Annotated in this window: 97 protein-coding genes, 2 tRNA genes, 2 rRNA genes and 1 pseudogene (1 of these 102 running past the window's edge); 30 read left to right on the forward strand and 72 right to left on the reverse strand. The window is 49.4% G+C overall.

Annotated elements, in window-relative coordinates:
* From pgpA to nrdR, 6 genes are all read right to left on the reverse strand, one after another.
* On the reverse strand, positions 1 to 425 hold the 5' portion of the coding sequence (pgpA, locus tag LVQ77_RS08360) for a phosphatidylglycerophosphatase A (protein WP_151995538.1). Its footprint begins 91 nt before the window's first position; only the first 425 of its 516 coding nucleotides appear in the window; it begins with the start codon at positions 423 to 425; its stop codon lies beyond the left edge, outside the window.
* Positions 403 to 1,380, reverse strand: coding sequence for a thiamine-phosphate kinase (thiL, locus tag LVQ77_RS08365; RefSeq protein WP_232904176.1), 978 nt, complete (start codon positions 1,378 to 1,380; stop codon positions 403 to 405). Before thiL ends, pgpA begins: the two co-directional genes overlap by 23 nt.
* A gap of 169 nt (positions 1,381 to 1,549) precedes the next feature.
* Complete coding sequence (gene nusB, locus LVQ77_RS08370) at positions 1,550 to 1,969, reverse strand: transcription antitermination factor NusB (protein WP_120066690.1); 420 nt, start codon at positions 1,967 to 1,969, stop codon at positions 1,550 to 1,552.
* Between the two features lie 20 nt (positions 1,970 to 1,989).
* Positions 1,990 to 2,460, reverse strand: coding sequence for a 6,7-dimethyl-8-ribityllumazine synthase (gene ribH / locus LVQ77_RS08375; RefSeq protein WP_034457942.1), 471 nt, complete (start codon positions 2,458 to 2,460; stop codon positions 1,990 to 1,992).
* A 79-nt stretch (positions 2,461 to 2,539) separates the two neighbouring features.
* Positions 2,540 to 3,655, reverse strand: a complete 1,116-nt coding sequence (gene ribD / locus LVQ77_RS08380) for a bifunctional diaminohydroxyphosphoribosylaminopyrimidine deaminase/5-amino-6-(5-phosphoribosylamino)uracil reductase RibD (protein WP_232864095.1) — start codon at positions 3,653 to 3,655, stop codon at positions 2,540 to 2,542.
* Between the two features lie 5 nt (positions 3,656 to 3,660).
* Positions 3,661 to 4,110 (reverse strand): transcriptional regulator NrdR, encoded by a 450-nt coding sequence (nrdR, locus tag LVQ77_RS08385; RefSeq protein WP_064516598.1) that lies wholly within the window; start codon positions 4,108 to 4,110, stop codon positions 3,661 to 3,663.
* Between the two features lie 151 nt (positions 4,111 to 4,261).
* Between nrdR and LVQ77_RS08390 the strand changes: the two genes are divergently transcribed.
* Together LVQ77_RS08390 and LVQ77_RS08395 are read left to right on the forward strand one after the other, a co-directional pair.
* On the forward strand, positions 4,262 to 4,822 hold the full coding sequence (locus LVQ77_RS08390) for a SadB/YajI family lipoprotein (RefSeq protein ID WP_232904177.1): 561 nt from the start codon (positions 4,262 to 4,264) through the stop codon (positions 4,820 to 4,822).
* Between the two features lie 380 nt (positions 4,823 to 5,202).
* Entirely contained in the window at positions 5,203 to 6,081 is an 879-nt protein-coding gene (locus LVQ77_RS08395) for a nucleoside-specific channel-forming protein Tsx (RefSeq protein ID WP_151995542.1), read from the forward strand.
* Positions 6,082 to 6,366: 285 nt separating this feature from the next.
* Here LVQ77_RS08395 and secF read toward each other — a convergent pair whose 3' ends face one another.
* The 5 genes from secF to queA form a co-directional block, all read right to left on the reverse strand.
* On the reverse strand, positions 6,367 to 7,338 hold the full coding sequence (gene secF / locus LVQ77_RS08400; protein WP_120066277.1) for a protein translocase subunit SecF: 972 nt from the start codon (positions 7,336 to 7,338) through the stop codon (positions 6,367 to 6,369).
* A 10-nt stretch (positions 7,339 to 7,348) separates the two neighbouring features.
* On the reverse strand, positions 7,349 to 9,196 hold the full coding sequence (gene secD / locus LVQ77_RS08405; protein WP_232904178.1) for a protein translocase subunit SecD: 1,848 nt from the start codon (positions 9,194 to 9,196) through the stop codon (positions 7,349 to 7,351).
* A gap of 27 nt (positions 9,197 to 9,223) precedes the next feature.
* Positions 9,224 to 9,556 carry a preprotein translocase subunit YajC gene (gene yajC / locus LVQ77_RS08410; protein ID WP_034457929.1) on the reverse strand — a complete coding sequence of 111 codons (333 nt, stop codon included), beginning with the start codon at positions 9,554 to 9,556 and terminating at the stop codon, positions 9,224 to 9,226.
* 21 nt (positions 9,557 to 9,577) lie between these two features.
* On the reverse strand, positions 9,578 to 10,705 hold the full coding sequence (tgt, locus tag LVQ77_RS08415; RefSeq protein WP_232864091.1) for a tRNA guanosine(34) transglycosylase Tgt: 1,128 nt from the start codon (positions 10,703 to 10,705) through the stop codon (positions 9,578 to 9,580).
* Between the two features lie 80 nt (positions 10,706 to 10,785).
* Positions 10,786 to 11,856 (reverse strand): tRNA preQ1(34) S-adenosylmethionine ribosyltransferase-isomerase QueA, encoded by a 1,071-nt coding sequence (gene queA / locus LVQ77_RS08420; RefSeq protein WP_232904179.1) that lies wholly within the window; start codon positions 11,854 to 11,856, stop codon positions 10,786 to 10,788.
* Positions 11,857 to 11,959: 103 nt separating this feature from the next.
* Between queA and acpH the strand changes: the two genes are divergently transcribed.
* Both acpH and LVQ77_RS08430 read left to right on the forward strand, forming a co-directional pair.
* On the forward strand, positions 11,960 to 12,541 hold the full coding sequence (gene acpH, locus LVQ77_RS08425) for an ACP phosphodiesterase (protein ID WP_232904180.1): 582 nt from the start codon (positions 11,960 to 11,962) through the stop codon (positions 12,539 to 12,541).
* A gap of 201 nt (positions 12,542 to 12,742) precedes the next feature.
* Complete coding sequence (locus LVQ77_RS08430; RefSeq protein ID WP_034457921.1) at positions 12,743 to 13,345, forward strand: peroxiredoxin C; 603 nt, start codon at positions 12,743 to 12,745, stop codon at positions 13,343 to 13,345.
* A 61-nt stretch (positions 13,346 to 13,406) separates the two neighbouring features.
* Here LVQ77_RS08430 and LVQ77_RS08435 read toward each other — a convergent pair whose 3' ends face one another.
* From LVQ77_RS08435 to malZ, 6 genes are all read right to left on the reverse strand, one after another.
* Entirely contained in the window at positions 13,407 to 14,804 is a 1,398-nt protein-coding gene (locus LVQ77_RS08435) for a DUF3999 domain-containing protein (RefSeq protein WP_232904181.1), read from the reverse strand.
* On the reverse strand, positions 14,801 to 17,491 hold the full coding sequence (locus LVQ77_RS08440) for a DUF2339 domain-containing protein (RefSeq protein ID WP_232904182.1): 2,691 nt from the start codon (positions 17,489 to 17,491) through the stop codon (positions 14,801 to 14,803). Before LVQ77_RS08440 ends, LVQ77_RS08435 begins: the two co-directional genes overlap by 4 nt.
* A gap of 140 nt (positions 17,492 to 17,631) precedes the next feature.
* Positions 17,632 to 19,500 (reverse strand): amidohydrolase, encoded by a 1,869-nt coding sequence (locus LVQ77_RS08445; protein WP_232904183.1) that lies wholly within the window; start codon positions 19,498 to 19,500, stop codon positions 17,632 to 17,634.
* 23 nt (positions 19,501 to 19,523) lie between these two features.
* A complete protein-coding gene (locus LVQ77_RS08450) occupies positions 19,524 to 20,066 on the reverse strand; it encodes an antibiotic biosynthesis monooxygenase (protein ID WP_232864086.1) in 543 nt (180 codons plus the stop codon).
* Between the two features lie 3 nt (positions 20,067 to 20,069).
* Complete coding sequence (locus LVQ77_RS08455; protein ID WP_232864085.1) at positions 20,070 to 20,711, reverse strand: hydrolase; 642 nt, start codon at positions 20,709 to 20,711, stop codon at positions 20,070 to 20,072.
* 177 nt (positions 20,712 to 20,888) lie between these two features.
* Positions 20,889 to 22,703: a maltodextrin glucosidase gene (gene malZ / locus LVQ77_RS08460; protein WP_232904184.1), complete on the reverse strand. Its 1,815-nt coding sequence runs from the start codon at positions 22,701 to 22,703 to the stop codon at positions 20,889 to 20,891.
* 171 nt (positions 22,704 to 22,874) lie between these two features.
* Here malZ and LVQ77_RS08465 point away from each other — a divergent pair, with 171 nt between their 5' ends.
* Complete coding sequence (locus LVQ77_RS08465; RefSeq protein WP_064556978.1) at positions 22,875 to 23,168, forward strand: YicS family protein; 294 nt, start codon at positions 22,875 to 22,877, stop codon at positions 23,166 to 23,168.
* Positions 23,169 to 23,214: 46 nt separating this feature from the next.
* Here the strand turns inward: LVQ77_RS08465 and proY are convergent, their stop codons facing one another.
* The 4 genes from proY to phoB all read right to left on the reverse strand — a co-directional run bounded on the left by proY (position 23,215) and on the right by phoB (position 28,420).
* Entirely contained in the window at positions 23,215 to 24,597 is a 1,383-nt protein-coding gene (gene proY, locus LVQ77_RS08470; RefSeq protein WP_232864083.1) for a proline-specific permease ProY, read from the reverse strand.
* 71 nt (positions 24,598 to 24,668) lie between these two features.
* Positions 24,669 to 25,991, reverse strand: a complete 1,323-nt coding sequence (gene brnQ / locus LVQ77_RS08475; RefSeq protein WP_232864082.1) for a branched-chain amino acid transporter carrier protein BrnQ — start codon at positions 25,989 to 25,991, stop codon at positions 24,669 to 24,671.
* 409 nt (positions 25,992 to 26,400) lie between these two features.
* Positions 26,401 to 27,708 carry a phosphate regulon sensor histidine kinase PhoR gene (gene phoR, locus LVQ77_RS08480; RefSeq protein WP_232904185.1) on the reverse strand — a complete coding sequence of 436 codons (1,308 nt, stop codon included), beginning with the start codon at positions 27,706 to 27,708 and terminating at the stop codon, positions 26,401 to 26,403.
* Between the two features lie 22 nt (positions 27,709 to 27,730).
* Entirely contained in the window at positions 27,731 to 28,420 is a 690-nt protein-coding gene (phoB, locus tag LVQ77_RS08485; RefSeq protein ID WP_232864080.1) for a phosphate response regulator transcription factor PhoB, read from the reverse strand.
* A 191-nt stretch (positions 28,421 to 28,611) separates the two neighbouring features.
* Between phoB and sbcD the strand changes: the two genes are divergently transcribed.
* Together sbcD and sbcC are read left to right on the forward strand one after the other, a co-directional pair.
* Positions 28,612 to 29,829 (forward strand): exonuclease subunit SbcD, encoded by a 1,218-nt coding sequence (gene sbcD, locus LVQ77_RS08490; protein WP_232904186.1) that lies wholly within the window; start codon positions 28,612 to 28,614, stop codon positions 29,827 to 29,829.
* A complete protein-coding gene (sbcC, locus tag LVQ77_RS08495) occupies positions 29,826 to 32,981 on the forward strand; it encodes an exonuclease subunit SbcC (protein WP_232904187.1) in 3,156 nt (1,051 codons plus the stop codon). Before sbcD ends, sbcC begins: the two co-directional genes overlap by 4 nt.
* Before the next feature lie 58 nt (positions 32,982 to 33,039).
* Here sbcC and mak read toward each other — a convergent pair whose 3' ends face one another.
* A complete protein-coding gene (mak, locus tag LVQ77_RS08500) occupies positions 33,040 to 33,951 on the reverse strand; it encodes a fructokinase (protein WP_232904188.1) in 912 nt (303 codons plus the stop codon).
* Between the two features lie 125 nt (positions 33,952 to 34,076).
* Between mak and rdgC the strand changes: the two genes are divergently transcribed.
* A complete protein-coding gene (rdgC, locus tag LVQ77_RS08505; RefSeq protein WP_064516551.1) occupies positions 34,077 to 34,988 on the forward strand; it encodes a recombination-associated protein RdgC in 912 nt (303 codons plus the stop codon).
* Positions 34,989 to 35,032: 44 nt separating this feature from the next.
* Here the strand turns inward: rdgC and ppnP are convergent, their stop codons facing one another.
* The 5 genes from ppnP to LVQ77_RS08530 all read right to left on the reverse strand — a co-directional run bounded on the left by ppnP (position 35,033) and on the right by LVQ77_RS08530 (position 37,666).
* Complete coding sequence (gene ppnP / locus LVQ77_RS08510; protein ID WP_034457894.1) at positions 35,033 to 35,326, reverse strand: pyrimidine/purine nucleoside phosphorylase; 294 nt, start codon at positions 35,324 to 35,326, stop codon at positions 35,033 to 35,035.
* Positions 35,327 to 35,406: 80 nt separating this feature from the next.
* Complete coding sequence (locus tag LVQ77_RS08515) at positions 35,407 to 36,084, reverse strand: AroM family protein (RefSeq protein ID WP_232904189.1); 678 nt, start codon at positions 36,082 to 36,084, stop codon at positions 35,407 to 35,409.
* Positions 36,085 to 36,364: 280 nt separating this feature from the next.
* Positions 36,365 to 36,556 (reverse strand): YaiA family protein, encoded by a 192-nt coding sequence (locus tag LVQ77_RS08520; protein WP_151995559.1) that lies wholly within the window; start codon positions 36,554 to 36,556, stop codon positions 36,365 to 36,367.
* 44 nt (positions 36,557 to 36,600) lie between these two features.
* The gene (gene aroL, locus LVQ77_RS08525) at positions 36,601 to 37,125 is read right to left on the reverse strand and encodes a shikimate kinase AroL (RefSeq protein WP_151995560.1); all 525 of its coding nucleotides are present in this window, start codon (positions 37,123 to 37,125) and stop codon (positions 36,601 to 36,603) included.
* A 79-nt stretch (positions 37,126 to 37,204) separates the two neighbouring features.
* Positions 37,205 to 37,666, reverse strand: a complete 462-nt coding sequence (locus LVQ77_RS08530) for a YaiI/YqxD family protein (protein ID WP_064553011.1) — start codon at positions 37,664 to 37,666, stop codon at positions 37,205 to 37,207.
* A 159-nt stretch (positions 37,667 to 37,825) separates the two neighbouring features.
* Here LVQ77_RS08530 and proC point away from each other — a divergent pair, with 159 nt between their 5' ends.
* Positions 37,826 to 38,635: a pyrroline-5-carboxylate reductase gene (gene proC, locus LVQ77_RS08535; RefSeq protein WP_232904190.1), complete on the forward strand. Its 810-nt coding sequence runs from the start codon at positions 37,826 to 37,828 to the stop codon at positions 38,633 to 38,635.
* Between the two features lie 33 nt (positions 38,636 to 38,668).
* Here proC and adrA read toward each other — a convergent pair whose 3' ends face one another.
* The 5 genes from adrA to LVQ77_RS08560 form a co-directional block, all read right to left on the reverse strand.
* Positions 38,669 to 39,796: a diguanylate cyclase AdrA gene (gene adrA / locus LVQ77_RS08540; RefSeq protein WP_370639829.1), complete on the reverse strand. Its 1,128-nt coding sequence runs from the start codon at positions 39,794 to 39,796 to the stop codon at positions 38,669 to 38,671.
* A gap of 93 nt (positions 39,797 to 39,889) precedes the next feature.
* A complete protein-coding gene (locus LVQ77_RS08545) occupies positions 39,890 to 40,204 on the reverse strand; it encodes a PsiF family protein (protein WP_232864073.1) in 315 nt (104 codons plus the stop codon).
* A gap of 256 nt (positions 40,205 to 40,460) precedes the next feature.
* A complete protein-coding gene (gene iraP, locus LVQ77_RS08550) occupies positions 40,461 to 40,721 on the reverse strand; it encodes an anti-adapter protein IraP (protein WP_232904191.1) in 261 nt (86 codons plus the stop codon).
* Between the two features lie 230 nt (positions 40,722 to 40,951).
* Complete coding sequence (locus LVQ77_RS08555; protein WP_151995565.1) at positions 40,952 to 42,172, reverse strand: multidrug efflux MFS transporter; 1,221 nt, start codon at positions 42,170 to 42,172, stop codon at positions 40,952 to 40,954.
* Positions 42,173 to 42,242: 70 nt separating this feature from the next.
* The gene (locus LVQ77_RS08560; RefSeq protein WP_232864071.1) at positions 42,243 to 42,941 is read right to left on the reverse strand and encodes an extensin-like domain-containing protein; all 699 of its coding nucleotides are present in this window, start codon (positions 42,939 to 42,941) and stop codon (positions 42,243 to 42,245) included.
* A gap of 133 nt (positions 42,942 to 43,074) precedes the next feature.
* Here LVQ77_RS08560 and ddlA point away from each other — a divergent pair, with 133 nt between their 5' ends.
* Positions 43,075 to 44,175, forward strand: coding sequence for a D-alanine--D-alanine ligase (gene ddlA / locus LVQ77_RS08565; protein WP_232904192.1), 1,101 nt, complete (start codon positions 43,075 to 43,077; stop codon positions 44,173 to 44,175).
* A gap of 3 nt (positions 44,176 to 44,178) precedes the next feature.
* On the opposite strand, the gene LVQ77_RS08570 is transcribed toward ddlA, so the two are convergent.
* Positions 44,179 to 44,409 carry a DUF2754 family protein gene (locus LVQ77_RS08570; protein ID WP_232904193.1) on the reverse strand — a complete coding sequence of 77 codons (231 nt, stop codon included), beginning with the start codon at positions 44,407 to 44,409 and terminating at the stop codon, positions 44,179 to 44,181.
* A gap of 272 nt (positions 44,410 to 44,681) precedes the next feature.
* Here LVQ77_RS08570 and LVQ77_RS08575 point away from each other — a divergent pair, with 272 nt between their 5' ends.
* The gene (locus LVQ77_RS08575; protein ID WP_370645004.1) at positions 44,682 to 45,008 is read left to right on the forward strand and encodes a DUF2755 family protein; all 327 of its coding nucleotides are present in this window, start codon (positions 44,682 to 44,684) and stop codon (positions 45,006 to 45,008) included.
* Between the two features lie 88 nt (positions 45,009 to 45,096).
* On the opposite strand, the gene LVQ77_RS08580 is transcribed toward LVQ77_RS08575, so the two are convergent.
* Positions 45,097 to 46,206: a DUF1615 domain-containing protein gene (locus LVQ77_RS08580; protein ID WP_232904194.1), complete on the reverse strand. Its 1,110-nt coding sequence runs from the start codon at positions 46,204 to 46,206 to the stop codon at positions 45,097 to 45,099.
* A gap of 195 nt (positions 46,207 to 46,401) precedes the next feature.
* Here LVQ77_RS08580 and LVQ77_RS08585 point away from each other — a divergent pair, with 195 nt between their 5' ends.
* Genes LVQ77_RS08585 through LVQ77_RS08595 form a run of 3 tightly spaced genes read left to right on the forward strand, consistent with a single transcriptional unit; the run spans position 46,402 to position 49,602 of the window.
* Positions 46,402 to 46,857 (forward strand): MarR family transcriptional regulator, encoded by a 456-nt coding sequence (locus LVQ77_RS08585; protein WP_232864068.1) that lies wholly within the window; start codon positions 46,402 to 46,404, stop codon positions 46,855 to 46,857.
* A 20-nt stretch (positions 46,858 to 46,877) separates the two neighbouring features.
* On the forward strand, positions 46,878 to 48,056 hold the full coding sequence (locus tag LVQ77_RS08590) for an HlyD family secretion protein (protein ID WP_232864067.1): 1,179 nt from the start codon (positions 46,878 to 46,880) through the stop codon (positions 48,054 to 48,056).
* A 10-nt stretch (positions 48,057 to 48,066) separates the two neighbouring features.
* A complete protein-coding gene (locus LVQ77_RS08595; RefSeq protein ID WP_232904195.1) occupies positions 48,067 to 49,602 on the forward strand; it encodes a DHA2 family efflux MFS transporter permease subunit in 1,536 nt (511 codons plus the stop codon).
* A 34-nt stretch (positions 49,603 to 49,636) separates the two neighbouring features.
* Here the strand turns inward: LVQ77_RS08595 and sbmA are convergent, their stop codons facing one another.
* From sbmA to lpxP, 3 genes are all read right to left on the reverse strand, one after another.
* Positions 49,637 to 50,854, reverse strand: coding sequence for a peptide antibiotic transporter SbmA (gene sbmA / locus LVQ77_RS08600; RefSeq protein WP_232864065.1), 1,218 nt, complete (start codon positions 50,852 to 50,854; stop codon positions 49,637 to 49,639).
* Between the two features lie 98 nt (positions 50,855 to 50,952).
* Positions 50,953 to 51,474, reverse strand: a complete 522-nt coding sequence (locus tag LVQ77_RS08605; RefSeq protein WP_151995573.1) for an isochorismatase family protein — start codon at positions 51,472 to 51,474, stop codon at positions 50,953 to 50,955.
* Between the two features lie 56 nt (positions 51,475 to 51,530).
* Positions 51,531 to 52,457 carry a kdo(2)-lipid IV(A) palmitoleoyltransferase gene (gene lpxP, locus LVQ77_RS08610; protein ID WP_232864064.1) on the reverse strand — a complete coding sequence of 309 codons (927 nt, stop codon included), beginning with the start codon at positions 52,455 to 52,457 and terminating at the stop codon, positions 51,531 to 51,533.
* A gap of 396 nt (positions 52,458 to 52,853) precedes the next feature.
* Here lpxP and LVQ77_RS08615 point away from each other — a divergent pair, with 396 nt between their 5' ends.
* Together LVQ77_RS08615 and ampH are read left to right on the forward strand one after the other, a co-directional pair.
* Positions 52,854 to 53,141 (forward strand): hypothetical protein, encoded by a 288-nt coding sequence (locus LVQ77_RS08615; RefSeq protein ID WP_151995575.1) that lies wholly within the window; start codon positions 52,854 to 52,856, stop codon positions 53,139 to 53,141.
* Positions 53,142 to 53,318: 177 nt separating this feature from the next.
* Positions 53,319 to 54,470: a D-alanyl-D-alanine-carboxypeptidase/endopeptidase AmpH gene (ampH, locus tag LVQ77_RS08620; protein WP_370639831.1), complete on the forward strand. Its 1,152-nt coding sequence runs from the start codon at positions 53,319 to 53,321 to the stop codon at positions 54,468 to 54,470.
* 37 nt (positions 54,471 to 54,507) lie between these two features.
* Here ampH and LVQ77_RS08625 read toward each other — a convergent pair whose 3' ends face one another.
* The 4 genes from LVQ77_RS08625 to proB all read right to left on the reverse strand — a co-directional run bounded on the left by LVQ77_RS08625 (position 54,508) and on the right by proB (position 61,063).
* Positions 54,508 to 55,128: a helix-turn-helix domain-containing protein gene (locus LVQ77_RS08625; RefSeq protein WP_232904196.1), complete on the reverse strand. Its 621-nt coding sequence runs from the start codon at positions 55,126 to 55,128 to the stop codon at positions 54,508 to 54,510.
* Positions 55,129 to 55,261: 133 nt separating this feature from the next.
* Entirely contained in the window at positions 55,262 to 58,201 is a 2,940-nt protein-coding gene (gene ehaB / locus LVQ77_RS08630; RefSeq protein WP_232904197.1) for an autotransporter adhesin EhaB, read from the reverse strand.
* A 494-nt stretch (positions 58,202 to 58,695) separates the two neighbouring features.
* A complete protein-coding gene (gene proA, locus LVQ77_RS08635) occupies positions 58,696 to 59,949 on the reverse strand; it encodes a glutamate-5-semialdehyde dehydrogenase (protein WP_232904198.1) in 1,254 nt (417 codons plus the stop codon).
* Positions 59,950 to 59,959: 10 nt separating this feature from the next.
* Positions 59,960 to 61,063, reverse strand: coding sequence for a glutamate 5-kinase (gene proB, locus LVQ77_RS08640; RefSeq protein ID WP_064516501.1), 1,104 nt, complete (start codon positions 61,061 to 61,063; stop codon positions 59,960 to 59,962).
* Between the two features lie 295 nt (positions 61,064 to 61,358).
* On the opposite strand from proB, the gene LVQ77_RS08645 reads away from it, so the two are divergent.
* Complete coding sequence (locus LVQ77_RS08645) at positions 61,359 to 62,459, forward strand: porin (protein WP_232904199.1); 1,101 nt, start codon at positions 61,359 to 61,361, stop codon at positions 62,457 to 62,459.
* Positions 62,460 to 62,505: 46 nt separating this feature from the next.
* Here LVQ77_RS08645 and crl read toward each other — a convergent pair whose 3' ends face one another.
* The 3 genes from crl to gpt all read right to left on the reverse strand — a co-directional run bounded on the left by crl (position 62,506) and on the right by gpt (position 64,913).
* Complete coding sequence (gene crl / locus LVQ77_RS08650) at positions 62,506 to 62,907, reverse strand: sigma factor-binding protein Crl (RefSeq protein ID WP_232864058.1); 402 nt, start codon at positions 62,905 to 62,907, stop codon at positions 62,506 to 62,508.
* 57 nt (positions 62,908 to 62,964) lie between these two features.
* Positions 62,965 to 64,212 carry an esterase FrsA gene (gene frsA, locus LVQ77_RS08655; RefSeq protein WP_232864057.1) on the reverse strand — a complete coding sequence of 416 codons (1,248 nt, stop codon included), beginning with the start codon at positions 64,210 to 64,212 and terminating at the stop codon, positions 62,965 to 62,967.
* A gap of 242 nt (positions 64,213 to 64,454) precedes the next feature.
* The gene (gpt, locus tag LVQ77_RS08660) at positions 64,455 to 64,913 is read right to left on the reverse strand and encodes a xanthine phosphoribosyltransferase (RefSeq protein ID WP_034457839.1); all 459 of its coding nucleotides are present in this window, start codon (positions 64,911 to 64,913) and stop codon (positions 64,455 to 64,457) included.
* A gap of 265 nt (positions 64,914 to 65,178) precedes the next feature.
* Between gpt and pepD the strand changes: the two genes are divergently transcribed.
* Positions 65,179 to 66,636, forward strand: coding sequence for a beta-Ala-His dipeptidase (pepD, locus tag LVQ77_RS08665; RefSeq protein ID WP_232864056.1), 1,458 nt, complete (start codon positions 65,179 to 65,181; stop codon positions 66,634 to 66,636).
* A gap of 44 nt (positions 66,637 to 66,680) precedes the next feature.
* On the opposite strand, the gene dinB is transcribed toward pepD, so the two are convergent.
* From dinB to LVQ77_RS08705, 8 genes are all read right to left on the reverse strand, one after another.
* Positions 66,681 to 67,736, reverse strand: a complete 1,056-nt coding sequence (gene dinB, locus LVQ77_RS08670; RefSeq protein WP_232904200.1) for a DNA polymerase IV — start codon at positions 67,734 to 67,736, stop codon at positions 66,681 to 66,683.
* A gap of 107 nt (positions 67,737 to 67,843) precedes the next feature.
* On the reverse strand, positions 67,844 to 68,068 hold the full coding sequence (gene nqrM / locus LVQ77_RS08675) for a (Na+)-NQR maturation NqrM (protein WP_034461602.1): 225 nt from the start codon (positions 68,066 to 68,068) through the stop codon (positions 67,844 to 67,846).
* A gap of 11 nt (positions 68,069 to 68,079) precedes the next feature.
* Positions 68,080 to 69,303, reverse strand: coding sequence for an NADH:ubiquinone reductase (Na(+)-transporting) subunit F (nqrF, locus tag LVQ77_RS08680; RefSeq protein ID WP_232904201.1), 1,224 nt, complete (start codon positions 69,301 to 69,303; stop codon positions 68,080 to 68,082).
* Between the two features lie 12 nt (positions 69,304 to 69,315).
* Complete coding sequence (gene nqrE, locus LVQ77_RS08685; protein WP_034461600.1) at positions 69,316 to 69,912, reverse strand: NADH:ubiquinone reductase (Na(+)-transporting) subunit E; 597 nt, start codon at positions 69,910 to 69,912, stop codon at positions 69,316 to 69,318.
* A gap of 6 nt (positions 69,913 to 69,918) precedes the next feature.
* Entirely contained in the window at positions 69,919 to 70,557 is a 639-nt protein-coding gene (locus LVQ77_RS08690) for an NADH:ubiquinone reductase (Na(+)-transporting) subunit D (RefSeq protein WP_232904202.1), read from the reverse strand.
* Positions 70,550 to 71,344, reverse strand: coding sequence for a Na(+)-translocating NADH-quinone reductase subunit C (locus LVQ77_RS08695; RefSeq protein WP_034461598.1), 795 nt, complete (start codon positions 71,342 to 71,344; stop codon positions 70,550 to 70,552). The genes LVQ77_RS08690 and LVQ77_RS08695 overlap by 8 nt, the downstream gene beginning before the upstream one ends.
* Positions 71,337 to 72,575 carry an NADH:ubiquinone reductase (Na(+)-transporting) subunit B gene (locus tag LVQ77_RS08700; RefSeq protein ID WP_232904203.1) on the reverse strand — a complete coding sequence of 413 codons (1,239 nt, stop codon included), beginning with the start codon at positions 72,573 to 72,575 and terminating at the stop codon, positions 71,337 to 71,339. The genes LVQ77_RS08695 and LVQ77_RS08700 overlap by 8 nt, the downstream gene beginning before the upstream one ends.
* A gap of 3 nt (positions 72,576 to 72,578) precedes the next feature.
* A complete protein-coding gene (locus LVQ77_RS08705) occupies positions 72,579 to 73,922 on the reverse strand; it encodes a Na(+)-translocating NADH-quinone reductase subunit A (protein ID WP_232864051.1) in 1,344 nt (447 codons plus the stop codon).
* Between the two features lie 486 nt (positions 73,923 to 74,408).
* Between LVQ77_RS08705 and dpaA the strand changes: the two genes are divergently transcribed.
* Complete coding sequence (dpaA, locus tag LVQ77_RS08710; RefSeq protein ID WP_232864050.1) at positions 74,409 to 75,146, forward strand: peptidoglycan meso-diaminopimelic acid protein amidase; 738 nt, start codon at positions 74,409 to 74,411, stop codon at positions 75,144 to 75,146.
* Here dpaA and LVQ77_RS08715 read toward each other — a convergent pair.
* Both LVQ77_RS08715 and lpcA read right to left on the reverse strand, forming a co-directional pair.
* On the reverse strand, positions 75,117 to 75,884 hold the full coding sequence (locus LVQ77_RS08715) for a class II glutamine amidotransferase (RefSeq protein WP_232864049.1): 768 nt from the start codon (positions 75,882 to 75,884) through the stop codon (positions 75,117 to 75,119). The two genes, dpaA and LVQ77_RS08715, sit on opposite strands and share 30 nt — an antisense overlap.
* Positions 75,885 to 75,938: 54 nt before the next feature.
* On the reverse strand, positions 75,939 to 76,520 hold the full coding sequence (gene lpcA, locus LVQ77_RS08720) for a D-sedoheptulose 7-phosphate isomerase (RefSeq protein ID WP_064553165.1): 582 nt from the start codon (positions 76,518 to 76,520) through the stop codon (positions 75,939 to 75,941).
* 213 nt (positions 76,521 to 76,733) lie between these two features.
* On the opposite strand from lpcA, the gene fadE reads away from it, so the two are divergent.
* Together fadE and LVQ77_RS08730 are read left to right on the forward strand one after the other, a co-directional pair.
* Positions 76,734 to 79,178 carry an acyl-CoA dehydrogenase FadE gene (gene fadE / locus LVQ77_RS08725; protein ID WP_232904204.1) on the forward strand — a complete coding sequence of 815 codons (2,445 nt, stop codon included), beginning with the start codon at positions 76,734 to 76,736 and terminating at the stop codon, positions 79,176 to 79,178.
* Between the two features lie 87 nt (positions 79,179 to 79,265).
* A complete protein-coding gene (locus tag LVQ77_RS08730; protein ID WP_232864047.1) occupies positions 79,266 to 80,033 on the forward strand; it encodes an amidohydrolase in 768 nt (255 codons plus the stop codon).
* Here LVQ77_RS08730 and uraH read toward each other — a convergent pair whose 3' ends face one another.
* From uraH to LVQ77_RS08755, 5 genes and pseudogenes are all read right to left on the reverse strand, one after another.
* Entirely contained in the window at positions 80,034 to 80,369 is a 336-nt protein-coding gene (gene uraH / locus LVQ77_RS08735) for a hydroxyisourate hydrolase (RefSeq protein WP_232904205.1), read from the reverse strand.
* A complete protein-coding gene (uraD, locus tag LVQ77_RS08740; protein WP_232904231.1) occupies positions 80,366 to 80,881 on the reverse strand; it encodes a 2-oxo-4-hydroxy-4-carboxy-5-ureidoimidazoline decarboxylase in 516 nt (171 codons plus the stop codon). The genes uraH and uraD overlap by 4 nt, the downstream gene beginning before the upstream one ends.
* A pseudogene (gene hpxK / locus LVQ77_RS08745) lies at positions 80,864 to 82,120 on the reverse strand (allantoate amidohydrolase); the annotation flags it as partial. The pseudogene hpxK and the gene uraD, both read right to left, overlap by 18 nt.
* Positions 82,120 to 83,361, reverse strand: coding sequence for a pyridoxal-phosphate-dependent aminotransferase family protein (locus LVQ77_RS08750; RefSeq protein WP_232864045.1), 1,242 nt, complete (start codon positions 83,359 to 83,361; stop codon positions 82,120 to 82,122). The pseudogene hpxK and the gene LVQ77_RS08750, both read right to left, overlap by 1 nt.
* Before the next feature lie 190 nt (positions 83,362 to 83,551).
* On the reverse strand, positions 83,552 to 84,391 hold the full coding sequence (locus tag LVQ77_RS08755; protein ID WP_154155752.1) for a MurR/RpiR family transcriptional regulator: 840 nt from the start codon (positions 84,389 to 84,391) through the stop codon (positions 83,552 to 83,554).
* A gap of 116 nt (positions 84,392 to 84,507) precedes the next feature.
* Between LVQ77_RS08755 and LVQ77_RS08760 the strand changes: the two genes are divergently transcribed.
* Genes LVQ77_RS08760 through hpxZ form a run of 4 tightly spaced genes read left to right on the forward strand, consistent with a single transcriptional unit; the run spans position 84,508 to position 88,063 of the window.
* Positions 84,508 to 86,094, forward strand: coding sequence for a gamma-glutamyltransferase family protein (locus LVQ77_RS08760; RefSeq protein ID WP_232904206.1), 1,587 nt, complete (start codon positions 84,508 to 84,510; stop codon positions 86,092 to 86,094).
* Between the two features lie 10 nt (positions 86,095 to 86,104).
* On the forward strand, positions 86,105 to 86,293 hold the full coding sequence (hpxX, locus tag LVQ77_RS08765) for an oxalurate catabolism protein HpxX (protein WP_232904207.1): 189 nt from the start codon (positions 86,105 to 86,107) through the stop codon (positions 86,291 to 86,293).
* Positions 86,290 to 87,669, forward strand: a complete 1,380-nt coding sequence (locus LVQ77_RS08770; RefSeq protein ID WP_232904208.1) for an AtzE family amidohydrolase — start codon at positions 86,290 to 86,292, stop codon at positions 87,667 to 87,669. The genes hpxX and LVQ77_RS08770 overlap by 4 nt, the downstream gene beginning before the upstream one ends.
* Before the next feature lie 10 nt (positions 87,670 to 87,679).
* Positions 87,680 to 88,063 (forward strand): oxalurate catabolism protein HpxZ, encoded by a 384-nt coding sequence (gene hpxZ / locus LVQ77_RS08775; protein ID WP_151995600.1) that lies wholly within the window; start codon positions 87,680 to 87,682, stop codon positions 88,061 to 88,063.
* Between the two features lie 43 nt (positions 88,064 to 88,106).
* On the opposite strand, the gene puuE is transcribed toward hpxZ, so the two are convergent.
* The 3 genes from puuE to LVQ77_RS08790 are packed head-to-tail and all read right to left on the reverse strand — an operon-like array spanning position 88,107 to position 90,055.
* Complete coding sequence (puuE, locus tag LVQ77_RS08780) at positions 88,107 to 89,063, reverse strand: allantoinase PuuE (RefSeq protein WP_232904209.1); 957 nt, start codon at positions 89,061 to 89,063, stop codon at positions 88,107 to 88,109.
* A gap of 31 nt (positions 89,064 to 89,094) precedes the next feature.
* Positions 89,095 to 89,832 (reverse strand): allantoin racemase, encoded by a 738-nt coding sequence (gene hpxA, locus LVQ77_RS08785; protein WP_232904210.1) that lies wholly within the window; start codon positions 89,830 to 89,832, stop codon positions 89,095 to 89,097.
* Positions 89,804 to 90,055: a hypothetical protein gene (locus tag LVQ77_RS08790; RefSeq protein ID WP_232904211.1), complete on the reverse strand. Its 252-nt coding sequence runs from the start codon at positions 90,053 to 90,055 to the stop codon at positions 89,804 to 89,806. Before LVQ77_RS08790 ends, hpxA begins: the two co-directional genes overlap by 29 nt.
* On the opposite strand from LVQ77_RS08790, the gene LVQ77_RS08795 reads away from it, so the two are divergent.
* Positions 90,054 to 91,547, forward strand: a complete 1,494-nt coding sequence (locus LVQ77_RS08795) for an NCS1 family nucleobase:cation symporter-1 (protein WP_232904212.1) — start codon at positions 90,054 to 90,056, stop codon at positions 91,545 to 91,547. The genes LVQ77_RS08790 and LVQ77_RS08795 overlap by 2 nt on opposite strands.
* A gap of 44 nt (positions 91,548 to 91,591) precedes the next feature.
* On the opposite strand, the gene LVQ77_RS08800 is transcribed toward LVQ77_RS08795, so the two are convergent.
* Both LVQ77_RS08800 and dnaQ read right to left on the reverse strand, forming a co-directional pair.
* Positions 91,592 to 91,668 (reverse strand) — tRNA-Asp (locus LVQ77_RS08800).
* A gap of 134 nt (positions 91,669 to 91,802) precedes the next feature.
* On the reverse strand, positions 91,803 to 92,534 hold the full coding sequence (gene dnaQ, locus LVQ77_RS08805; RefSeq protein WP_151995604.1) for a DNA polymerase III subunit epsilon: 732 nt from the start codon (positions 92,532 to 92,534) through the stop codon (positions 91,803 to 91,805).
* A 52-nt stretch (positions 92,535 to 92,586) separates the two neighbouring features.
* On the opposite strand from dnaQ, the gene rnhA reads away from it, so the two are divergent.
* A complete protein-coding gene (rnhA, locus tag LVQ77_RS08810) occupies positions 92,587 to 93,063 on the forward strand; it encodes a ribonuclease HI (RefSeq protein WP_064516408.1) in 477 nt (158 codons plus the stop codon).
* Here the strand turns inward: rnhA and LVQ77_RS08815 are convergent.
* Positions 93,011 to 93,778, reverse strand: a complete 768-nt coding sequence (locus LVQ77_RS08815; RefSeq protein ID WP_232864037.1) for a methyltransferase domain-containing protein — start codon at positions 93,776 to 93,778, stop codon at positions 93,011 to 93,013. The two genes, rnhA and LVQ77_RS08815, sit on opposite strands and share 53 nt — an antisense overlap.
* Before the next feature lie 36 nt (positions 93,779 to 93,814).
* On the opposite strand from LVQ77_RS08815, the gene gloB reads away from it, so the two are divergent.
* Both gloB and mltD read left to right on the forward strand, forming a co-directional pair.
* The gene (gloB, locus tag LVQ77_RS08820) at positions 93,815 to 94,570 is read left to right on the forward strand and encodes a hydroxyacylglutathione hydrolase (protein ID WP_232904213.1); all 756 of its coding nucleotides are present in this window, start codon (positions 93,815 to 93,817) and stop codon (positions 94,568 to 94,570) included.
* A 71-nt stretch (positions 94,571 to 94,641) separates the two neighbouring features.
* Positions 94,642 to 96,000 (forward strand): murein transglycosylase D, encoded by a 1,359-nt coding sequence (gene mltD, locus LVQ77_RS08825; RefSeq protein WP_151995608.1) that lies wholly within the window; start codon positions 94,642 to 94,644, stop codon positions 95,998 to 96,000.
* Positions 96,001 to 96,059: 59 nt separating this feature from the next.
* On the opposite strand, the gene LVQ77_RS08830 is transcribed toward mltD, so the two are convergent.
* The 3 genes from LVQ77_RS08830 to LVQ77_RS08840 all read right to left on the reverse strand — a co-directional run bounded on the left by LVQ77_RS08830 (position 96,060) and on the right by LVQ77_RS08840 (position 99,027).
* Positions 96,060 to 96,827 carry a class I SAM-dependent methyltransferase gene (locus tag LVQ77_RS08830; RefSeq protein ID WP_232864035.1) on the reverse strand — a complete coding sequence of 256 codons (768 nt, stop codon included), beginning with the start codon at positions 96,825 to 96,827 and terminating at the stop codon, positions 96,060 to 96,062.
* 70 nt (positions 96,828 to 96,897) lie between these two features.
* Positions 96,898 to 97,701, reverse strand: coding sequence for an endonuclease/exonuclease/phosphatase family protein (locus LVQ77_RS08835; RefSeq protein WP_034461607.1), 804 nt, complete (start codon positions 97,699 to 97,701; stop codon positions 96,898 to 96,900).
* 150 nt (positions 97,702 to 97,851) lie between these two features.
* Positions 97,852 to 99,027 carry an MFS transporter gene (locus LVQ77_RS08840; RefSeq protein WP_232864034.1) on the reverse strand — a complete coding sequence of 392 codons (1,176 nt, stop codon included), beginning with the start codon at positions 99,025 to 99,027 and terminating at the stop codon, positions 97,852 to 97,854.
* A 104-nt stretch (positions 99,028 to 99,131) separates the two neighbouring features.
* On the opposite strand from LVQ77_RS08840, the gene yafC reads away from it, so the two are divergent.
* Positions 99,132 to 100,034: a DNA-binding transcriptional regulator YafC gene (gene yafC, locus LVQ77_RS08845; RefSeq protein WP_232864033.1), complete on the forward strand. Its 903-nt coding sequence runs from the start codon at positions 99,132 to 99,134 to the stop codon at positions 100,032 to 100,034.
* A 7-nt stretch (positions 100,035 to 100,041) separates the two neighbouring features.
* Here yafC and dkgB read toward each other — a convergent pair whose 3' ends face one another.
* The 4 genes from dkgB to LVQ77_RS08865 form a co-directional block, all read right to left on the reverse strand.
* Entirely contained in the window at positions 100,042 to 100,845 is an 804-nt protein-coding gene (dkgB, locus tag LVQ77_RS08850) for a 2,5-didehydrogluconate reductase DkgB (protein WP_232904214.1), read from the reverse strand.
* Positions 100,846 to 101,022: 177 nt separating this feature from the next.
* Positions 101,023 to 101,099: transfer RNA gene (locus tag LVQ77_RS08855), tRNA-Asp, on the reverse strand.
* A gap of 63 nt (positions 101,100 to 101,162) precedes the next feature.
* Positions 101,163 to 101,278, reverse strand: a 5S ribosomal RNA gene (gene rrf / locus LVQ77_RS08860).
* A 111-nt stretch (positions 101,279 to 101,389) separates the two neighbouring features.
* Positions 101,390 to 101,484 (reverse strand): 23S ribosomal RNA (locus LVQ77_RS08865); the annotation flags it as partial.

Consider the following 101,484-nt stretch of genomic DNA (forward strand, 5'->3'; position numbering starts at 1 on the left):
ATTCCGCCGTGAACGTTACGGTCGAACCAACGGATTGGCCATGGTTTCCAGATATCGAGAATACGGAACACCACAAACCCTGCGGCTACCCAGCGCCAGTCGTTGATGGGCAGCGCCATCAGCGTAATCCACATGCCGATGAACTCATCCCACACGATACTGCCGTGGTCATGAACGCCCATGTCGCGTGCGGTCTGGTGGCAAAGATAAACGCCGATACAAATACCGAGCATGATGACCATGGAGTAAACCTGCCACGGCAGGAAGGTCATCAGGTACCAGAACGGGATCGCTGCGAGCGACCCCGCCGTTCCCGGCATAATCGGGCTTAAACCACTACCAAAACCGGTAGCCAGTAAATGCCAGGGATTGCTGAGCTTGAGACGGCTTTTTGCCACATCTTTAGAGCGACGCAAAGTGGTCATATCCTTTTAAGTTCAACGTTACAGGTTTGCCGTTCTGCAAGAATTGTAGCCCTTCGGACTCAGGCCCAACCTGGCCGATGCAAGTAAATGGAATCCCAAGATTGCCAATAGCCACATCCAGCGCGCCACGATTGAGTTCCGGCACCGTAAAGCACAGCTCGTAATCTTCACCGCCGGAAAGCGCCCATTGCAAGGCCTGCTCGGCGCTGACGTTTGCTTTTACGGCATCCGAATATGGCAGAGCGTCGAGATCGATACGCGCCCCGCACTCGCTGGCTTTAAGGATATGACCCAAATCGGAAATTAGCCCGTCGGAAAGATCAATCGCGCTGCTCGCTAAATCACGTAATGCCTGACCATGAAGGATTCGCGGCGTCGGTCGCAAATGGCGTTTTTTCAGATACGCAGATTGCGTAGCATCTTTAACGGCTAAACGATCCTGCAAAATAGCCAGACCTGCCGCGCTATCGCCAGGTGTGCCGGTGACATAAATCCAGTCGCCAGGGCGCGCTCCGCTACGTTTAAGCGCACGTCCCACCGGCACAAGGCCGTGGATACCCAGCGTCATCGCGAGCGGACCACGGGTGGTATCACCGCCGATGAGCTGCATATCGTAGTATTCGAGTTGTTCAAACAGACTATCGCTGAAGGCTTCAAGCCAGCTTTCATCGACTTCAGGAAGGGTAATAGCCAGCGTCAGCCAGGCCGGATCGGCGCCCATAGCAGCCAAATCGCTTAGATTAACCGCCAGAGCTTTGTAGCCCAAATCGCGAGGATCGATATCCGGCAGGAAGTGGATACCTGAGACAAGCGTATCGGTGCTTATCGCTAAAAGTTGCTTCTCGGCTACCGTCAGCAATGCACAATCATCGCCGATTCCGGTTTCCACATCGCGACGGGAACTGCTTACGCGATCAAAATAACGGGCAATTAAGGAAAACTCACCGCATGCCATTCGTTACGCCTCTGAATATACCCGTCATTCTGCAAGCTGCGGGGGTTGTTCGCTGCAACTCGAATACTAACGGATATAGAATAAAAAAAGGCCGGGTATTCAGTATTCTTTAGGCTACAGCGTTGTTAGCTGTAGCTCAAAAACTCATGAATAATCACCGGCCAGAAGATTACTTTTTGCGGGGACGAATCTGTGGAGCAGCCTTATCAAGCACACCATTTACGAACTTGTGGCTGTCTTCGGCACCGAAGGTTTTCGCAAGATCGATGGCTTCGTTGATTGCCACTTTGTATGGCACGTCATCACGTTTAGACAGTTCAAACAGTGCGATACGCAGAACCGCTTTTTCTACCTGACCCAACTCTTCGAGTTGACGTGACAGGTAAGGCTTCATGAGCCCATCCAGATACGCGCTGTTAGTAGCCACCCCGATCAACAGCTCGCGGAAGTAGACAACGTCAACGTCTTTGACGTCCTGTTCCGCCAGGAACTGGTATTCGACATCAGCGATGTCATTTCGAGATAACTGCCAGGAGTATAGCGCCTGAACGGCACACTCACGGGCACGGCGACGAGCAGCAGGTTTCACAGATTTCCCCTTACAAAAAATCAGGCCTTGATGGCTTTCAATACATTAATCATTTCAAGCGCGGTCAGTGCAGCTTCTGCACCCTTGTTACCGGCTTTTGTGCCAGCGCGTTCGATGGCTTGTTCAATACTTTCGGTGGTCAGCACGCCAAAGGCGACTGGAATACCACTTTCCTGCGCAACATGTGCCAGGCCATTGCTGGCACCACCAGCAACATATTCAAAGTGAGCTGTGCCGCCACGGATAACCGTACCCAGCGCAATCACTGCGTCATAATTACCGGTTTTCGCCAGTGCATCTGCCGCCAGTGGCAACTCGTAAGCACCCGGAACCCAGACCACGGTGATATTTTCATCTTTAACCTGGCCGATACGTTTCAGGGCGTCAAGCGCACCATCCAGCAGGCTGTCATTGATGAAGTTGTTAAAACGCGCGATGGTGATGGCGACGCGAGCGTCTGGAGTAGCAACGGCTGCTTCAATGATGTTCATATTCTTCCTTTACGGTTCTGTTTAGCCCCGTTAGGGGGGCGGATTTTATCATAAACTTTTCGTGCCCGCTTACGTTTTACTAGCGACTGTATCGCGGCGTCAAATGCAGGCACAAATCAGGGCCGACCTGACGGACTTCACTAAAGCTAAATTCTGGCGCATCGGCTAATTTTTCAAGCCCTGGCAGGTTACATAAGCCACGTGCGTCGTTACCTAATAATTTCGGTGCTACATACACAATCAACTCATCAACCAGACCGGCTTGAAGTAGCGCCCCACCAAGTGTTGCGCCCGCTTCTACCCAAATGGAATTCACCTGGCGTTTGCCCAGTAACATCATCATGACGACCAAATCGAGATGACCGTTATGCTCTGGCACGATAAATTGCTCAACACCATCAGGCCATATTTGCTCATCCGCTTTACAACGTGCAAGCCAGGTTTCACCTGCCTGAGCGACAATTTTGTGTTGCGGCGTCACGAGATTTTCACGATCGAGAATAATGCGCGTTGGCTGGCGTAAGTTTTCTTCGGCGTAAACTGCCTGAGTCGCGCTGTCTAATTCATTCCAACGCACAGTTAAAGACGGATCGTCAGCCAACACCGTTGCACTGCTGCTCAGAATAGCTGCACTTTGCGCACGCAGGCGCTGCACATCACGGCGTGACTCAGGCGAAGTGATCCACTGACTTTCACCACTTGCCATCGCGGTGCGTCCGTCCAGCGACGCGCCAAGTTTGAGTTGGATGTATGGGAAGCCAGTGCGCATACGTTTCAGGAAGCCACGATTAATTACCTCAGCTTCGTTCATCATCAAACCATGGCTGACTTCAATGCCCGCTTCTTTCAGGCGATACAAACCACGCCCGGCAACTTGTGGATTCGGGTCTTGCATCGCGGCAACCACACGCGAAACACCAGCCGCAATTAACGCATCGCAGCATGGAGGTGTGCGACCGTGGTGACTGCAAGGCTCCAGCGTGACATACGCTGTTGCACCTTGTGCTTTGTCACCCGCCATCCGCAATGCGTGAACTTCTGCATGAGGTTCGCCCGCACGAAAATGGAAACCTTCACCGACGATTTCGCCATCTTTGGCGATCACGCAACCGACATTTGGGTTCGGCATGGTGGTGAAACTCCCGCGCTTTGCCAGTTGCAGCGCACGAGCCATAAACTTTTCATCAAGCGACATCAGCATTAATCCTGTAAACGGGCAATTTCTTCGCCAAACTCGCGGATATCTTCAAAGCTGCGATAAACCGAGGCAAAGCGGATATAAGCCACTTTATCGAGTTTCTTAAGCTGTTCCATAACCAGATTGCCGATCATTTTGCTTGGTACTTCACGCTCGCCTGTGCCACGCAATTGGGATTTGATGTGGTTTACTGCCATTTCAACGTCGTCAGAGCTCACTGGGCGTTTTTCCAGTGCTTTTAGAATACCGCTACGTAGCTTGTCTTCATTAAACGGTTCGCGAACATCATTACTTTTCACGACACGTGGCATCACTAGTTCCGCCACTTCAAAAGTCGTGAAGCGTTCATGACAAACCAGGCATTGACGGCGGCGACGCACGGATGACCCTTCGCCGACAAGCCGGGAATCAATCACTTTGGTGTCTACTGCGAAACAGAATGGGCAATGCATGGCGCGTCCTGAAGGATTATTTAAATGAACAATAGTTTACCGCGAAGTAGCGGGAGTACAAAGGTAACGCCACATCATCCCAACAAATATGACTTTTCATGAGCGACAAGCTACGCTTAAAACAGGACAAAACTTCAAGGAAAAATTAGAAATGACAAAGAGTTACCTAAGAATCCTCCTGGTTACCACCCTGGTGAGTCTCAGCGCCTGTGCCCAACAAACTGAAGTGCGCCAAATGAAGAGTGAAGTAGGCTCATTGAATAAAGAAATGACAAAGCTCACTGACCAGACAATCAAGTTGACGCAACAAAATGCGCTGAATGCGAAATCAACGACTGGCGTCTACTTGTTACCAGGTTCTAAAACCCCGGCACGCCTGAATAGTCAGTTAGGCAATTTGCAAATGTCGCTGAGCAGCATGACTCCAGAAGCAAATGGCACCCGTGCGATGCTCGTTATCAAAGGCGAGTCTAACGATCCTCTGCCCGCTTTTACCGGCAAGGTAGAATGGGGACAAATTCAGGGCACCACGGATAACTACCAGGAAGTGAACGTCCAGTCGCAGCAATTCAGTGCGCCAGCTAGCGTGTTAGCACCGAGCGATGTCAGTATTCCATTGTTGCTTTCAGGTCTTTCGCCGGAACAATTAGGTTTTGTGAGAATTCACGATATACAACCAGTCGACCCTTCTCAGGCACTACCAGCCCAATAATAGATAATTGCCCTCGCACTTGCGGGGGTAACCCTCAGTAACATCTGTGTTTTTTGTTACAACTAAACAAATGAAACACGATCAATACCTTTCACTTTAGTGAATAAATCTAGTGATCTTAATCACATATACCTGTAACAGGGGACCAGCTATTTGCTTAAATTTCAGAAGCAGGTAGAATCTCGCCCGTTTTTAATGTGCGCAATTGAGAACGCAATCGATTACGTACTTAACGATAATGTGAAATGAAACATATTTTTGTGAGCAGGGATTTCTATAATAGGCGCGTCAATAAAAAGCCAAGTTAATGGTTGATGACCTTAGGTGATAAAACACCTCCTGCCCTCACGGGATCCATGTAAAAAACAGTGGCATATAAAATGAAAAAAATTATTTTGGCGGCTAGCACCGTCCTGGCGCTTTCAAGCTCTTTCACGGCTCAGGCTGAAGAAACAAAAAATACCGAATACCTCTCTGATTGGTGGCACCAAAGCGTTAACGTTGTGGGCAGCTACCACACCCGTTTCGGGCCACAAATCCGTAACGATACCTACCTGGAATATGAAGCTTTCGCTAAGAAAGACTGGTTCGACTTCTATGGTTACATGGATGCACCAGTCTTCTTCGGTGGTAACACTGACGCAAAAGGTATCTGGAACCACGGTTCTCCGCTGTTTATGGAAATCGAACCGCGTTTCTCTATCGATAAACTGACTGGCACTGACCTGAGCTTCGGTCCGTTCAAAGAGTGGTATGTTGCAAACAACTATATCTACGATATGGGTCGCAACAAAGATGGCCGCCAGAGCACCTGGTACATGGGTCTGGGTACCGACATCGATACTGGCTTACCAATGAGCCTGTCCATGAACGTGTACGCGAAATACCAATGGCAGAACTATGGCGCATCCAACGAAAACGAGTGGGATGGCTACCGCTTCAAAGTGAAATACTTTGTACCGATTACTTCCCTGTGGGGCGGTAACCTGAGCTACATCGGTTTCACCAACTTCGACTGGGGCTCCGATCTGGGTGATGACAATTTCCTCGACCAGAAAGGCAAACAAGCTCGCACCAGCAACTCTATCGCTTCCAGCCATGTTCTTTCTCTGAACTACGATCACTTCCACTATGCAGTTGTTGCCCGTTACTGGCACAACGGTGGCCAGTGGAACGATGACGCAGATCTTAGCTTTATGAATGAGAACGTGCGCTCTACCGGTTGGGGTGGTTACTTAGTGGTTGGTTACAACTTCTAATAGCTGTCTGAATCTTTAAAAAGCCGATCCGCTAATTGCCGGTCGGCTTTTTTGTTTCTGGAAGAGAACCTTCAATTTGCTGCAACTCAATAAAATGGTTTAGAGAACGGTCGGAACGCTCTGAGAAGTACAATCCTGTAGTTTTGACCGACAAGCAGCGATCCACTCGAAAACTCCGATAAACTAGTCCCTCCTGACAGCATACTGTCAGCAGACTTTTATACTGGCGAAAAAAAACCGCAGCACGATGGCTGCGGTTTTTGATATCAGCAAATACCCTGACTATTAAGGCAGAATCGACGGTTGATCCGCACCTTCTTTCTCTACTTTCTGCTGCAACATGTGCTCACGCTTCATGCCCAGTTTCAACGCCAGTGCAGACGCCACGTAGATAGAAGAAACAGTACCGATTGAAACACCAATAAGCATGGTCAGTGAGAAGCCTTTCAGCATCGCACCACCAAACAGATAGAGCATCAGAATCACGACTAAGGTAGTACCGGATGTAATCAACGTACGATGCAGTGTCTGCGTCAAAGAAACGTTGAAGATTTCGTAAGGTGTTCCGCGACGAATCTTACGGAAGTTTTCACGAATACGGTCAGATACTACGATACTGTCATTCAGTGAGTAACCGATAACCGACATCAAAGATGCAACGATTGTCAGGTCAATCTCAATGTGGAATAACGACAACACGCCCAGCGTAATCACCACGTCGTGCATCAACGCGATAACCACACCCGCAGCCAGACGCCACTCAAAGCGGAAGCCTACATAAACCAGAATAGAGATCAGTGCCGCTAACAGCGCCAGAGCACCATTCTGCGCCAAATCCGCACCCACGCTTGGGCCGACGAATTCGATGCGTTTTACACCGGCATTCTGGTTAGTCGCTTCGTTAATCACCTGAACAACTTTGCTGCCCAGCACTTGCCCGCCGGTTTCCCCTTGAGCAGGTGGCATACGCACCATAATATCGCGGCTGCTACCAAAGTTCTGAACCAGCGGCTCAGCAAAGCCAGCCTTCTGTAGTGCTTCGCGCATCTGGTCTAAATCCGCTGGTTTTTCCAGCGAGATTTCGATAACCGTACCGCCAGTGAAATCCAGACCCCAGTTAAAACCTTTCACGCCGATAATCACGACAGAAAGGATTAGCAGGAAACCGGAGATACCGAAAGCCCAGAAATCCCAGCGCATAAAGTCATGGACTCTACGGCCGTAGTTCAATTGTTCAACAGTATATTCCTGTGCCACAACGCACTCCTCAGATAGACAGCTTGTTGACGCGTTTGCCGCCGTACAACAGGTTTACGATGGCACGGGTACCGACGATAGCAGTAAACATGGACGTCGCCACACCAATACCGGTCGTGATCGCAAAGCCTTTAATTGCCCCGGTGCCTACGGCATACAGGATGATGACCTTGATAAGCGTCGTGATGTTAGCATCGAAAATAGAGCTGAACGCGCCCTGGTAGCCCTCGTGGATAGCCTGTTGTACCGAACGTCCGTTACTAAGTTCTTCCTTAATACGTTCGTTTATCAGTACGTTGGCATCGACGGCGACGGCAAGGGTTAACACGATCCCCGCAATCCCTGGCATGGTGAGCGTTGCCCCCGGCAGCAGGGACATAATCCCAACAATCATTACCAGGTTAACCAACAGTGCAGAGGTCGCAATCAGGCCAAACTTCTTATAGAAGAACAGCATAAAGATGATTGAAACGGCCAGACCTGCCAGACACGCTTCCAGACCTTGCTTGATGTTTTCCATACCCAAAGTTGGGCCGATGGTACGTTCTTCAACAATCTGAATTGGTGCAATCAATGCACCCGCACGCAACAGCAAAGAAAGCTGGCGCGCTTCATTTGGATTGCTAATACCGGTGATACGGAAGCTGTTACCCAGACGCGACTGAATATTCGCCACGTTAATAACTTCTTCTTGTTTCGCCAGAATCGCACGACCTGTTGAATCTTTCTTACCGCTGTCTTTGTACTCCACAAACAGGGTTGCCATCGGTTTACCGATGTTGTCCTTGGTGAAGTTAGACATGATGTTACCGCCAGCGCTATCGAGTGAAATATTCACCTGTGCCTGGTTGTATTCATCGGTGCTGGAAGTGGAGTCAGTGATATGGTCACCGGTCAGAATCACACGTTTGTACAGGACAACCGGTTGACCTTCACGGGTCTGTTTCACTTCGGAATCACCCGGTACACGGCCAGAAGCCGCAGCGGAAGCATCCACATTAGTGTTGACCAGACGGAATTCAAGCGTTGCAGTCGCGCCAAGAATCTCTTTCGCACGCGCAGTATCCTGAATACCTGGCAGTTCAACGACAATACGATCCGCACCCTGACGCTGTACCAATGGTTCAGCAACACCCAGTTGGTTTACACGGTTACGCAGGATATTGATGTTCTGTTGAACGGCATACTCACGCGCTTCACTCAGGCGAGCATCTGTCATTACAGCACGCAGTGCGTTGCTGCCTTGAGCAGAAATCACCAGATCACGATGGCGTGGAGTTAAATAGGAGATAGCTTGATCACGCGTTTGGCTGTCACGGAAAACAACATTAGCACCATAGTTATCGGCTTTACGCACGTTGGTGTACGCAATGCTCTTATCGCGAAGATCGCTACGCAGGTTATCAATGGTTTGTTCCTGCAACTTGCTCAGCGCGGTATCCATGTCCACTTCCATCAGGAAGTGCACGCCACCACGTAGATCAAGACCGAGTTTCATCGGTTCTGCGGAAATAGCGGATAACCAGCGAGGAGTGGCCGCAGCTAAGTTAAGTGCCACAACGTACTTATCGCCAAGGACGCTCATCAGAGCCTCACGAGCACGAAGCTGTGTATCAGTGGTGTCAAAGCGTGCAAGAATCGCACCCTCTTCCAGGGCCACAGACTTAGCGGGGATTTTTTCTGCGTTTAAGGTGTTCTGGACCTGGATCAGCGTTTGCTCACTGGCGGCGACGCCGCGCGCGCCAGTGATCTGAACTGCCGGATCCTCACCATATAGGTTGGGAAGTGCGTATAGCAGACCGACGATAAACACGACGATCAGCATGATGTACTTCCACAAAGGATAGCGGTTTAGCACGGTAGTTCCCTTAGGGAAAAACGAATATTACAGCGCCTTCATAGTGCCTTTCGGCAGAACGGCAGCTACGAAATCACGCTTGATAACCACTTCAGTGGTGTCGTTTAACGCGATAGAGATATAGCCAGTTTCAGCTACTTTCACTACGCGACCAACCAGACCACCAGTAGTCAGCACTTCATCCCCTTTAGAGATGGAGTCCATCAGCTTTTTATGCTCTTTGGTACGTTTTTGCTGTGGGCGCAAGATCATGAAATAGAAGATCAGACCAAATACCACCAGCATAAGAATCAAAGAGTACGGGCTACCCTGCGCCGGAGCACCTGTTGCAGCAACCGCATCAGAAATGATAAAGCTCATTAAAAATCCCTCATTATTAAATTAATCAACATTCAAAGGTGGAACTGGTTTACCGATTCGCTCGTAAAAATCACTTACGAACTGCTCTAATTTACCCTCTTCAATGGCCTTGCGTAAACCTGCCATTAAACGCTGGTAATAGCGCAAGTTATGAATCGTGTTGAGGCGTGCACCGAGTATTTCGTTGCAACGGTCAAGATGATACAAGTAGGCACGTGAATAATTGCGACACGTATAGCAATCACACTCAGCATCCAACGTCGAAGTGTCATCTTTATGTTTCGCATTACGGATTTTCACCACGCCATCAGTGACGAAGAGATGACCATTACGTGCGTTACGGGTTGGCATCACGCAGTCGAACATATCAATACCGCGACGAACACCTTCAACCAAGTCTTCCGGCTTCCCTACGCCCATCAGGTAACGTGGCTTGTCAGCAGGAATTTGCGGACAAACATGTTCCAGAATACGGTGCATGTCTTCCTTCGGTTCACCTACAGCCAGGCCGCCGACAGCGTAGCCATCAAAGCCAATCTCTACCAGACCTTTTACCGAGATATCTCGTAAATCTTCGTAAACACTGCCCTGAATAATACCGAACAGCGCATTTTTATTCTCAAGAGAATCAAAGCGATCGCGACTACGCTGTGCCCAACGCAAAGACATCTCCATTGAACGCTTAGCGTAATCCCAGTCAGCTGGATACGGGGTACATTCATCGAAGATCATTACGATATCGGAGCCAAGATCGTATTGAATTTCCATCGATTTTTCTGGATCGAGGAAAATTGCATCGCCGTTGATTGGGTTGCGGAAGTGCACACCAGCTTCGGTAATCTTCCGGATGTCACCAAGGCTGAAGACCTGGAAACCGCCGGAGTCAGTCAGGATTGGACCTTTCCACTGCATAAAGTCATGTAAGTCGCCGTGCAACTTCATGATTTCCTGGCCTGGACGCAACCACAGGTGGAAGGTGTTCCCCAGAATAATTTGCGCGCCAGTGGCTTCAACTTCTTCCGGCGTCATCCCTTTCACGGTGCCGTAAGTGCCAACAGGCATGAACGCAGGCGTTTCTACAACGCCACGGTCGAACACCAGGCGGCCACGACGAGCGCGTCCGTCGGTAGTATCTAATTCAAATTTCACATTTCCTCCAGCATCAGAGAAACAGTCTGATGGTTAAGACAAAACGCCGTCGGAGTAACCGGCGGCGTAGAATTTAGTGATTACGCGCCTGGGCGCTCATCAATAGCCTGCGGATTGTACGTGATGAACATGGCATCCCCGTAACTAAAAAAGCGATATTCGGAACTAACAGCCTGTTTATAGGCATTCATGGTGTTTTTATAACCAGCAAACGCAGAAACCAGCATGATCAGAGTCGATTCCGGCAGGTGGAAATTGGTCACCAGCGCATCAATCACTTTGTATTGATAACCTGGGTAGATGAAAATTTGTGTATCGCCAAAGAAAGGTTCGATCAGGTCATTTTTTGCGGCCTGCGCCGCGCTTTCTAGCGAACGAACTGATGTCGTGCCAACCGCGATAACGCGATTACCACGTGCTTTACAGGCTAATACGGCATCAACAACATCTTGTGGCACTTCCGCATATTCGGAATGCATGATGTGATCTTCGATGCTATCAACGCGCACTGGCTGGAATGTCCCGGCGCCTACGTGCAGCGTGACAAACGCTTGTTCAATACCCTTGCTGCGCAGTGCTTCCAGTAACGGCTCATCAAAGTGCAGACCCGCAGTCGGAGCCGCAACAGCACCTGGTTTCTGGCTATATACCGTCTGGTACAGTTCGCGGTCAGACTCTTCATCCGGACGGTCAATATACGGTGGCAACGGCATATGGCCGATACTGTTTAAAATATCGAGCACGCTGCGTTCATCTTCAAACTGCACTTCGAACAGCGCATCGTGGCGCGCAACCATCGTGGCATGTACGCTTTCATCATCGCCCAACAACAACTCAGTGCCCGGTTTCGGTGCTTTAGAAGCACGGATATGCGCCAGAATACGTTTGTCATCAAGCATGCGCTCGACCAGCACTTCAATCTTACCGCCGCTCGCTTTACGACCAAAAAGACGCGCCGGGATTACGCGGGTATTGTTAAAGACCAGCAAATCTCCAGGGTTGAGCTTATCGAGCAAATCGGTGAAAGTGCCATGCGTTAAATTACCCGTCGGCCCTTCCAGCGACAGCAAACGACACCCACTACGCTGTGCTTGTGGATAATGAGCAATCAAGGATTCAGGTAATTCAAAGGAAAAATCGGCAACGCGCATGGTTTAGAACTCAAGACTTAAAAAGTGGCGCTACAGTCTAGTGCCAGGGGACTTTCCCTGCAAGGAATAAGCCGCCCTTACGCTATTTACGAATAAGGTTACTATGAATTTTCTCGCCCATTTACATCTCGCAAGCCTTGCTGACAGCTCACTTCTGGGTAATTTGCTGGCTGATTTCGTACGTGGCAACCCGGATGAAAGTTTTCCAGGCGATGTGGTGGCAGGCATCCGAATGCACCGTCGTGTGGATGTTCTGACCGACGGTTTACCGGAGGTGGCGATTGCACGTCAATGGTTCCGCCCTGAAACGCGCCGTGTCGCACCGATTACGCTGGATGTTATGTGGGATCATTTCGTTTCACGCCATTGGCAAACGCTAAGCCCGGATATCCCGCTACCAGAGTTTATCTCCAGCGCCCGCGCCAATATTGAACCGTTCTTATCGGACACCCCACCGCGCTTTATCAATCTGAATCAATATCTGTGGGAAGAGCGCTGGATGGAGCGTTATAGCGACATGGCATTTATTGCTAATGTTCTCAATGGCATGGCTAGCCGTAGACCAAAACTAGATGCTTTGCGAGCTTCCTGGCAAGATCTTGATGCTCACTATGATGAGCTTGAAGAGCTGTTCTGGCAGTTTTACCCACGCATGATGGCGATGGCCGAGCAAAAGAATTTGTAGCCTGTCGCAGCCTCACGATTAAATTCTTGCCCTTTTACAAAAAAGGGCTATTTTGGATCGCCGCTGTGCCAATATTCATTTTTTGATAGGTAAATCCTATCTGATTAATCGGCGCAGTGTGCTTGAGTTAGAGGGATTGCCACCCCTATACTCCCCCCCGTTGCGTTAACACTCACTTTAACAAAATTAACAGGAGTACATATGGTCCTGGTTACTCGTCCAGCCCCTGACTTTACAGCTGCAGCCGTTCTCGGTAGCGGTGAAATCGTTGAAAACTTCAACTTCAAAGCACACACCAATGGTAAAACCACCGTTGTGTTCTTCTGGCCAATGGACTTCACTTTCGTTTGCCCGTCTGAGCTGATTGCTTTTGACAAGCGTTACGAAGAATTCCAGAAACGTGGCGTAGAAGTCGTTGGTGTATCTTTTGACTCCGAGTTCGTTCACAACGCATGGCGTAAAACCCCTGTTGAAAACGGCGGCATCGGTGAAGTGAAATATGCGATGGTTGCTGACATTAAGCGTGAAATTCAGAAAGCTTATGGCATCGAACATCCAGACGCAGGCGTTGCTCTGCGTGGTTCTTTCCTGATCGACAAAAACGGTATCGTGCGTCACCAGGTTGTTAACGACCTGCCGCTGGGCCGTAACGTTGATGAAATGCTGCGTATGGTTGATGCGCTGCAATTCCACGAAGAGCACGGCGAAGTGTGCCCAGCTCAGTGGGAAAAAGGTAAAGAAGGCATGAACGCGTCTCCAGACGGCGTTGCTAAATACCTGAGCGAAAACGTTTCTAGCCTGTAATAGCTAAACGTTTTTGACGAGAAAGGCCGCGCAAGCGGCCTTTTTTATTACTAATCGACCCTTACTCTTTCTTTTCGCTGCGCACTTCGCGCCAGAGTTTCATCGCCATCCACAGCAATACCGCCACGCCAAGTATCAATACGCCCCAAATCAGCACTGTCTGCCACTGGCTTTTCCGCTCAACGGGAGAAACCGCATTCAAGCGTGCCTCACCGCCTAAGGTGATTTGTTCTTGCGCCTGCGCCGAGGCGAAAGTCTCAAGCCCCGTTTCTTTGCGGAGTTCCGGTGGAATGAGCATCCCGATGTCCAGCGCAGCACTTTTTGCCGTTCTATTGCCCCATGCCAGAGTAAATGGCGCGGTACCCTGAGCGTTAAAGATCAGAATCTGGCTCTCCCGTTTGCCGGTAATTTCAGGAAGCGATTCAGGAAGGCGCGCGTTAAGCGTTGTTATTTTTACCGCCTGAACAGGTTCATTCGGCATAATAATCGGCGCAGATGCTTTACCATTTAGCTGATAGATAACCTGTTTCGCGAGCGGATGCCACTCATCACTTTCTGCACGACGCCAGGCCATTTCAATCGGTAACACCCCATCTTCGTGAAGGGTAATCTCCAGTGAAGTCAGCGGCTGCGGGTGCGACCAGTGCCACACCGCTTCAATTAGAGAAGTTTTACTCGCCGTGGCGGTCAGACTGATACGTTCCTGCGTTGGTGACTCATGCTCTCTTACAGCATTGACACCGGTTAGCTGAACCGAATGCGGCTGAGCGTCAAACACCAGCAACAAATAACGCAGCTTATTTGGCGTCATCGTTACATTTATGTCCAGTTTATCGAGGGTGAGCCTGTCGCTCCCACTGCTTAAGTCCATCAGCGGTGCGTCGTCGGAAAGCTGATTCCATTCCCGAAGGTCATAGCTGTAATAGAGCGAAACTTTACCTTGCCAGTTTTCTGCTGGCTTATCCCAGATAAGTTGCAACTGGGAAATATTGAGGGGTTGCTGCTGATCTTCTGGAAGCGTCAGCAAATAACTTTGCCCCATGCTTTTAACATTTTCACCTTCCAGCCGGATCTCAATCCCATTTTTTGAACGCAGGATAACCGACTCCGAACGTACGCCCGCTTGCTGGTTGGCTCGGGTATCCGCAGAAGAGTCCAGCGTGAAAATACGCAAAGCAACCGGTTCAGAAACCACAGCCGAAGAGGTTTGCGCCTCAAGACTAAACGGAACGGCTTCACCCTGATGGTTAAAAACGCGCACATCGCGCAGGTCTGGCCAGACGCTTTGTTGATAGACATTGAGTGGTAATTCAACACGATACCAGGGAGATGGCGCAGCCAGGTACAACTCGCTGCCATAGGCATAATCCTGTGGTGTCTGTGCTATTTCTTCCACGGCCAAAACGGGAAGTGCGGCGCATAACATTGCCCCGAGCATAAATCCTTTATTCCATTTCATTCCTCTTCTCCCTTTTTCAGCGCCAGCCCTGCCTTTGGTGGCAGAGGCGAGAAATAGCCCACAATCAATACCAGCACAGCCACGCCAATAAAGGCAATCGCCCGTGCCAGCCCGCCGCCTCTGGCGCTGTCTACCAGCATCAATTTTACAATCACAATTCCCAGCAGAACGGCCCCTGCTACCCATACCTGCCGTGAGCCCCGGCGTGTTGCGTAGAGCATGGTGACCAATGCCCCCAACATCCAGAAAAGGGCAAAGCTGGTTTGCACCAAACGCGATTGCCACAGGCTTCCAGCATACCAGGCAATATCGCCATAAGCCGCAAGTGCGCGTAGCAAAAGCCCATTTCCCCACCAGAACACCAGCCCTGCCATCACCATCAGCAGATACTGCCGACGTACTGCCCACGCAGGGACTTGCTGGAAAAGGTGACGTGCATAGCAGAACACAGCAAGTATCGCGAAACCGGCACCTTCCTCGAGTGGATTGACCAGCGGAATATAACGATGCTGGAAGACCACACCATCCAACAAATTGCCAAACACCAGCAGTAAAACCAGGATTGGCAGCACAGGAGCGACGCCCAACACATTGTAAACCACCGGCCAGTTTCTAAATGGCCATACATTACGTTTCGCGCCAGCCTGAACCAGCAAGATAATTATTGCCCCAAAGGCCATCGTCAATCCGGCTCGCCACGCCTCCATTCCCCAGCCCAGCGATTCGATAAACCAGTAATATTCCATCCCCAACGCCATCAATATCAGCCAGAAAAGGGATAAATGTAGCCCCTGAGAAATTTTTACAGGCTCCCTGTCACCTTCTTTCCACAGCATCAATACTGCCGATGGGAATGCGACGCACCAGGCAAGGTTTTTCCAGTCAAGGCTAAACAGATGTTGCTGTTCAGCCAATTGATAGCTCAGTCCCAGCAGGATTGCTGGCCACAAGAGCCATTGCGCCCATTTCATCTCCGGCCATGCCAGATTCATACTGCCGTAGCGCCATAACCAAACTGACAGGCCGACTAAGGCAAGCACGCCAAACCCGGCTGCCGGTTGAGTGTGGAACGCCAGCAACGAACCTCCGCTGAGCGCGACACACCAGAAAATTATCCCACCGGCGAGCAAAGCATGACTGATATAGGCCTGGATACCACGCCATAGCCACGCGGCAGCAAGCCAGGTCGCGCTCAAAATGGCAAAGATCATTAATGTTGAAAGGGGTCTCACATCGTCAATGCAAGCCCACATCGCGCTAAGCCACGCCAAGACCAGTAAACCGGTGCCGCTGTAACTCATACGGCGCTGATGTTGTTGAACACCCAGCCACAATATTCCCAACCCTTCCAGAGCCCAGGCCATTGATGTCCAACGAGCAGAGAGTGCCAGAGGGATAGCCAGCGTGGCGAAAGCCCCTCCCAAGGCAAGAGCCGCCAGAACCAAAGGTTTTCCTGCTGAAGGATAGCGTTTGAGTACCATCCAGCCGAGCATCAAGTAAGCGCCACCATAACTGAGTGCACTTAACGCCGGTCCCCAGACGAAGTGCTGTGTAATGGCATACTGCATGCCAAACCCCACCAGCGGCGGGGCAAACAGCAGTACCCCGTCGATAATGCGCGCCCCTTTATTTTGCGCACGCAACGATAAGGCCACGCTCAAGACACCAAACAATAAAATGTTCGCGATCAGAAATAGCTGGCAGCTCAGGTAAAACGCTGGCTGGTAGTCCTGCATTCCCCAAATTCCGCCAATACCAAAAGTGAAGAGCATTCCCAATAGATTGAGTTCACGCCAGTGCTGCCAGGCACTGATCGCCAGAATCCCACCAGAGAGCAACAAATAGAACGAGAAGAGAGCGACATGACTGCCTCCCCCGGTAGAAAGCAGTATCGGAGCCAGGTAACCGCCAAGGCTTGCAAGCATTGCCAGGCTCAATGCCCGCTGCAATACAGCCAGCGCAACACTTGCCGCACAGACCAGAATCAGTAACGCAAAAGCCAGCCCCATCGGCAGCATTTGCCACAACCGGAAAGCGCCAAAGATGGTCAAATAGAGCGTGCCTGTTGCCCCACCCTGTAGGATAAGCGCGTAGACCGGCTGTTTATGCCTAAGCCGCCAGCCAAATACCAGCAACACCAAAGCACCCAGCGCCACCGTTATCACCCGCAGTTCGAGTGGGAAAAGCGAGCGTTCAACGGTGTAGCGCAGCAGAAACGAAAACCCAAGAAATAGCAGGATAATACCCAGCTTTGCCAGTGGATTTCCGCGCATAAACCAACGCACCAGCGATGTCACCACGCCGCTAAGCAATTTGTCTTGTTCCGCAGGTGCCGTGTTTGTATCTACTTTTTCGTAAACTCGCTCAACCGAAGTTGAATTGTTGGCCCAGAGGTTTGCTACCACTGGGGCCGCAACATTTTGCGGCACATTTTCTGCGACAAACTCATCAGCGGCAATTTGAGAAGGTACCTGAGATGGCGGTGACGAAACCACTCCCTCCTCAACACTCAATGGCGAAGACGGCGATTCAGTACGATTTTGCTCGAGGGTTTCAATACGCTTTCTGAGCAATATTATTTCATCGCGCGCCTGCCCGCTTCGGCGCCATGCCCCAATAGCCAGAATGGGCGCAATCACCAAAACTAAAAATAGAACTATACCCGCAAGAATTATTAAATCGTCCATGTCATGACCTTCATCCAGGAAGAGGCATATTGTTTAACTTTGGCACACTAAATATCGGTACACCATTTACGACTGACAAACGGCAAAAAATAGGAATTTGTCCTGAGAGGATTATCCTGGTGGATATGATGACCCGGGGATTAAAACGCAAAACAAGAACATCCCATCACACCCCAGAATGCCCCTTCATCCGCAATCGGGATTGCCGATTTACGCGCAGTGTCATGCTGGTGACCATGCACATTACAACTCCCACAACACTGATGAACCTGCGCCATCATGCCAACTTTCGCGGCTTCTGGTGGTGCTGAGCGGTAATGTCCAGGCACAGTGGTGACCGGTGACCATTCAGGCACGACCGGAATTGGCGGCGGTGCCAACGGCGTAAATGCCCCAGCGGCATACACCACTTTCCCATCCACCAGCGTAAGCACCGATTCAATCCCTTTAATTTCATCCTCGGTTACTTTGAAGAAATCTTTCGAAAGCACGACCAAATCCGCCAGTTGCCCGGTTTTAATGCGACCTTTTTTACCTTGTTCACTGGAAAACCATGCGCTGCCTGCCGTCCACAACTCCAGTGCCACTTCGCGTGAAAGCCGGTTATTGTCGTCATACATTTGCATGCCGCCAACGGTACACCCCGATACCAGCCAGTAAAGCGCCGTCCATGGGTTGTAGCTGGCAACTCGTGTCGCATCTGTGCCTAATCCAACAGGGAGTTCAGCGGCAAGCATTTTGGCAATCGGTGGCGTTTGTTTGACGGCTTCGATGCCATAGCGTGCGGCATAATATTCCCCCTGAAACGCCATACGGTGCTGTACAGCAATCCCACCGCCCAACGCTTTAACACGCTCGATATTTTTCTCGGTAATCGTTTCTGCATGGTCGAAAAACCAATGCAAACCATTAAACGGGATATCGCGATTCACCTTTTCAAACACATCCAACATACGGCTGATGGATTCGTTATAGGTCGCGTGCAAACGGAATGGCCAACGATGCTCTACTAAATGGCGTACCACTCGTTCCAGCTCTTGCTCCATGCCTTCTGGCAAATCGGGGCGTGGTTGCAAAAAGTCTTCAAAATCAGCGGCGGAAAACACCAGCATTTCACCCGCGCCATTCGCGCGATAGAAATCCGTTCCCTGCCCCGGTTTGAGCATATCCGTCCATTTTTCAAAATCTTCCAGCTCATGCTGTGGGCGCTGGGTAAACAGGTTGTAGGCAATGCGCACCGTCATCTGTTTTTGCGCGTGAAGCTGGTCGACAATCTGGTAATCCTCGGGGTAATTCTGGAAGCCGCCCCCCGCGTCAATGGCGCTGGTCACGCCGAGTCGATTGAGTTCGCGCATAAACTGGCGCGTGGAATTAACCTGCATCTCCAGCGGCAGCTTCGGCCCTTTTGCCAGCGTCGAATACAAGATCATCGCATTCGGCTTGGCTATCAGCATCCCGGTTGGGTTGTCGTTGCGATCGCGCATGATTTCACCGCCCGGCGGATTGGGCGTCTCTTTGGTGTAACCCACCGCTCGAAGTGCCGCCTGGTTTAGCAGTGCACGGTCGTAAAGATGCAGCACAAAAACGGGCGTATCTGGAGCCGCCTCGTTGAGTTCTTCAAGCGTTGGCATACGGCGCTCAGCAAACTGAAACTCCGTCCACCCTCCAACCACACGTACCCACTGCGGCGAAGGGGTACGCAAAGCCTGCTCTTTTAGCATCCGCAGTGCATCCGCAAGCGATGGCACACCTTCCCAACGTAGCTCCAGGTTGTAATTGAGCCCTCCACGAATAAGGTGCAAATGTGAGTCATTAAGGCCGGGTATTACCGTATGGCCTTGAAGATCAACTCGCTGTGTTTCCCCACTCGCAAAGCTCATCACCCACGACTCATTTCCTACTGCGATAATTTTTCCGTCTTTGATAGCCACCGCTTCAGCCAGCGGCGCTTCGCTATCGAGCGTGTGAAACTGCCCGTTGGTGAGAATTAGTGAAGCAGATTGCGACATAACCTGTTCTCCTCGGTGAAACGTTATTTTTTCAGCCAGCCCGCAAACAGACGCGTCATGATGGGCATCCATAGCCACACCACTAACGCCACCACTAACGCGTCATTGATGAGATGTAACAAAAGCGACCCATGCAGCGAAGGGAAAATCATAGCGGTGATACGTGGCACTACATTAGTGCTTGGGAAAATCACGGCCAGCGTTATCAGGAATTGCTTCCACTGTGCCGGACGTTTGATCGTTGGTGTTTCCGGGGTGAACCAAAATGCATTTTCGGTGCGCACTTCCAGATGATCGTCCTGGCTGAGGATCGGTTTGATCTCATCAACCAATGCTTCACGCTCAGCCGATTTCGTCCAGGTGGTGAGATTCTCCAGCGTGTCGAAGCGGATAACGATGTTGTACACATCGTTCCCGGTCGTTGGGCGAATAACATGCACACCGCGATGCCCTGGATAACGAGCGGCGGCAGGCATGATTTTCTCAAGCCACTGCTCATAACGCGCGGCCTGCCCCGCTTTAAGGGCGTGAGTAATCACCAGCGTAACCGTGTTGTTGTCCGCCATAGATCAGGCTTTCCGTTCCGGCGCATCATGAACCATGGTGTAGGCATAATCGACCCCAATGCCATACGCGCCGCTATGCTCACGCACCAGATCCATTACTGCATCGTAAGTGTCGCGTCGCGCCCAATCGCGTTGGTATTCCAGCAGTACTTGCTGCCAGGTCACTGGCACCGCACCCGCCTGCACCATGCGGTCGATTGAGCGCTCGTGCGCATCCACCGACGTGCCGCCTGAGGTATCAGTCACTACGTAAACCTCGAAGCCCTCTTCTAGTGCCATTAGCGCCGGGAATGTCAGGCATACTTCGGTCCACAGCGCAGAGATAATCAGCTTCTTGCGCCCGGTCGCTTTCACCGCTGCAACAAAAGCAGCATCTTCCCAGGAGTTCATTGAGGTGCGTTCGATTGGGGTTATTTCAGGATGAACAGCCAGCAGTTCGGGCCAGATGTAACCGCTGAAGCTTTTAGTTTCGACCGAGGTATAAATGGTAGGAACGTTAAAGATCTTGCCCGCTTTTGCCAGCGCTACCGTGTTGTTTTTCAAAGCTTGGCGGTCAATATTGGCGACGCCAAAAGACATTTGTGGCTGATGGTCGATAAAAATCAGAGTGGAGTTGGTGGGGTCGAGAAGTTCACGTATAGACATAAAGTTTTCCTTAAATTTCATCTGATTGATTAGGGAGATAGTCCAAGCGGCTGCCTCCCAAACGGTATGAGATCTGGAAATGTCTAACTTAAGGGGATCTTATTGAAGGGAACGAAAACTAAGAATAGCACCGGTTTTCCCCTTCGCTCGGCAAAAGGGAAACCGGTTTCAGGATACCTAATTACGCCACACTGAAACTGAAACCGCAGGCAGCAACAGTTCGCAGTTTTCAAACGTCGCTTCACCTTCCAGCTGCGTCCAGACTTTGTCGTTTAACAGCGGTTCCCACGGCAGCGTGACTGCGGCTTGTTCACCACGGTTGATCGCTACCAGTACGCGCTCACCCTGGTAAACACGCACAAAGACCACCACGTCGCCTTCGGCGTAAATCACCTGACAGCCGCCGTGGCGCAAAGCGCGGCTTTTGTGGCGCAATTTGCCAAGGCGCTGGTAAAGCGCCAGCAAATCCTGATCCTGCCGATCGGGGTCCCATGGGAATGGCTTGCGGCAGAACGGGTCGTTATTACCATCCAGACCGACCTCATCGCCGTAGTAAACACAAGGCACACCAGGCCAGCAATACAGCCACACTACAGCCAGCGGCAATCGCGCAACATCCTTACCGAGGATCGACTTGAAACGTGCAGTGTCATGACTATCAAGCTGGTTAAACATGCGCAATTGCTGCTGCTGAGAAAGCCCCGCACGATATTCATCCATCCAGGCCATACATGTTTGTGCGTCGATATGCTGCGGATCGTAAGAAATATCGGTATTTGCAAGGAAGCCCCAGACTGGGAAAGTAAAACCGCGATAGTTCATCGCCGCATCTTCGGCGTCGGTCTGTAACCACTGGCGCGCATCACCAAAATGCTCACCCAAAATATAGGCTTCGGGATTAGTTTCTTTCGCCGCTTTGGTGATACCGCTGACGTGCAGCAAATTGTTTTTTGCCCCGCCCGCTTCACCAAGCATATGCACCACATCCAGCCGCCAGCCGTCGATGCCCCACGGTTCACGCAGCCAGTGGCGCACAACGCTGTCTTCGCCCTGGTAAATTTCATCAACTAGCGTGGCAGATTGATAATCGAGCTTTGGCAAACTGGAGTACCCAAGCCAGTCGAGCGCATGCCCCTCCTGGTTATAGCTGTAAAAATCACGCCATGGAGATTGTGGATTGTGGCTCGCCCCCTCTCCATGAGTTTGCTGCCTGTCAAACCACTGATGCGTATCACCACTGTGGTTAAACACCCCATCGAGCATCAGGCGCATGCCGTATTTCTGAGTATTTTTACGCAAACGTAAAAAGGCGTGATCGCCGCCGAACTGCACATCTACGTGGCGATAATCCTGAGTATCGTATTTATGTACGCTCGGCGCGGTAAAGATCGGATTGAGATACAGCGCGGTGACACCCAGCTTTTTCAGGTACGGCAGGTTTTCGCTAATCCCATCCAGATCGCCGCCATAAAATGTCGATCCGCCGGCATCTCCACTGAGCGGTTCGTCCCAATTGCGCAAAACAATGTCGCGTTTTGCCGCATGGTGATAATAAACCTGATCCTGCTCGGGCGAGCGTTGCTCACTACGCGCAAAACGATCGGGGAAAATTTGATAGAAGATCTGATCCTGTACCCATTGCGGGCCGTCATCCGGAAGATCAACCGCAAACTGCTCAAGTCTTGCAGGCGGAATTGATCCCAAACCTTGCGGTGTTAGCCAGCGCTGTTTATCCAACCACAGCAGCTTGAAGCTGTAGCGTCGGCGCGGCTGCCCTTCGGTTAGATCAATCACGCCGCGCCATGCCACCACTCCTTCTTCAGGAGCCACTTTTTGGCGCGTCATCTGTATTGAGGTTTCTTCATTATCCTTTTCGTAACGCAGAACTACACGCTGCGGTAAATCATCGCCAGAAACCCACAGCGTGATATACAACTTGTCTTTACGTGTTTGTATGAAAGGGGGCACCGGAAGGTGCCATGCATTCAACATAATCGTATCCCCAGAAAATTTATTGCGCCACCTTGCCACAGCGTAGCTGGCTATCACTCATCGTTGCTATTTTTATTGGGGGATGAAAGCGGGGGATGAGAAATTGAGCCGTTTGCTTAATAAGTTAGCGCTACCTATAGTGAGAATATTCTCACCGTTCAGGAGACCGTTATGTCTATCGTCCGAAATATTACGCTGCTTCTTTGCGTGGTCTGGTCTGCCAATTCTCTGGCAAATTCGGCTTACGAATCTCTGCAGTTTGGCAAATATAAACAGCAAATTATCAGTGACTTGAAGAAGGCTTGCCACCCGCAGAAGAAGACATCTGATGAGGTTTGGGCGAATAAAATCCTCTCTAACGAGGATAACAAAGCCTATATCCGTGATGCGAGGATTGCGCTTGAGCGCAACAACGAGAAAAACTACTGGGATGCAATAAGTAAAGTGGAATGCCCGGAGATGTAAGCAAGAAGGTGGATGTCGCTTTCGCTAGTCCACCTGACAACGGTGATTATACTCCGTTGCTGCTTTCGCTTGCGGCGAGTATCTGGCGGCGTTTGAATAGCCAACCGACCAACAGCAAAACTATCCACACACAGCCAACATACAGTGAAATGCGGGTGTCCGGGTGCCAGCCGATAAGCGCGATAATAAACACCAGGAACACTAGCCCGACTGCTGTAGTTGCAACGCCGCCCGGTACCGGGAATTTCAGCGCCTTTGTTTGTTCTGGTGAGAGTTTGCGGCGGAAAGCAATCTGCGACAGCAGAATCATTATCCATACCCACACGGTGGCAAAGGTTGCCAGCGACGCAATCACCAGGAAGACATTTTCTGGAATTAGGTAATTTAACACTACCGCCAGCAACAACGCGAAACACATCACTAAAACCGTCACCCACGGGATACCATTACGTGAGGTTTTAGCGAAGACTTTCGGCGCACTGCCCTGCTCTGCCATGCCGTGTAACATGCGACCCACGCCAAATACATCGCTGTTAATCGCAGAAAGTGAAGCGGTGATCACCACAAAGTTCAGAATACCTGCCGCCGCCGTTATCCCCATATGCTGGAAGGTCAGCACGAACGGGCTGCCTCCGGTTCCCACGAGGTTCCATGGGTAAATCGACATGATCACAAACAGCGTACCCACATAAAACACCAGGATACGCAGCGGTACGGAGTTGATGGCGCGCGGAATAGATTTTTCCGGGTCTTTCGCTTCACCGGCAGTAATACCGATGATTTCAATGCCGCCGTAGGCAAACATCACCATCTGCAATGACATAATCATGCCTATCCAGCCATTGCTGAAGAAGCCGCCATTGCTCCATAAGTTATGAATACCTGTTGGCTGGCCGCCGTTACCAATACCCCACACGATGATACCGATACCGGCAGCAATCATGATGATGATGGTGGCAACTTTAAAGAACGAGAACCAGAACTCCAGTTCGCCAAACACTTTCACGCTCATCAGGTTGATGGCACAGATAATCAATACAACGCTCAAAACCCAGACCCAATGCGGCACTGCTGGGAACCAGAGCCCCATATAGATACCGAAGGCGGTAACATCCGCAATCGCTACTATCAGGATTTCAAAACAGTAGGTCCAGCCAGTGATGTAACCCGCCAGCGGGCCAAGGTTATCTTGCGCGTAACGCGAAAATGAACTGGCTGAAGGGTTATGAACCGACATCTCACCAAGTGCACGCATAATGATATATGCAGCAACACCGCCAATGATGTAGGCCAGCAACACACTCGGCCCGGCCATTTTGATAGCATCTGCCGAGCCATAAAACAGCCCGGTGCCAATTGCCGAACCCAACGCCATAAAGCGTATGTGTCGGGTACTCAAGCCACGCTTAAGTTTATTAGCGTTTTCCATTGATTCCATACCTGCTTAACAATAAAAAAAACCACGGAGCTAAGCCCCGTGGTTGAACATAATTTTAATTTTTAGTGGGCGGCGGATGCCACCTGTCGCCCTGCGGCGCGGTCCCAAATGATGGCAATAACCACCATGACAACCGTTGGTGCCAGCCATGCCAACCCCTGATCCGCAAGCGGTAAACGCGCCGTCCAGGCTGGTAAAACATCACTGATTGCCGAAGCTTTAATCCCATCAAGAATACCGAACAAGGTACTGATGATCATTGCCGGAGCGATAACGCGAGTTGAATTATGCCACCACGGACGGGTGAAACTCAGTACCACCAGCGCAATACACGGTGGGTAAATCGCCGTCAGCACTGGAATCGAAATCTGAATCAAATGGCTCAGACCGAGGTTAGAAACCACCATCGAGAACAGGCCAAGGATAAACACCAGCGAGCGGTAAGACAGCGGCAGATACTGGCTGAAGAACTCAGCACACGCACAAGTCAGGCCAATCGCCGTTACCATACACGCCAGGAAAATCAGTGCCGCGAGGAAGAAGCTACCGGCACCACCGAAGGTATGAGCAACATACGCATGCAGAATTGCGGCACCGTTCGCGTTTTGATCGCTAACCAGCGATGCACTGTCAGAACCCAGTCGGAACAGAGCAAGGTAAATCAGCGTTAAACCAACACCTGCAATCAGGCCAGCCCAGATGGTATAGCGCGTCAGCAAACGAGATTCAGTAACGCCACGCGAACGCGCCGCGTTAACAATGACAATCCCGAAGACCAATGATGCCAGCGTATCCATGGTCAGATAACCATTGACGAAGCCGTTAGAAAACGCCGCATGTTGGTATGCTTCGGTCGCGGTGCTGATACCGCCTGCAGGCCACAGAATCGCGCCGACTGACAACGCCAATAACGCGACAATTTTTACCGGAGCCAGCACATGACCGACGGTATCCAGCAATTTTCCCGGATACAAAGAGATGGCCATAACAATGGCAAAATAAACCAGGCTGTAGATAAACAGCGCAAGTTCACTGCTGCCTACCAGCGGCGCAATCCCAACTTCGAAGGAGACAGTCGCTGTACGAGGTGTCGCAAACAGCGGACCAACGGCCAGATAACAAACGGTGGCCAACAGCACGCCAGCACGGCGGCCAATTGGCGAGCTCAGGCTATCAATACCACCACCAACGCGGGCAATAGCGACAATAGTCAGAACGGGCAGGCCAACAGCGGTGACCAGGAAGCCAAGGGAGGCAATCCAGACATGCTCACCAGCCTGTAAACCCACCATTGGCGGGAAAATGATATTGCCTGCTCCGACAAACAGCGCAAAGGTCATAAAGCCCAGTGCGAGGATGTCTCGAGATTTCAAATGATGAGTCATAAAATTTATGCAGCCTGTGGATGTGTGGTGTTGAAAGTATTCAAATTTTTATACCTGTTAACTCGGCATAAAAGCGGCAATTGGTAGTTACGACAGCGGAAAATCCTTTCCGGGATCGGTGGAGAAGAATAGTTGTTTGAATTACCACTCAAATCCAGTCGGACTACTAATTACAGGGCCGCAATTAAAACGCTTATAGCGAATGAAGGCAAGAAGGGATCCAAAAACCAGATTGATATACTTAAATTAACCATGAAAGCAGAGGATTAGTTTATCCATCAGAAATGATTATGGTCGTTTATATGGTTAAAATATCACCAACGGAGGGTTTTTGATTTACATCTGAGTAAAAAAAAGACAGACCAGAAGACTGGCCTGTGGAAAGTTATTTTGACACGGTTTGAGTAAGCTACTCTGCCTGAATGGCTTTCTCGTTAACAATGAGACGCTCAGGCAGTACAAAGGAAAACGTCGTTCCTATACCCAGTTGGCTTTCGATATGGAGCCGCGCATCGTGGTGGCTCAAAGCATGTTTTACTATCGCCAGCCCCAGTCCACTGCCACCGGTTTGCCGTGAACGCGCTTTGTCGACACGGTAGAAACGCTCGGTCAATCGCGGAATGTGTTCAGCTGAAATGCCAGGCCCCGTGTCTGCAACACTAAAGCAGGCACCACCGGCAATCCTTTTCCAGCTCACCGTAATATATGTGCCATCTGGCGTATGGTTTACTGCGTTGTATACGAGGTTTGAAATCGCACTGCGCAATTGTTCTTCATTACCAAACACTTTCAGGGTTGAGTCGATATCAAACTGTAACGTCTGTCTTTGCTGGCTGAGGGTTTGCGCTTCGCGCTCCACCACACGCAACATCAGTGGCACATCAATCTTTTCATTGAGCACCATCGCCGGAGCTGCTTCAATTTTTGACAGCGTGAGAAGCTGCTTAACCAGCCCTTCCATACGCGAGGTTTGTTCGCGCATGGTGCCCAGCGCTTTCTCGCGCAACGGGCCTTCAAGGGTTTGATCCTGCATCATCTCCAGGTAGCCTTGTAGCACCGTCAATGGTGTACGGAGTTCATGGCTAACGTTGGCAAAAAAGTTACGGCGTGCCCCTTCAAGTTGGTGCATCTGAGTCACATCACGCGCCACCAGCAGCCACTGTTCGTCGCTGTAAGGCATTACGCGAAATTCCAGATGACGGCCATTGTTGAGCACGAGAGTCAGCGGGCGAGCAAAATCTTTCTGCGACAAATAGCGTGTAAATTCAGGGTAACGCAGCAAGTTAAGGATGTTTTGCCCGTTATCGTCCGGCCAGCGTAAGCCCAGCAACTGTTGAGCCAGGCCGTTACACCAAAAAATCGTCCCTTCTTCAGTGGTAAGCACAACCGCATCGGGCAATGATTCCGCACCGCTACGAAAGCGCTTAATCAGGTTACCTAACTCTTTGCGGCGTTTTTTATTACGCAACTGCATCTGGTGAAGGCCGTAGAGCAACGGATCCCAGCTCCCCCGCCCTGGCGGAGGCGTCATGCTGCGATCAACCCACAACCACCACGACAAACGCAGCAAATTCCAGAAATGCCAAACCAGCAGCCCAGTGACTGCCAGTAATAAAAACCAGGGTAAATGGCCAAAAATAAGGCCTAAAATGACGGCAGGTATACAACAGAGCAGCAGCTCCAGTACCAGCCTTTTCCATGACAACCGTTCCAGCACGCGTCACTCTCCTGATAAGGAATTAAAAGCGGGTTGAGAACCGATAACCCGTACCGCGTACTGTTTGTACCATTCTGTCATGCCCACTATGTTCGAGCGCTTTGCGTAACCGCCGAATATGTACGTCCACCGTTCGGTCTTCGACATAAACATTGGTGCCCCATACATGATTGAGCAATTGTTCACGGCTATACACCCGCTCCGGGTGCGTCATAAAGAAGTGTAATAACTTAAACTCGGTTGGCCCCATATCCAGTGGGTTTTCACCGGCCATGACGCGGTGCGACGACGGATCAAGTGTTAGCCCCTGCATATCGATCACTTCTTCTACTGCCATAGGAGAAATACGACGCATGACAGCTTTAATGCGTGCCACCAGCTCCTTCGGGGAAAATGGCTTTGTAATATAATCATCAGCCCCGACTTCAAGGCCACGCACACGATCTTCTTCTTCGCCACGCGCTGTCAGCATCATCACCGGGATCTCGCGGGTCAATGCTTCACGTTTCAGATGTTTAATAAACTGAATACCAGAGCCGCCTGGCAGCATCCAGTCCAGCAAAATCAGGTCAGGAAAGGGTTCAATAAGCAGATTCACTGCGCTGTCATAATCTTCCGCTTCTACAGGTTGAAAACCGTTTTGTTCGAGCACAAAGCTCACCATCTCACGGATTGGAGCTTCATCTTCTACGACTAAAATACGCTTCGCCATGATTCGCCCTGCTCAAGGAATAATTATTGTTGTTTCAATGCGGCGCCATTATGCGTCAGATTTATGACAGATTTATGAAAAACATGACTGTTTGATGACCCATCACTTTGATTTATGACACAGAGACATATGCCGTTTTTTGCCTCGTCCCCTTATAATCGGGACTTCATTTTTAAGCCACCGGACAGGTCATGCGCATAATTCACACATCAGACTGGCATCTTGGTCAAAATTTTTATACCAAAAGTCGCGGTCCTGAGCACCAGGCTTTTCTTGAATGGCTGCTCAACGCTGTCGTTGAAAATGATGTGGATGCCATAATCGTCGCGGGTGACATTTTTGATACCGGCTCGCCGCCAAGCTATGCGCGAGAATTGTATAACCGCTTTGTGGTGCAGCTTCAGGCGACGGGATGCTCGCTCGTGGTGCTGGCCGGAAACCATGATTCCGTCGCGACGCTTAATGAATCTCGCGAACTCATGGCCTGCCTGAATACATATGTCATTGCCAGCGCCCGCCATGATACCAGCCAGCAAGCTATTGTTCTAAAATCCAAAAGCGGTCAACCCGGTGCGATTCTCTGCCCTATTCCATTTTTGCGCCCACGCGATATTCAAAATAGCCAGGCGGGGCTGTCCGGCCATGAGAAACAGCGTTCATTAATGGAAGCCATCAGCGAGCATTATCAACAGTGCTATCGCGCGGCCTGCGATTTACGCGCTGATGCCAGGCTGCCAATTATCGCTACCGGGCATTTAACTACAGTAGGCGTCACCAAAAGCGATGCGGTACGCGACATCTATATTGGCACGCTTGATGCTTTCCCGGCGCAGCATTTCCCGAATGCCGATTACATCGCGCTTGGCCATATTCATCGTGCGCAATTAATTGGCGGCACCGAACATATCCGTTACAGCGGTTCACCTATTCCGCTTAGTTTTGACGAAACAGGCAAGAATAAGAGCGTTTATCTGGTTGAGTTTAATGAAGGTAAGCTTCACGAAGTTACCCCGCTGACGGTTCCTGTCAGCCAACCTTTAGCCGTTATCAAAGGCTCGCTGTCTGAGATTGAACAGCAACTAGAACAGTGGCGTGATGCCCCCGCAGAACCCAAAGTGTGGCTGGATATTGAAATTGCCACCGACGAATATCTACATGATATGCAACGCCATATTCAGCAACTGACCGAAACACTCCCCGTGGAGGTGGTTTTGCTACGTCGCAGCCGTGAGCAGCGAGAGCGCGTAATTGCTCAGCAGCATAAAGAAACGCTGAGTGAACTGACGGTTGAGGAAGTATTTGAGCGCCGTTTGGTTCAGGAAGAGACCACCGAAGAACGCGCGCAGCGCCTGCGCACTCTGTTTGCTCAAACCGTAGCAAGCCTGCATGACACGGAGGAACAGGCATGAAAATCCTTAGCCTGCGGTTAAAAAACCTCAACTCCCTGAAAGGGGAATGGAAAATTGATTTCACCAGTGAGCCTTTTGCCAGCAACGGATTATTTGCTATCACCGGGCCAACCGGTGCGGGAAAAACCACGCTGCTCGATGCGATTTGTCTCGCGCTTTACCACAAGACCCCGCGCCTCAATACTGTCTCACAGTCGCAAAATGATTTAATGACACGAGACACCGCCGAATGCCTGGCGGAAGTGGAGTTTGAAGTTAAAGGAGTGGCGTACCGTGCTTTCTGGAGCCAGAACCGGGCACGCAACGCGGTAAACGGCAATCTGCAAGCCCCGCGCGTAGAACTTGCTGAAGTGGAAAGCGGCAAGATTGTCGCCGATAAAGTCAAAGATAAGCTCGATATCACAGCAAAACTGACCGGGCTGGATTACGACCGTTTCACCCGCTCAATGATGCTTTCGCAGGGGCAATTCGCTGCCTTTTTAAATGCCGATGCCAATGACCGGGCTTCCCTGCTTGAAGAGCTTACCGGAACTGAAATCTACGGCACCGTTTCAGCGGCAGTATTCGAAAACCATAAAAATGTGCGCAGCCAACTTGAGAATCTGCAAGCCCAGGCTGCGGGTGTGGCGTTATTAAGCGAAGAGCAGCGTCAGCAGCTTTCTGAGAGTTTGCAGGCACTTACTACTGAAGAAAAAGTACAGCTTGCAGAACAGATTAAACTCCAACAGCAGCAGCAGTGGCTCGGCCTGCTTTCGCAGCTCACGCAGAAGCATACGCAGACCCAACAGGCGTTGAATGCAGCAACCCATGCGATAACAGAAGCGGCACCGCAGTTAGAAAAACTCACCCGAGCGCAACCCGCAGAAAAATTGCGCCCGGACTGGAAACGGTTACAGGAATTACAAACCACTCTACAAGCAACGCGCATTAAAACTGAAGAAGTGAACACTCGCTTACTTCAGACAATGGTACGCCGCCAGCAAACCCGGCTCGCAGCAGCAAGCCAGGCTGCAAAACTAACTGATGAGAACACTCAACTTCAGGAATGGCTGAAAACCCACGGACATTTTCGCTTGTGGGGCGCAGAACTGGCGGGCTGGCGAATGGCTTTCAGTCAGCAACAGCGTGATGCCACTCAGCTACAAACTTTGCAACGAGATATCGACGCCAGTCAGAAAAAACTCGCTCTGCTGCCCGTCAGTGAATTTTCTCTTAGCGCAAATGAAGTTAGTGCTCATTTACAGACGACGATTGCCTCACGCCCTCAGCGCCAGAGGCTTGCAACGCTTCAACCGCAGATCTCCTCATTACTCAAGCGCAAAGCTCTTCAGCAACAAGAGCTCGCCATTCTTGAGAAACAGATTACCGAGGGCGATGCGCAGCTGGTGCTTAAACGTCAGCAATATAAAGAACGCCGCCAGCATGAGAGTGATTTGGAGAAAGTCTGTGAATTGGAAAAACGCATTGTCAGCCTGGAAGCTGAACGCGCCCTTTTGCAGCCTGAGCAACCCTGCCCATTGTGCGGCTCCACGCAACACCCGGCGGTCGCTGATTACCAGGCGATACAACCAGGTGAAAACCAGCAGCGCCTGGATAAATTAAAACTGGAAGTGGCAAGCCTTGCAGAAGCGGGCTTTGCGATGAAAGGCCAGCTTGATACACAGCGTAAACAACGTGAAAACCTGATTCATACCATTAAGGCTCTGGATGAAGAGGAAAATGAGCTGCGTGCTCACTGGCAACAACTGTGCGCCAGCCTGCAATTGGTACTGGCACCCGAAGATGATATTCAGCACTGGCTCGAAAGTGAGGAGCAGCGCGAACAACAGCTGCATCAGCTTAGCCAGCGCATTGTGCTGGAAGAGCAGCTAACTCAGGCGAAAGTCCAGCATCATAAACTTGCCGATGAAATTGCAACCCAACGCGAAGCGTTGAACACCGCCCTGGAAAATGTTGGCCTGCAACATCCCGCTCACGGTGAAGAAAATAACTGGCTGGCACAGCGACAGCAGGAATCGCAACTCTGGCAGCAACGCAGTGAACAGTTACCGCGTTTGCAGCAACAACTGGCAAGCCTTGAGGGTGTGTTAAGTGCCTTTATTGACGATGGCACCATCCCAGCGCTGCTATCCGAAAACGAACAAATCGCAGCATTACAAAACTGGCACCAGCTGCACAGCGATTGCATCGCACTAGAGAGCCAATGGCAAACGCTACAACAGCAACTGCAGCAAGAGGAAACTCGTGTTACTCAGGCAAACGCACAATTCCTGAGTGCGCTTGCCGCAAGTCCCTTTGCCGATGTCGAATCATTCCAGACCTCGTTGCTGGATGAAAACGAACGCCAGATGCTTGAGCAGAAAAAACAGCAGCTTGAGCAACAGCACCAGCAGCAAACCGTGCTCTGCCAGCAGGCTGAGAAAGCGCTAGCAGAGCATATTGCGGCTCGCCCGCAAGCACTTGCGGAAGATACACAACTGAGCGTACTGCAAGAACAACTGGCTCGCTGCAACAAACAGCTGCGCGAGAACACCACTCAGCAAGGGCAAATTCAACAACAGTTACAACATGACGTGGAAAACCGTCAGCGCCAACAAGGGCTGATGCAGGCCATTGTTGAGTGCCAGCAGCAAGTTGAAGACTGGGGTTATCTCAATGCGCTGATTGGCTCAAAAGAAGGCGACAAATTCCGTAAGTTTGCCCAGGGGCTAACGCTCGACAACCTGGTATGGCTTGCCAACAACCAGCTCAACCGACTGCACGGCCGCTATTTGCTACAACGAAAAGACAGCGAAGCGCTGGAATTACAAGTGGTGGATACCTGGCAGGCCGATGCGGTGCGTGACACGCGTACACTTTCTGGTGGCGAGAGCTTCCTGGTCAGCCTCGCGCTGGCACTGGCGCTCTCCGATCTGGTGAGCCATAAAACGCGTATCGACTCGCTGTTCCTTGATGAAGGCTTTGGCACACTGGACGCTGAAACATTGGATACCGCGCTAGATGCGCTGGATACACTTAACGCCAGTGGAAAAACTATCGGTGTTATCAGCCATGTTGAAGCAATGAAAGAGCGCATTCCGGTACAGATCAAGGTTAAAAAAATCAACGGATTGGGAGTGAGTCGCCTGGCGAAGGAGTTTGCTGTGGGGTGATTTTTGTCGATGACGCTGCGCTTATCTGAGCTACAGGCACAGCGTCATAGGCCCGCTTTTATTTCTCTAATGGCCACAACCATGCAGCACCACGGACACCGCTGGAATCACCGTGCACCGCTTTACGAATTGGGGTTTCGCACTCTCCACCAAATACCCATGGTTTCACTAGCTGCGGCACCGTTTTGTACAAGCGTTCGTTGTTGCTCATCCCACCGCCCAATACGATCACATCGGGATCGAGAATATTGACGATGTGCGCCAGTGATTTTGCGAGACGCATTTCGTAACGCGCGATCGCCAGCTCAGCGACAGGATCTTGTTGATCGACTAAATGCATGATCTCATTGCCTTTGAGCTTTTTTCCGCTCAGGCGATGGTAATCCGTGCCAAAGCCGGTACCGGAAATAAAGGTTTCGATGCACCCTTGTTTGCCACAGTAGCAAGGCACTTCCTCGCGAAAACGCAGCTCGTCTTCGTCCATCCACGGTAATGGGTTGTGCCCCCATTCGCCCGCAGTACCGTTGCCACCAATCAAACTGCGGCCATTAATGGCAATACCTGAGCCACAGCCGGTTCCGATGATCACCGCAAAAACAATCGCAGCCCCTGCTGCTGCACCGTCTATGGCTTCGGAAACCGCCAGGCAGTTGGCATCGTTTGCCAAACGCACTTCACGGCTTAGCGCATCGCATAAGTCTTTGTCGAAAGGTTGGCCATTGAGCCAGGTTGAGTTGGCATTTTTTACCACACGAGTGTAGGGCGAAATCGAGCCTGGGATACCAACGCCGACCGTTCCCTTCTCACCTGTGGCCTCCTCAGCCAGGCGTACCAATTCAGCAATGGTGCCAATGGTTTGCTGATAATCATTTTTCGGTGTTGGCAGGCGATGACGGAAAAGTTGTTTACCATCATCCGCCAGTGCGATCACTTCTGTTTTTGTTCCACCTAAGTCGATACCAATGCGCACAGCGATGCCCTCATTTAATTAGTGTTATCAACAGAATAGAAGTACGGCCCCGTAAAGGCAATGAAACACAGCGGCTGATTGGTTATCATGCCCGCTGCGTTTAACTGACAGTCCGGGAAATAATCATGTTGTGGTTCAAAAATTTAATGGTTTACCGTTTAAGCCGTGACATCACGCTTTCAGCGGATGAGATGGAAAAACAGTTGGCCGCGTTTACTTTCACCCCATGTGGCAGCCAGGATATGGCGAAGACTGGCTGGGTGTCGCCAATGGGTTCGCACAGCGATGCATTAACCCATGTAGCCAACGGGCAGATTGTGATTTGCGCCCGTAAAGAAGAAAAAATCCTCCCGGCCCCGGTGATTAAACAAGAACTGGAAGCGAAGATCAGCCGTCTTGAAGCCGAACAAGCTCGTAAGCTGAAAAAAACCGAGAAAGATTCTCTGAAAGATGAAGTGCTGCACTCTTTACTGCCACGTGCTTTCAGCCGTTTCAATCAAACAATGATGTGGATCGATACCGTCAACGGTTTGATCATGGTCGATTGTGCCAGTGCTAAAAAAGCTGAAGATACGCTGGCGCTGCTGCGTAAAAGCCTCGGTTCGCTGCCTGTTGTGCCACTTGCGCTGGAAACCCCTATTGAGCTGACGCTGACTGAGTGGGTGCGTTCTGGCGATGTGCCTCCAGGCTTTGCGCTGATGGATGAAGCTGAGCTTAAAGCTATTCTCGAAGGCGGCGGTGTGATTCGCTGCAAGCAGCAGGATCTGGTTTGTGATGAGATTGCAGCCCATATCGAAGCTGACAAAGTGGTAACCAAACTGGCTCTCGACTGGCAAGAACGTATTCAGTTTTTGATTGCTGATGACGGTTCGATTAAGCGCCTGAAGTTTGCCGATACGCTGCGCGACCAAAATGAGGATATTGACCGTGAAGATTTCGGTGCTCGTTTTGATGCAGATTTTATTCTGATGACGGGTGAACTGGCAGCGTTGATTAAGAACCTGGTTGAAGCGTTAGGCGGCGAAGCCCAGCGTTAAAATTGCGAGTCCCTCTTCCTGTGAGGTAGAGGGACATAAAATTCTTACTTATCGGCAAGATAGCGGCAAAGATAGGAAGTCGGTTCAGCCACTTGTAAATGGAATTCACTGTGTCCAGGAACATGGAACACGGTGCCCGCTGCATAAGTTTTCCACTCGGTTTCACCCGGTAGTAAAACGTGTAATGCACCACTGATGACGGTCATTTCTTCTGGTTGAGCCGTGCCAAAAGTGTATTCACCTTCAACCATGACCCCAACACTCGCGCGGCCAGTGCTGCTGCTTGTAAAACCAATAGATTTCACTTTACCGGAAAAGTACTCATTACTTTGAAGCATGACCAGGCCCTTTTTAAAATAGTTGAAAAAACAATATAGAGGGGAACTTGAGAGCCTGTCACGCAAATTATTACCTGTCGTTATGCGAGCAATTCCGAGGCTAAACGTGCAATCAACACGTTCGATAACAATACCGGGACATCTAAGGATTTTTGCAACAAATCGCGATGTTTTTGATGGAATCCAAGGCAGTCCAGCACCAAAACATCTGCACCACTTTCTACCAGTTTTTTTCCTGCATCGATGAGATCTTGCTCAGTTCCATGAACAGGGTTAGCCAGTTCATACAGCGGCTCAATGGGGAGTAACTCCCATTTTTTATTCTGATATTTCATCATTTCGGGAACGGGAAGAATGATACCGACCTGGTGTCCATCGACTATTGAAGCCACAAGCGGTGGAATAATTCGCTCAGGCTCCAGCAAGATACCTTTACGCACCGAGAGGTTGGCTAAGCGGTGTGTGCTCATCAATAAAATGACATCGAAACCCTGGTTATCCAGCACCTCAATAACACTTTGCAACGCTCGCTCTACTTTCTGCTTCCCCACGTAAGCCAAAACATTACCGGTTAACAGCGTCAGAAGTTGTTCTTCATCGGGTGACGGTGAAAATTCTTCCATCACTTCGTCATAAGAAAGATTACCTAACAGACTGAAAGTTTTAATTTGTTCTTCAGAAATATGGTCTGTGAGTAGCGGCAGTATTTCACTGACCGGGACGACACCAATGGTGAGAATTGCCAATGTTTGTTTCATGTTTCGTTCCGCCCTTGTCCCATATCAGTCCTTCACTGCTGCACTGGTATCTTTCCTGTGAATGATACTCTGCTGAAGGTCGCTCAATAATTAACCACAAAGCGTAGCAGCATAATTGCAGAGCATCTGCCGGAATGTTCAACGAAACGTCAACGACATATATACAACATCACGATAATGATTTGTTAACAACAAGATTAAACGAAAGGTGTGATTAGTGACCAGGTCATTGAGTTAATTCGGAAAACAGGGGAGTAATCATGGCGTCCATGCCGAGGTATTACGTTTTTTGCGGATCTTCATAACGCCGCTTCGCATCCAGCGCTTCTTGTTCTGTTTCGTGTTCACTAATCAGCGTATCAGGATGGGGATGGTCAGCACGGAGTTGATACCAGGTCACGGTCTGGTCAGTAGCGCCTTTTTCAACAGTAACAATTCGTGCTTCTCGGGGATAGGGAGGATTGCTCGCCATCGCTCTTCCTTAGGTTATGGATGAGCGTTAAGTATAGACAATGATTAGCTGGCACGAACCGTATGCAATGCTGTAATGACCGCTTCGACAATCTCGGCTGGCGGACGAGTGGCATCAATCACATGGTGTGCAGCCTGGTTGTACAGCGCTTCACGCGCCGCGAGAACATCAACGATTTCGTCGGTAATAGGTCTGCCAGTCAGTGTTGGGCGTTGGCCCTCTTCCGGGAAGGCTTCTAAACGTGAAGCAAGGATTTGCGCCGGTGCACGTAAATAGATAACCACACCATGCTCACGCATAAACTGGCGATTACTTTCAGCCAGTACCATACCGCCGCCGGTTGCGATGACCGTATTGGGGGCCGTGACACTTTTCAGTGCGCCAGATTCTCGGCGACGAAAACCGTCCCATCCTTCTTGCGCCACAATATCAGCAACACTCATCTTGGTGCTGGTTAAAAGGTAGTGGTCGGTATCAACAAAGTTACAGCCCAATGCCTGCGCTAATGCAACACCGACGGTTGTTTTGCCACAACCTCGCGCGCCGACTAAATAAATGGGTTGAGTCATCGGTGGCTAATCCTTAGAAGTCCGCCAAAGGTTGCCATCATACCAGCAAGCTAGTACGTGGAATAGAATTACATCGGTATTAAGCGCTTTTTGAACGACCGGCGACAAGCAGCCATTTTTCCAGTTCATTGGCAAACATTTGGCGGTCGCGCTGATTAAGACTATCAGGCCCACCAGTTTGCACCCCACTGGCTCTTAATGTATCCATAAAATCGCGCATCGTCAGGCGCTCACGGATGGTAGCAGGTGTGTAAAGCTCACCGCGAGGATTAAGAGCAATCGCCCCCTTTTCCAGCACATCCGCTGCGAGCGGTATGTCAGCCGTGACCACTAAGTCACCTTTTTCACAACGGCGCACAATTTCGTTGTCAGCCACATCAAACCCCGTCGCTACTTGCAGGGTACGAATAAAGCGTGAAGGTGGGGTTTTCAGCCCCTGATTGGCTACCAGAGTTACCACAATTTGCGCGCGCTCAGCCGCACGAAACAGCACTTCTTTTATGACTTTTGGACACGCATCGGCATCCACCCAAATTTGCATGACGACTCCTGATTGTCTGTGGGAATGGGGCGATCTTGCCGTGCTTTTCCGTCAATCGCCAACTTTATCTTTGCTTGCTGTTCCGCCTGGACGTAGCGTGAGCGCCTGAAAGCACGGTAAGCTATGCTCATCACACAACTCAAAAGATGGAGTGAGACTTTGGATAAGAAAATTGGATTTATTGGTTGCGGCAACATGGGAAAAGCCATCCTGGGTGGCCTGATAGCCAGTGGACAGGTACTTCCAGGTAATATCTGGGTCTACACACCGTCGCCCGATAAAGTGGAAGCATTACGCGACCAGTACGGTATTAATGCGGCGCAAAGTGCACAAGAAGTGGCGCAGATCGCCGATATCGTCTTCGGTGCAGTGAAACCCAATGTGATGCTAAAAGTTCTCGGTGAAGTTAATTCCAGCCTGAATAAAGATACCGTGGTGATTTCAATTGCCGCAGGCATTACGCTGGATTCGTTGGCTAAAGCATTAGGCCATGACCGCAAAATTATCCGCGCAATGCCTAACACGCCAGCATTAGTGAATGCAGGCATGACCTCGATTACGCCAAACGCTCTGGTTACTTCAGAAGATATTGCCGATGCGGTGAATATTTTCCGCAGCTTCGGGCTTGCCGAAGTCGTCTCTGAAAACATGATCCACCCGGTCGTTGGTGTCAGTGGTTCAGCACCGGCTTATGTCTTTATGTTTATCGAAGCTATGGCTGATGCCGCAGTGCTAGGTGGAATGCCGCGCAAGCAAGCGTATCAGTTTGCAGCACAGGCAGTGATGGGTTCAGCCAAAATGGTATTGGAAACAGGCCAGCATCCTGGTGAGTTGAAAGATATGGTGTGTTCACCGGGCGGTACAACGATTGAAGCGGTAAAAGTTCTGGAAGAAAAAGGGTTCAGAGCCGCAGTGATGGAAGCCGTAGTGAAATGTATGGCCAAATCCGAGCACTTAGGTAAATCATAATTTTTCTGCCCTCTCCTGTATTTGGAGGGGGTTTTAAGCCGCAATATCAGCGACCTCTGTACGGCTACGTCCCAGGTTTTTGGCTTTATATAGCGCCACATCGGCCGCTTTTAGCCATTCACGATAATTAACCATACTTTTATCAAATTCCGCCACTCCTACGCTGATGCGCAGCGAAATACGCGGTGCATGAGGTATGCGAAACTCTTCAAGATATTCCCGTACTCGTGCCATCGCCTGTATTGCGCTTTCTTGAGCCGTGCCGGACATAATTACGCCAAACTCATCCCCACCAAAGCGCCCGATAACATCGGTAATACGCAGAGTCAGTTGCAGATGCTCGGTAAGCGCCAGAATAGCCTCATCCCCCACATCGTGCCCGTATGAGTCATTAATTGATTTAAAGTAATCAATATCAATGAGTAACAAAGTGGCACTACGCTGGTAACGCTGGCAGTTATCATACTCGCCATGCAGCAGGTGCTCCCAGTGGCGGCGGTTATATACACCCGTCATGCCATCGCGAGTGCTCATATACATTAAACGCCGTTTATGTTCGGAGAGTTTGAGCGCAGTTCGGTAACTGACCAGGCCAAAGTAAGTCGGGTAAATCAGCAGGAATGGTAGGCAAATCCATACCTGTGATGGCATGGTTTGTAGATTGAGCGGCATGTGAAACAAACCCAACGTCAGCAGGCAACTCAGCACAATTACACCCAAGCCACCCAGGAACAATTTCAATCCGCCACAGCCGACGTTATTCATACACAACATTGCGATAATTAGCGCTGATGGTAAAGCGTTCAACCCCATCACCGCAATCCACACGCCACCCATCAAAGAATCGACCATTAAGTTACGGATTTCGGCTCGAGCGGGATCGGATGCACGATCTGCAGTTTGCCATGCGAAGTGTGGCCAAATAAAACTATAGGCGACCAGTAGCAACCACCACCACCCCGACACCGGTTGCATAACGAGCACTGAGGAGACACAGAAAAAACCTGTCGCTAATCCTATGATTCGAGGGATGTAAAGTCGTCGGGCAAATCGTCGCGCCGAGCGATGCCGGTCTTCATCAAGGTACGTTGCGCTCTCCATAAATCCCCCAGGAAGCCATCTTCCAGAACTGTGTTCATCTTTCATGATAATTAGGAACATTCTGAAATATTTGCCGTAATTATAGAAAGTTTAACCCGGGGGAAAGTATGATTTTATGAGTGAGTCAGCGAACCGACTCACCCATTTAGGCTATCAGGATTGTTTTTTCAGGCAATTACTCATAAAAGTTTTTCGTGTATCGCCGGATAATGTTTTTTTGCCTGCTTCAGCATTACAGTCTTTCATTTTCTGCTGCTGCGGCGTCAGACTTTTATCTGCTGGCGCTGACTGACTGTTTTTCAGGCAATTGCTCATATACGTTTTACGGGCGTCCCCTTTCAGAGTTTGAGAGGTCGCCTGTTGGTTACACGACGTCATACGTTGCTGCTGCGGCGTCATCGCTTTATCTGCCGCCGCCGCCGACCCCATCACACCCGCCATTAACACCATTATCAATACAGTTTTCATAGCACCATCCTTTTTATTGTGGTGCATTAATTTTGGTCTGTAGTTGGGAAAATGGCGAACCGGCAGGCCGTGTATTGCTCTGTCTATTGCTTAAGCGAAGCGATAAAGCGCAGCAATCGGCACCGGGTTTCAGGGGGATTAAAATGTACCAGGAGAGATAAGATAGCTGGATGCTAATGTACTTTAGTTATTCTAATTAATAATAAGAAAATAAATAATGTGAAACTCCCACAAAAGAAATTAAGAATAGATGAAATCAAGTAGCCAGAGGAGTCAATAATCGCGATAAATATTGTTTAAGCACAGTGTTATCATTAGCAGTCACTGAATCATCAGGCTGATTTTCATTTAAAGCATCTTCAATATTTGTGATTATTGCTAGTCGTTCGCTGCGCTCCATTCTTTCGAGAATGGCGAAAATCACTATTTCCAGGGCTTCTATCTGTGCAACAAACTCTTTTGACTCTTCTTCTTTTTCAGCGAGTTTAGTCAGTAACTCAGAAATAAGGTTTTTCATAGTTCTAACCACCAGGGATTTGAAGCATGACGTTAGCATTATGATTTCAGATTGCCTAGAGGCTGAAGCGAATATTTTTATATGACTTATTAAATATGTGCCGGAGCCCAAAAATATTATCAGGTAACTATTCCGACACTAAAATGAATGACAACTATGGTATAGTAATTTCATGGCTGGCTATTTTTTAAGCAATCAATAAAAAATAGCTTCAGAATAAATGGGATAAATTATGAGCCAAACTGTTTTCTCTGGGCATCTTGTTGCTTTTTGCGCCGTAACATTACCGCCAGTTGCCAGACATTCAGCAATACAACCAACGCGGTAGCAAGAAATACCCAACGGTAACCCGCCATCGCGGAAACGCCAGCCCCCATGAGCGGCCCAACAACGTTTCCAAGATACATAAATGACTGATTATATCCAAAAATTCTTCCTGTAACCTGGTCACTGGAATACTTAACTAGCAAAGTTTGAACCGCAGGTAGCATCGCACCATCTGCAAAGCCAAGTAAAAAGCGCAATACAGCCAATTGCAGCGGTGATGTTACCCAGGACATAGCAAAAAATAATATTACTGCAAAGATTAGCGTCGCCATTAATACTCTGGCTGTGCCGATTCTGTCTCCTAACTTACCTAATCTGGGAGCAGAAATAAGAGCTGATATACCTGGAACAGCAGCAATAAAACCACTAATGAATGCAATATTATTGCTTTCAGGGGAAAGATGCTTGATGAAAAGGGCGAGTATTGGCCCGACTGAACCATTACAAAGTTGAATGACCATCGTGGTGACGAACAGACTTATCATTAATTTAGGATAAGGTAATGACGCAAACACAGCTTTACCCGATAAACGATCGGCCTTGCTAATATTGGGACGCGCGCCTTCTTTTATCAGAAATAACGTCACTAAAAAACTTACCATCAACAATGCAGCCGTGACGTAGAAAACCATCCGCAACCCAAGAGTATCAGCCATATATCCACCCAAAAGTGGACCAACAATAACACCACTGATTTGTGCGGTGGAAAGTGTACTTAACGCCCAGCCACTGCGTTCTCTTGGAACTTGAGAAGCCACCAGCGCCATCGCGTTTGGAATATAACCGGAGGTTAACCCCATCACAGCGCGTAAAATAAAGAGTTGCCAAACATTAGTGGCAAATGCCTGTAGCAAAATAGCGACCGCCATGCCCAGAGAAGCACGCAGCAGCATTAATTTTCGGCCTTTGCGGTCTGCAAGGCTTCCCCACATCGGAGAAACAATGGCGGACACCAGAAACGTCACGCTAAAGGTCAGACCCGACCACATTGATAACGCTTCGTGAGAAGTCACACCAAGTTGTTCTACATAAAGCGGTAAAAACGGCAGTATTTGGCTAATGGCAAGCCCGGTAAAAAAACAACCGAACCACACCGAGATAATGTTGACCTTCCAGGATTCCATACCGTTTACGCTTTATTAGTGGGATAAAAAGAACAGCAGAATAATGTGAAGTTTATCATACAAATTAATTTTATCGACAAAGCCCATGGCCGCGCATCCCGAGATGGAAATGGTCAGCATGCGCTGCGTTGTATTCTGGTCCGAGGGAGTTGCCAAAAAATGGGCAGCCATTTTCAAACACGGCATGAAGATATTCCCGCCCTTTCCCATTCGCACGCCAACCCTTCAGGACGCTGATTTGTTGCTTGTTGGCAAAACCAAATCCACTGATATCCAGCGCATCCGCCGTGGCATGCTCGCTTAAACGAGCGCCTTCTCGATTGTAAATATTCCGACAGGCGAAACTGCCTAAGTGATTAATGCGTGTGAGTTTGCTGTCAAATTCTGTTTGCGCTAGCGGTGCCGCGCGTTGGTGAACAAACATTGTGCTGCTTACTGCCAATGGGCAACTAGCCAGAAAACTGCTGCTCAGCGTAACACTGCCAAAATCCTGCACGCGTACAGCATCGGTCAGCGGGCAATTGCCAGTGGTATCGGACACCCTACGGAAATTCAGCTGCCCACGGGATTTTGCCTGTTCTAACAGTGCAAGGCAGGCTTGCGGATGATTAGCCAACGCCCGGAGTTTATAGCGCGTGACCAGCGTCGGCGGGTCATCAATGGAAAGTGGGGCAAACGGATTGTACTGCGCGGGCAGCCGCTCATAGAGCCAAAAGCCAGCCGTCGCCACGATGACCATTCCAATCACAATCGTCACTCCTTTTGCCATCCCATCACCTGATATTGTTTACGGAATAATCATTATAGAAGCCGGTCGGTTTTAAGCGGCAGGAAGCACATGAATCCTCGTAATGAGCGTGGTATGTTGTCCGCCTTTGTACTGTTTAAGGATGGATTTGGGCATGGCAAAACTGCGGGTTGGTATCGTGTTTGGGGGCAAGTCAGCTGAGCACGAAGTTTCATTACAGTCGGCGAAAAATATTGTCGACGCCATTGATAAATCAAAGTTTGAAGTCGTGTTACTGGGTATTGATAAACAAGGCCAGTGGCATATCAATGATGCGTCCAACTATCTGTTAAATGCAGAAAACCCGGCATTAATCGCTCTGAATCGCTCAGGGACTAATGTTGCCGTAGTGCCTGGTCAAACAGAAAACCAACTGATTGAATCCTCCTCCGCCGAGTTTTTAGCGCCTGTAGATGTCATTTTCCCGATTGTTCACGGCACGTTGGGCGAAGATGGCTCTTTGCAAGGCATGCTGCGCATGGCTAACTTACCATTCGTTGGCTCAGGTGTGCTGGGTTCAGCCGTAAGCATGGACAAAGATGTCACTAAGCGCCTGTTACGTGACGCTGGTCTGAATGTTGCTCCATTTATTACCCTCACCCGTTCAAACCGACACAAAACCAGCTTTGCCGAAGTCGAAGCAAAACTTGGCCTGCCATTGTTCATTAAACCTGCCAACCAGGGTTCATCCGTCGGCGTCAGCAAAATAAACACCGCTGAGCAATATGAAACGGCAGTCACGTTAGCCTTCGAGTTTGACCATAAAGTTGTGGTGGAAACCGGCATTAAAGGCCGTGAGATTGAATGTGCTGTGTTAGGTAACGATGAGCCACAAGCGAGTACCTGTGGTGAAGTGGTGGTAAGCAGTGATTTCTACTCTTACGACACTAAGTACATCGATGATAAAGGCGCGCAAGTTGTTGTTCCTGCATCTATCCCGGCAGATATTAACGACAAAATCCGTGAGATTGCAGTACGTGCTTATCAGACCCTGGAATGCAGCGGAATGGCGCGAGTTGACGTATTCCTGACAGCTGATAATGAAGTCATTATCAATGAGATCAACACACTGCCAGGTTTTACTAATATCAGCATGTATCCAAAACTGTGGCAGGCAAGCGGTTTAGATTATCAGACACTGATTACACGTTTAATTGAACTGGCTCTTGAGCGCCATCTACAAGATTGCGCTCTGAAGAGTTCGATTACGGCCTAAGCCTTACTCTTTCGCCGTCTCCGTATCCTCGGGTTCTGGACGACGGCGAATAATAAACCCAGCCACCCAGAAACAAATTACCCAAGTCACAAGCCCAACAGCATAATTTTGCCAGCCTTCGGTTTTAAACCCCAGCAAGCCAATCACACCATTCAAAATAAAGATCAAACCAATCGCTACAGCGTAATAGTGCCAGTCACGGCGCATTTTTAAAGAGAGTGTTTTCGCAGACATGGTGCAATCCGTCAGGGCAAAAAGAGGACTTATTGTGGCATAGGGAGAAACGAGAATCCGCACGTTAATGCGGGCTAAACAGAATATTGTTACGCAAATTCCATTTAAGTTACAAATATGTGATCTCAAACATACATTCACAAACCAGGAGCATTCCGCCCGTTAAATTACCAACAATCTGATATTGACAACCCATATGACCTGCCAAACTCAACGCAATTGAAGTAGCAGGCCGCAGCCTGAATCGTTTTACTGTTGCATGGGAGGTCGTGATGGCTGATATGAGTTTGTCGAAACAGGTTGTTCCTGTAATAACCACGATTTCAACAACGAAAGCAGAGGGATCTACCCGGAGTCATCTGGCTTACGCTGTGTTCATTTTGTTCTGCTTTTGGGTCGGTACGCAGATACTGAGTTTGATGGTTCACTCTCCTGGAGTACTTGAACATCTCGCGCAGGGTAATGATGCGTCACGTCCGCACATTGAAATGGGATTTGCAGTAAGCACTGTATTTGGACTGGTGCCATTCCTCGCAGGATGTACGGTCATCGGTTTGATTAGCCTTGCGCTAAAATTCTACCAACGCCACCATTTTTAAAGGTGTCTTATCCAATGCAGAGCCGAAAACTTCGTTCGTAGGGCGGGTAAGCAAAGTATCACCCACTTAGCCGCCCTGGCAGTCTGACTTACAATTTCATACAGGCTGCACGCCGCTCATCAACCCGCTTTGCAAACCATGCTGTCGTCAAATTACGCGTAATTTTCGGACTCTCAAGCGTAATACCCGGCAACATTTCACGCGGCAATTTCTTGCCCGCTTTTTTCTCTGCTATCGCATAAACCTGCTGGTATAACTCCGTTTTTTCGAAGTCGATGCTGTCACCTTTTTGCAAAGCACGATGAATCTGGCTTTCGCCCATGTCGAGTTTGCCTGCCAGTTTCCTTACTGCCAGTTCAGTGCTGCCTGCTTTGTCGGTGTTATATAAAATTAAGTCGCCATCTAACGCCAGTTTGACGCCGGTTGCCTTGCTAACCGCGCTCTGGAATGCCGCATTGCGGCTGGCGTACCAGCCCGCATTGAAGTCGGCAAAACGATATAGCGGCTGAGTATAATTTGCCGGGTAATTCAGCAAATGATAGGTACCGAACCATAATCCACCACGCCGAGTGAACACTTCCTGGCGCACTGTGCCTTCCATCTTCCACGGGTAACCTGAAGTGTGCTGCTCAGCAAAAGCGATGCTAACTTGCATTGGCCCGCCAGTGTGTACCGGGTTCAGATTGCCGAAAAGTTTCTGCCCCATTGGTACCATGTCGATAAAATCATCAAAGATCGCACTCAGCTGCCCTTCGGTTTTCACATTATCCAGGCGCTCGCTGTAGCTCTTCCCATTTGGCGATTTAATTAATAACGCGGTGTGGACCAGAAAAACCGGGATATGCATTTTTTCAGCGCGACGGTCGATCTCCTTCCAGGCAATTTTGTTTAGATTTGGCACCGCCTGGTCAGCAACCAAATTGGATTCCTGCTGCGCCACCGCCAACACCGAACAGATATTCTCTTCACTTGGGGCAATATTCTGGCTCTTAAACGTGGTTGCCAAATCCTTAGCCCAACTGTTGCGGTCTTTCACGCTGGCAGGGATTTTTTGCTTCACTACACTTTCAACATCAACAGGTTTTTTGGTTTCCGAAACAGAGGGCGTGCTTTTAGTGGCACACCCAGCCAGGACAAAAATAGCACCGAGGCTGAGGGCAAAAAGCCCATGCTGTCTGCTTAAAGTGACTGTGGTCATAACGTTCCGTTGTAATTGTTTTCTAAGGCAGGATGAAACAATAGCAGTTCTGCAATCTGCCGTTTATCAGAGATTGACTGATAAATGCTAAGGGCCATCGGCTCGCTGACATAAAGTGCGATCTTCTTGACATAAACTTGACACTTATCTGCCTAGTCAGTAATTTCACATGTAATTACTGACTAGGCAGATATCATGAAAAACAATCCGGGTATTATCGACAACAAATTTCATCTCGGTTTGCTTATCCACCTTGCGAACCAGTTTAAAGACCAGCTTATCAGCCAGTATTTCTCTGGTATGGATATTACCGCCGCGCAATTTAAGGTGCTGATTAATATTTATAAAGGCGTCACAAGCCCGGTCGAAATCAGCAAAACTCTAGTGATGGATGCTGGCGCAATGAGCCGCATGGTTGATCGTATGGTCAAACGCGAACTGATCGTTCGCTCCCCAAATCCACACGATAAGCGCCAGGTGATTCTGGCTCTGACCGATAAAGGCCAGATAATTTGCGACCATTTTCAAAATGAAGCGCTCGCCTCAATCATCGGCGATCTCACCGCACGCCTGACGCAGGATGAATCGGAACAATTGGTAGCGTTGATTACCAAAATGTTGCCCGACGACATTACTGCGCCACATCGATAACAGCGAATAAAGGCCAAATAATGGAAACCACTCCAGAAGTCCACGTTCAGCGTTCCAGTAAGCGCAAACGTAATTTTATTATTCTTATCCTGATTCTTGTGCTGGCAGCCGCGGGGTGTCTGGCCTGGTATTTGTTATATGCGCGTTATTACGAGTCAACTGACGACGCCTATGTGAATGGCAACCAGGTCACGTTAACGCCGCAGATTGCAGGCACGGTGACGCAGGTGAGCGTTGACGAAGGTGATTATGTGCAAAAAGGCCAGCCGCTGGTGCTGCTTGATCCGAGTGATACCGAAATCGCGCTTCAGCAAGCGGAGGCCAATCTGGCGAATACCGTTCGCCAGGTTCGCGGGTTGTACAGCACTGCGGATAATTACCGTGCACAAGTCGCAGCGAAAAAAGTCGCCCTGCAAACGGCGCAAAACGATTACGCTCGCCGCCAGAAAATCTTCTCAACCGGCGCTATAGCGGCTGAAGATCTTTCCCATTACCGCGACGCTGTGACCAGCGCACAGAGTGATTTGGCCGCCGCACAAGAGGCGTTACGCACCAATACCGCGATGGTGGATGACACCGTTATTGATAGCCATCCAGAGATCAAAAGCGCGGTCGCCACTCTTCGCCAGCGTTACCTTGATAACTCACGTAGCACTATCGTTGCGCCGGTAAGCGGGTTTGTCGCTAAACGCGCCGTGCAACTGGGGATGCGAGTGACTTCAGGCACCACGCTTCTGGCTATCGTGCCGCTCAATGAAGTGTGGGTGGATGCCAACTTTAAAGAAAGCCAAATGAACACCATGCGCCTGGGGCAAAAAGTGACGCTCAATGCCGATCTTTACGGCGATGATGTGGAATACCACGGCACGATTGAAAGCCTGGGGATTGGCACCGGTAGCGCGTTCTCACTGCTGCCTGCCCAGAACGCCAGCGGTAACTGGATCAAGATTGTTCAGCGTTTGCCTGTTCGTATCACACTTGATCCACATGATATGCAGAAGCACCCATTGCGCGTGGGTCTGTCGATGAATGTCCGTGTCGATATTCGTGATGAAGGCGGCCATCTTCTGCCACAGCAAACGGTTAGCGCCCCGCGTTTCACCACGGATGTGTATCAAAACCCGCTGGCTGAAGCGGACAAACTGGTGGCTAAAATCCTTCATGACAATAGCAAAACGGTAGCCGCAAGCGCCCGTTAAGAGAGACGTTATGCAAGATAAGGCTGCATTTACGCCTCCCAATATGTGGCTGGCGGTGCTCGCGCTATCGCTGGCTACATTTATGCAGGTGCTGGATTCCACCATCGCCAACGTGGCGTTGCCGACCATCGCCGGTAATCTCGGCGTCAGTGCGGATCAAGGCACCTGGGTTATCACTTCGTTTGCGGTGTGTAACGCTATTGCCCTACCGCTGACCGGCTGGTTTACCCGGCGCTTTGGGCAGCTCAAGCTGTTTATTGGCTCGGTGGTGATGTTCACCCTCACCTCGTTCCTGTGCGGTTTTGCCCACAGCATGACCGAGCTGATTTTCTTCCGCGCCCTGCAAGGTTTCTTCGCTGGCCCAATGTTCCCGATGTGCCAGACGCTCCTGCTGGTTATCTTCCCCTCCAGCAAACGCAGTATGGCGCTGGCGCTGTTATCGATGGTGACCGTGGTTGCGCCGATTGTCGGGCCGATTACCGGCGGTTGGATCACCGATAATTACTCGTGGCCGTGGATTTTCTATATCAACGTGCCAATTGGAATTTTCGCCTCGATTGTAGTCTGGACGCAGTTACGTGCTCGCGAAGAAACCACGACACACGCGCCAATCGACTATATCGGCATTGCGTTGTTGGTGCTTGGCGTTGGGCTGCTACAGGTGGTGCTGGATAAAGGCAACGACCTCGACTGGTTCGCCTCGCCGCACATTATTATTATGTCGGTCATTTCGGCTATCTCACTGGTTTCGTTTGTGATGTGGGAGTTGGGCGAACGCCACCCGATTGTGAACCTGCGCCTGTTCAAGGATCGCAACTTTGCGATTGGCACGCTGTCGCTCACATTGGGTTATGCCGCATTCTTTGCCATCAATATTATTTTGCCACAATGGCTGCAAACGCAGATGGGTTATACCGCGATTTGGGCCGGGCTTGCCGCCGCGCCAATGGGGGTGTTACCGCTAATGATGACGCCGATTATCGGGCGCTACGCCAGTAAGTTTGATCTGCGCATTCTGGCTTCGCTGTCGTTCCTGACCATGGGCGCGTCTTGTCTGATTCGCGCGCAGTTCAACACCGACGTGGATTTCCGCACTATCGCCGAAGTGCAGCTGTTTATGGGGATTGGCGTGGCGTTCTTCTTTATGCCGATTACCACCATTGTGCTGTCGAACTTGAACGGTGCGCAAGTGGCTGAAGGTTCAGGCCTGGCGACGTTTTTCCGTGTATTAGGCGGCTCATTTGCCTCTTCACTGACAACGTGGATTTGGTCGCGCCGTGAGGTTTTCCATCACGCCAACCTTGCGGAGAGCGTATCCAACTACAACCCGGCGGCGGTGGATTATCTGGATAAAATGGGTGGCGCGACGCAGCAGCATATGGCGTTTATCGATAAAACCATTGAGCAGCAGGCGTACATGATGTCGACCATCGATTATTTCTGGATTTTAGGCTGGGGGTTTATGGCGCTGATTATCGTGATTTGGTTCGCGCGCCCACCGTTTGTCCGGTCAGGCGCACCGAGTGCATCTTCGGCGGGGCATTAAATTAAATGGGCGGGGAAAATTCCCGCCCATTTTTTTAGACTGACTCGCTCGCTGCTTCTACCGGAATATCCTGCAACGTGCGCTCAAAGCTGCGCAGACGTTTATAGATAGACATCAGCTCAACAAGCGTGGTCCACGAGCTAATCAAATACTGGAATGAACCACGAACCTGACCAAACACGTTGGTGATTTGCGTCATCAAACCAAGCGTAATAGTCCCAGCTACAATCGATGGGAACAGCAGGAACAAGCCGAACACATTATCAACCTGCAAGTAGAGAATACGTGCAATGTTGAAGTACATATAATGGAAATAGAGTCGGAAATAGTTTCTGCGCACACCATCAAACAGCTCTTTTACTGTTGGTGGAGAAGCACGAGATGGGTCGTCCTCGCCATAAACCAGCTCTTTACGGTACGCCGCTTCAACACGCTGATTTTTGAACTCAAGCCCTGGCAGTTTAATCCCTACCACAGCCAGCAACCCTGTTCCCAGAAGTGACCAGATAATGGCAGCAATCACCAGACCGTAAGGAATATGCCCAACAATCGGTAAATCTGGAACGTGAGCTGACAGAGTGACTAACACAGGCAGGAAGGCAATTAACGTCATAATCGCGTTAATAAAGCTGACGCCCATATCTTCGAGAGTGGAAGCAAAGCGCATGGTATCTTCCTGCACACGCTGTGCGGCACCTTCGATATGGCGCAGCATCTGCCAGTTCTCCATGTAGTATTCGTTCATTGCGGTACGCCAGCGGAAGACATAGTGGCTGACGAAAAAGTTATTCATCACACCAACGATCACCGCAATCAGTGCAATACCGAGAAATACGCCAACCTCATGATAGAACTGCTCAATGGTCACTTTATGGGGAGAACTGAGCGCAGTCTGGATTAAATCGTAGAATGGGGCATACCACGCATTCACCGCCACCCCGACTTCCACCAGGAACCAGGTCACGAAAATAATCAGCGAGGAGCCGAGAATAGACCAATACTGCCAACGGTGCGGGCTGTAGATAAACCAGAATAGTGCAAACATACCCACGCAAAGAGCGTAATAGGCGTAAAACACTAGATAGCTTATCGACCAGAAACGAGCAGCACTGATTGGCACTTCGCCACTCGCGCCGGTGATATGCTCAAGCCAGTTGCCTCCACCAGCCTGCCAGAAAATAACGGCGATCATTGCCCAGATAAAAGCCGACACGAAAAATGCTGTCGGGCGTGGGAAAAACGATTTAAACATTACAACACTCCTGAAAACACACTCTTATTGTTATAACTTTCCCGGAAAAATAAGGCTCACTGAATGTTGTATCAAGAGATGTAAGGGTTAGTGCAGCTCTACCATTGCTCAAGGATTTCTGCGGTAGATTTTACCCGCAGAGTATTTCCAGGAATCGTAAAGTTACGCCAGACATCGTTGTAATGCTCGATCAACACTTCAGCAAGAGCCGCCGGACGATTTGCTGTGGTATGGGCGTCAAGGGCAACAGTCATGGCATAGCCGCGACTGGCTCCATTTTTAATAGTAGCGTCCACGCAATAATCTGTGGCACAACCGCACACCACAAATTCGTTTATTTTGTGGCGTTGAAGCAGTTCATCAAGTTCCGTGCGATAAAAAGCGTCACAGGCTGTTTTGGTTACATACAGCGCATCGGCTGGCTGTATTAGCTCAGGTAACAAACTAAACGCCGTGCTCCCCTGCTCAAAGCCAGGTTCTGTATGTTGGATGAAAATAACTTTTTCTGCGGCATCGATCAGTTGGTTAATACGAGTCGTGCAGGTTTCACGGTTAAAACGTGGGGTATCAAATACCCCGTTTTGCATATCGATAACCATCAGTACACGTTGGGCAGGCATAATTAAGCTCTCAATGAACAAGGAAGTCATGAGCGTAGCATAAGCCTGGTTTTGCTTTAAACCGTGTAAAGTTTGGGTTGACCGTCAGGCCGGGTTTTAAAACGACGATGCAACCAAAGGTACTGTTCTGGCGCACGCATAATTTCATGCTCAATTTTACGGTTCATATATGCCGCTGCGGCTTGTTCATCATCGAGCGGGTAATCATTCATCTCTGGCCCAATAACCAACTGATAACCTGAGCCATCAGATTTACGGTACAGAACAATTGTAAGAAGCACAGGCTTCGCCAGACGGGCAATAGTGTAAGTCCCGTTGGTGGTTGCTGCCTGCGGTACAGCGAAGAAGGGTGCAAATGAACTGCCTTTTGGGCCGTAATCCTGATCGGGTGCAAACCACACCGCTTCACCGGACTTAAGCGCCTTCACCATGCCTTTCAAGTTACGCCTGTCGATCATGGCTTTATTGGAACGAGAGCGACCACGGGTCTGCACGAACTCCATCGCTTTATTATTGTGTGGGCGATACATCGCCATCATTGGTCGGCAAAGGCCCATGACGCGGCCACCTAATTCCAGCGACATGAAATGCACGCCAATGGCCAGAACGCCTTTCCCTTTATCACTAGCTGCAGTGATGTGTTCAAGGCCGCTAACATCAAACCATTTCCGAACCCGCGCATCAGACCAAAACCAGGCCATTCCTGTTTCAATCAACCCCATCCCCAACGAGGAGAAATTCTGCTTAACGAGTTCTTCAATTTGCACGTCGCTATAGTGCGGGAAGCAAAGTTTGAGATTCTGACGAGCAATAGAAACCCGGCGTTTAAGAAAACGCATTGATGCCCGACCAATTAAGTCGCCCATTTTAAGCAGCACGGGATATGGCAGTTGCACCCAAAGCCACAAGATGGCAAGACCAAACCAGGTCAGCCAATAGCGAGGGTGAAGGAGATCTTTTCGAAATGACGGTTTGCTAGACATTTTCTGCTTCTTTATGCGTAATTGGTGTGTATCGCATAAGGAGTTAAATCATTAGCGGTACAGCGAGGTGCCATAACTAAGACGCGATCGGGCAGTAATAGTTGCAGCACAGTAATCAATGTTCCGCTGATGATACGCATTTTCTGATCAAGCTATGTATAGGAGTTGTCAGTTTTTTTGCTTATTTCCTACAATTACATCAGCAACAGGCGTTATACGCACTTTTAAGCTCAAAAAACAGACAACAAAAGTCTGATTTTGTTCTTTCTATGGTAAAACGCAACCAATCACTCCCCCATTCCTGATGAATAAATTTTCATCTTTTCACCTGTCGCAAACCGATATTTGTGCCAATACTTATTGGGATTTCCCTACATACTTCAGGAACCTGGCCCTATGAAAAAACTAACATTAGCCTTACTTTCAAGCACTCTTTTGTTCGCATCCGCAGGAGCATTTGCCGAAAACCCAGCTACCAGTACCTCAGGTATGCAGGCTGAGAAAGAACAACTCAATAACCCGGGCCATATTATTGATGACTGCCGTGCAGCTGGAAACGAAAACAAAAAAGGCTGCGAATCAGGGCACGAAATGCGTTCTGAGCACAAAGGCGACGATAAAATGCTTAAAAAAGGCGGCACAACTGACGACGTAACGCAGAAAGACGTACAAAAAACTAACTAATATCAGGTGCACCACGGCGACAAGCAGTGGTGCATTACTGAGCGAAAAACTCGTTGAAATGGCGCGTTACGCTTTTTCTTATCACATTCCTCATTTTCCACGTTTGCGCAGCGCCATAGAGTAGTATAAATACGATCAATATCGCTTCTCTTCGTTTATGGATTACCTGCGTTGAAAATTCTTCTCCCGCGTCTTGCGGCGCTCGTTATTGCTGCGCTGCCAATTTTGAGCTTTGCACAAACATCTCCCGATCCGGTTTTTGCCTCCGAGATTGCAGACCGTTATGCCAACCATATTTATTACGGCAGCGGAGCTACGGGTATGGCAATGGTAGTGATTGATGGTAATCAGCGCGTTTTCAGAAGCTTTGGTGAAACACGGCCCGGAAATAACGTCCGTCCGCAGCTTGACTCTGTTATCCGCATTGCATCGTTGACCAAGCTGATGACCAGTGAGATGTTGGTAAAAATGTTGGATCAGGGAAAAGTTCAGCTTAATGATCCGTTAAGTAAATATGCCCCGTCGGGAGCCAGGGTCCCAACATACAATGGTAACCCCATCACTCTTGTTAATCTGGCTACGCATACAAGTGCCTTACCCCGTGAACAACCCGGCGGTGCGGCTCATCGAACTGTGTTTACCTGGCCGACACGCGATCAGCGCTGGAACTGGCTTGCCACTGCAAGTTTAAAGAGCTCTCCAGGTACTATCGCCGCTTATTCAAACCTTGCTTTTGACTTGCTGGCTGATGCCCTGTCTCAGGCAGCAGGGAAACCGTATCCCGCACTGTTCGAAGAACAGATAACTCGCCCACTAGGGATGAAGGACACCACGTTCACTCCTTCACCTGATCAGTGCAAACGCCTGATGGTCGCTGAAAAAGGGGCGAGCCCGTGCGATAACACACTTGCGGCAATTGGAAGCGGTGGTGTTTACTCCACGCCTGATGACATGATGCGCTGGATGCAGCAATTCCTGAGCTCTGATTTCCATCGCCGTAATACCCAGGCAGACAGAATGCAGACGCTTATCTATCAACGTACTCAACTGACTAAAGTGATCGGCATGGATGTCCCAGGAAAAGCAGATGCTTTAGGGCTTGGCTGGGTATATATGGCGCCTAAAAATGGCCGACCAGGTATTGTGCAGAAAACTGGTGGTGGTGGTGGCTTCATCACTTATATGGCAATGGTCCCGGAAAGCAATGTCGGCGTTTTTGTCGTTGTCACTCGCTCATCATTAACTCGTTTCGTGAATATGAGTAATGGTGTGAATGATTTAGTTTCAGAATTAAGCGGGTTTACCCCACAGACTAGCCCCGCCTCTTAAGTGGTAAAGCAGGTCGGTATGCCGACCTGCTTATTTTTTAATAGCTAGTCGGTAAACGATTGACTGATTTAAGCTTACCTTTGTCCATCTCAATATAATTACCTTTGCGTAAAGCAGATAAAATTTCCGCAATAACTGAGCGTGATATTTTAGTTCTTTTTTGTACAAACGTTATGACACCTGTACGCTCACGTAATTCAGGACTCCATGAATCCATAATGAGCAAGGTCGCTCGAATTTGAGAATACTTTGATGCACCAATGAAACGAGCATCACGACTCTCAAGACTATGTAATAGGAAGGTGGTCCAGTGACAAACCTGTTGCCACAGTTTATTTTTTTCGATGATTTCTAATGCAAGGCTTACGGGAATAGTAAATCCCTGACAATCAGTTTGAGTAATTACTCGGTATTTAAATTGAGAAGGTTTCAATATATTTGCCAGGCCAATACATGTTGGCGCCGATATAAGATCCATCAAAAGGCCATCAACTTCTCGATGTAGCACAATCGTCCCCTCACTAAAGAACAAAATAAGTTGCTCGTTATCTTCATTGAACATCCCTAATTCACTGTCTGCTGGCAAATTGAACCTCTTGCCTGCGTCCACCAACCTGCTGCGAATAGCTTCGAGCTGGGTTAATGGTTTCATATGCATAATCGATATTCCTTTATCTTAAGAGCCACAAGAAAATGCCTGTCTCTATTCGAGACAGGCATTTATTACTGTTAATATATTCATATTAGATATGGTTCAGATTATCGTTTGAACCACGTCATTCATTATATTATTACCAGATGTACTTAACACCAACATTTGCTGACCAATCCTGATCAACATCGCCACCACCGAGATAGTTAGTGTCAGCATAAGCTGCGAAGTTTTTGGTAAAGCTGAACTGGCTACCCAGACCTACACGTACAGCTGAACCTTCAACACCATTGTCGATGTCATCACCGTTGACATTAGCACTGTTGCCGTTTGAATCATCATAGACGTACGCCAGTTTGAAGTAAGGAGTCAGAGCTTGATCACCGTAGTTGAAGGTGTATCCCGCATCCATACCCAACTCATAACGCATGCTGTCATATGACTGGCTACCCACTTTCATATTATTACTAAGTTGATAGTTGTCGCCATCCTGGAACAAGCCAGAGATAGAAGCATATGGAGTCAGGTAACCTTGCTGATTAATCTGCCAGTCATAGCCGAGTTTCATACCGAAGCCCCAGGCATCAGAAGAAATATCGCCATCAACCGCAGATCCGTTACTCATGCGTGCAGTCAAATCGTTGCTGTAGTGGCTATAGCTCAACGTTGAATCCAGGAAAATATTGTTCTGGAAACGAGCTGAAGAGTAGATACGAGCAGATTGGCTGTCTTGATCGACATTACCGCTGTTATCGCTGATACTGCCTTTCGCAAAGCCTGCTGCTGCACCGATAGTCCATTTAGCCGAGTTGCCGTCGATCTGCTTATCCAAACCAACCATGATGCCATTTACGTCTTGATCGTAGTTCAGCGTGCCGTTATCGCCAGAGAAGCCACCGCCGATATAAGTAACCCAGGCACCACCAGTATCACCATTTGGAGTATGGCGACCATTCGCCAGACGAGTCGCCAGAGCGTCTTGTTCCAAATTCCAGGTATTAGTGTTAGCTGAAGGGATGCTTAACGCCATATTAGCGTAATCAGTCAAACGATCCTGCTTCAGAACTACAGTGTTACCTTTCTGCTCAGCTTGGTAGGTGTAGGCACCCAAGTCAGCTTTATTAGCAGCAGAGAAGGTTGCAGTGCTGTTCTTGTCGTTAACATAGACCAGCTCGTTACCTTTATAGTCAGCAACAGAACCTGTACCAGTCGCGTTGTCGATACGCACTTTATAGTTACCGGTAGCAGCAGCTACGACGTCACCTACATTATCAACTTCGTTTTGACCTGCTTCTGTGTGATTTGTGTCATAAGCGTCGCCATTGCCATTAATGGTCAGGTGACCATCAGAGTTCATAGCGACAACACCATAGCCATAGTTAGACTTAGAAGTATCGTTCGTACGGTCATTGCTCAGATCAGCATCAAGCACATAACGGTTACTATGAATGTCGAACGTACCTGCATGGATGTTGCCTGCACTATCAGTTGTGCTGGTTACATTCAGTACATCAGTACGGAACGAACTAACATTAGACTGATCAGTTTTCACATCAAACAGACCATTGTTGGTCACAGTGATTGTGTTTGCATACAAAGCAGCATCAGCAGCAGTCCAGCCTGCAGACACATCACTAGCGAGAGATACTGTACTATTATTAATAGTCAGAGAATCTGTTGCAACATGACCATCTTCACCGATATTCAGAGAAGAACCGCCGGTTAAAGCAATTGAGTCAGAAACCAAGGAAGAATCTACAACATTTACCCGAGAACCACTGTTGATGCTCAATGTATCAATTAGAGATGCTTTAGTCGTATCCCATTCTGAACGCCCATTCAACGTAACGTTGAACAGACCGCTCTGATAAACTTCGTTACCAGCAACGTGACCTTCATTGTATGCAGTATCAGAGTTATCGATACCGAAAGTTGATGATGGCCATAGGCTATTAGCAGTGATATCGATCAGTGTTGCAGTTGCATCGGTACCTGATGCGGAACTGTCGTAAATACCATCACCATCAGTATCCACCTGATGAACAGACATTGCTGCACCGACCCATTTGCTACCATTATTTAGGGTAACATCCATACGGTCGGTACCATCCCAGCCGTTAGTATCAACACTTGCATCTGTATCGCGATAAGAATCAGCACCATTCGGGAAGAAGTTCTCATCAAAGTTACTTGAGAAGAGAACATCACCCATCAGCGTGGAATTGCTGAGGTTAACAGTTGTCTGCATGGCATTGTCAGCATTCGGGTTGGCAATTGCAGAGATCGCAATATCATCACGAGTAACAGTGTTGCTATAATCACTTGCATTCTTGGTATTACCAAACCAACCAGATGTACCTTCATCTGTCCATGAACCTGAAGTCACGGTAGAATCGGCCACAGTAATGGTATTATTGAACACCTCACCGCTATTTACGCCAGTACTAACAGTGTTGTCATCAATATCTTCCCACTCATAACCCTGAGTCAGCGTAATACCCGCAACGTGTGAGTTATTTTTAATGGATAGATCAACTTCCTGATCCAGAGTGATGGCTGTACCTTTATTGTATACATTTATAATATGCGTATCTGCTGCATCATTATACGTACCGTTATAGGTATAGTGTTCGTAGTTGTCATCAATCGTTGAATTATCAACTGTCAGCGTCAGACGGTCGTAAACATAACCAGTAGTGCGGTCAACACACTCAGTTGTCATACAATCAGAAGTTATCATACCGTGAATGGTACTATTTGCGATTGTCAGACTGTTGTTATTGGTGTTGGTAGAAATACCATCATCAAGGTAATATGTGGAAATAACACCATTTACGGTAGATTTATTGATTACTGGGTAAATATTTCCATTGTAAACACTGTCAGTACCATAGTTATTCCAGCCCACATACCCCTGATAGTAAACACCGTCAGCGAAAGTAGAATCATTATAGTGAACGTATGTATTGTATGTCGTACCTGAGATATCTTTACTTGCAGCATGTGCCTGAGAAGCAATTGCCAAAGTGCAGGCTAATGCAAGTTGTGATACAACGAGTTTCTTTTTCCAAGAGTGCATTTATCATCCCTCCTCAGGGACTAGAACTTATGTTGGTCCATCAATAGTCAATGCAATAAGCGGTTATCACTAATAGATGTAATGATGTTAGCGGAAAGATTATTATGCCCCGATAGCGAATGGTTCAATTAATTTATTTAGTAAGTACGAAAAAAGACAAATATCACAAAGATGCCGCAAGCACTTATGATCAATAATTACCTATATATTAACGACATGCAAAAATACAAAAGCAAATCATATATAAAATGTATCAATCACCTTTATTAATATATTATTTAAATGAAGTGAATTAACATTAGGTTAGTGTGATATGTAATATAGACAACATGTAAATAACTGATGGTTTTTATACGCAGAAGTACAGAATTGAACAGTAGAGATATTGATTCATTTCAAAATCAAATGTGCTAGATGCATTTAATTTAAGAAAGTGATAGGTAATACATATAAGCTTATAATTTCCAGATTTATATGTATTACCTTTGATTCACTTATGCGCGAATGGTATCGTCGCCGAATCCGATCCATTTATAAGTCGTCAGTGCTTCAAGACCCATTGGACCACGTGCGTGAAGTTTTTGTGTACTTACGGCCACTTCAGCACCTAAACCAAACTGGGCACCGTCGGTGAAACGCGTTGAAGCATTCACGTAAACAGCTGAAGAATCGACTTCATTCACAAAGCGATTCGCGTGGCTTAACGTACGCGTCAGAATTGCATCTGAGTGCTGTGTGCCGTGCTGCCGAATGTGATCGATAGCGTCATCAATATCAGCGACAACTTTCACATTCAGATGCAATGACAACCATTCATCGTCGTAATCTTCTGCTTTCACTGGCAGCACTTCTGCCGGCCCGTTTTGCAAAAGTAGCAACGATTTTTCATCCGCATGTAACGTAACGCCAGACTCTGCCATTTGCTTACTTAAAGCCGGTAGGAAAGTTTCGACAATTTCCTGATGCACCAGCAAAGTTTCCACCGTATTACAGGTGCTTGGGCGTTGTGTTTTCGCATTTACGATGATTTTCAACGCAGGAGTAAACTCCGCACTTTCATCGACAAAAATATGACAAACACCGATACCACCCGTTATCACTGGAATGGTGGATTGCTCACGGCAAAGTTTATGCAGACCAGCACCACCGCGCGGAATTAACATATCTACGTAGCGATCCATGCGCAGTAACTCGCTCACCAAGGCGCGATCCGGGCTTTCAATCGCCTGAACTGCCGCCGCTGGTAAACCGCACTCCATTAGAGCTTGCTGAATAACTTTTACTGTCGCGGCGTTTGTACGCCATGTTTCTTTACCACCACGTAGAATCGCTGCATTACCAGTTTTTAGACACAATGAGGCTACATCAACCGTTACGTTAGGGCGGGCCTCATAAATTACCCCTACGACACCTAATGGAACACGGCGACGTTCGAGACGCAGGCCGCTATCAAGCAAGCCCCCATCTATTACCTGACCAACAGGATCGGCCAAATTGCAAACCTGGCGAACATCATCGGCGATGCTTTTCAGACGTGAAGGTGTAAGCTGTAGGCGATCGAGCATCGCTTCACTCAAACCATTGGCTTTTGCTTCAGCTAAATCCTGCTCGTTGGCCGTTAAAATACCTTCAGCTTGTTCTTCCAGATAATCTGCAATTCGTTCCAGCGCACGATTTTTTTCGCGACTGGAGAGCAGGGCCATCTGATAAGAAGCCGCTTTAGCGGCTTTGCCCATTTGTTCCAGCATTGCCTGCTCCTTAATTAACAATCATATCGTCACGATGAACCGCTACTGGGCCGTATTCGTAGCCAAGGATTTCACCGATCTTTTGAGAGTGATGGCCCGCAATACGACGTAAAGCATCGCTGTTATAGCGGCAGACCCCATGGGCAATATCACGCCCTTCGAGGCTACGAATGCGAATAACTTCTCCACGAGAGAAGTTGCCTGTCACATTTTTGATACCCTTGGGCAGTAAAGAACTACCACGTTCAAGGATCGCGGCCAGCGCGCCATCATCAACTGTAATTTCACCGGCTGGCGGTGCGCCAAATATCCAACGCTTACGATTTTCTAACGGGGACTGCTGCGCATGGAAACGTGTTCCGACAGGAGTCCCTGCCATCACATCACCAATAACGCCAGGTTTGCTTCCTGCCGCAATCACAACATCTATTCCAGCGCGGCAGGCAACATCCGCAGCTTGTAATTTAGTGCCCATACCACCGGTCCCAAGCCCGGAAACACTATCACCGGCGATGGCGCGCAGCGCATCATCAATGCCATGGACTTCTTTAATTAATTCAGCGGCTGGATTATTACGTGGATCAGCAGTAAATAACCCTTGTTGATCTGTCAGCAGGAGTAACTTATCGGCACCCGCAAGAATAGCGGCCAGCGCAGAAAGGTTATCGTTATCGCCAACTTTAATTTCTGCCGTCGCAACAGCATCGTTTTCATTGATTATAGGTACGATATTGTTGTCCAGCAGCGCTCGCAGGGTATCTCGCGCATTCAGGAAACGTTCGCGATCTTCCATATCGGCACGCGTGAGCAGCATCTGCCCAACATGAATGCCATAGATAGAAAATAGCTGTTCCCAGAGTTGGATCAACCTACTTTGCCCAACAGCGGCCAGTAATTGTTTCGACGCAATAGTTGCGGGGAGTTCGGGGTAGCCCAAATGCTCACGTCCTGCGGCAATCGCCCCAGACGTCACAATAACGATACGATGCCCGGAGGCATGAAGTTGTGCACATTGGCGCACCAGCTCAACAATATGAGCCCGATTCAGGCGGCGTGAGCCACCGGTTAATACGCTCGTGCCTAGTTTTACCACCAGCGTCTGGCTGTCACTCATGATTCTCTGCCGTGTTAGCGAAATTGGAAATTTAAAATGCCAAATGACGTTGTAACAGGAGTCGCGATGAATGCCAACTGCCCCGGCACGGAAAACGGTTAACTTCGCGTAAACGATCGATAACCGTAACGGCAAATTTTGACAATTTCATGACAAATATAAATTATTACGTTTATTTAAAATTTCTCTTACTATGTCATAAAACTTTCATCTCAAGGCGATAAAACTCTCTGCGTTTTTTAACGGGATATTTCCCGATTAAATTTTAGCGCGTATACATCATTGGGATGAGAAAATGAAAAAAAGCACACTGGCATTAATGGTATTGGGTTTTATGGCGTCATCAACTTCTTCGCAGGCAGCGGAAATTTATAATAAAGATGGCAATAAACTCGACCTTTATGGAAAAGTAAAAGCAGAACACTATTTAAGTGATAATAATGCTGTAGATGGCGATCAGTCTTATGTCCGCCTGGGGTTTAAAGGCCAGACTCAAATTAACGACCAACTAACTGGTTTCGGGCAGTGGGAATATCAAGTTGCCGCTAACAAAGCCGAAGGTGATGTTAATACCACCAAAACTCGCCTGGCATTTGCTGGGTTAAAAGCGGGTGATATTGGTTCATTTGATTATGGTCGTAACTACGGCGTGTTGTACAACATCGCTTCCTACACCGATATGATGCCAGAGTTTGGTGATGATTCTTACACCAAAACCGATAACTTTATGACTGGCCGTGCTAACGGCGTTGCAACCTACCGCAATAACACCTTCTTTGGTCTGGTTGATGGCCTGAAGCTTTCCCTGCAATATCAAGGAAAAAACGAGAATGACGGCCGTGCAGCCAGCAAACAAAACGGTGACGGTTTTGGTACTTCACTGTCTTATGATATTGGCGATACTGGCCTGACAGTTGGTGCGGGTTACGCCAACTCCAACCGTACTTTGGCGCAGAAAAACCAGGCTTACGGCAAGGGTGAGAATGCCGAAGCCTGGACTACCGGCGTGAAATATGACGCGAATAAAGTGTATCTGGCTGCAATGTATGCCGAGACACGTAATATGACGCCAATTTCTGGTACGGCATCAATTAATGGAATAAATAGTAGCATTAGCGGCTTTGCAAATAAAAACCAGGCATTCGAAGTTATTGCACAGTATCAATTTGATTTTGGACTTCGCCCATCACTTGGTTATGTCCAGTCAAAAGCCAAAGATATTGAAGGAATCGGTGATGCCGATTTAGTGAAATATATCGATGTCGCTGCGACTTATTACTTTAACAAAAACATGTCTACTTATGTTGATTACAAAATAAACCAACTCAGTGATGACAATGCATTAAATCTGAATAGTGATGATGTTGTTGCAATCGGTATTGTTTATCAATTCTAATTAGAAAAAGAAAACCCCCATCCATCATGGGCGGGGGTTTTTTATTTCAGGCCGAAAGCTTTACTGGTTTTTCTGCAAAGTTTTCTGCAGGCACCAAACCCAGACCCAGAGTGCTTAATAACTCGCGCAGACGCTCATGGAAACCACGCAGTGTTTGCTCAAGTCTTTCATCTACTTCTTTGTCTTTTGCTGCTGTTGCAGTCCACTTACCATCTTTGTCGAACAGACCAAAATGGTATGTATAGGTAAATTGCTTTTCCTGCGCTTCCAGTTCCATCCACCAGCCCCAAAATTCACGTTTTTCTGGTGCAGGCTTCACATTAACGCACACAGCCAGGCAATCGAAGAAGAAACGGTTATCTTCACATTGCTCTTCCCGGATATATGGGCCAAGCGAGGCGAATTTTTTAATCAATCTACTTTTCGGGTGTCCACTCGGTAACGTCATTGCGATCTCCTGTTGTGAAGCAACTGTTTTACCAAACCAATGAAATTTAGCAAATCATTAACGTAATCTATGCTTGATCCATCCGGTAATTTCTTTCAGCGCTTTGTCAAAGTTGCGATACACCGGGTTAAACGGGATCGCTAGCAACTTACCATCCGCAGATGACGAAGTGATTAAACGAGAGTCTTCTTCCGGGCTGAACGGATCGTTTTCCCAATAACCAGATAGCATTGGCGTTGGGCAATGGCGCCCTAACAGTCCCTGGGTTTTTAATGAATAGCGATTCAACTCCACGCGCAAGGCGCTATCTGATGCATCATTCATCCCAAGGCGACTAGCCAGTACATCAATATACATCTCCGGTACCTGTGCCTGACGTGATGCATCGCTCAGTAAGCTATGAACAACAGGCCCAAGGCATGCCACAGCTTTCAAACGTGGTGCTTCGATATAGCCTAAGCGCACTGCGACGTTCGCGCCGAAACGGAAACCAAACGCTGCGACACGGGTATGGTCAATCCAGGGTATGTTTGGCAATGCTTTAAGCACATGCTGGTGCAACAGGCTGGAATCCTGAGTCAATTTCCATTTTGAAGAAAACCCGACCGATGGCATATCAATGGTCAACATCGCCATACCTTCAGGTGCAAAATACTTATCAAACAAGTTGTAATAATCGCTCTGCAAAGCGTCAAGGCCACCGCAAATTAACACAGTCGGGAATGGCCCCTGCCCTTCTTTTGGAAGGTGTAAGAATCCGGTTATTGTTCCGCCACCAGGAATTGGGAATTCAAGTTCGCGCAAGCCTCCAGAAAGACGTGGAGCAGCTTCTTCATACGCGCGATTTGCCAGAACTTGTGCCTGTTCTGCAAGTTGATCACCTTTCAAATGCGGGTAGGCTGCAATGCTATAAAGATTAGCGGCCTGTAACCAATACTTGCCGCTAAGCACCTTGTCTGTTTCCTGGTTAGCTCGCTGTTGCCATTGCATTGCTTGCTTTGACCATTCATAGATCCAGTTCCCACCACGATAGCCAATGACCGTATCAAATAACTCATCATTGGTACGTTCGGCCTGGCAAATGGCAATTCGCGACTGTACTTCGAGGATTTCAAGAGGATCGACACCGCGCCAAACCCAGAGCAGTCGGTTGATCATACGATACCACTGAGGGGCTGTTGCACCGTCCAGAGCAGACTGGATAACGGGGGCCGCTTGATGCTTAGCGCGCCGAACCAGAGTCGATGTTTCGGGGTGCTTAAATCTTGGTTTAAACAGGGTTTCGCTAAGATTGGCCTGTGACATCGTTTCTGCCTCCATACAAACGTCAGGAATGAGGCTATTGTACTCTGTCAGCATCCAAATAACACAAACGCCCGGCTATGCCGGGCGTAAATCAGTGCAAATTCTCAGGCTATTAATTAATAACTAAATCATTCGTGTCACAACAAGGCGGCAAGTGATCGAATCCCCAGGAGCTTACTAGAGTAAGTTACTGGGGTAAGCGAGCGTAGCCAACACAGGTGTGACTCGAAGGATGACGGCTATTAACGACCAGCTAATGGTGGTACGAACACAACGCCCATATCCCACGGCTGTTCAATCCAGGTATCTTGCGGGATATCGATAACATAATCGTCAACCAAAGGCTGACCAGCAGGCTTGGCGAAGATAGTGACGAAATGCGCTTTTGGATACATTTCACGGATAGCAACTGCGGTACCGCCAGTGTCTACCAGGTCATCGATAACGATAAAGCCTTCACCATCACCTTCAGCACGTTTCAACACGGTCAGCTCACGCTGGTTGTCGTGGTCATAGCTGGAGATGCATACAGTATCAACATGACGAATCCCCAGTTCACGTGCTAGCAGTGCGCCAGGAACCAGGCCGCCACGGCTAACAGCAATAATGCCTTTCCACTGTTCAGCAGGAAGCAGACGGCTTGCCAACTTACGCGCGTGAATCTGCAACATGTCCCAGGTGACGATGTATTTTTCGCTCATGTGAAATTATCCCAGCCAGTTATTAACGGCTTAAAAATGTTCAAAGGGGTTTTGGTTGCGCGAGATTATAGAGATCTGACGCACTAAAAACCAGTACTGTAGGCCTGTCTCCCTCGTTTTTACGTGCTTTAGGTCGTCACAGCCTTAGTTATAGTGGTATTCTCAGGCCAGCACACAATGCTTACTTGTGTTGTATTTCATTAAGATCAATCCTGCGCTCTGCGAACCAAAATTGTCAGCAGAGTCGATGTCAAGGAGACTTATCGTGTCTGAATTGTCTCAATTATCTCCGCAGCCGCTGTGGGATATTTTTGCCAAAATCTGTTCTATTCCGCACCCTTCTTATCATGAAGAACAACTCGCGGAACATATTCTGTCCTGGGCAAAAGAAAAAGGCCTGCATGTTGAGCGCGACCAGGTTGGTAATATCCTGATCCGCAAACCTGCAACAGCTGGTATGGAAAACCGTAAAGCGGTCGTCCTGCAAGCTCACCTTGATATGGTGCCGCAGAAAAATAACGACACTGTTCATGATTTCACCAAAGACCCGATTCAGCCGTATATCGATGGAGAGTGGGTTAAAGCGCGCGGCACTACGCTGGGTGCGGATAACGGTATCGGTATGGCGTCTGCATTGGCAGTGCTGGCTGATGATTCCGTGTCTCATGGCCCGTTAGAAGTCCTGCTGACCATGACCGAAGAAGCGGGTATGGATGGCGCTTTTGGCCTGCAAGCTGGCTGGTTACAAGCTGATATCCTGATCAACACCGATTCTGAAGAAGAAGGTGAGATCTATATGGGTTGTGCTGGCGGGATTGATTTTATCTCCACGCTGCCACTGCAACGTGAAGCGATTCCAGCAGGTTACGAAACCTACAAACTGACCATCAAAGGTCTGAAAGGTGGTCACTCTGGCGCTGAGATCCATTTAGGTTTGGGCAATGCAAACAAATTGCTGGCGCGTTTCCTGTTCGCTCACGCAGCAGAACTGGATGCTCGTCTGATTGATCTGAACGGCGGTACGCTGCGTAACGCAATCCCTCGTGAAGGTTCAGCTATCCTTGCTGTACCTGCCGATAAAGCAGCACAACTCAAGCAATTGGCAGCGCAGTTCTTGTCAATTCTGCAAAATGAGCTGGGTGCCGTTGAAAAAAACACCACCGTTCTGGTTGAAGCGACCAGCACAGACAAATCTGCGCTGACAGTAAAAAGCCGCGAAGCTTTCATTAACTTGCTCAACGCAATGCCGAACGGCGTTATCCGCAATTCCGACGCTGTAAAAGGCGTAGTTGAAACCTCACTGAACGTGGGTGTGGTGACAATGACTGACGAAAGCGCAGAAATCATCTGCCTGATTCGTTCGTTGATTGATAGCGGTAAAGATTATGTGGTGGGCATGCTTCACGCACTGGGTCAGCTTGCTGGTGCAGAAAGTGTTGCCAAAGGCAGCTACCCTGGCTGGCAGCCGGATGCTAAATCCCCGGTAATGGCACTGGTTCGTGAAACTTACGAAAAGCTGTTCAACAAGACGCCAAACATCATGGTTATCCATGCCGGTCTGGAATGTGGTCTGTTCAAGAAGCCTTACCCTGAGATGGATATGGTTTCTATTGGGCCGACCATTACAGGTCCGCACTCGCCTGATGAACAAGTTCATGTTGCAAGCGTTGGCCAATACTGGATCCTGCTGACTGAGTTGCTGAAAGCGATTCCAGCTAAATAAGCCAAATACATGTTGATCAAAACCCTCTCATTGAGAGGGTTTTTTTATAATCCCAGAACCAGTTGACGCTCCAACTGTGGGTCAAGTAACGTGACATGCAGCCCCACCAGCCTTACGCCTCGCCCTCCCCGGCGCTCTTCCCATGTTTTCTTCGCCGTTGCGATTAAATCGGCTTTATTTAGTTGCGGCCAGACATGTTCCTGAGTGGTTTGCTGGAAATCATTAAACTTGAGTTTGACTCCCTGACGAGCAATCAATAAATCTGGTTTCACCTTTTTCAGCCGTCGCTCAAGTTCAGCATAAAGCTGCTCAATAATGGCTTCACACTCATGCCATTCATGAATGTCTTCGGCCAATGTTTTCTCTACTCCAACAGATTTGCGCTGCCGTTCATTGTTTATCTCCCGCTCGTCAATGCCCTGGCTTCGCTCCCACAGTACCCGCCCAAATTTCCCAAAACGTTTGAGTAACGAGGCTAAATCAGTTTTTTGTACATCGGCACAGGTGCGCAGCCCCAGGCTTTCCAGTTTTCCAGCGGTGACTTTGCCCACGCCTGGAATCTTACCCAACGGCAAGGTTGCTAAAAATGCAGGGATTTCATCGGGCGTAATGACGTACTGCCCGTTAGGCTTATTAAGATCGGAAGCAATTTTGGCGAGAAATTTTACCGGGGCTATCCCCGCAGAGGCTGTGAGATTAAGTTCGTCGGAAATAGACTGGCGGATTTCCTTCGCCATCAACGTTGCGGAGCCGTGGCAGTTCAGGCTATCGGTAACATCCAGATAAGCCTCATCAAGCGATAGCGGTTCAATAAGATTGGTGTAGCGGCTAAATATCTCACGAATATGATTTGATGCATCTTTGTATGCGTCAAAACGCCCAGGCAGAAGTGTCAGGTGTGGGCATAATTTGAGTGCCATTGCAGTCGACATTGCGCTGTGTACACCGAATTTTCGTGCTGGGTAATTTGCGGTACTGATCACTCCACGTCGCTGCGCGCTGCCGCCAATCGCTAGCGGGATATCCCGCAAGTTGGGGTTATCACGCATCTCCACCGCTGCAAAAAAGCAGTCCATATCGACATGAATGATTTTACGCATACTTTTTCACACCAGTTATTTTACTGGATAAGTATACAGTCAATTAGTGAGGGGGGGAAAGTCTGTATCAAAGAAATCCTCCCGAAAAGCGGGAGGATTTAAGAGGCTTATATGATGCGGTTTTGCTGAATTTTTGCCAGTCGTTCGGCTTTCGCCATACGTTTTTTACGCGCATCGCAAGGTTCAGGACAGTTGCAAACCTTCTCCATACCGAGTGCTGCAATGCCACCACAGCTACCCTGAAGCGCTTTGCGCTTCACGATAACGCCCAGTGACATACCAAATATCACCAGCAAAAATATAACGAAGGTGGCTAAAAATACCGTCAGCATAATGGCTCCCGTCAGCCGCCAAAGTCGTCGAGCATGATATTTTCATCCTCAACGCCCAGGTCTTTGAGCATTTTGATCACCGCTGCGTTCATCATTGGCGGCCCACACATATAGAATTCACAATCTTCCGGCGCCGGATGGCTACGCAGATAGTTTTCCAGCAATACGTTGTGAATGAAGCCGGTATAGCCCGTCCAGTTATCTTCTGGCTGTGGATCAGAAAGCGCCACATTAAAGCTAAAGTTCGGGTTCTCCTGCGCCAGCTTTTCAAACTCTTCTTCGTAGAACATTTCACGTAAAGAACGAGCGCCATACCAGAAGCTGATTTTGCGCGTGCTATGCAGGCGTTTAAGCTGATCAAAAATGTGTGAACGCATTGGCGCCATACCGGCACCACCGCCGATAAATACCATTTCTGCATCCGTATCTTTGGCAAAGAACTCACCAAATGGCCCGGAAATTGTCACTTTATCGCCCGCTTTCAGCGACCAGATATACGAGGACATAATCCCCGGAGGAGCATCTGGTACATTCGGCGGAGGTGTCGCGATACGCACGTTCAGCATGATAATGCCTGCTTCGTCCGGATAGTTCGCCATGGAATATGCACGAACACAGGGTTCTTTCACCACAGATTTGAAGCGGAACAGGTTGAACTTGTCCCAGTCACCACGGTATTCCTGTGGAACATCGAAGTCTTGATAGTTAACTTCATGCGGCGGGCTTTCAATCTGGATATAGCCACCAGCACGGAACGGCACCACGTCGCCGTCAGGAATACGCAGCTTGAGCTCTTTGATGAACGTCGCTTTGTTATCATTAGAGATAACTTCACACTCCCATTTTTTCACGCCGAATATCTCTTCCGGCAGCTCAATTTTCATGTCCTGTTTCACAGCGACCTGACAGGCAAGACGGCAACCCTCTTTCGCTTCACGCTTGGTGATATGCGAAAGTTCGGTAGGCAGAATATCACCCCCACCTTCTTTAACGGTTACACGGCACTGGCCGCAAGAACCACCACCACCACAAGCCGAGGAGATAAATATCCCTTGGTTTGATAACGTGTTGAGCAGTTTGTCGCCCGCCGGAGCATGGAACTTTTTGTCTGCTTCGTTGTTAATCTCAATCAGCACATCGCCGGAGTTAACAAGCTTTGACTTAGCAAACAGAATCATCAGTGCCAGAGCCAAAACAATAAGCGTGAACATCACCACGCCAAGAATAATTTCCATACCTTTCCGCCCTTATAGCTGCACACCGGAGAATGACATGAAACCTAGTGCCATCAATCCAGTGGTGATAAAGGTGATTCCTAAGCCACGCAATCCTGCGGGCACATTGGCATATTTCATCTTCTCGCGAATACCGGCCATCGCGACGATAGCCAGCATCCAGCCCACACCGGAACCGACACCATAAACGATGGATTCGCCAAAGCTGTAATCACGCTGCACCATAAACGATACGCCACCGAAAATGGCGCAGTTAACGGTGATAAGCGGCAGGAAGATACCCAGCGCGTTATAGAGAGCCGGGAAGAAACGATCGAGGATCATTTCAAGGATTTGCACCAGCGCTGCAATCACACCAATGAAGGTGATGAAATTCAGGAAGCTGAGGTCAACACCTTCAACCAATGCACCGTCGCGAAGCACAAGGTTATAAACCAGGTTATTCGCCGGAACAGCAATCCCTAAAACAACGGTAACCGCCACACCCAAACCAAATGCCGTGGAAACCTTCTTGGAAACCGCCAGGAAGGTACACATGCCAAGGAAGAACGCGAGCGCCATGTTTTCAATAAACACGGCACGCACAAACAGACTAATCATATGTTCCATAGTCAGTTAGTCCTTTTCCTGCTGCGCAGGCTTCAGCGTACGCAGTGCCCAAATCAACAGGCCGATAATGAAGAACGCACTCGGCGCCAGCAGGAACATCCCGTTTGGCTGGTACCAGCCACCGTTTTGAACCGTTTCAAGCACCGTGATACCAAACAGTTTGCCGCTTCCTATCAGCTCACGCAGGAAACCAACCAGCAGCAGAATCACGCCATAACCCAGGCCGTTACCGATGCCATCCATAAAGCTCGCCAGCGGCGGTGACTTCATGGCGTAGGCTTCGGCGCGCCCCATCACAATACAGTTGGTGATGATTAGGCCAACGAATACCGAAAGCTGTTTGGAGATCTCGTAGGCGTAAGCACGCAGAACCTGATCTACGACGATAACTAACGAAGCAATGATCGCCATCTGTACGATGATTCGCACACTGTTTGGGATCAGGTTACGGATCATCGAGATGAACATGCTGGAGAACGCTGTCACCACTGTTACCGCGATGGTCATTACGAATGCAGTTTCCAGCTTCGTTGTTACAGCCAGCGCCGAACAGACACCGAGTATTTGCAAGGCAATCGGGTTGTTATCCACAAGAGGACTAACCAGTACCCGTTTGACCTCTTTCATGTCTGAAATATCAGCCATTGTTGAGCGCTCCTTCACGTACTTGTTTCAGGAATGGACCAAAACCGAGTTCACCCATCCAGAAATCAAAAGTGTGTTGTACACCGTTTGCTGTGAGCGTGGCACCGGATAAACCATCTACCCCGTATTCATCGCCCTGACGCGCACCGCCTTTCACAACACGAATTGCAGGCTTGCCATTATCATCAAGCAGCTTCTTGCCAATCCACTGCGCACGCCAGTTCGGGTTTTCAACTTCACCGCCCAGACCCGGGGTTTCACCCTGGTCATAGTAAGTGATGCCTTTAACCGTACGGCCATCGGTTTGCAGAGAAACGAAGGCATACATCATCGACCACAAGCCTTTGCCATACACGGGCAAGACAACTTCCTGGATTTTGTTTTGCTCATCTCGCACCAGGTAAATCTCAACAATATTGCTGCGATTTTTTATCCCGGCACGATCTTCGTCAGATGTGAGTGCTTTGCTCTGATTAGGGTCACGTAATGCTGCCGCCTGGTCGAATTTAGACGAGTCTTTATCCAGTAACTCGCCACTTTTCAAATCCAACAAACGCGGTGTAATGCGTGATTCAAAGACTGCTTTAACATCTTCACCTGTCATTTTTGGTGTGGCTAAGCCCGCAACATCAAGAATGTTACGTTGCTTATCGAGGGCTTTTTGCTCTTGCTGACGAGCTTTAAGCCCAACAGCAGAACCCGCCACCACAACGGAGCAAACCAGGCAAAGCACCAGCACCACCAGCAGTGTTCTGCCAATGCTATCGTTACTTTTTACTTCAGCCACGCGACTTCCTCCGCTTGATATTGGCTTGCACCACCAGGTAATCGAACAACGGTGCAAAGAGGTTGGCGAACAAAATCGCCAGCATCATCCCTTCTGGATAGGCCGGGTTTACAACTCGAATTAACACACACATCACGCCGATGAGTGCCCCATACCACCATTTACCTTTGTTGGTAAACGATGCCGAAACCGGATCGGTCGCCATAAACATCATGCCGAAAGCAAAACCACCCAGCACCAGATGCCAATACCACGGCATCGCAAATAACGGGTTGGTTTCAGAACCGATGAAGTTAAATAAGGTTGCTGTGGCAATCATACCGAGCATAACGCCCGCAACGATGCGCCAGGATGCGACTCGACCGAACAGGATAATCGCCCCGCCAATCAGAATCATCAGCGTTGAGACTTCACCAATCGAACCGGGAATGTTGCCGAGGAAAGCATCCATCCATGTCACTGGTTGGCCCGAAACAACATTGACTAATGCTTCACCACCGCCATGGGACCATTGTGAAAGCGGAGTTGCTCCAGAGAAACCGTCAGCCGCGGTCCACACCAGGTCGCCCGAGATTTGCGCTGGATAAGCGAAGAACAGGAATGCACGGCCAGCCAGTGCAGGGTTCAGGAAGTTACGGCCTGTTCCACCGAAAATCTCTTTGGCGATAACCACACCGAAACTGATACCGAGGGCGGCTTGCCACAAAGGCATAGTTGGTGGCACCACCAGCGCAAACAGAATCGAAGTCACGAAGAAGCCTTCGTTAATCTCGTGTTTGCGAATGATAGAGAACAGCACTTCCCAGAAACCGCCTACCAAAAATACCGTGATGTAGATTGGCAGGAAGAAGACAGCGCCCAGCGTCATCATGCTGAGCCAGCCAGCATCAGGCGTAAAGTTCACTCCCAGCCACTGCGCAATCACATAATGCCAGTCGGATGAAATCACCTGCTGGAGTTGTTCTGCGCCATACATCTTGTTCAGGGCAGGAATAGTTTGCTGCCCGACGTTGTACATGCCCCAGAACATTGCCGGGAATACAGCGAACCACACCAGGATCATCATGCGCTTCAGATCGATAGCATCACGAACGTGGGAGGCGCCAGGCGTAACGATACCTGGCGTATAAAACAGAGTCGCCGTCGCTTCAAAGAGCGGATAGTACTTTTCTAGCTTTCCGCCTTGTGTGAAGTGCGGCTCTAGTTTTTCAAATAAATGCTTCAAGCCCATGACTTATCCTTCCTGCTCGATGCGGGTTAATACCTCGCGTAGCACCGGGCCATACTCATATTTCCCCGGGCAAACGTAGGTACAAAGCGCCAAATCTTCTTCATCCAGCTCCAGACACCCCAGCAATTGAGCGCTGTCAGTATCTCCTGCCAGTAAGTCGCGCAATAACATCGTGGCCAGAATATCCAGCGGCATGACACGTTCATAGTTGCCAATCGGCACCATTGCGCGTTCGCCACCATTGGTATCGGTTGAGAAGTTAAATAGTTTGCGCTTCAGGAAGTGGCCAACCGTGGTGCGTGTAATTGAATATTTATCGGCACCCGGCATTACCCAGCCAAATAGTTCTTTTTCACGCCCTTCTTTCAGAACCGTGACCTGCAGGTGGAAACGGCCAAGCCAGGCACGAGGACCAGCGGCCATGGTTCCACTTAATACAGAACCGGATACGATGCGGTTTTCACCTTCTTCCAGCTCACCGGCTGTGAGTACTTCCAGACCGGCCCCCAGGCGAGTGCGAATCAGGCGTGGTTTTTTAACCTGCGGACCGGCTAACGCAATAACACGTTCGGTCCACAATTCACCTTCAACAAACAATTTGCCGATGGCAATCACATCCTGGTAATTAAGATGCCATACCGTTTTTTGCAGGCTAACGGGCTCAAGGAAGTGAATGTGTGTGCCCACTAACCCAGCAGGATGAGGGCCAGCAAATTCATTAAACGTCACTTGTCCGGAAGCATGGCCGCCCAATTTACCGCCACCAGCCTGGCAGACATGGACTTTTCCATCAGTCAGCCGTGACAACAGTGTTAAGCCCGCGTCAAACATTTCGCGATGTGCACGAATAATGGGTTGCGGATCGGCCGCCAGCGGATTGGTATCAATCGCGGTCACAAAAATGGCCGCGGGAACACTCGCAGGTTGCGGTGCTTTACTGAATGGTCGCGTACGAAGTGCAGTCCACAGGCCCGAAGATAGAAGTTGTGCCTGAACTGTTTCACGCGGGAGTTTGCCAAGGTTTTCTGGTGCAAATCGTTCAAAAACGACCTGATCATCACCCTGAACCTCAATAACCAGCGATTGGAGTACGCGACGTTCACCACGATTAATCGCCGTGACCGTTCCACTCGCAGGAGCGGTAAAGAGCACGCCAGGGTTCTTTTTATCTTCGAAGAGAGGCTGGCCCTTCAATACCTTGTCGCCTTCCTGCACAAGCATAGAAGGGCGCATGCCGACATACTCTTCACCGAGCAGGGCCACGAAAGGTATCGCTGGGCCGTCATGGATTTGCTGTTCCGGTAAACCGGCAATAGGCAAGTCCAGACCTTTTTTGATTTTTATCATAAGGTTATCACGTTTAAAATTGGCTTAAACATACCGACAAAAAACTGTAGCCGACAACGGATGGGTCGAATAAGGGTTCAACCGATGCGACATATAAGGCAGATAAAACAGGAAACGCATCCATTCACTATTACGAGAGGGAGGTATAAGTCGCCCGAGTAACCGGAACAACTGACTTATGGATAGTTTCCTTTCATATCCGCAGGTCAACATTCGCGAAGGATTTTAGCATCATTAGCCCGCTGAAGGGGCAGAAATCAGCATAGAGATATCCAGCAATGCGAGCTGTTACGCAAAACGCTTGCTCTCCCGCTATCCAAAAGTATTCTATAAAGTCCAATTTTATAGCTTAATACGCTCTGCTTTAGGGTTGCGAAAATTCATAACGATGCTAATGTGAGCGCTCCTAATACAGAGTAATCTGATTTCGGGTCTCTTTTTGCCGTCCTGGCATTTGGTCTAAGCTTTATCAAGGAATCAAGCAGTATGCGTAAGATCGCACTTATTATTGCGATGCTTCTGATACCGTGCATGTCGTTTGCCAGCCTTTTAAGCGGCAACTCGTCTAACACGCCTGTCAGTAAAGAATTCAAGCAACAACTTATGGGCTCTCCGGTTTATATTCAGATATTTAAGGAAGAGCGCACGCTAGAGTTATACGTGAAGATGGGCGAGAAGTTCCAATTACTCGACAGCTACAGCATCTGTAACTATTCCGGTGGGCTAGGTCCAAAACAGCGTCAGGGTGATTTTAAAAGTCCTGAAGGTTTTTATAACGTGACCCGCAGCCAGCTCAAACCCGACAGCCGTTTCTATAAAGCCATTAATATCGGCTTCCCGAACGAGTTTGATCGCCAGCATGGTTATCAGGGTCAATATCTGATGATTCACGGTGCTTGTGTGTCCGTCGGCTGCTACGCCATGACCGACACCAACATTGATGAGATTTTCCAGTTTGTGACTGGCGCGTTGGTCTTCGGCCAGCCAAGCGTACAGGTCAGCATCTATCCGTTCCGCATGACAGATGCCAATATGCAGCGTCACAAGTACTCTTATTACATCGACTTCTGGAAACAACTGAAGCCGGGTTATGACTACTTCATGGCGAATCACCAGCCGCCGGGCGTTTCAGTTGTTAGCGGTAATTACGTGGTTAGTAAGCCGGTTACGCCATCGACGCAACCGCAGTTGGCATCAAACTACGCGCTCCCCGAGACAAAATAGTTCAGACTCACCTGGTGCAATTTTGTGCCAGGTTTCGTTGCCAGTCAGGGGCTGAGTCGCAATTACAGTGACCACATCGTTGAGTGTGGTCTCTTCCTGAAAATCAATTTCCACATCCTGGTCCAACAGTTTTGCCACGCCAAACGGTGCCCGTCGGGTTATCCAGTATAAATTGGTGGAACAGAACGCCATCACGTAGCGCCCATCCGACAACAACATATTGAACACGCCCTTCTCACGCAATTGCACCGCAAGTTCGGTGATGTAGCGGAACACCGCCTCCATATTGCCAGGTGTGCGTGGATAACGTTGCGTCAATTTATGAAGCAGCCAGCAAAATGCTTGCTCGCTGTCGGTTTCACCAATCGGGCGAAACGGGCCGGTATCGAGTGAACGATGCCCTTTGAGCTGGCCATTGTGGGCATAGGTCCAGTTACGACCCCATAACTCGCGCGTAAAAGGGTGGGTATTTTCAAGCGCCACTTTGCCGCGGTTAGCCTGACGAATATGCGCGACCACTGAACAAGATTTGATCGGGTAATCTTGCACAAGTTTTGCGATGGGAGAGTTAAAACTCGGTTGCGGATCTTTGAACGTACGACAGCCTTTACCTTCGTAGAAAGTAATACCCCAGCCGTCTTTATGCGGCCCTGTTCCCCCGCCACGCTGCACCAGACCGGTAAAACTAAAGCAAATATCCGTCGGCACATTGGCGCTCATCCCGAGCAGTTCGCACATCTTAACCTCCCACAACTTAATACAACCCTCTCCGTTTCGGGAGAGGGGAACTGGTTAAGCCTTAACCATCTCTTTTTCAATCAACTGAATCAGGATATGAATCACTTTGATGTGAATTTCCTGAATACGGTCAGCGTAGCCAAAGTGTGGAACACGAATTTCAACATCCGCAGTTCCATCCATTTTGCCGCCATCTTTCCCGGTCAGGGTAATGACTTTCATGCCTTTCGCACGCGCCGCTTCAATGGCTTTAATTACGTTGCCAGAATTACCTGAAGTGGAGATCCCCAGTAACACGTCGCCTTCACGACCTACCGCTTCAACGTAACGAGAGAAAATGTGGTCGTAGCCAAAATCGTTGCCCACGCAAGAGATGTGGCTAACGTCAGAAATCGCAATCGCCGGGTAACCCGGACGGTTTTCGCGATAACGCCCAGTCAGTTCTTCAGCAAAGTGCATAGCGTCACAATGTGAGCCGCCGTTGCCGCAAGAAAGCACTTTACCGCCTGCCTTGAAGCTATCAGCCAGCAGCACCGCCGCACGCTGAATGGCGTGAATGTTAGCGTCATCTTTCAGGAAGTTAGCCAGCGTTTCAGCCGCTTCATTCAATTCATTACGAATAAGATCCTGGTACATGAGGATGTCCTTCAGTATTTTTCGATTGATTAACCCCAGCAGTTTACCGGATAGCGCGAGAAGCGCCATATCCTCCTGCTTTTGCTGTTCCGTGCGGTAACAATGTGAGCTGAGTTGTAATTATTTTGTGAATATATTGCTAAAAAAAACCACATGAACTAAAACCAATACATCCAAGTGGTCAGACCTCCTACAAGCAAGGGAGTTTCCTTTATGTTGATTTTGAGTATTGTCGCAACCGTTGTTCTCCTCGGTGTGCTTTTCTATCACCAGGTCAATTTGCTGCTCAGTAGCGCAATTCTACTGGCGTGGACAGCCGCGCTTGGTTTTGCTGGTATCTGGTCTATCTGGGTACTGGTTCCACTCGCGATAATTCTGGTACCGTTCGTCTTTACGCCAATGCGTAAATCTCTGATTTCAGCTCCTGTTTTCCGCAGCTTCCGTAAAGTTATGCCGCCGATGTCGCGTACTGAAAAAGAAGCTATCGATGCTGGTACCACCTGGTGGGAAGGCGATCTTTTCCGCGGTAAACCAGACTGGGAAAAGCTGCACAACTACCCGCAACCAAAACTGACTGAAGAAGAACAGGCCTTTATCGACGGCCCGGTTGAAGAAGCCTGCCGTCTGGCAAATGACTTCCAGATCACCCACGAAATGGCCGATTTGCCGCCAGAACTGTGGGCATATTTAAAAGAACATCGCTTCTTCGCGATGATCATCAAGAAAGAGTACGGCGGCCTCGAGTTCTCTGCTTACGCACAATCTCGCGTGCTGCAAAAACTTTCTGGGGTTTCCGGGATTCTGGCGATTACTGTCGGCGTGCCTAACTCATTAGGCCCGGGCGAATTGCTGCAACATTACGGTACTGACGAGCAGAAAGATCATTACCTGCCACGCCTGGCGCGTGGGCAAGAGATCCCATGCTTTGCACTGACAAGCCCAGAAGCAGGTTCCGATGCAGGTGCAATTCCTGATACAGGTATTGTCTGCATGGGCGAATGGCAAGGTCAGCAAGTCCTCGGTATGCGTCTGACCTGGAACAAGCGCTACATTACGCTCGCACCAATTGCTACCGTTCTGGGTCTGGCCTTCAAACTGTCTGACCCGGATAAACTGCTGGGCAATGAAGAAGATCTTGGCATTACCTGTGCGCTGATCCCAACGCACACGCCGGGTGTAGAAATTGGCAAACGCCACTTCCCACTTAACGTACCATTCCAGAACGGTCCAACTCGCGGGAAAGATATTTTCGTACCGATTGATTACATCATCGGCGGCCCGAAAATGGCCGGCCAGGGCTGGCGTATGCTGGTGGAATGTCTGTCTGTTGGCCGTGGTATTACCCTGCCATCCAACTCTACTGGCGGTCTGAAATCTGTGGCGATGGCAACGGGTGCTTACGCGCACATTCGCCGCCAGTTCAGGATCTCTATCGGCAAAATGGAAGGGATTGAAGAGCCGTTAGCGCGTATTGCCGGTAATGCTTATGTGATGGACGCCGCAGCTTCTCTGGTGACTTACGGGATTATGCTCGGCGAAAAACCGGCTGTGTTGTCGGCTATCGTGAAATACCACTGTACCCACCGCGGCCAGCGCGCGATCCTCGACGCAATGGATATTCTCGGCGGCAAAGGCATTATGCTCGGCAACTCCAACTTTGTGGCGCGAGCATATCAGGGCGCACCGATCGCGATTACCGTTGAAGGCGCGAATATCCTGACCCGCAGCATGATTATCTTCGGCCAGGGGGCCATTCGTTGCCATCCGTATGTTCTCGACGAGATGAATGCGGCGCAAAACAACGACGTCAACGCGTTCGATAAGCTGCTGTTCAAGCATATCGGCCACGTCGGCAGCAACAAAATGCGCAGCCTGTGGCTTGGCCTGACCAACGGTTTGACCAGTGCTACACCGACCAAAGACTCTACCAAACGCTACTACCAGTATATGAACCGCCTGAGCGCCAACCTGGCGTTGCTGTCAGACGTTTCCATGGCGGTGTTGGGCGGTAGCCTCAAGCGTCGCGAACGTATCTCCGCTCGTCTGGGTGATGTGTTAAGCCAGCTGTACCTCGCCTCTTCCGTGCTGAAACGCTACGACGACGAAGGCCGTAACGAAGCGGATTTACCGCTGGTTCACTGGGGCGTGCAGGATGCGCTGTATCAAGCCGAGCAAGCGATTGACGACCTGCTGCGTAACTTCCCGAATGCGTTTGTGGCTGGCATGTTGCGCGTGGTTATCTTCCCTCTGGGCCGTCGTTACGACGCACCATCGGACAAGCTGGACCACAAGCTGGCGAAGATTATGCAGATCCCATCCGCTACCCGTTCACGTATCGGTCGCGGTCAGTATCTGACACCAAGCGAGTTCAACCCGGCTGGACTGCTGGAAGAAGCATTGATGGACGTGATGGCTGCTGAGCCAATCCACCTGCGCGTTTGCAAAGAAACCGGGCGTAACCTGTCGTTCACCCGTCTTGATGAGCAGGCGAAACAGTGGCTGGCAGAAGGGAAAATCAACGCGGAAGAAGCGGCGATCCTCACCAAAGCTGAAGCAAGCCGTTTGCGCAGTATTAACGTCGATGAATTTGAGCCGGAGGAGCTGGCAACCATGCCGGTAAAGGTGCCGGAAAAGCATCGTAAGATTGAAGCGGCATAAGCCTTCCTAAAACCCCGTTCGCGGGGTTTTTTCTTTTCTACTCATGCTAAAGTGAATGAAACACTGTTTATCATGAGGCTTCCGATTGTGTCTGGTTTGAAAATCACCGTTCTGCAACAACCGCTGGTCTGGATGGACGGCGCGGCAAACTTGCGCCATTTCGATGTACAGTTGGACGCTATTCATGGCCGCGATCTGATTGTCTTGCCGGAAATGTTCACTACCGGTTTTGCAATGGAAGCCGCCACACAGTCGCTTGCTGAAGAAGAAGTGATTGACTGGATGCAGTTTAAAGCCCAGCAAACTCAGGCGATGATCGCCGGAAGCGCTGCCCTGCAAACCGAACGCGGGCCGGTAAACCGTTTCCTGCTGGTACAGCCCGACGGCAAAGTCCACTTCTACGATAAGCGCCATTTGTTCCGCATGGCGGATGAACATCATCATTATCAAGCCGGTAACGAGCGTGTCATCGTCGAGTGGCGTGGCTGGCGCATTCTGCCGCAGGTTTGTTACGACTTACGCTTCCCGGTATTTTCACGCAACCGCAACGATTACGATCTGGCGTTATATGTGGCGAACTGGCCTGCCCCGCGCTCTTTGCACTGGCAAAGTTTGCTGGTGGCTCGCGCCATTGAAAACCAGGCGTATGTGGCAGGCTGCAACCGCGTCGGCACCGACGGCAACGGGCATCATTACCGTGGCGACAGCAAAATCATTAATCCACAGGGCGAAATTCTGGCAAACGGTGAAGCCCATCAGGCGATGCGCCTCGACGCCGATTTATCGCTGATCGCTTTACAGGAATACCGCGAGAAATTCCCCGCCTGGCAAGACGCAGATCCGTTTAGCCTGTAATCAACTTCCCCGATAGGTCGACCACGACCACGGGGAAATCAGAAACGGCAGGTGATAATGCCCGCCGTGTTGCGTAATCATGAAATCAATTTGCGCGGTGGGATATAACGTCTCTCGGTGCGTTTTTGCAAAATATGAACCGATCTCTGCGCTCAGACGATAGCGCCCTGGCATCAACTCTTCCGAAGTGAAATCTTTCAGGCGCCCGTCAGAATCAGTGACTCCGTGCGCAATCCGTTCCCAGTTTCCTGCAGTTTGGTGCTCAAGGTAAATCACCACATCCGCGGCTGGTTTACCCAGTGCCGTATCAAGAATATGAGTACTCAGTTGGCTCATTGGGCAAATACTCCTTCCAGACGTAGTAACGTGATTTGGCGTAATTGCTCCAGCGCTTCAGTTTCTTCCTGTGCAGGGGAATTGTTCAGGCGGCGATGGAGTTCAGTGAGAATATCTTCACCACTTCGCCCTTTCGCACGAATAAGAAACACGCGCCCAAACCGCTCTTCATATTCAGCATTACCCTGTGCCAGTGCGAGAGTTAACGCGCTATTTTGCGTATCTACAGCAGACTGCTCGCCTTTAGAAAATAGGGCTTCTTTGCCATCGCCCTGTGCTTTTTCACCGATACGCGGATGTGCCGCCAGCGCATGATCCAACTCCTCCCCTCCCCAGTCCAGCGTCAGTTGCGAAGCGTAATGCTGTAACACGTCAACGTTTAAATATGGACGCGCTGCTACCAGCTTTTCGGTCCATGCAGGGATTGCCACACATGGCGCTATCAGGTTTAGGGCTTCATTCTCTGAGCCATCGTTAAATTCAATCAGGGTATTTTTCGCAGCCAATGCCATAACCGTTTGCGTATAAGCCCTCACAGCTTGCATCACATCAACTTCCATCACTGACTCTGCAGGATGGTGGCTAATTCCACGGTCACAACGCGCAAACAACATACCCACCGGCCACTGTTCAGCAATCGCAATCGCATCATGCCCCGCGCCACTTGGCAGAGATAAACTACGCCCCTGCACCGAAGCAATGGCTGATGTTAACTGGCGCTGTAAACCCGCGTCGCATGGCGTGGCGGGAATCGAATAATAGATTTCAGAGTCGAACGTCACACCTCGTTGAGCGGCGATTTGCTGCGCTTCGCTTAACAAGCTTCCCAGCAATGCTTCCAGATCTGCATCTCTCGGGCTACGGATATCCAGCGTGAGCAGGACTTCACCTGGAATAACATTCGCCGCGCCCGGCAAGCATTGCAGCGAGCCGACTGTCGCAACAATATCTGGGGCGTAAATGGCAGTCGCGCTTTCGATGTAAGTCATCCAATTAGCGGCGGCCGCGAGCGCATCTTTACGAATAGTCATCGGCACCGTGCCTGCATGCCCTGCTTCGCCAACAAAGCGGCATTTCAAACGGCGAGCGCCGTTAATGGCGGTCACCACGCCGAGCGCCAGATTTTCACGCTCCAGCACCGGCCCTTGTTCAATATGCAGTTCGAGATAGGCACTAAACTCTTCCGGACTACGGGCAGCACTTTTAATTCGTGAAGGGTCAAAACCGGCATTGACCAATGCTTGTGCAACGCTAATCCCTGCAGCATCAACGCATGCCAGCCAGTTATCCGGCCAGGTTCCGGTGACGCCACGGCTGCCTAATAATGTGATGCCAAAACGCGTGCCTTCTTCATCTCCAAAGCCAACGATTTCAATCGCCTGTTCGAGCTGAAGATCGTGATGGTATAAATAAGCGACCACTTCCAGCGCAGCCAATACACCCAACATGCCATCGTAACGACCGGCATTGCGCACAGTATCGAGATGAGAGCCCAGTAAAATGGCCTGAGCGCCTTCATTTGCCCCTTCGTAGCGCCCACAAATATTGCCCACGGCATCCTGCCAGGTAGTCATCCCGACCTGCTCCATCCAGTTTGCCACCAGATGATTAGCGCGTAGATGTTCAGGGGAAAGATACACACGCGTGAGTTGGCCTGGCGTTTCACTAATTTGCGCCAGTTCATCCGCTCGCTGCATCACGCGCTTAGCAGCAATGCTGGCTTCGGCGGCATTCATCACAAGTTTTACCATCAGCTTTTTCCTTGTGAATAAACATCCCACGCAGCCTGCATCGCCGCCCCTTGTGTCGTTTTGAAACCAAGGCGGTTCAATACTGCTTCAAGTGCAGTCAGAGTTTGCAACACGCAATCTTTACGCGCGTTATAACCCATGGTGCCGATGCGCCAGATTTTGCCTTGCAGGGGGCCGAAAGAGGTGCCGATTTCGATATGGAAATCTTCGAGCAACATTTTGCGCACCTCTTCGCCGTGAACCACTGATGGAATCACCACGCCAAGTACGTTATTCATTTTGTGTTGCAGGTTTCCGAAAGTTTCCAGCCCCATGCCCTGAATCCCGGCCACCAGCGCACGCCCGTGCAATTCGTGACGAGCAATCCCCACATCTAGACCTTCTTCCAGAATGATGCGCGCGCATTCACGGGCGGCGAACAACATGCTGGTCGCTTCCGTGTGGTGGTTCAGGCGCTCCGGGCCCCAGTAATCCATCACCATGCCGAGATCGAAATAATTCGAATAGATCATTTCGTCATCTCCGTCCTGGTGCGCAGCCGTACGGATCCCTTCTTCAACACATTTTCGGCGGCGGATCACCTCTTCCATCTGTGCGCTGAGAGTTATCGGCGAACTGCCAGACGGGCCGCCGAGGCATTTTTGCAGTCCTGCGGAAACTGCGTCTAATCCCCAGCCATCCGTTTCAAGCACATTGCCACCAAAGGAAGCCGTTGCATCGGTATAGAACAAGACCCCATGACGACGGCAGATTTCGCCCAGCTCAGCCAGCGGCTGCAACATAGTCGTGGAAGTGTCGCCCTGAACGGTCAACAGTAAACGTGGTTTAACACTTTTGATCGCATCTTCGATTTGATCCGGGGTAAACACTTCGCCCCAAGGAACCTCAATGGTGTGAACTTCAGCACGGCATCGACGTGCTATTTCACATAATAGATGGCCGAAACGCCCAAATACCGGCACCAAAACTTTGTCGCCCGGACGAATCGCTGACAGCAGAATCGCTTCGATACCAGAACGGGAAGTCCCATCGACCAGCATCGTCCAGCGGTTTTGCGTGCGGAAAAGCTCACGATACAGCACCATCACTTCATTCATATAGCCAGTCATCACCGGGTCATACTGCCCAATCAACTGGCTCGCCATAGCTCGTAATACACGGGGATCGGCATTGATTGGACCCGGCCCCATCAACAAACGGTGTGGCGGATTGATTTGCGCGAAGTGCTGAATATCTAACATGGCATTTCCTTTAGCTCTATATGAAACAAAAGATTCTTTATAAAAATATTCTGCAACTAATGTGCCATTCATTTTCATCAGTGGCAAAGAAACAAAAGCCGATACTTAACGTAAATAATGATACTTACCTGACCAGGTTAATGAACCAGAATGGTTCCCACGATGTGTGCAAAAGCACCAACATGGTGCGCTAGCGTTGTTCTAACTCATCAAGCTCAGTATAGAGTTCGGCAATATGATGAATGCGCTGACGACCAGTGGTTAACGCTTCATGTAGCACTGCGTTGGCTAACAGATTCACCAGACTCATCGCACTGCTATAACTATCGAAAGCTGAAACGCTGTCCAGCGGTGCCGCAAAGTGCCAGCGGCAGTATGGGGTCAGGCCGGAACCCTGTGCTTCGCTCATTACCAGCAGCGGTACCTGCCGCTTATGTAAATTGGCCAGCAGTGGCTTAATGATGCGAGGTCGCCTGCGGAATGCGATAGCGATAACGCAGTCATGTTCGTTGATATCCACCACCTCTTCTGCCAGCGTCTGCCCTGGTTGAGGCAATAACCAGACATCACTACGAACCTGTAGTAACTGCTGGCGTAGGTGCATCGCTACAGGCCATGAATTTCGTAAACCAATAATAAAAATACGTTTTGCTGAAGTAAGTGCCGAGACTACATCGATAAATTGTTGAGTATCTAACAAGCTAACCCACTGTGTCAGGTTGGCCATTTCCTGTTTGTAATGCCGCGCCAGTAACGTGTTACCTTGTACTGCATCGCGGTTTTCCGTCAGGGGCATTCCGCTCTGACGCAAGGTTCGCAGTTCTTCACGCATATCTTTGTATCGGTCATAACCCAGGCGCTTAAATAGACGACTCACAGTGGCTTTAGATACGCCAGAAAGACGGGCCAACTCAGCGCTGTTGTAGCTAATCAGGTCATCAAAATGATCGACAATAAAAGCAGCAACTCGCTGTTCCTGCGGAGAAAGCTGCTCGTATGTCGCTCTTAAGCGCTCGTCTAATTGTTTCATTATGACCTCTGTAACTATTGTTTCATTCGAGCCTGACACAGTGAAACAAACCGCGTCAACCTGGAACATCTCTTGCTTAAATATATTACCCAGCTTCCGTTCTGAGAGATAAAACGATGATGCAAAGCAATATGGCACCTTCCGGTATGGCCGTTACACCGCACCACTTAGCCAGTGAAACCGCATTATCCGTGTTGCGCCATGGTGGTGATGCCATCGAGGCGATGGTGGCAGCGGCGGCAACGATCGCCGTGGTTTATCCTCACATGAATGGCATTGGCGGCGATGGTTTTTGGTTGATAGTACCGCCGGAAGGTGAGCCGATTGCGATTGATGCCAGCGGTGCTGCGGGATCACTCGCATCGCTGGAATTTTACGCAGGCGAAACATCGATTCCTCATCGTGGCCCCAAAGCCGCGTTAACCGTGCCTGGAACCCTTAGCGGTTGGGACGAAGCGCTAAAAATTGCCGCACAGCTTGGTGGTGGGCAACTGCCGCTCTCGCGCTTACTTGCCGATGCGATTCGCTATGCGGCTGATGGCATTCCGGTGACCCAATCTCAAACGCTTGCGACCCATAGCAAATACGACGAGCTGGTTAACATTCCCGGATTTGCCGAAACCTTTTTAGACCGAGGCGAAATCCCCCGCGCGGGCAGCCGTTTCACTCAGCCACGCCTGGCCGAAACCTTAACGCGCCTGACAGTTGAAGGGCTTGATAGCTTTTATCGCGGCCCGCTCGCAGCCCTGATCACCGAAGAACTTGCTGAATCAGGCATGCCGATTACGTTGCAGGATCTTGCCGCGCAACGCGCCAAACGGCGCATCCCGCTGCATCTGAGCCACCAGTTGGGCGATGTTTATAATATGACGCCGCCGACGCAAGGCTTGGTTTCACTGGCGATCCTGGGGATCACCGAGAATCTGGATATGGCACAAGCCAGTGAAACTCAAACAGTTCATCGCATCGTCGAAGCGACCAAAAAAACCTTTGCGCTGCGGGACAAATACATCACCGATCCACGCCATATCACCACGTCCATCCAGAGTTTGCTTGAGCCAGAAGCGCTCGCCGCCCTCGCCGCAGAAATTGATGACAACCAGGCCGCAGACTGGGGAGCCGGCAAAGGCCCCGGCGACACGGTGTGGATGGGCGTGATAGACAGCAGCGGCCTGGCGGTTTCGTTTATTCAGAGCATTTATCACGAATTTGGCAGCGGCGTGGTGCTGCCAAAAAGCGGTGTGCTGTGGCAAAACCGGGGGGCGGCGTTCAGCCTCAACCCGGAAAGTTTGCTCAGCCTGGCTCCCGGAAAACAGCCGTTCCACACGCTGAACCCGGCCGCCGCACGCCTGGCTGACGGGCGCACGATGGTTTACGGCTCGATGGGTGGCGACGGGCAACCGCAAACTCAGGCGGCTATTTTTACGCGCCACGTAATTCAGGGCATACCGTTACAAGAAGCTGTAACCGCGCCAAGATGGTTATTAGGCAGAACCTGGGGGCAAGCCTCCGACAGCCTGAAATTAGAAGGTCGGTTTAGCCCGGAAACTTTCAAAGCACTGCTTGAATTGGGTCATGAAGTCGAAGCATTGCCAGATTTTAGCGAAGCTGTTGGCCATGCCGGAGCCATCGTGCGCCATACCAACGGTATGCTTGAGGGCGCATACGATCCACGCAGCAACGGCAGCGCCGCCGGATTTTAAGGAGAACAAAATGCTATTAAATTCTATCGACTGGCCCGCGTACATCAAAGTCATGGAGCAACTGCTTAACGTTCCTCTTGATGAGCCACGCCGCCAGGAACTTGAAGTGCAATTGACTCGCATGGAGAAACTGGCAGAACCGCTCATGGATTTTCCCTTGCCTGAACGCCAGGAAGTCGCGGGGATTTATAAACTATGAATGCACTCTCCATTCGCGATATTCAGCAAGGATTAGCTATTGGCAAGTTTTCCGCACAGGAACTGGCGCAGCTTACGCTTGCGAAAATCGAGCAAGCCAATTCTGAAATTAACGCGTTTACGGAAATCACTGCCTCGCGTTTACTGCAAGAAGCCGCCGCCATTGACCAACTCCGTGTGCGCGGGGAAACGCTGCCGCCGTTGGCTGGCGTGCCTTATGCGGTAAAAAATCTTTTTGATATTAAAGACGTAACAACGCTTGCCGGGGCCGAGCTATTTAGTATGCAATCGCCCGCCAGCACTGACGCCTTCGCGATTAAAAAATTAAACGCTGCCGGAGCCATGCTTTCAGGCGCGCTGAATATGGATGCCTACGCCTACGGCTTTACCACCGAAAATAGCTATTATGGCGCGACCCGCAACCCGCATGATTTAACACGAATTGCGGGCGGTTCATCCGGTGGCTCTGCCGCAGCCGTCGCGGCTGGAATGGTGAATTTTACCCTCGGCACTGACACCAACGGCTCGATTCGCGTCCCCGCTTCGTTATGCGGCATTTTGGGTCTGAAACCGACTTTCGGCAGATTGTCGCGCAGCGGCAGCCAGCCTTTTGTTGCAAACCTGGATCATATCGGCCCGCTGGCGCGTAACGTGGACGATCTGGCTCTGGTTTATGATGCGCTTCAGGGAAGGGATGCGAATGACCATTTCCAATCGACTCGGGGAGTTGAACCCCTCGCCGATAAACTGGAACAGCCGGGGAATTTACGCTGTGCGGTGTTGGGTGGTTTTTTTGAGACTTGGTGTGATGACGATGCCAAAACTGCCGTCGCTCGAGTGGCTCAAACGCTTGAAGCACTGGATTACATCACGTTGCCTGAAGCTGAATTAGCTCGCTCGGCAGCATTTTTGCTCTCTGCCGCTGAAGGGGGAAACCATTACTTACCGGCACTACGTGAACAGGCGGAACGTTTTGAGCTTAACTCCCGTGAACGCCTCCTGGCTGGAGCGATGACACCATCAGCCTGGTACACTCAAGCGCAACGCTTCCGATCATGGTTCCGGGATAAAACTTTACCGCTCTTCGAAAAGTATGATCTGCTTATCGCACCAGCAACACCCTGTAGTGCCACACTAATTGGACAGCAAACCATGCAAATTAACGGGACGGAGCTTCCCGTGAAAGCCAGCATGGGTATGTTGACACAACCTATTTCATTCCTTGGTTTACCAGTCGTCACGGTGCCATTGATGACTGCAAGTGGGCATCCCATCGGTGTGCAGCTCATTGCACCACCATGGCGGGAAGATATCTGCCTGAGAGCTGCCCATCAGCTTGAAATACAGGGTATGCTGGCAGGGAAAACCACCAGGTAAGGTAAATACTATGATGCGTGACAATATTGATCGCCCGGCAATCGTCAATGAGGTGAGTGCCGCTTTTTACCGCTACGAACAGGCGTTGATCAGCAACGATGTTGCGGTCTTAGATGAGTTGTTTTGGGCCGATCCCCGTACCGTTCGCTTTGGTGCGAGTGAAAATCTTTATGGTATCGATGAGATAAGAGCTTTCAGAAATGCTCGCTCGTCTCAAGGGCTAGACCGGCTTTTGCAAAATACCACCATCACCACCTATGGCGATGATATGGCTGTTGCCAGCACTGAATTCACCCGCGAGGGAAGCGACAAAATTGGCCGCCAGATGCAAACATGGGTCAAATTTCCTTATGGCTGGCGAATTGTCGCCGCACATGTCAGCGTGATGGGTTAAAGACCGTGGGCGGGAAACGAAATGTCACCCGCCGCCACATCATTTATTCACAATATGGATGCGTCTTCACCCAATGCTCGGCAATCTCCTGACGACGGCAAATCCACACATCATCATGCTGTTGCACATAATCAAGAAAACGCTGCAACGCTCTGAAACGACCCGGCCGCCCCAGTAAACGGCAGTGCATACCGATAGACATCATTTTCGGTGCAGTTTCCCCTTCTTCGTACAACACATCAAAGCTGTCTTTCAGATAGGTATAAAACTGTTCGGCGGTGTTAAAACCCTGCGCGGTTGCAAAACGCATATCGTTGGCATCAAGCGTGTAAGGCACCACCAAATGCGGTTTTGTCGAACCATCGCTACAGCTAACTTTGCTCCAGAATGGCAAATCGTCGCCGTAATAATCGCTGTCGTAAAGGAAGCTGCCATTTTCCGCCAACAGCCGACGCGTATTCGGACTATCGCGGCCGGTATACCAACCGAGCGGTTTGCTGCCGAACAAATCTTCGAGGATTTCGATGGCCTGGTGCATATGCTGGCGCTCAGTTGCCTCATCCAGATTTTGATAGTGGATCCAGCGCCAGCCGTGACTTACCACGTCGTAATCAGCTGCTTTTATTGCTTCAACAATTTCAGGGTTACGCGCCAGTGCCATTGCTACGCCAAATACCGTCATGGTCAGGCCACGTTTTTGGAACTCGTTATGGATGCGCCAGAACCCGGCTCGCGAACCGTATTCATAGAGAGAATCCATCGACATATGGCGGTCAGGGAAACTGGCCGCACCGATGATATCGGAAAGAAATTGTTCCGAGCCGCTGTCACCATGCAGAACGTGGTTTTCACCCCCCTCTTCAAAATTGAGAACGAACTGCACAGCTACGCGGGCGTTATTTGGCCATTGCGCATGTGGCGGCTTACCCGCATAACCTTTCATGTCACGCGGGTAGTTTTCAGTGAAGTGATAGTTTTTAGTTTTCGGTACTTCATTCATGGTTCGGTTCCTTGTGAGCCGAGCCAGAATTTCAACTCAGCATGTCAAAACAGCCTGATAACGGCTTTTTATTCGGATACGCGAGGTCACCATGTTTGCTGGTTCCAAGCCCAAGAGCGATGAGGGACTCGACCATTTTCACAGCTGCTGTTACGCCATCAATTACGGGAATACCCAACTCAGCAGTCAGTTCCCTTGCAAGATTAGCCATTCCGCCACAACCGAGCACAATCGCTCCGCTGTTATCTTCTTTCATGGCTTGCATACAACGCTCGCGCACCTTCATCTGAGCAAGACCCGTGCCATCTTCCAGAGCAAGTACCGGTAAATCGATCGCATGCAGCGCTGCGCAGTGGTGCTCGAAGCCATACTGGCGTAATAAATGACGCGCAATAATCACAGTGCGCGGCAAAGTGGTGACGATAGAAAAACGTGTCGCAACCATAGTTGCAACATGCATAGCAGCTTCGGCGATGCCGATAACCGGGCCACTGGCGAGTTCACGTGCGGCCAGTAAACCAGGATCGCCAAAGCAGGCGATGACGTGACCACTGACCCCCTGCTCTTTGCCAAGTTTGATTTGCTCAAGCACACCAATAGCCGCTATCGCTTCATCAAAATGTCCTTCTATTGACTCCACGCCCTGTGATGGGCAAACCGTGATGATTTCGCTGGAAGGTGCAGCGACACTGCGCGCCGCTTGCGCGATGGTGTGCGTCATTGCCACGTTAGTATTCGGGTTAATCACCTGAATCAAATGTTTCGTCATGTTGAGTCCTCTGTATTTTTGCCACCGGTTTAGCACCAGATCCGGGCAACGAAATGTTCAAATGCACCATAGTAAAGCGCAATAAGTAATCACGCGGGCTTATTAATGCACCAAAAAGCCTGAATAATCCATTTGTTCCACAAAACATGAAACCTGGCCCGGTTAATGCAACGAAAGTTGCAGACATTCCGTCAGCATCTGTTTTTAAAGGAGCAGATTTCATGCCAAACAATGAAAATACGTCATCAGCTTTGACCGAGAGCGCCAATGCCGGCTACAGCCTGCGCCTGTGTAATGATGATCTGGCGCCAACGCGCAACCAGACATGGTCCTGGTACAATATTTTTTCTTTCTGGATGTCCGATGTTCACAGCATGGGTGGCTATGTGGTGGCTGCCAGCTTCTTCACACTAGGGCTGGCAAGCTGGCAGGTTTTGCTTTGCTTGTTGGTAGGGATTTGCATCGTACAGCTGTGCGCGAACCTGGTAGCAAAACCTAGCCAAATGGCGGGCGTACCCTACGCAGTAATTTGCCGCCAGGCATTTGGCGTGTTCGGTGCCAATATTCCGGCAGTGATACGCGGGTTAATCGCGTTCGCCTGGTACGGTATCCAGACTTATCTGGCCGCAAATGCATTGATGCTCGTTATGCTGAAATTCTGGCCCTCGCTTGCGCCAATGACCACCGGGCATTTCCTGGGGCTGTCGCATCTCGGCTGGGTTTGCTTCGGCATTATGTGGGTGCTTCAGGCGATGGTGTTCTGGCACGGTATGAACGCTATCAAACGATTTATTGATATTGCAGGGCCTGCGGTATACATCGTGATGATGGCGTTGGCGGGCTGGATTTTGTATCAAACTGGATTTGACGGAATTTCATTTACGCTTGCCAGCAAACAACTTAGCTCTGGTGAGCAGGCGTGGCAGATGCTGACCGCAACAGCACTGGTCGTTTCATACTTCTCAGGCCCATTGCTGAACTTCGGTGACTTCTCGCGCTATGGCAAGAGTATGAAAGAGATCCGTCGTGGCAACCGCTGGGGGCTGCCGTTTAACTTCCTGCTGTTCTCTATCGTGACCGTGGTGATTGTTTCCGGTACACAATCCCTGTTTGGCAAAATGATCACCGACCCTATCGAAACGGTAAGCCATGTGGGCAATAGCCTCGCGATGGCCATCGGTTTACTGACCATGATCACCGCCACTATCGGTATTAATATCGTGGCAAACTTTGTATCACCTGCTTTCGACTTCTCGAACTGCTCGCCGCAAAAAATCAGCTTCCGTACCGGTGGGATGATTGCAGCCGTGGGATCTGTACTGCTGACACCATGGAACTTGTTCCAGTCACCAGAACTTATTCACTACACGCTGGATGTGCTGGGTGCGTTTATTGGGCCACTGTTCGGTATTCTGCTGACTGACTTCTACATCATTAAACGCAGCAAAATCTATATCGACGATCTGTTTGATGACACGCCAAAAGGCCGCTACTGGTACAAAAGTGGTTTCAACCCAAAAGCGATTCTCGCACTGCTGCCATCGGTTGCCATTGGCTTAATCATCAGCTTTATTCCGGCACTGCATGAGGTGGCTAACTTTAGCTGGTTTATCGGCGCATTCCTGAGTGCAGGCTGTTATCGCTGGTTGGCACGTGCAGATAAAGTGAGTGACGTTGCGGGATACAATGGACAGGTTGTAGTTTCGAAGGAATAAAACGACGAAAGCCTGAATCATTTCTGATTCAGGCTTTCTAATTGTGGCGGAACGGACGGGACTCGAACCCGCGACCCCCTGCGTGACAGGCAGGTATTCTAACCGACTGAACTACCGCTCCGCGTTTTGTTCCCCGTCGGGAACGAGGCAGATAATACGTATAGGGCTGATGAGCGTCAACGTTTTTTCTTATTAAACTAATCGTTTGCCGTTAATTTCACCCAAACGGTGATTTTTAATGCATTTGCGCTGCTTTTATAAACGCCACAGGCAACTTCCGCCCTTTTTTTCCACCAGGTCGAGTCGCGATTCATGCGCTTCCAGTTCTGCATCGCTGGCACGAATGACGCGTATACCCGAACTGCGGCGTACAACACGTTGAATTCCGTTATCTCCACTACGCTGCTGCACATCCCCTTCCATCGCAAACTTCAGAGAAGTTTGTCCACCCGTCATCATTAAATAGACGTCGGCCAGAATTTGGGCATCGAGCAATGCGCCGTGCAACGTTCGCTTGCTGTTATCTATTTCATAACGTGAGCAAAGTGCATCAAGGCTATTACGCTTGCCCGGGAACATTTTTCGGGCGAGAGCGAGGCTATCGGTAACTTTGCAGAAGGTATTAGTTTTTGGAATATCGCGTTTGAGTTTGCCGAACTCATAATCCATAAACCCGATATCAAACGATGCGTTATGGATGACGAGCTCTGCGCCGCGAATATAGTCCATGAACGAATCAGCAACCTGATCAAAGGTTGGCTTGTCTGCCAGAAACTCATCGGCAATTCCATGCACGCCAAAGGCTTCCGGGTCTACCAGACGATCAGGTTTCAGGTATACGTGGAAATTATTACCCGTCAGGCGGCGGTTGATGACTTCAACCGCACCGATTTCAATAATGCGGTGCCCTTCATAGTGAGCACCGATTTGGTTCATACCGGTGGTTTCTGTATCGAGGACGATCTGTCGTGTAATTGCTGTGCTCATGGCGCTCGTTTATGTCAGACTTGGTTTTTTAATCACAGGAAGTCTACCAGAGATGCGCAAACAGGTAGAAATTTTCACCGATGGCTCTTGCCTCGGCAACCCGGGCCCGGGTGGATATGGTGCTATTTTACGCTACAAACAGCACGAAAAAATTTTTAGCGTCGGCTTTCGCCTGACCACAAACAATCGCATGGAAATGATGGCGGCAATCGTTGCACTTGAGGCGTTGGTCGAGCCTTGTGACGTTGTGCTTAGCACCGACAGCCAATATGTTCGTCAGGGTATTACCCAATGGATTCATAACTGGAAAAAACGTGGCTGGAAAACAGCCGATAAAAAACCAGTCAAGAATGTCGATTTATGGAAGCGACTGGATGCTGCCTTAAGCGAGCACAAAATCAGTTGGGAATGGGTGAAAGGCCATGCCGGTCACCCTGAAAACGAACGTTGTGATGAACTCGCCCGTGAAGCTGCTTCTAATCCAACTCTCGAGGACGTGGGTTATCAGCCAGAGACGGCGAAGCCTTAGTTGCTTCACGAAATTGCCGTGTTGCCCCCACAGCTGAGCGGATTTGCGTTTTTGCTTTCCTGCTTTTCATTGGATTGAGCGTAAGGGGTAATGTCCGCTTACGCGCCACAATGACATGCATGCATCCCAACGCAGGAAGATGGGTACTGAGCATTTTCCCACCTTGTTTACTCCAGGGTAAAACCTGGAAACTGCGTTGGTGCATCACTTCAAAATTCAGCAATGCCAGCCAATCGAACATCCTCATCGGCGTAAACATTCGGCAGCGATATGGCGCACGTTTGCGGATAAATGGCACGACTTTGCCTAAACCTAATAAACTCACCGGGTTGAAACTGCTGATAATTAGCCAGCCATCATCAATTAATACCCGGTCAGCTTCACGCAATAACCCATGAGGATCCTGGCACCACGGCAATGTATGAGCCAACATACATGCATCAACTGATTTACCCGCAAAAGGCAAATATAGCGGATCGGCATTCACCTGGAGTCGTTCGCCTTGTAAGGCAACATTCACCTGGTGTGAAATAGCACAGGCTTCTGTGTTGATTTCGGTGCTTAAGTTACCGATTTTCAGCAAGTGGAAACCAAACATCTTAGCAAACCACGGCTGAAGTTGGGATTCCAGCGCCTCACGGTAGTACTCGCCCCAGGGCAGTTCTCCCCAATGATGCGGTGAAATGAAATTTACAGGTATCCTTGCCGGTTTCATCACTACCTTCTTAGCGCAATTCAGAGAGGTTGAATTATGAATCTTAACAGTATTTCTGCGTTCCAGGATAACTACATCTGGGTTCTGAATGATGAGCAAAGCAGATGCATCATCGTCGACCCGGGCGAAGCTCATCCAGTACTAAAAGCCATTGAAGATAACCACTGGCAACCAGAAGCTATTTTACTGACCCACCACCACAACGACCACGTTGGCGGCGTAAAAGAACTTCTTAAAAAGTACCCAGGCCTTGTGGTATACGGGCCCGAGGAGACAGAAGATAAGGGAACGAACCGGGTAGTTAAAGACGGCGATCTGGTCAATATTTTGAAGTATGAATTTACTGTAATTGCCACACCGGGTCACACTTTAGGACATATCTGTTTCTATAGCGCACCTTATCTTTTTTGCGGTGACACGATGTTTTCTGGCGGCTGCGGAAGGCTTTTTGAAGGCACGGCGGGAAATATGTATGATTCTTTTCAAAAACTTAACAAATTACCCGCCGATACGTTAATTTGCTGCGCACACGAATACACTCTTTCAAATATGAAGTTTTCCTTATCTATCCTTCCAGACGATGAGAAGTTAAACCGATACTGTCGAAAAGTTAATGAGTTACGTGCAAAAAACCAATCAACCTTACCAAGTTCTCTGGTAAATGAACGCGAAATAAATTTATTCTTAAGAACAGATGATATTGATTTAAAAAGAAAAATAAACAAAGAAACAAACTTGCAACAACCACAGCAAATATTCGCCTGGTTACGGACAAAGAAAGATACCTTCTGAATTTTTTGGTTGTGTTGTTTTAAAGTGGAAGGTATTCTTGCTCGTCTTTTAAGCAACCATTTGACACACACATGAAGGCAAAAGCGATATTACTCGCCTCTGTTTTGCTTGTGGGGTGCCAGGCGTCAAGGCATGACGGCAACATCCAACAGCACGCACAGAGTCTGTCTGCAGCTGGTCAAGGTGAAGCAGGAAAGTACACAGGTTCGCGATGGATGGACGATGGGACATACCTCGCGGATAACCAAAACTTGTGGAACTTCATTGGCGACGAGCTAAAGATGGGGGTACCGGAGAATATCCGGATCCGCGAACAGAAACAGAAGTACCTGAAGAATAAGAGCTATCTCCACGATGTAACATTACGGGCAGAGCCGTATATGTACTGGATTGCCGGGCAAGTTAAGAAACGTAACATGCCAATGGAACTAGTACTGCTACCCATAGTGGAGAGCGCTTTTGACCCCCACGCTACCTCTTCTGCGAATGCCGCTGGCATCTGGCAGATTGTACCGAGTACGGGTCGAAATTATGGTTTAAAACAGACCAAAGCATACGATGCACGTCGTGATGTAGTGGCTTCCACCACTGCCGCACTCGATATGATGCAGCGTCTGAACAAGATGTTTGACGGCGACTGGTTATTAACCGTGGCGGCGTACAACAGCGGCGAAGGTCGTGTACTGAAGGCAATGAAAGCGAATAAAGCTCGTGGTTTACCAACGGATTTTTGGTCGCTTTCACTGCCACGGGAAACCAAAATTTACGTACCAAAAATGTTGGCTTTGAGTGATATTCTCAAAAACAGCAAAAAGTACGGCGTACGTTTACCAACTACTGACGAAAGCCGTGCATTAGCACGCGTAGAAGTAAGTGATCCGGTTGAGCTTACGCAGGTTGCCGAAATGGCAGGTATATCATTAAGCACGCTGAAGACATTCAACGCCGGGGTGAAAACTTCCACCGTTGGCAAGAATCAGCGTTATGTAATGGTGCCTAAAAAGCATGCTGATCAGCTAAAAGCCTCTTTGGCTTCTGGTGAAATTGCAGCAGTGCAGCCTCGGCTAGTCGCTGATAACCGCAGTACTGCAGGTGGCAGCAAATCTTACCGTGTTCGTTCAGGTGATACCTTATCGAGCATCGCTTCACGCTTAGGCGTGAGTGCAAAAGATTTGCAAAGCTGGAACGGCATACGCGGCGCGCACATTAAAGTCGGCCAAACACTCAGCGTCAAAAATGGCGTACAGAGTTTAGCTAAGAACGATAGCATCACTTATAAGGTGCGTAAGGGTGACTCGTTGTCGAGTATCGCGAAACGTCACGGTGTGAACATCAAGGATGTTCTGCGCTGGAACGACGATACAGACGATCTGAAACCTGGAGATCAGTTGACGCTATTCGTTAGCAACAACTCTACACCTGATACTTGATTGTTAATCAAAGAAAAAGGCACCTTTTTGGGTGCCTTTTTTATTTCTATTTCAAAACATCAAACCTTTTTGGCTTCCACCATAATAATGTCACTGGTGAAAGAGCCATCTCCCTGCAACTCAAAATAGTGCTGCACTTCGTCTGATGCACTCTGTTGGTAGATTCGAATAGCGTCAGCCAGAGCTTCAGGTGTTCTCATTCTGGCAATCCAGGATGTGAACTCCAGATTCAATCGGTCGCATAAGAGGTTTTGCGAGACCAAGCCCGCATCATTAAACAGGCTCAACCACTCGCCACTGGAATAATTCCGAACGTGAGATGTATCGCGCAATGCTTCAACCGTTTGCAGCCAGATATCGAGAACTGGATGGCCTGGAGACATCACATCCATAAAAATAACTACACCACCTGGTTTCAGGACTCGTTTTACTTCACGCAATGCTTTACCAACATCATGCCAGTGATGAGCTGAATAGCGGCTAATCACCACATCAAAAGAGCCATCATCAAACGGCAACACTTCTGCATAACCCTGTCGAGTCGTGATGTTGAAGATGCCACGCGTTTTAGCAGCATCATTGACCACACTCAGCATCTGTTCCGAGAGATCATAAGCAATCACCTCTTTCACCTGAGCGGCCGCAATAAAGCTCGCATGCCCCGCCCCACACCCCATATCGAGCAGACGTGCATCAGGGAAATCAGCCAGACGCGCGCTTAGACGCTCCAGATCGCGGCCAGCAGCGTGCACAGCACTTGTCAGATAGGCACTGGCCTGCGAGCCAAACTGTTGATCGACTTTGTCATGGTGAGATTGTGTTGTCATTGTATTGTCCTTGCAGATGATTGTAAGTAAGGGCAGCACATAGTCTGCCCAATGGCAGACCTGACTTACCTTACTTCAGCTCAGGTTTGCCGGGACGGAATTCGACTAGTAGAGGATTGTGATCGGACGCACGAGTCACCAAAACAGAGGCTTCCGCAACGTTTAAACCACGGTAAAACACGAAATCAAGCGGACGACCGAAAGCACGGCGGCGATGGTCATCGGTGAAGCGCACTTCCCGCAAAGTCATTTCACGAGCGAAGCGGTAAAGCGCATTCATACGTGGACGGCTCCAGGCGTTAAAATCACCCGCCATAATAACCGGCCCATTATGGTGACCAATTTGATCGCCAATCGGCCCAAGCTGTTTGCTGTAGACATCGACACCAAGACTGAAATTGACCGCGTGGATATTTACAACCATCAACAGCCGACCATCAGGCAGTGGATATACGGTCACTAATGCGGATTTGGACAAGCGTAAAATCGGCTCACGTTCACGTAGTGGGCAACAATAAACAGGATGAGCAGCGGAAAGTGTCATAACACCTGAGGGGTGTTGAGGCAGAACAAATGCCGGAACCTGGTCAGCAGCCAGATAATTACTGGTGGCAAACTTTACCAGTTCAGGGGTCGTTTGAGCCTCCTGCAATAAAACAAGGTGAGCATCTTTACCGAAGTTTTGCAGTACAGAAAGCCATTCTGCACGCTGCTGTTTGAAGATATTCCACACCAATACTTTTAGTGAGCCTTCACTTGGTAAAGGTTCTCCGGGCGGCAATGCCTGACCAATAGTTGCAAATGAGCCAGGAGGCAGAATGCGTTCTGCTGGCTGACCGGCAACATATCTCATGGCATAAGTATTTTTGCGCACGTTTTTACTAATGACCTCTGTAACCAAAGAAGCCTCCAAATCGAAGGCTGTCTTTCAGTTATAGGGACTTTGGTGTCGAGTTTCAACGACCAATTCAAACCATTGACGAACAAGACCGTAAGTCATTGCTAACAGCCATGTTCTAATTCACTAACTGATAGCAACTTCACGACGTGCATCTAGTCGACCACTGATAGTAATTAAGAACAGTGCACCAACAACAATTACAGCCCCAATCCACGGCGTCTGAGCTAAACCAAAGCTTTGAACTGTTTGACCACCGATAACAGATCCTAATGCAATCCCGACGTTAAAAGCGGCAATGTTCAGTCCAGAGGCAACATCCACAGCATTTGGCGCATATAACTCTGCTTTCTGCACAACATATACCTGCAATCCCGGTACATTACCGAATGCAAAGACGCCCATAATCAACACCGTCACTAAAGCGCCAATATGTGAACTCGCAGTAAATTGGAAGACCAGTAGTAATGCTGCAAGTGCTGCAAAAATGAATTTCAAAGCAGGTACTGCACCATGGCGATCGGCAAGTTTCCCGCCCCAGATATTACCGATAGCAACAGAGACACCGTAGCCCAGCAAAATCCAGCTCACTGCCGCTGGTGAATAACCTGCAAGGTTTTGCATCATCGGAGCCAGGAAGGTAAATGCAGTAAACACGCCACCATATCCCAGAGCCGTTATCGCATAAATAATCAATAGGCGGGGATGAGTCATCACTTTCAGTTGATCTTTTAAGCTAGCAACCGCACGTGTTGGAATATTTTTTGGGATCAGAATAGTGCTACTGATCAAGGCAATAACACCAATAGCTGAAACGGCGAGGAATGTTTCGCGCCATCCGAAATGCTGGCCGATAAATGTTCCGAGGGGCACACCTGTAACCAATGCAACGGTTAAACCACCAAACATAATGGCGATTGCGGTAGCAGCCTTTTCTTTAGGTACCAGACTGGTTGCAATAGTTGAACCAATTGAGAAGAAAACACCGTGTGCGAGGCCTGTAAGTAGACGAGCAACGACCAGCGTTTCATAATTTGGTGCAAGCCAGGCAAGTAAATTACCTGCCGTGAATAGCGCCATCAAGCCAATCAGTAGCTGTTTACGAGGCAACTTTCCTGTCAGAGCGGTTAGCACAGGAGCGCCAACCGCAACCCCTAATGCATAAATTGAAACCAGCAATCCCGCAGAAGGGAGCGAAATTGAAAGTTGGTCAGCAATAGTTGGTACCAGCCCAACAATCACAAATTCGGTAGTACCGATTGCAAATGCACTGATAGTCAGTGCCCAAAGCGCCAGAGGCATAATTTACTCCATAACGGGTGTCTTTTGATGACACGCATTATGGCAAGATGGTTAAATAACAAAAATATGCAAAATCTCAATAGAATATTGTCTCAGGAGCAATAATGAAGGCCACCTCAGAAGAACTGGCGATTTTTGTCGCTGTCGTAGAAAGCGGGAGTTTTAGTCGCGCAGCGACTCTGCTCGAGATGGCAAATTCGGCAGTCAGTCGCTCGGTAAAGAAATTAGAAATGAAGCTAGGTGTGACTCTGCTAAATCGTACAACGCGCCAACTGAGTCTCACAGAGGAAGGCGAGCGCTACTTCCGTCGTGTTCAACAGATTTTGCAGGAAATGGCTGCTGCAGAAAATGAGCTGATGGAGACCCGACAAAGCCCTCGTGGTTTACTACGCATCGATGCTGCAACGCCTGTCATGCTGCATCTTTTAATGCCGCTGATTAAGCCCTTTCGTGAACGCTATCCAGAGGTGACGCTTTCCCTCATCTCATCTGAGACATTTATTAATTTGATTGAGCGAAAAGTCGATGTAGCGATACGAGTGGGCACATTGACAGACTCAACGTTGCGGGCACGGCCTCTTTTTTCCAGCCGCCGTAAAATTATTGCCTCGCCGGAATATTTAGCGCAGTTCGGTATGCCACAATGTGCTGAGGATCTTCAGGATCATATCTGTCTGGGATTTTCTGAAACAGAGAGCTTGAACAAATGGCCAGTCGCTCAGGCTGATGGGCTGCGTTATGACATCACGCCGGGAATAACATCGAATAGTGGTGAAACACTTAAGCAACTATGCCTGACGGGAAATGGGATTGCGTGTCTATCTGACTATATGATTAATAAAGAAATAGCTGAAGGGAAGTTTGTGGAATTGCTGACAGACAGACTGCTGCCCGTAGAAATGCCATTCAGTGCGGTGTATTACAGCGATCGCGCTGTCAGTAGCCGGATTAGAGCATTTATTGATTTTCTAAGTGAGCATGTACAACAGCCCCCGCAGGGGCTGTAATGAAAAATTAATCCCAGTGTGGAGCCAGACCTTCTGGGCTAACCAGTCGATCGTTACAGTCCAGTTTACTTATATCCATCATATCTTCCTCATCGAGCATGAGAGTCTGCGCTTGTAGATTACTTTGCAGATTCTCACGTTTTGTAGATGAAGGAATCACCGCATAACCCAACTTCATTGCCCATGCCAGGATGACCTGTGCAGGCGTTGCATTGTGCTTCTGCGCAATGCGGCCAATCACTTCATCTTCCAGCGCTTTACCATAAGCCAACGTCATATAAGAAGTGATATGGATGTTATGTTCATGTGCCCAATCAACGACTTTACGGTTGTGCAAATACGGTGAAAGCTCAATTTGGTTGGTCGCTATATTTTCTGCCCCCACCGCATCAATAGCCTGCTGCATCAGGTCGATAGTGAAGTTAGAAACACCAATTTTGCGCGTCAGTCCTTCTTTTTTCGCTTCAAGTAACGCCTGCATAAACTCTGCAACCGGCACTGAATCGTTTGGTGATGGCCAGTGAATTAGAGTCAAATCGACATAATCTGTACGCAATTTGCGCAGACTTTCTTTCAAGCTTGGGATTAATTTTTCTTTGTTAAGATTCTCGATCCAGATTTTGGTGGTGATAAAAAGCTCACTGCGTGCAACACCACTTTCTTCAATCGCCTGCCCTACAGCAGCTTCATTGTCATAAATCTGTGCGGTATCGACCGCGCGGTAACCTAATTCAAGCGCGGTTTTTACTGATGCGATAACTACGTCGTCTTTTAAACGGAAAGTACCTAAACCAAATGCAGGAATTGTCATTATTAACCTCGTTGGGGGACGTATCTTTGTCTTTCGAGGATTATGAAGGGTTTAACTTTGGTGAAAAAGATGGATAAATGCAGAAGATAATTGCGTAAAAAGCAACAATAGGAAAAAATTCATGAATTTTATGTATAAAAAAAGCCCTGAGTCTAAAAGACTCAGGGCTTAATTAAGTGGCGGAACGGACGGGACTCGAACCCGCGACCCCCTGCGTGACAGGCAGGTATTCTAACCGACTGAACTACCGCTCCACCGAATTTCTTTCTTATTACCACCAGATGTCACATTCTGGCTTTTACTGCTTTGAATTTAGAGCCTGGCAGTTCCCTACTCTCGCATGGGGAGACCCCACACTACCATCGGCGCTACGGCGTTTCACTTCTGAGTTCGGCATGGGGTCAGGTGGGACCACCGCGCTAGTGCCGCCAGGCATATTCTGTTTCATCAACCGTCATGCTTTCACATAACCATCGACTTAAAATCTCGGTTCAAGCTGAAAATCAATATCGTAGTCTCTCAACCAAAACACCTTCGGTGTTGTAAGGTTAAGCCTCACGGATCATTAGTACTGGTTAGCTCAACGTATCGCTACGCTTACACACCCAGCCTATCAACGTCGTAGTCTTCAACGTTCCT

The sequence above is a fragment of the Buttiauxella cochleicola genome (assembly GCF_021282435.1).
Classification (GTDB): domain Bacteria; phylum Pseudomonadota; class Gammaproteobacteria; order Enterobacterales; family Enterobacteriaceae; genus Buttiauxella; species Buttiauxella massiliensis.

What these genes read in the sequence shown, in the direction of transcription:
- LVQ77_RS08795 (WP_232904212.1), top strand. Translation starts at nt 90,054, where the DNA reads ATGCCAAACAATGAAAATACGTCATCAGCTTTGACCGAGAGCGCCAAT.
- LVQ77_RS08690 (WP_232904202.1), bottom strand. Translation starts at nt 70,557, where the DNA reads ATGGCTGATATTTCAGACATGAAAGAGGTCAAACGGGTACTGGTTAGT.
- aroL (WP_151995560.1), bottom strand. Translation starts at nt 37,125, where the DNA reads ATGACTCAACCCATTTATTTAGTCGGCGCGCGAGGTTGTGGCAAAACA.
- dpaA (WP_232864050.1), top strand. Translation starts at nt 74,409, where the DNA reads ATGCGTAAGATCGCACTTATTATTGCGATGCTTCTGATACCGTGCATG.
- LVQ77_RS08700 (WP_232904203.1), bottom strand. Translation starts at nt 72,575, where the DNA reads ATGGGCTTGAAGCATTTATTTGAAAAACTAGAGCCGCACTTCACACAA.
- adrA (WP_370639829.1), bottom strand. Translation starts at nt 39,796, where the DNA reads ATGTTCCTAATTATCATGAAAGATGAACACAGTTCTGGAAGATGGCTT.
- ribD (WP_232864095.1), bottom strand. Translation starts at nt 3,655, where the DNA reads ATGTCGCTTGATGAAAAGTTTATGGCTCGTGCGCTGCAACTGGCAAAG.
- nrdR (WP_064516598.1), bottom strand. Translation starts at nt 4,110, where the DNA reads ATGCATTGCCCATTCTGTTTCGCAGTAGACACCAAAGTGATTGATTCC.
- LVQ77_RS08570 (WP_232904193.1), bottom strand. Translation starts at nt 44,409, where the DNA reads ATGTCTGCGAAAACACTCTCTTTAAAAATGCGCCGTGACTGGCACTAT.
- LVQ77_RS08615 (WP_151995575.1), top strand. Translation starts at nt 52,854, where the DNA reads ATGAAAAAACTAACATTAGCCTTACTTTCAAGCACTCTTTTGTTCGCA.
- puuE (WP_232904209.1), bottom strand. Translation starts at nt 89,063, where the DNA reads ATGAATGAAGTACCGAAAACTAAAAACTATCACTTCACTGAAAACTAC.
- lpcA (WP_064553165.1), bottom strand. Translation starts at nt 76,520, where the DNA reads ATGTACCAGGATCTTATTCGTAATGAATTGAATGAAGCGGCTGAAACG.
- uraH (WP_232904205.1), bottom strand. Translation starts at nt 80,369, where the DNA reads ATGAGCCAACTGAGTACTCATATTCTTGATACGGCACTGGGTAAACCA.
- thiL (WP_232904176.1), bottom strand. Translation starts at nt 1,380, where the DNA reads ATGGCATGCGGTGAGTTTTCCTTAATTGCCCGTTATTTTGATCGCGTA.
- LVQ77_RS08450 (WP_232864086.1), bottom strand. Translation starts at nt 20,066, where the DNA reads ATGGCGGACAACAACACGGTTACGCTGGTGATTACTCACGCCCTTAAA.
- sbmA (WP_232864065.1), bottom strand. Translation starts at nt 50,854, where the DNA reads ATGTTTAAATCGTTTTTCCCACGCCCGACAGCATTTTTCGTGTCGGCT.
- LVQ77_RS08645 (WP_232904199.1), top strand. Translation starts at nt 61,359, where the DNA reads ATGAAAAAAAGCACACTGGCATTAATGGTATTGGGTTTTATGGCGTCA.
- LVQ77_RS08715 (WP_232864049.1), bottom strand. Translation starts at nt 75,884, where the DNA reads ATGTGCGAACTGCTCGGGATGAGCGCCAATGTGCCGACGGATATTTGC.
- LVQ77_RS08445 (WP_232904183.1), bottom strand. Translation starts at nt 19,500, where the DNA reads ATGTCGCAATCTGCTTCACTAATTCTCACCAACGGGCAGTTTCACACG.
- gloB (WP_232904213.1), top strand. Translation starts at nt 93,815, where the DNA reads ATGAATCTTAACAGTATTTCTGCGTTCCAGGATAACTACATCTGGGTT.
- LVQ77_RS08625 (WP_232904196.1), bottom strand. Translation starts at nt 55,128, where the DNA reads ATGCATATGAAACCATTAACCCAGCTCGAAGCTATTCGCAGCAGGTTG.
- phoB (WP_232864080.1), bottom strand. Translation starts at nt 28,420, where the DNA reads ATGGCGAAGCGTATTTTAGTCGTAGAAGATGAAGCTCCAATCCGTGAG.
- LVQ77_RS08750 (WP_232864045.1), bottom strand. Translation starts at nt 83,361, where the DNA reads ATGTTAGATATTCAGCACTTCGCGCAAATCAATCCGCCACACCGTTTG.
- LVQ77_RS08840 (WP_232864034.1), bottom strand. Translation starts at nt 99,027, where the DNA reads ATGCCTCTGGCGCTTTGGGCACTGACTATCAGTGCATTTGCAATCGGT.
- hpxX (WP_232904207.1), top strand. Translation starts at nt 86,105, where the DNA reads ATGCTATTAAATTCTATCGACTGGCCCGCGTACATCAAAGTCATGGAG.
- LVQ77_RS08560 (WP_232864071.1), bottom strand. Translation starts at nt 42,941, where the DNA reads ATGGCAAAAGGAGTGACGATTGTGATTGGAATGGTCATCGTGGCGACG.
- LVQ77_RS08770 (WP_232904208.1), top strand. Translation starts at nt 86,290, where the DNA reads ATGAATGCACTCTCCATTCGCGATATTCAGCAAGGATTAGCTATTGGC.
- LVQ77_RS08580 (WP_232904194.1), bottom strand. Translation starts at nt 46,206, where the DNA reads ATGACCACAGTCACTTTAAGCAGACAGCATGGGCTTTTTGCCCTCAGC.
- sbcD (WP_232904186.1), top strand. Translation starts at nt 28,612, where the DNA reads ATGCGCATAATTCACACATCAGACTGGCATCTTGGTCAAAATTTTTAT.
- crl (WP_232864058.1), bottom strand. Translation starts at nt 62,907, where the DNA reads ATGACGTTACCGAGTGGACACCCGAAAAGTAGATTGATTAAAAAATTC.
- LVQ77_RS08530 (WP_064553011.1), bottom strand. Translation starts at nt 37,666, where the DNA reads ATGCAAATTTGGGTGGATGCCGATGCGTGTCCAAAAGTCATAAAAGAA.
- nqrF (WP_232904201.1), bottom strand. Translation starts at nt 69,303, where the DNA reads ATGGAAATTATTCTTGGCGTGGTGATGTTCACGCTTATTGTTTTGGCT.
- hpxA (WP_232904210.1), bottom strand. Translation starts at nt 89,832, where the DNA reads ATGACGAAACATTTGATTCAGGTGATTAACCCGAATACTAACGTGGCA.
- iraP (WP_232904191.1), bottom strand. Translation starts at nt 40,721, where the DNA reads ATGAAAAACCTTATTTCTGAGTTACTGACTAAACTCGCTGAAAAAGAA.
- gpt (WP_034457839.1), bottom strand. Translation starts at nt 64,913, where the DNA reads ATGAGCGAAAAATACATCGTCACCTGGGACATGTTGCAGATTCACGCG.
- dkgB (WP_232904214.1), bottom strand. Translation starts at nt 100,845, where the DNA reads ATGACAATTCCTGCATTTGGTTTAGGTACTTTCCGTTTAAAAGACGAC.
- LVQ77_RS08390 (WP_232904177.1), top strand. Translation starts at nt 4,262, where the DNA reads ATGACAAAGAGTTACCTAAGAATCCTCCTGGTTACCACCCTGGTGAGT.
- LVQ77_RS08555 (WP_151995565.1), bottom strand. Translation starts at nt 42,172, where the DNA reads ATGGAATCCTGGAAGGTCAACATTATCTCGGTGTGGTTCGGTTGTTTT.
- LVQ77_RS08520 (WP_151995559.1), bottom strand. Translation starts at nt 36,556, where the DNA reads ATGGCGAGCAATCCTCCCTATCCCCGAGAAGCACGAATTGTTACTGTT.
- nqrM (WP_034461602.1), bottom strand. Translation starts at nt 68,068, where the DNA reads ATGCTGACGGTATTTTTAGCCACCTTCGTTATATTTTTGCTGGTGATA.
- malZ (WP_232904184.1), bottom strand. Translation starts at nt 22,703, where the DNA reads ATGTTGAATGCATGGCACCTTCCGGTGCCCCCTTTCATACAAACACGT.
- LVQ77_RS08585 (WP_232864068.1), top strand. Translation starts at nt 46,402, where the DNA reads ATGAAAAACAATCCGGGTATTATCGACAACAAATTTCATCTCGGTTTG.
- proB (WP_064516501.1), bottom strand. Translation starts at nt 61,063, where the DNA reads ATGAGTGACAGCCAGACGCTGGTGGTAAAACTAGGCACGAGCGTATTA.
- sbcC (WP_232904187.1), top strand. Translation starts at nt 29,826, where the DNA reads ATGAAAATCCTTAGCCTGCGGTTAAAAAACCTCAACTCCCTGAAAGGG.
- LVQ77_RS08465 (WP_064556978.1), top strand. Translation starts at nt 22,875, where the DNA reads ATGTCTATCGTCCGAAATATTACGCTGCTTCTTTGCGTGGTCTGGTCT.
- yajC (WP_034457929.1), bottom strand. Translation starts at nt 9,556, where the DNA reads ATGAGCTTTATCATTTCTGATGCGGTTGCTGCAACAGGTGCTCCGGCG.
- LVQ77_RS08545 (WP_232864073.1), bottom strand. Translation starts at nt 40,204, where the DNA reads ATGAAAACTGTATTGATAATGGTGTTAATGGCGGGTGTGATGGGGTCG.
- LVQ77_RS08430 (WP_034457921.1), top strand. Translation starts at nt 12,743, where the DNA reads ATGGTCCTGGTTACTCGTCCAGCCCCTGACTTTACAGCTGCAGCCGTT.
- LVQ77_RS08455 (WP_232864085.1), bottom strand. Translation starts at nt 20,711, where the DNA reads ATGTCTATACGTGAACTTCTCGACCCCACCAACTCCACTCTGATTTTT.
- nqrE (WP_034461600.1), bottom strand. Translation starts at nt 69,912, where the DNA reads ATGGAACATATGATTAGTCTGTTTGTGCGTGCCGTGTTTATTGAAAAC.
- proY (WP_232864083.1), bottom strand. Translation starts at nt 24,597, where the DNA reads ATGGAAAACGCTAATAAACTTAAGCGTGGCTTGAGTACCCGACACATA.
- frsA (WP_232864057.1), bottom strand. Translation starts at nt 64,212, where the DNA reads ATGTCACAGGCCAATCTTAGCGAAACCCTGTTTAAACCAAGATTTAAG.
- LVQ77_RS08790 (WP_232904211.1), bottom strand. Translation starts at nt 90,055, where the DNA reads ATGAAATCTGCTCCTTTAAAAACAGATGCTGACGGAATGTCTGCAACT.
- uraD (WP_232904231.1), bottom strand. Translation starts at nt 80,881, where the DNA reads ATGGCATTGGCTGCGAAAAATACCCTGATTGAATTTAACGATGGCTCA.
- hpxZ (WP_151995600.1), top strand. Translation starts at nt 87,680, where the DNA reads ATGATGCGTGACAATATTGATCGCCCGGCAATCGTCAATGAGGTGAGT.
- yafC (WP_232864033.1), top strand. Translation starts at nt 99,132, where the DNA reads ATGAAGGCCACCTCAGAAGAACTGGCGATTTTTGTCGCTGTCGTAGAA.
- proA (WP_232904198.1), bottom strand. Translation starts at nt 59,949, where the DNA reads ATGCTGGAACAAATGGGCAAAGCCGCTAAAGCGGCTTCTTATCAGATG.
- LVQ77_RS08705 (WP_232864051.1), bottom strand. Translation starts at nt 73,922, where the DNA reads ATGATAAAAATCAAAAAAGGTCTGGACTTGCCTATTGCCGGTTTACCG.
- LVQ77_RS08815 (WP_232864037.1), bottom strand. Translation starts at nt 93,778, where the DNA reads ATGAAACCGGCAAGGATACCTGTAAATTTCATTTCACCGCATCATTGG.
- mltD (WP_151995608.1), top strand. Translation starts at nt 94,642, where the DNA reads ATGAAGGCAAAAGCGATATTACTCGCCTCTGTTTTGCTTGTGGGGTGC.
- LVQ77_RS08760 (WP_232904206.1), top strand. Translation starts at nt 84,508, where the DNA reads ATGATGCAAAGCAATATGGCACCTTCCGGTATGGCCGTTACACCGCAC.
- LVQ77_RS08595 (WP_232904195.1), top strand. Translation starts at nt 48,067, where the DNA reads ATGCAAGATAAGGCTGCATTTACGCCTCCCAATATGTGGCTGGCGGTG.
- rnhA (WP_064516408.1), top strand. Translation starts at nt 92,587, where the DNA reads ATGCGCAAACAGGTAGAAATTTTCACCGATGGCTCTTGCCTCGGCAAC.
- LVQ77_RS08395 (WP_151995542.1), top strand. Translation starts at nt 5,203, where the DNA reads ATGAAAAAAATTATTTTGGCGGCTAGCACCGTCCTGGCGCTTTCAAGC.
- fadE (WP_232904204.1), top strand. Translation starts at nt 76,734, where the DNA reads ATGTTGATTTTGAGTATTGTCGCAACCGTTGTTCTCCTCGGTGTGCTT.
- queA (WP_232904179.1), bottom strand. Translation starts at nt 11,856, where the DNA reads ATGCGCGTTGCCGATTTTTCCTTTGAATTACCTGAATCCTTGATTGCT.
- ribH (WP_034457942.1), bottom strand. Translation starts at nt 2,460, where the DNA reads ATGAACATCATTGAAGCAGCCGTTGCTACTCCAGACGCTCGCGTCGCC.
- lpxP (WP_232864064.1), bottom strand. Translation starts at nt 52,457, where the DNA reads ATGTCTAGCAAACCGTCATTTCGAAAAGATCTCCTTCACCCTCGCTAT.
- LVQ77_RS08515 (WP_232904189.1), bottom strand. Translation starts at nt 36,084, where the DNA reads ATGAAACAAACATTGGCAATTCTCACCATTGGTGTCGTCCCGGTCAGT.
- dnaQ (WP_151995604.1), bottom strand. Translation starts at nt 92,534, where the DNA reads ATGAGCACAGCAATTACACGACAGATCGTCCTCGATACAGAAACCACC.
- rdgC (WP_064516551.1), top strand. Translation starts at nt 34,077, where the DNA reads ATGTTGTGGTTCAAAAATTTAATGGTTTACCGTTTAAGCCGTGACATC.
- LVQ77_RS08605 (WP_151995573.1), bottom strand. Translation starts at nt 51,474, where the DNA reads ATGCCTGCCCAACGTGTACTGATGGTTATCGATATGCAAAACGGGGTA.
- ppnP (WP_034457894.1), bottom strand. Translation starts at nt 35,326, where the DNA reads ATGCTTCAAAGTAATGAGTACTTTTCCGGTAAAGTGAAATCTATTGGT.
- LVQ77_RS08755 (WP_154155752.1), bottom strand. Translation starts at nt 84,391, where the DNA reads ATGAAACAATTAGACGAGCGCTTAAGAGCGACATACGAGCAGCTTTCT.
- LVQ77_RS08435 (WP_232904181.1), bottom strand. Translation starts at nt 14,804, where the DNA reads ATGAAATGGAATAAAGGATTTATGCTCGGGGCAATGTTATGCGCCGCA.
- dinB (WP_232904200.1), bottom strand. Translation starts at nt 67,736, where the DNA reads ATGCGTAAAATCATTCATGTCGATATGGACTGCTTTTTTGCAGCGGTG.
- LVQ77_RS08440 (WP_232904182.1), bottom strand. Translation starts at nt 17,491, where the DNA reads ATGGACGATTTAATAATTCTTGCGGGTATAGTTCTATTTTTAGTTTTG.
- ddlA (WP_232904192.1), top strand. Translation starts at nt 43,075, where the DNA reads ATGGCAAAACTGCGGGTTGGTATCGTGTTTGGGGGCAAGTCAGCTGAG.
- brnQ (WP_232864082.1), bottom strand. Translation starts at nt 25,991, where the DNA reads ATGACTCATCATTTGAAATCTCGAGACATCCTCGCACTGGGCTTTATG.
- LVQ77_RS08575 (WP_370645004.1), top strand. Translation starts at nt 44,682, where the DNA reads ATGGCTGATATGAGTTTGTCGAAACAGGTTGTTCCTGTAATAACCACG.
- acpH (WP_232904180.1), top strand. Translation starts at nt 11,960, where the DNA reads ATGAATTTTCTCGCCCATTTACATCTCGCAAGCCTTGCTGACAGCTCA.
- LVQ77_RS08830 (WP_232864035.1), bottom strand. Translation starts at nt 96,827, where the DNA reads ATGACAACACAATCTCACCATGACAAAGTCGATCAACAGTTTGGCTCG.
- LVQ77_RS08590 (WP_232864067.1), top strand. Translation starts at nt 46,878, where the DNA reads ATGGAAACCACTCCAGAAGTCCACGTTCAGCGTTCCAGTAAGCGCAAA.
- ehaB (WP_232904197.1), bottom strand. Translation starts at nt 58,201, where the DNA reads ATGCACTCTTGGAAAAAGAAACTCGTTGTATCACAACTTGCATTAGCC.